A 101,316-nucleotide genomic window follows, 5' to 3' on the forward strand; every position below is an offset into this window, starting at 1 on the left:
GCTGAGGTTAGCTCCGCGGTCCCGGTCCGGCTCGCAGACCGGGACCGCGCTGCTCAGCCGACGCGGCGGGCTCGGCTTGCGCCGGTCGGGAGGAGTTCTTCGATGAGCGCCTCGGTCTCGGCGCTCAGCACCAGACCGTGCTTGAGCACGCCCTCACCGAGCGCCTCGACAACCTGCTCGGTCGCCGCGACGCCGCCGTACCGGTGCTCGGCCAGCAGCAAGTCGCGCCACATCAGGTCGGAGCTACCGCTCAGCCGGAGACCGGCCCGGGCAGCGCTGACCGCACCGGCCGGATCGTCGTCACCCAACGTCAACTGGGCCAATCGGTGCGCGGTGTCGACGACCAGGTCGGGCACCACCCGTTCGAGGTGGACGCGCGCGATCCAGGAGTAGCCGCCGCGCGGCCGGCCACTCAGGAACGGCCCGCGGACGAGGTGCAGGCTGCGGCGGAGCAGTTCGCGCTCGTCCCTGACCGTCTGCGCGGTGCGGCTGCGCCGGACCAGTTCGCAGAAGCAGTCCCAGTCGACCGCGACCTCGGGGCCGAGGAAGAGGCGGCCGTTGGCGTCCTGCCGCAACTGGTGGCCGCCCTGGCTGTCCACCCCCAACCATTGCCGGACGCGCTCGACCGTCGCGTCCCGGACCTCCGGCGTGACCCCGCGGGGCCAGACCGACGCACCGAGCACGCTGGGGTGCACGCCACCGGGGTGCAGGGCCAGGAAGGCCACGATCTCCGTTGCCAACGGCAACCGTTCGTCCTCGATCCGGTACGGGCTGCGGACCTCGACCGAACCGAGCACGCCGACCCGGACGGTGGCGGTGACCCAGTTCGAGTCGTCACCGGAGTTGCCGGTGGCGGGGACCCGGACCCGGTTGCCGCCGGCCGGCAGCTGCGTCGGCGTACGGGCCGCCTCGAGCAGCTCTGTGACCAGCTCGACAGTCGGCTCGGAAAGCCTGCTGGCCGAGAGCGTCAGGTCGAGTGCCGGGATCCGCAAGGTCCCCGATTCGTCGACCTGCAGCTGCCAGCGAGCACCGGCCACCTCGCCGGCGACCATCAGCCCGAAACCGGCCCGGCCCTGCGCAGCAAGGGCTGCCAGCCGACGCGCGGTGTCCTCCTCCGGCGGAGCGCCCAGTACGACGTACTGCGGTGAGGCGTCGGCAGCGCGGGTCACCCGGCCGGCCAGCACCTCGGTCTCCACAGCGCCCTGTTCGAGGTCGGGCAGCACCAAGTCGATGTCCGGCACCACCCGGAGCCGGTCGGCCAGGACGTCACCGATCGAATCCGGCAGGCCCGAGGTGGTGACCCGGAGCAAGTCACCCCATGGGTTCGTGGCCAGCTGCACCGCGACCGAGGTCGCGACCTCGCGGGCGACCACCGAGTCGCCCCGGATGCTCAGCGCGCCACTGGCCGCTTCGAGGTCGACCAGTACGTCGCGGTCCTCCGCGTCGCGGCCGAGACAGACGAGCGCCGGATAAGGCGCCGGACCCTGGGCATCCGCGGCGATGTCTGCGCGCTCCAACCGCCACCGGCGGCCTTCGTCGATCGCCTGCCACGGCGCCGGGCAATCAGTGCGTGGAATGGACAACAGCAACTCGACAGCCTGGTCGTCCAGCACCGCGGCGAACAACGGCGGCAACGGTACGTCGATGGCGTCGCACTGCCGCACCAGGCCGCGCAGAGCCCGGTCCAGCGCCTCGGACCGGTCCGGGTCGGCCCCCACCCGCAAGGCGACCTCGGCCGCGGTGGCTGCCGGCTCTGGATCACGACCGCGACGCCGGTACCGCTCGACGAGCAGCAGGGTCAGCAGCCCGGCCGCGACCAGGCCGCCGCCGAGGAGATCGTTCGGCAGTCGCCACCGCGAGTCCTGCTGCACCTGGCCGCCGCCCGGCTGGTGCTCGCCACCTCCGGTGGACGGTTGGTGAACGCCTTGCTGCACGGCACCGCCGCCCGCGCCCTGGTGGACTTCCGGCGTGTCCGGACCGCTCTTCGACTTGCCGGTCGCGTGGGTGTCCGTCGTGTGCTGGACCGGAGCCTGGATGTGCTCGACCGGCTGGCGCTCCACCCCGGTGGCGTCCTCGGGCATGATCAAGGTCCAGCCCGGCATGATCAGCCGCGCCAGGTGCAGGTGCTGGCCGTCGGGCTGCACCCGGTCCTTGTTGAGCTCGTAGATCTCCTTGTACCGCCGGCCGTCGCCGAGGTGCTTGTCGGCGATGTCCCAGAGGCTGTCGTGATGATGCCCGTGCGGGGCCTTCACGACGTAGACCTTCTTCCCCGCCAGCGGATCCTTGCTCGTCGTGGAGTGCTGCTCGGTGAACCTGGTCGGATCCATCCGTTCGTCGACGCTGTCCGGCTGGACCTGGGTCGTCGCGCTGATGGACACCGTGGACTTCGGTTCGACCGGGCCACCACTGCCACCGGTCGCGGCCGCCGCCTGGCCGGCAGCGATACCGGTCAGCAGCAGCGCGCTGACCAAGACCCTCGCCAGGCGCTGGCTGCCGCCGCCGAGCGGGATGGCACGCGGGATGCCGCGACCGCGCGCGGCGCTGACGAACTCGGCGATCACACAGCTGACGAAGTGCAGCCAGGCCAGCCAGACGACGGCCCGCAGTACGGTCAGCAGCGCGTCGATGCCGATCGGGGCGGTCAGGTCCTCCCGGGTCGGCCACTTGTGCGGGAACGGCGGCAGCCCGGTCAGCACCAGGAGCGCGACCGGCACCCCGACCACGAGCACCAGCAGCGCCACGGCAGCCAGGAACGCCGCCGCCGGGGAACGGCGCTCGGGCGGGGCCTCCTGGTGGAACCGGCCTGGGTCCGGGGCCTCGGTGAACCGCCCGGGGGCCGGTCGGTGCGTCGTCATTGCTTGCCTCTCCTAGCCGATCCCGGTCTCGGGCGTCGCGGTGGCGTCGCCCTTGACGGTGAACGTGTTGATCCCGACCAGCGACAGGATCACGGTGTCGACGGTCGCCTGGGCCGACGTGGTCACCTCGTTGCCGTCGACCTGCACCGAGATGTCGGTGTATCCCCGCTGGCTGAGAAAATCGGTGGCGATCGCGGTCGCCTGGTCCGGGTCCACCCGGACCACCCCGCTGTTGCGCAACGCGACGATGTCGATCGCGTTCGCCCCCGAGCGGGCTGCCTGCTCCGCGTCGTCGGTCAGCTGACTGCGCTTGTTCAGCGCCAGGCCGCCGTCCACCACCAGGCCGGCGCCGACCATCAGGACGGCCGCGAAGCCGAGCATGAAGACGGTCGCCGAGCCGCGCTGGCTCCGCCGTCGCGAAGACAGCCACTGCCTCAGCCGGGTCATCCGGTCCTCCGGTACAAGTCGATCGGTGCCGAACTGCTGATCGTCACGGTCTTCGAGCCCGGCAGCCCGATCAGCCCGAGCCCGTCGTAGGAGACCTCACAGCTGATCGTGACGGTCAGCATGCCGCCGGAGATGAAATCACCGGACAGTGTCGCGCCCGAACAGGCTCCGACGTCCTGCAGGGAGGCCGCCGCGATGTTCTCCGCCGCCGCCTGCGCCGCGCTCTGGGTGCGTTCCAGGGTGGCCGCTCGGACGGCATCCCGGCTCGCCGCCTCGATGTCGCCGCGGACCGCGACGTACCGGCCACCGGCGATGACCAGCATCATGAAGGCGATCATCACCGGCGCGAGCAGCACGATCTCGACGGCCATCGAGCCGCCCTCGCGCCGCCGGCGCCATCGACGCTCAGTTGTCCGCACGGAAGTCCTCCAGCGGTCCCTGCACGACCTGGGTGACGGTCGGCGCGTCCACGAACGGCGTGATCTTCTGCGCATGACCGGTCACCACGACCCGCACTTCCTCGGCGCCGACCGGGGTCACTTCGATCTGCACGTCCTCGAGGACGCCCTTGCCGATCCGGTTGGTGTAGTCGATGCCGGCCGCCTGAGCCTTGCCGGCATCCAGGGTCGTCCGAGCCACCCGGGCGGTTTCCCGGGCTGCCGCGGACGCCACCTGGTTGCCCAGATAGATCAGCGACAGCTGGATCGTGACGAAGATCGCCAGCATCAGGATGGGCATGTAGAGAACGAGCTCGACGGTGCTCGCACCGCGCTCGTTCCGCTTCTGTTTCGCCATCCGGCCGGGGATCTTCATCAGTCAGATCAGGGCGTGTTCAGGTTGATGTTGTTGGCCTTGTCGGTCAGCTTCTTCAAGATGATCGCGCCGACCGCGATCGCGACGCCGATCAGCAGCGCCGAGATCAGCACCCACTCGACCGCGGACGCGCCGCCCTCGGACCTGCGGGCACGCTGGATCCTGCCTTCGACCAGAACCCTGAGCAGAAAAACTACCTGGTTGGTGGGGTTGTACATGTCATCACTCCTCAGTGCGGATCGAAGGCTCACAGCCCGACCACACGGGCTACAGCTGGATAGGTCAGGAACAGCAGGAAACCGACGCAGAGCAACATCTGTGCCATCAGCATGGATTGGGACCGTGCTTGCGCGCGGCCTTCGGTATCGGCGAGTTCCCGGCGTCGCATCGAGACCGCACGGGCAACCAGGGAGTCGCGCACCTTCGCCCCGTCCTCGGCGACCAGCGCCAGCGCCGCCGAGAGATCTCGCAGCTCGTCGATCGACACCTCTTCGCCGAGCTCACCGAGCGCCGCCCACGGGGTGATCCCCTGCAGACGAGCAGTCTCGAGGGTGTCACGGATCCGGACGAACGCCCAGCCGTCACTGATCCCGGCCGCCGACGACAACGCCTCCGGTACGCCGCGGCCGCCGGCCAGGTTCATCGCGACCAGGTCCAGGAACGAGCTGACCACGTGCCGGAAGTCACGGCGACGATCGGCCGCCACGGCCCGCAGCTGCACGGTCGGCAGGATCGCGCCGACCGCCGCACCGACGATCGAGAGCCAGACCGGGATCACGCCCGGCAGGCTGCCGGTCACTACGCTGACCGGCAGCAGCAGCATGAACGGCACCACGAAGCCGACCAGCGCACCGACCAGGGTGGTCGCCAGATGGGTCTCCAGCGAACGCCCGGCGATGCCCAGGTCGGCCCGGACCGGCGCCGGCAACTGGATGCCTCTGGCATCGAGTGCCCGCCGCAGCCCGGATCCGAGCCGTCGCATCCGCAGCGACTCGGTCTGGTGCCGGCGGTCCGCGGTCAGGCTCACCTCGTTGCGGTACCGCCGCCTGTCCGCGTCGAGTTGCAGCAGACCTGCCGTACCGGACGGCGTGGAGCTGCCGACGTACCGGATCAGCATCAGTAGTCCGGCACCGACCATCGCACCGGCCAGCATCACCAGCGTCATCTCGGGCCCCCGTGCTCGACGGTCGGCACCCGGTCCCGCGCGTGCAGGAAGCGTTCCGGCACCTCGAAGCTGGCCAGCCGGCGAAGCCAGAAGAAGCCGCCCGCGAACAGTCCGAGGATGATCAGCAGCACGAACTGTCCGACCGGTGTCGAGTAAGGCGCCACATACTTCTTGTTGAACAGGGACAGCCCGAGCACGAAGATCACCGTGACGAACATGACGATCTGGACGCTGCGCCGCGTACTGCGCCGGCCGGCGTTGACCCGCTGGCGCATGTCGAGGGCCGCCCGGGCCGACTCCGACAACGAGGTCAGCACCTCGCGCAGACCCGGACCCCGGAGCCTGGCGTTCAGGATCAGGCTCGCGACGATGAGGTCGACACTGGAGTCGTTCATCTCGTCGGCGAAGCGCTGGAGAGCCTGCGGCAGGGGGACACGAACCCTCAGACGGTCCGCGAGCGCGGTCAGTTCCTTCGAGATCGAGGGCGCCGCCGCATAGGCCGTGGCCGGGATCGCTTGTTCGAGACCGACCGCCCCCGCCACGGTGTCCCGCAGCGACTCGGTCCACGCGGCCAGTCCCTCCAGCCGGCTGATCGCCTTCGCCTCCGCGCCGGCTCCGCCGAACAGAGCGGGCCAGACGAACACCAGCACGCCCATCGCCACGGCGGCGACCGGCCACTGGGTGAGCAGCAGGATCAGGAGCCCGACGCCGACCGCGATCGGCAGCCGCATCCCGGCCTTCCGCAAGGACTCCAGCAACGGCGAAGGCGGCTTGATCTCGACGTCGTCCTCGCGCGGGATCAGCGAGACGACGAGCAGCAGGATCGCCCCGCCGACCACCGCACCGAGCAGGACGATCAGCAGCAGGGTCGCGGAAGGGACCGTCATGAGGCCCACCCGGCGGGCGCCGAGCCGCGGTATCCGACCGCCTGCAGCTCGGGCAGACAGCTGATCGGGGCGGCCGGCTGGGCCAGCCCGTCCGGTCCGGCCTGGAAGATCTCGCTGGACAGCACCCGGCCGTCGACACCGTTGACCTCGCGGACCGAGGTGATGATCCGGCGCAGCTCACCGCCGGCCGAGAACTCGTTGCGCCGCTCGACGAACACGACGAAGTCGATCGCGCCCGCGATCAGCATCATCGTGGCGTCGGCGGGCAGCCGCTCGGCCGACTGGATCGCATAGGTACAGATCCGGTTGAAGACCTCCAGCGACGAGTTCGCGTGGATCGTCGACAGCGAGCCGTCGTTGCCCTGGCTCATCGCGTTCAGCATCGTGACGATCTCGTCGCCGAGCACCTCGCCGACGATCACCCGGCTGGGGTTCATCCGCAGGCTGCGGCGGACCAGGTCGGCCATCACGATCGCGCCCTGCCCCTCGGAGTTGGGCAGCCGCTCCTCCATCGACAACACGTTCGGGTGCAGGTCCTCGAACTCGCCGAGACCCAGCTCGAGCGCCCGCTCGACGGTGATCAGGCGTTCGTCCGGCGGGATCTCGTTGGCCAGCGCGCGCAGCAAGGTGGTCTTCCCGGCGTTGGTCGCGCCGGCGATCATGATGTTCTTCCGGGCCGCCACCGCGGCGGACAGGAACGACGCCAGGTCCGGCGACATCGTCCCGTACTGGACGAGCATGTCCAGGCTCACCCGGGACAGCCGGGCCCGCCGGATCGACAGCGACGGCCGGGCGCAGACACCCATCAGCGCCGACAACCGGCTGCCGTCGGGCAGCCGCAGGTCCAGTTGTGGGTTGGCGGAGTCGAACGGACGGCTGGCCAGACCCGAGTAGGCCGCCAGCGTCTGGATCAGCTCGACGAGCTCGTCGTCGGATTCGGCGACCGGCTCGCCCATCTCCTCGTGACCGTCCGCATAGCCGACGAAGACCCGGTCGCAGCCGTTGATGTCGACGTTCTCCACCATCGGGTCGTCGAGCAGCGGCTGCAGCCGGCCGACGCCGAACAGCGCGGCGTGGATCCCGTCCGCGAGCTCCTGCTCCTCGAGCGCGCTCGGTGGGGTGCGACCGGACGCGATCTCGCCCCGGGCATGCGTCTCGAGCACCCGTCCGACCACCGCCCGGGCGAACTGGCGCTCGTCCTCGGCGGTCATCTGCGGCAGGCCGTTGGCCGAATCCTCGCGACGCTGCCGGGCGAGCACCTCGGCGACCTCTTCGCGCAGCCGGCGTACCAGTCCTTGGTCCATCAGACGACTCCCCAGCCCTCGGCGGCCTTGGCGCTCTGCGTGCCGAGCTTGCGGAGCCGCTCGGCCAGATCCGCGGCGGAGCGTAACAGCAACGACGACCGGGCTTTACGGCCGTCGCCGGTCCGGACCGCCTCGGCGGCTTTCTCGTCCTCGGCCAGGATGCCGAGCACGGTTGCCTGCAGCCGGGCCCGATCCAGGATGGCCTGGACCTCGCCGGCCACCCGGGTGTCCCGGTACGACGTGACGAGGGCCACCCCGACCGGTACGGCGTCGTACGTGCCGAGCTGAAGAACCTCGGAGAAGCCGCGGATCCGTTCGCGCAGGTGCGACAGGCCTTCGACGGTCGGCCGGGCGATCAGCAGCAGCGCATCGGCGTTCTGCAGCACCGGGACCGTCGCGGAGCCTGGCATCAGCCGGCCGCAGTCGGCGATCACGTCCCGGCCGGGCACGGCACGCAGCGAGCGGGCCAGGTGCTGCCAGGCCGGACCGAGTCCCTGCACCTGGCTCGGCGACACGACCCCGACCAGTACCTCGAGACCACCGGCCAGCATCTGGACGTGGTCGCCTAGCTGGACCTCGGTACTGCCCCGGCGTACGGCGGCACCCAGCGACAGCAGGCCGCGATCGGGATCGAGCGGCACGCCGGCCTGGTCGCGGTACCGCAGCGCGATGTCACCACCGGCGGGATCGAGGTCGGCCAGGATCGGATCACCCTGCCACGCACCCGCGAGTGCGACCGCCGAGGTCGTCACGCCGGGCGAACCCTTCGCCGCGGCCAGCACGTACAGCCCCATTACTTCGGCCCCAGCGACGTGCCGCTCTTCAGCAGGCCGACCGCGATCCGGTTGTTGCCGGAGGCATCGGTCACCGTCTTGACCATCTCCTGGTCGACCAGGACAGTGGCGCTCAGCGAGGTCGAGGACTTGTCCCCCAGCGCCGAACTCGCGGACACCTTCGGGACGTCGAGGATGGTCCCGGTGCCGAGCACGACCGGCGGCTGGTTGCCGGTGCCGATCCGGATCAGCTCGACCAGATCGCCGGGCTGCAGTCCGGCGGCCGGGACCCGGCCGCCGACCAGGGCGATGCCGACCGCGGCCTTACCCTCGGCGATCGGTGGGTCCTTGACGAACTGACCCTCGTTGAGCAGTTGTCCCCGCACCAGGTTGACCTTGGCGTAGGTGCCGATGATCCTGCTCGCCTGCTCGGCCGGGATCAGCTTCAGTCCGTCGCCGGCCACCCGGGTCTCGGCGAGGTCGTCGACGCTGATCTTCTCGCCGACGCCGACGTTCTGGGAGAGCTGGATGACCGCCTGGCGCTCGTCCATCCGGATCGCCAGCAGACCCGCGATCAGCGCGCCACCGACGATCAGCAACGCGGCCAGCGCCGCAACGGCCGGCCTGCGGCGCCTGGTGTTCGTCGGGAGCCTGCCCCCGGTTCTACGGGTGGTCCCGATCCCGCGCTCGGCGCGCTGGCGCTGCCGATCGACCGTTTCCCTGCCGGTGGTGGTGGACATCTGCCCCGCTCCTCGAAATCCGCGGGGCAACTCTGTGCCGGTCCGGCGCAGTTCGCCCCCGCCTGGCGTCCTCAGACAATATCGCCCGAGCGGGGTCAGATTCCTCCCGCCCGTGACTCTTCACGGCCGCCGTCAAAGACCCACGCCCAGCCGCAGCCGACACCTTAGATTACGCCACCCCCAGCAGCAGCCCGATCACAGTAGGTGATCGGTCTGACAGCAGCGGTATGGACCGATTGCGTGGTCGAATGAGGTGTGGGTGATGGGATAGAGGGACGGTTGGCTGAAGGCTTGGCTGCTCGGGAGGAGCAGCGGGCTGCTGGGGCGTCGGTCAGTCGGTTGCAGCGGCGGGTTGATGGGCTGTACGCCGAGACTCGGCACTTCGCGGGGCGGTTGGATGAGCTGACTGCTCGGCTGGATCGGCTGGAGGGCAAGGCTCGGTCGTGGTTCGGATCGTTGTTCACTCGCAACCTGGACGAGCAGGTCGAGCTGCTGCGGCTGGAGACCGACGAGGCCGAGGACCGGTTCGAGGAGGCTCGCCGGAACTTCGAGGCGGCGCGGGACGAGCTGGAGCAGGCCCGTCGGAGGCAGGAGGAGCTGGCTGCTGGGTCGGCCGACTACGACGCGGCCCTTCAGGACAAGGAGAAACGGCTGCTGGCCGAGGGCGATCCCCGGGCCGGCCGACTCGCTGAGATCGCTGCGGAACAGGAGCGGCAGGCCGTAGTACTGCAGGACACGGATGATCTGCTCACCAGCATCAGCTGGTCGGACCGGGCACTGGACACCCTGGAGCACCTGATCACGAGTGCGCGCAGGTTTGCTCTGACCGACCTGGCTGGGGGTGGCGCCATGGCGGGGAAGGCCAAGTACGACGAACTGGCTGCGGTCAGCAACGCAGCGGCGTACGCCGAACAGTGTTTGGGGAAACTCAAGGACGAGTTGGACGTGTACGGCGAACGGCAGTCGCTGGTGACCGGTGAGCCGATGGATTCCCGGGCAAGGTTTCTGGACATCTGGCTCGACTCACCCTCCCGCGATCTGCAGAGCTTCCTGAAGGTCGCCGAGGCCCAGCACCGGTTGCCGCGGACCCGCAGTCTTCTGCAGCAGATCGGCGACGACCTGCGGCAGCGGCGGGCCGAGGTGCTCACCACCGTCGACAAGCTCACCGCGGAACGACAGCGCCTGCTGGCCAAGTGATGTCTGCCGGTGACACCGGCACCTGCCTGGACTGAGGTCTGCGGTGACACAGGTGCGCGCCTAGACTGCGGTGACGCTGACTAGGGAGTATCGAAGTGCTGCTGTTCCTGACCGCCGTCGACGCCCGGACGGGCGTCAGCCGCGACGTCACCATCGACGCCGAGGACGACACCACCGTCGGAGACCTCGCGGTCGCCGTGTCCGACGGCAACCGGCAGCAACCGGCGGGCCCTGACAACAGCGCCGTCCGGCTGCTCAGCAGCGCACCGAGCGCGACGAACGGCTCCGGCCCGAGCAGCCCCGGCCTGTTCCTCCGCGGCCGCCGCCTGCCCGACGACACCCCACTGAAGTCGTCGCCGATCCGGCACGGCGCCGTGGTCGGCATCGGCGGCCCGGTCAACGACCCCAGCATCGAACCCACCGGCCTCCTAGACCTCCGCTGCACCGGCGGCTACGGCGCCGGCCTGGCCCACCGGCTGGGCGCCGGTTCGTACCTGCTGGGGGCCGAGAACTCTGCCCTCCCGCTGGTTCCGGACTCTCCCGAGGTCGCCCTCTACCTGGAGGTCAACCGGTACGGGAAGGTCACCGTGCGCCCCGGAGCCGACGATCTCGGCACGATTCCCGCGCCGGACCGGGTGGAGCCGCTCGAAGGGCCGATCATCGTCGGCGACCAGTTGCCACCGGCCCCTAAACGTCGTTGGTGGCAACGCAGGCGGCGTACGGCGGAAACGCTGAGCACGTCGCGCGACACGATCAGCCCCGAAGATCCGCTGCCGTACGTGCGGCTGGACCGGGAGCCGGTCACCGGTGAGACCGAATGGGTCCCCGGTACGGTCCTCGGCGTCGGGCGCCAGTACTTCGAGCTGACCCTGGTCACCGCGCCGGATGCTTCCCTCACGCCGTCGACGGACGGCGCGACGATGGACTTCAACCGGCCACCGCGGTTGCTGCCGCCTCAGCGCAAGACCGAGTTCTCGCTGCCGGCCGTGCCGAACCGCCCGGAGAAGATGCCGATCCCGTTCCTGGTGGTGATCGCGCCGGTCTTCATGAGCGGCGCTTCCTACCTGTTCACGCATTCGCCGTACACATTGCTGTTCGCCGCGATGTCGCCGCTGATGATGGTCGCGAACTTCAGCAGCTCCCGCCGGATGCAGAAGCAGCAGTACCAACGCCAGCAGGACGAGTACCACGAACGCCTTCGCAAGGTGGAGCAGGACGCGTTCGAAAGCCTGGTCAACGAGCGAACCGCCAGGCGCCGGGACTGCCCCGACCCCTCGTCACTGCTGCTGTTCGCGAGCGGACCCCGGGCCCGGCTGTGGGAACGGCGACCGCAGGACCCCGACTGGCTCCTCGTCCGGGTCGGTACGGCGGACATCCCGAGCGCGGTGACGGTGAAGGACCCGTCCCGCATGCAGCACGAGGGACCGCTGCACTGGACGGCTCCCGACGTACCGGCCGCGGTTCCGCTCGGCGCCACCGGTGTGGTGGGTATCGCCGGTCCGGCCGATCTGCGGCACGCCGTGGCCCGCTCGATCCTGATTCAGCTCGCCACCATGCACAGCCCTGCGAACCTGCGGCTCGCCGTGATCGCCACCGCGGAACACCGCGACGTGTGGGCCTGGACCCCGTGGCTGCCGCACCTGCGGCGTCGCGACGCCGGTCTCGCCCTCGCCTCGGTCGGTACCGATCCCGAGGCAGCCGCGCGGCGGGTGAACGAGCTGCTGGGCGAACTCGAGCAGCGCAAGCAGCTGGAGGAGGAGCAGATCCCGTTCCCCGACCAGATCGTGGTGGTCCTGGACGGCGCGAACGAGCTGCGTCGCAACGGTGGCGTGGTCACCCTGCTTCGCCAAGGCCCGAAGTACGGGATCTTTCTGGTCTGTCTGGACGACGACCAGCGCCAGTTGCCGGAGGAATGCCGTGCGCTGGTGATCGGCACCGTCGACCAGGTGAGCCTGGCAACGACGCAGCGGGCAACGCTCGAGGGCATCCAGCCCGATCTGGTCGGAGTCAACTGGTGCGAGCGCCTCGCCCGAGCGCTCGCCCCCATCCGTGATGCGACCGCCGACGGCGCGGCGTCCTCGCTGCCCGACTCGTCCCGCCTGCTCGACATCCTCCGGCTGAACGACCCGACCGGTGACGACATCGTGGAGCGCTGGATGTCCGGCGGCCGGACCACCCGGGCCGTGGTCGGCGAGGGCATTGACGGAGCGTTCAGCCTCGATATCAGGACCGACGGCCCGCACGGCCTGGTGGCCGGTACGACGGGCTCCGGTAAGTCGGAGCTGCTGCAGACCATCATCGCGTCGCTTGCCGTCGGCAACCGTCCGGACGAGTTCACCTTCGTGCTGGTGGACTACAAGGGCGGCGCGGCCTTCAAGGACTGCAAGCTGCTGCCACACACCGTAGGAATGGTGACGGATCTCGATGGCCACCTCACCACCCGGGCGCTGGAGTCTCTCGGCGCGGAGCTCCGTCGGCGCGAGCACCAGCTCGCCGACGCCGACGCGAAGGACATCGACGACTACCTCGCCGCGAAGACCCCGGACGACCAGCCGATGCCTCGCCTGCTGCTCGTGATCGACGAGTTCGCCGCGATGGTCCAGGAGTTGCCGGACTTCGTCGACGGCCTGGTCGACATCGCCCGCCGGGGCCGGTCGCTCGGCGTACACCTGATCCTGGCCACGCAGCGCCCTTCCGGCGTGGTGTCGGCCGAGATCAAGTCCAACACCAACCTGCGGATCGCGCTGCGGGTGACCGACCAGCAGGACTCCGCCGACGTCATCGACGCCTCCGACGCGGCGCAGATCTCCAAGACCACCCCGGGCCGGGCGCTGGCCCGGCTGGGCCACTCGTCGCTGATCCCGTTCCAGTCGGCCCGGGTCGGCGGCCGGCCCCGCGGCGTCCAGGTCCGCAGCGACGTGAACATCCGCTCCTTCGACGTCCTCACCGCGAGCCGGAACCAGGTCGCGGCCGTGGTCGACGACGAGGACGACATCACCACGCCGACCGACCTGACCTCCCTGGTCCGCGCCATCGACAGTGCCACCGCCAAACTCCAGATCCCCCCGATCCCCTCCCCCTGGCTACCGGCTCTCGGTGAGACGATCACCCTCGACCAACTCGAGTTGCCGACGCTGACCCGCGGTGTGGTGCCGGCCCTGCCGATCGGGCTGGCCGACATCCCGCACGAGCAAAGCCAGCGCACCGAAACCTGGAACCTCGCCACGGCAGGTCACCTGGTCATCGCGGGAGCCAACCGGATGGGGCGCTCGACCGCACTGCGTTGTGTCGCCGGGGCGGTCGGACGGTTCTGCGATCCTCGAGACGTCCACCTTTTCGGTATCGACGCGGGCAACGGTGCATTGCTGCCGATGCTGTCGTTGCCGCACACGGGAGCTGTTGTCCAGCGCAACCAGGTGGACCGCATGTACCGGCTGCTCGGTCTGCTGAACGCCGAGGTCACGCGCCGCCAGCAGCTCCTTGCACAGCAAGGTTTCGCGGACATCAACGAGCAGCGCCAGGCGGTGCCGGCCGAACTACGGCTGGCCTACCAGGTGGTTCTCGTCGACCGGCTCGAGGGCTACATCGCCGCCTACGAGTCGCTGGACGGCGGCGTCCTCATCGACCAGCTGACGTCGCTGCTCCAGGAAGGCGCCGGAGTCGGGATCCGGCTGGTCATCTCGTCGGACCGCAGCGGCGTGATGGGCCGGATCTCGACCCTGATCGAGGACCGGATCATGCTGCGGATGCCGGATACCGCCGACTTCGCCGCGATCGGTCTCCGCAGCAAGGACGTCCCGACCTCGATGCCGCCCGGCCGTGGATTCCGCAGCGCCGAACGCCCCCGCGAGGTGCAGCTCGCGCTGCTGGCCGAGGACCCGTCCGGTGTGGCTCAGGTCGCCGCGTTGCAGCAGATCGGCCGGACGGCGACCGAAGCGGCCGGCCCGATGGTGGCTGCTGAGCGGGCGCTGCGGGTGGACGAGCTGCCGTTGAGCATCAGTGTGCCGGCCGCGCTCGACCTGGCCGAAGAGCCGCTCGCCGCCGGCCAGCTGGCGGTCGGAGTGGGTGGCGACACCCTCGGGCTGCTGCGGTACGAGCCCGCCGCCGACGGCCCCGGCTTCATCGTGGCCGGGCCGCCCCGCTCCGGCAAGAGCACCGCCCTGACCTTCATGGTGAAGGAGGCCACCCAGCGGGGCTGGCGGGTCATCATCATCACACCGCGGATCTCGCCGCTGCGGTCGCCGGAGATCAAGCGCGGCGTCAACGCCCGATACCAGGCCGACAGCGACCCCGCCGAGATCGACAAGCTACTGAAGTCGGTCACATCCCGGCATCTCGTGGTGATGGACGACTTCGACGTACTAGGGCCCGATCACCCGATCTCCGACGTGGTGGCCCAGCACTTCGGCCGGCTGCGCGACAGCGGCAACGCCGTCGTGGTCGCCTGTGGTCTGGACGAGGTCGGCGGGTACTACCGCGGCCTGACCGCGGAGATCCGCAAGGGCCGCACCGGCCTGTTGCTCGGTCCGCGGTCCTCGACCGACGGCGACGTGGTCAGCGTCCGGCTGCCGCGTTCGGCGACCGCCGCGATGCCGGCCGGCCGGGGTGTGTTCGCGCGTCCTGCGGGCTGGTCCTGGGCGCAGGTGCCGATCGACGAGTAGCCGGAGATGGCTCGGTCCCGCTGCATCGACCGGGGGCCGGACGTAGCTCGGTCCCGCTGCCAGGGTGGCAACGGGACCGGCAGCTGCGCGGACGTCAGCGCGGGGAGGTGACCTTCGGCAACTGCCGGTGCTGGCCCTCTTCTTTGGCGCCGATCTTGAAGTGCTCCTGCTGGAACGCGACGTCGTTGCCCGCGGCAGCGAATGCCTGGCACATCTTGGTCAGCGACGACTTGAAGTCGACCCAGGCCGAGTTGAACTCCTGGGCGCCCTTGGACTGCCACTCCTCGTTCGCACGGGAGAGCGCGGTGTCCACGTCGTTGATGATCTGGTCGGACCCGTTCATGCTCGACACGAGCTTGTCGTACAGGTTCTCGAGATCCTCGATATTCGCCTTAGCCATGTCTCAACCTCTCAGATTCCCGGTCCCCGCCCTGGAGACCTGCGGCCGATCGGCAGCACATTAGGACAATAGAGGGGTCACCCGGTCGATCGGGGTGGCCAACGGCCCGGTGGACCTCCGCGGCCACTATCCTGATCGGCGCAGAGCATCCCGAGAGGCGTGGACCATGGCTGACGAAGAACCCAATCTCTACAAAGACACGCTGCGTACGGCGTACACGACGACCGTTCCGAACGCGCGGGACTCCGTCCACCACGGCACCGGGCAGCCGGGCGACGCAATCTCCTCGGCGATCTCCAGCGGCGGCTGGAAGTGCGCGAAGGCCACCGAGTTCGTCACGGCTTTCAGTGGCAAGTGCAAGCTGATCATGCCGAAGTTCGACGAGGCGGTCAGCACGGTGAAGGCCGCGTACGACGCGGAGCCGGAGAAGGTGCCCGCGCACGACCCGCACGGCCTGGCCTGGCCGAGATCCTGGTCGATGCAGCGACGTATGCAGTGACCGTTTGACCCATGGCTCCCCGTAATCTGGCGGCGCGTGATCGAAGATCTGGGAGGGCTGAGGAAGAATGTCGGAATCGGTGGAGATCGACCACACCAAGCTCAAGGCGGCGTACGACGGCCTGGTGACGATGGTCGGAACGGCCAAGAGCGCTGCGACCTCGGCGTCCAACAACACGCCCGTCTCGATGCCGTCGATCGAGGGAGCCGAGTTCACCGGCCTGATGTCCTGGTTCGAGGACCAGAAGCCGGAGCTGAAGACGCGGCTCGACCTGGCGATCCTGCTGGACACCAAGGGCACCGGGCACGCGACGTACCAGGTCGACAAGGACACCCTCGACAACACCAAGACCCTGCTGGGGAACACGCTTGCTGACCGCGGCAGCGAGCTACGCCCGTCCGGTGACCCGAAGTTCATCCGGGCCTACAACGACATCCTGGCGTCGTACACCAACGACGGCAAAGTCATGTCGCCGATGTTCCAGAAGCTCGGTCCCGAGGGCACGCTGAAGGTACTCGCCAACATCGGCCAGAAGTCCATCCCGCCGATGGCAGAAGACGCCGCGGCCAAAAAGCGGCTGATGGACCTCTACCGCGAGGGTCTGGGTTCGGCATCGAAGGAGCCCGGGTTCCCGCACAAGGACTTCGCCGACGGCCTGATCAAGGCCGCTACGAAGGACCCTGAGGACTACGTAGGCCGTGGGGTGACCGGCTACGGCCTCACCTCGGCTCTCAGCGTGCTGATGTACAACGGCAAGTTCAGCGACGACTTCGCCGGCGACCTGGCGACCGGCCTGGACAAGTACGAGCGTCTCGACCACAAGAACCAGAACGGCCTCTGGGGTAATCGGCCTGGTTCGGAGGAGAATTTCCTCTGGGACCAGATGATCCCGTACGAGGCGGGCAACGCCGCCAAGGACCCGATGATCTCGATGAACTCGATGCTCGCGAACAGCCCGCACGCGGCCCTCGATTTCTTCAAGGACAACGAGCGGCAGAAGTACTACATCAAGGACCGCACCTGGGCCGGCGACGGCTACCAGAGTCTCAGTCACGTACTCGACGTCGCCACCACGGACCCGGACCTGATCAAGGGACCCGAGAGCAAGGACGCGGCCGAGCTCGCCGGTGCCACCGTCAACCTGCTCGGCCAGCGACGAGCGAGCGTCGAGGACATGCGCACGTTCATCGACGACATGCGCGGCGACTCGTCCAAGAACTTCGCCCACATCCTCGGCACCTACATGGTCGGGGCCGACCAGGCGGTGAACGGCGGGACCTACGCGTACAAGGACGGCGTGGACCCCAGCCAGAGCACCACCGCGACGCTGGATGCCTTCGGCAACGTTGTCAACATCCCGCTGTTCGACAAGGACGCACTGGCCAAGTTCGGCGTCGCCGCGATGAGCACCGACGACGGCATGCTCGAACTGCGGAACGCGACGAACCGCTACGAGTCGCAGAAGCTCACCGGCCTGGCCGGTCTGATCAATCACCCGAAGCCGGGCGTCGACGGCGAGGTGGCGTTGCAGAAGGGGATCAGCGAGAACGCACACCTCGAAGGACTGTTCCTCAAGGCCAACGGAGATGTCGCGATCGCCGAGGGTAAGGACCGCGACGAGGCGGTCGGCAAATGGATCGACCTCGGCGAGCAAGTGGTCGACCTGGTCCCGATCCCCGGTGTCGAGGGAATGGTCGACGGAACCGCGAAGGACGTCGTCAACATGGCCATCGACGAGGGCAAGTCGTCGGGTGTCGATTCGCTCAAGGAGAAGCTCGCACACTACGAGAAGGACGCCACCAAGAAGTCGAACGGCAACGTGGACGATGCGGTCGAGCAGCAGCAGTACCTGACCGCGACCGCGCTCTACGAGAACGATCTGGCGAACCACCCGGACGTCATCGAGAAGTCGCCCTTGTTCAAGGACGGCCACATGCTGACCTTCAGCGAGTACAAGCAGCTCAGCGATGCGGATCAGACCACGGTGCGGACGAAGCTGTACGGTGGTCTGGACGGAGTCGGTAACCACTGGGATCCGAACGAGTACAAAGAGGACCTCAAGAGTGATTTCCACGATTACTTCGAGTAGGACGCTTGTACTTTCCTTGCTGGTCGTCAGCGGCCTCGGCCTGCTGACAGCCTGCAAGGACGACGCAAAGACGGCGCCCCCGGCCCCGGTCGCCGGCATCGTCGAGCCCTCTGACCTACCGGGCTCCCCCAAGCAGGAGTCTCTGGCAGAGGACGGGATCCCGCTGAACGGCTGCACGCTCGGCGGGGCGATGAGCTTTCAGGAGCATGCGGACCACAAGCAGTTCGTCCAGTACACGCTCGGCGACACCGCGGTGAAGTCCTTCCTGTACACGTACCAGAACACCAGGAAGCTGACCGAGGACTGGGACTTCCTTGTCAACGGCAACAAGCGTTGCGTCGGCGGGATGACCCGCCCACCGCAAGGCGACTACAGCCTGCTCGAAGACCTCCCGGCAACAGCTACCGGGTACGACGCAATCCTGCGCAGCGACACCCAGGTCGTCCACTCACAACGAGCGTGGGCACGAAAGGGTGACGGAACCGTCGTCTCGGTCCTCGTCACCCGCACCGTCGACAAATCCGGCGCCGACCAAAGCCCAACCCTCCCCGTCGACGCCAAAGCCCTCACCCTCAAGGTCGCTGCAGAGTAGACCTCAGTGAATTCTCGCCGCGCATCTGCGCAGTTGGTGATCGGGCTGGCGCTTGTGGTCAGCCTTTCGGCCTGCGACAAGAAGGACGATCCGCCGGCGAGCGTCACCCCACCCGTAGGCGTCCTCCAGCCGGCTGACCTGCCGGGCAACCCGGCGCCCAAGGTGCTGGGGCAGGACGAGGGCGTGACGCGCTATTGCGGGCCCGTGCCCGAGATGCAGCTCCAGAAGAATGCCGCGAGCCGCTACATCGTCGAGTACAAGCTTGACGACCAAACCGTGATCCGGTCGTACAAGTACACCTACGGGACCGAAAAGAAGCGGACGGCAGACATCACGCATCTACGCGACGGCATCTCCCGCTGCGTCGCTAGCAATATCGGGCTCGGCGCGGACGACGAGAAGTTCACCGCCGTGGCAGATCTGCCGGCGACTGCCGCCGGCTACCACACCAGCCAGCAGAACGGCTCCGACTTCCGGATCGCGGAGCGTGTCTGGGCCTCGCAGGGCGACAAGGGCATCGTCTCCGTCGTAGTTCTGTACCAAGGCGGCCCCAAGCTCGACAAGCTCCCTGTCGACGCCGCCGAACTCGCCCAAAAGCTAACTACCCGCCAGTGAGCCTTTGGCCGAGGACGGGATCCCGCTGAACGGTTGCCACCTTGACGGCTCGCAAAGCTTTCAGCACCGCTCGGATCACAAGCAGTACGTCCAGTACAAGCTCGACCGGAGCCGTCGTTGGGTCAGCGGTTGACGACTGCTTGGACTTCGCCTACCCGGACTGCGGTGACTGAGGGGTTCACGACGGGCTGGGTCGGGAGCTCAGCTGGACCGCGGCCTGTCGCGGTCCAGGTGCCGTGCCAGGTTGTCTGGGTCGTGACCGCTGTCCCGGCTGCGGTGGCGCTGGCTTTGCCGAACCGGATGGTGCAGGCAGCGGCAGCCGAGGCCGTTGAGGAGTAGGGAACGCCCGGGCCGTCGCAGACGGCCGTCTCGGCGCCATCCGCCTGGACCGTCATCCCGGTCAGGTCGACGTCAACTTGGGCCCACGTCTCGCCGCCCATGGTGTTCGCGGTGGCTCGGACGTACAACTTGTCCCGGCGGTCTTTCAGCCAGACCCAGGTGTCCAGGTTGACGAAGGTGCCGTTGGTGCCGGTTGCCTTTGGGTTCCAGTCGATCGCGGGGGTCGGCAGGGCCATCTCTGCGATGGCGGCGTCTCGCAGGACCTCCGGCGGAACCGGCGGCACCGGGACGGGCCGACCTGCCGGGACGTAGGTGAACGGGTGCGCCTTGAAGAACGCGTCGGCGACGGCGAAGAAGTCCTTGATCGAGCCGTCATAGTTGCCGGAGCTGCAGGTTCCACCCCACCAGTGACCGGTGGTGTCGTCCTTGTATTGCTCGTACCCCGGCTCGGCCGTCATGTTCTCGCCCATGTGAGCGTTCAGCCAGGCCATGCCCTTACCGGCGTACTTGCCGGTGCCGGTGACGAACTCGTAGTACTCCTTGCCGGTAAAACTCGGCTCCATCCAGCAAGGCGAAGGTACGGAGACCTGCCTGGACACGGCGTGCCCCGGCGAACCACCCTTCAAGGCCGTGCCGGACACCGTGATCGTGATCGTGCCGCCGTTGGTGGTGGGCGTATGTGTCTCGCCGCCACCTCCTTCGCCTCCGGTGGCGCGAGCAGACATCGGCACAGCAACCATCAGCCCAACGGTCAGGCTTGTGGCCAACAGGAACCTGCTCAAACTCCTCAACATGGATTCTTCTCCAGTCGATAATCCGTGATTCGCCAGCCTCCGGCGCTCTGCGACGCGATAGCGCCGACTTCGAGGCGTGGCTGCTGCTTGATGACGTCGGACTGGTACCGCGATCCGTTCGGCCGGATGACCACCGACTTCGACTGATCGAAGCAGCCGCCGATCAGCACGGAGGCCTGACCGACCTGTTCCACCTTGGCCGTCACAGTCAAGGTGCCACCCAGCCGATCGCCGTCTTTGGTCTGGTTCTTCAGTACCTTCTGCACGTAGGCCACCACGGTCGGACCTGCGACCGAGCTGATCGTTGGATCAAAGGTGTCTGTACCGAGGATTCCCCGAAACGTCTGCTGAAACACCCTGTAAGTCTTCAGCGCCGGGCGTGCCTTGGCATCCACGGTTGCCGGCTGGTTGAAGACCAGGGTCAACTGCCCGTACTTCGTGACGACCTGGGTCGGGTCGGCAGTCGGCGTCGGGGTGCTGGATGGGGTCGAGGTGCTGGGGGTGCTGGGCTCGGGCGTCAGGGTTGGCAGGTCGCCTGCCTTGTCGTCCTTGCCGCCGCAGGCTGCCAGCGAACACGCCAACGCTGCTGAGATCAGCACCGGCCAGACACGAGACCTCGTCATACTTCTAACCCCTGAGTTCAGTAGAAATCCAGCAACGGCAGATTAGCGGACAGTCCCGGTCATTCCGGCCAATCGGACTCGGTGCGATCAGTCGCTCACAATTCGTAGCCAGTGCTTCAGCACTTCGACGCACTCAGAACGTACTCATCGACTCGCCACGGGCCGGCGGTTTTGGTGAGCATCGCCCGCAGAGCCATCGTCGGCCCTCGCTTTACCGTCGGATCGACATACCGACTGCCGTCGGCCCGGACCGTCATCAGTTCCGACTGATCGAAGCATCCGTCCACCATCACCAGCGAGGTACCGACCTTGACCTTCGTCGTGCGGATCGTCAGTTGCCCCGCGCCACGTTCCTTGGCCTGGCGCTGGGGCTCAAGCAGGTCATTCAGAATCTTGGCCGTGGCCGGATTCGCCAACTGCGAGAACTTAGCGGGTGTTGGAGCACCCGCCACCATCTCGGCAAACAACTGATCAAATTGCTGCAGAGCTTCTACGGCCGACGCTGCCTTCAGGTCCATCGTTGCGGGGCGCAACAACACCAGCGTGAGGTCCTGATACCTGCCCACCACACGGGTCGGCGCCGCCGTCGGTTTCGGCGACGCTGTAACGCTCGCCGTCGGGGCCCGCGATGACGCTGTCCTTGAGGGAGTGCCATCCGGGGTGGGTACGCCGCCATCCTTGTCGTTGTCGCCGCAAGCAACCAGTACAGACACCGGCACAGCGGCGATGACCGGGAAGATGTGGGACTTCGTCATTGACGCGCACTCCTGAGCAAGGGATAACCGAGCCAAAGCAGGCTACGGGATCTCCGGTTCTAGGCGGTGATGCGGTCGATGATGAGGGGGGTTGGTTCGTACGGCGTGCCGGGGTCGGCGATGGAAACCGCGGCTGTCAGGGATTCCAGGGCTCGGGGGAAGCGGGTGGGGTCGTCGGTGTGGAGGGTCAGGAGGGGTTGGCCGGCGGTGATGGGGTCGCCTGGTTTGGCGTGGAGTTCTATGCCGGCTACTGGGGAGACGGGGTCTTCCTTGCGGGCCCGGCCGGCGCCGAGGCGCCAGGCGGCGACGCCGATGGCCAGGGCGTCCAGTTTGGTGAGGGTGCCGGAGGAGTCGGCGGTGACGACGTGGGTTTCGGGGGCTACCGGCAACGAGGCGTCGGGGTCGCCGCCCTGGGCGGAGATCATCCGGCGCCACGCGTCCATCGCCGTACCGTCGCGGAGCTTTTCCGCCGGATCCACGTCGGTGACTCCGGCGGCGGCGAGCATTTCGGTGGCGAGGGCGATGGTGAGTTCGACGACGTCGGCGGGGCCGCCACCGGCCAGGACCTCGACGGATTCCCTGACCTCCAAGGCGTTCCCGGCGGTCAGGCCGAGCGGGGTCGACATGTCGGTCAGCAGCGCGACCGTTCGAACCCCGGCATCGGTGCCCAGCGCAACCATTGTCTCCGCGAGTTCGCGGGCATCGGCGACGTCCTTCATGAAGGCACCGGAGCCGACCTTGACGTCGAGCACCAGCGCACCGGTGCCCTCGGCGATCTTCTTGCTCATGATCGAGCTGGCGATCAGCGGGATCGCCTCGACCGTCCCGGTGACGTCGCGGAGCGCGTAGAGCTTCTTGTCGGCCGGAGCCAGGCCGTCACCCGCCGCGCAGATCACGGCGCCGACGTCCTCGAGCTGATTCATCATTTCCGAGTTGGACAAAGCCGCCCGCCAGCCAGGGATCGACTCGAGCTTGTCCAGCGTGCCGCCCGTGTGGCCGAGTCCGCGCCCGGACAGCTGCGGTACGGCGACGCCGCAAGCCGCGACCAACGGGGCCAGCGGCAACGTGATCTTGTCCCCCACTCCACCGGTGGAGTGCTTGTCGGCGGTCGGCCGTGACAGCTTGGCGAAGTCCATCCGCTCGCCCGACGCGATCATCGCCGCCGTCCAGCGAGCGATCTCGCGCCGGTTCATCCCGTTGAGCAGGATCGCCATCGCCAGCGACGACATCTGCTCCTCGGCGACCGCGCCGCGCGTGTAGGCATCGATCACCCAGTCGATCTGCCCGTCGCTCAGCTCGCCACGGTCGCGCTTGGTACGGATGACGTCGACGGCGTCGAAGCTCTCGGTCACTTGTTCTCCAACTCCTCGGGCCCGAAGGCATCGGGCAGAAGCTCACCCAGCGGCCGGATACCGGTATGCGTCTCCAGCAGCAGTTCAGGGCCACCGTGCTCGTACAGGAGCTGGCGGCACCGCCCACAAGGCAGCAACACGCCTCCCTGGCCGTTCACGCACGAGAAGGCGACCAGACGCCCGCCCCCGCTGACCAGCAGTTCCGAGATCAACCCACACTCCGCGCACAGGCCGAGCCCGTACGACGCGTTCTCCACGTTGCAGCCGACAACCACGCGGCCGTCGTCCACCAACGCGGCCGCCCCGACCGGGAATCCGGAGTACGGCGCGTAGGCACGACCCATCGCCTCTACAGCAGCGGCCCGCAGAGCATCCCAGTCGATCGCTGCATCACTCCGCACAGCGTTATCCCGCCTGGCCGCGTCTGTATCTGACACCGTCCGCGGCGGGCATCCGGAGTCTCTGCGCCGCCAAACCGAGCACCAGGATCGTCGTCACGTACGGTGTCATCCTGGTGAAGTCGCCCGGCACCTCGTCGGTGGTGAAGAACCACACGGCGAAGCCCACGCCGATCAGCAAGGACGTGATCGCAGCCACCCGGAGTCCCCGCCGGAACTGCAGCACGGCGACGCCCAGCAGGATCACCGCAACGATGATCAGCAGCGCGTGCACCGCCTCGCCGCCGGCCCGCAGCTGGAGCGCGTCGGTGTAGCCGAACAGGACCGAACCCAGCACCAGGCCGGCCGGACGCCAGTTACCGAAGATCATCGCCGCCAGGCCGATGTAGCCGCGGCCGCCGGTCTGACCGTTCTGGTACAGCCCGGACGAGACGAGCACGATGAACGCCCCACCGATACCGGCGATCGCACCCGAGGCGAGAACCGCCATGAACTTGTACCGGTACACGTTGATGCCCAGCGTCTCGGCGGCCATCGGGCTCTCACCGCAGGACCGCAGCCGCAACCCGAACGACGTACGCCACAAGAGCCACGCGCTGCCGACGATCAGCACGATCGCCAGCAGCGTCATGATCGAGAGCTGGGTGGTCACCGCCCCGATCACCGAGGCGAGGTCGGAGATGACGAACCAGTGTTTGCCCTGCAGGGTGTTCATCGAGTCCGACAGGCCGGGCACGGTGATGTCCAGCGGTACGTCGAGCGGTGGCGACTGGGTCGGCCCGCCGCCCTTGAGTGCGGAGAACCAGGTGTCCGCCAGGAAGGCCGCAGCGCCGATCGCGATGATGTTGATGGCCACACCGGAGACGATGTGATCGACCCCGAACGTCACCGTCGCCAGGGCGTGCAGCGCGGCGCCGATCGCGCCGAAGAGCATCGCGCCGACGATGCCGGCCCACGGTCCGTACCAGAAGCCGAAGTACCCGGCGCCGATGGTGCCCAAGATCATCATGCCCTCGAGGCCGATGTTGACCACCCCCGCGCGCTCGGACCACAGCCCGGCCAAGGCCGCCAGCGCGATCGGCACCGAGGCGTTCACGGCCTCCCGCAGGGTGCCGGCCGAGTCGACCTCGTTGGCACCGGTGAGCACCCGGACCAGCGAGAGCAGGGCGAATCCGGCCACCAGCCAGACCCAGATGCTGATCCGTCGGCGCGGTACGAGCTGCGGCGCCGGAGCTCCGGCCGGCCGGAGTTCTTCGGGAGCCATGGTCATCGGGTCGCCTCCGAGGTCGCGCCGGCCGGAGCCGAGCGGTTGAGTTCTGCTGCCACCCTTTGCTGTTCGAGCGCCGTCCGATAGCGGCGGACCACCTCGTAGGCGATGACGACGGCCAGCACGATGACACCTTGGGTGATCGAGACGATGTCTGGCGACACCTGCGCCTTGATCTCCAGCAGATTGCTCTGCTCGCTGAGGTAGGAGAACAGCAAGGCTCCGACGGCGATGCCGACCGGGTTGTTCCGGCCGAGCAGCGCCACCGCGATGCCGGCGAATCCGATGCCGGACTGGAACGTGGTCCCGTAGTTGTGGGAGTCGCCGAACAGCAGCGGCATCCCGATCAGACCGGCCACCGCTCCGGAGATCACCATCGACACGACGACCATCCGGCGTACGTCGATGCCGCTGGCCACCGCCGCGCTCGCCGACGTGCCGGTGGCGCGCAGCTCGAAGCCGAACCGTGAGCGGTTCAGCAGGATCGAGTAGGCGACGCCGCCGACCACCGCGAGCAGCGACAACCCGAGCACCTCGTTGGGGGCCGACGGCAACAATGGGATGCCGGAAACCCAGCTGTCCTTGGGGATCTGCTTGGTCGCCAGGTTGCTGCCGGTGGTCTGCCCTACCTTGCGCAGCAGGTACGCCGTGAGCGATACCGCGATCGCGTTGAGCATGATCGTCGAGATCACCTCGCTGACGCCGCGGGTCACCTTCAGCAGGCCGGCGATCGAGGCCCAGGCGGCACCGACCACCATCGCGACGATGATCGCCGCCACCACGTTGAGAGGCCCCGGCAACCAGCCCTGCGCGGCGAACACCGCTGCGCTGAAGACCGCAACCTGGTACTGGCCTTCGACCCCGATGTTGAACAGGTTCATCCGGAAACCGATCGCGGCCGCCAGGCCGGACAGGTAGAGGATCGACGCGTTGTTCAAGATGTTGATCACGTTGCGAGCGGCAGGCGCAGTGAAGATGGTGCTGAGGAAGCCCGAGACCGAGCTGCCGGCCGCCAGCAGGATCACACAAGTGATCAGCAGGGCGACGATCACAGCGAGCACCGGCGCGGCCAGTGCGAGCAGGAACCTTCGGGCGTCAAACCTGGTACCCATCACTCCTCATCTCCAGCACCGGTCATGGCGGAGCCGAGCTGCTCCGGGGTGACCGTGTCGGGGTCGAATTCACCGACCAGCCGTCCGCGCAGGATCACCCGGATCTGGTCCGACAGTCCGATCAGCTCGTCCAGGTCGGCAGAAATCAGCAACACGGCGAGGCCACGGCGACGGGCCTCCCGGATGTGGTCCCAGATAGCGGCCTGGGCGCCGACGTCCACCCCTCGGGTCGGGTGTGAGGCGATCAGCAGCACCGGCTCGCCGCTCATCTCCCGGCCCACGATGAACTTCTGCTGGTTGCCACCCGACAGAGCGCGGGCGGTCGTGTCGATGGACGGCGTACGGACGTCGTACTGCGTGACGATGCGCTCACTGTCCTTGCGGGCACCGGCCTTGTTGATCCAGGGACCGCGCACACTCGGCGGCCGGTCCTGGTGACCGAGGATCCGGTTCTCCCAGAGCGGGAAGTCGAGCAACAGGCCGTGGCGCTGCCGGTCCTCGGGGACGTAGCCGATCCCCGCCCGGCGACGTGCGGCGGTCGTCCAGTCCGTGATGTCCTCGGTACCGAGCAGAACACGGCCGGAGGTGGCCGGTCGCATCCCCATGATCAGCTCGACCAACTCGGTCTGGCCGTTGCCCTCGACGCCGGCGATGCCGAGCACCTCGCCTCGGTGGATCTGCAGCGAGACGCCGTCCAGCAGTGCGCGAGTGCCGGCGCCGGCCAGCGTCACGCCCTCCAGCGCGAGCTGGACGGTCTCGGTGACGGTCGACTCCTCCGTACTGGGCGACGGCAACTCCGAACCCACCATCAGCTCGGCCAACTGGCGGGAGGTGACGGACTCGGGCAGCACGGAGGCGACGGTGGTCCCCCGGCGCATCACGGTGATGTCGTCGGCGACGGCCAGCACCTCGTCGAGCTTGTGCGAGATGAAGAGCAGGGTGAATCCCTGGGCCTTGAGTTCGCGCAGGTTGCCGAACAGCGCGTCGACCTCCTGCGGGACCAGGACCGCGGTCGGCTCGTCGAGGATGATGATCTTCGCACCGCGGTAGAGGACCTTGAGGATCTCGATCCGCTGCCGCTGGCCGACGCCGAGGTTCTCGACGAGGTCGTCGGGCGACAGGCCGAAGCCATAGGCATCGGACAACTCCTGGATCTTGGCCCGGGCGCGGTCGCCGATACCGTAGAGCTTCTCGGCACCGAGGACGACGTTCTCCACCACAGTGAGGTTGTCGGCCAGCATGAAGTGCTGGAAGACCATCCCGACGCCCTGCTTGATGGCGTCGGCCGGAGAGTGCAGCACGACCTGCTCGCCGTTGATCTCGATCGAGCCTTCGTCCGGCTTCTGTACGCCGTACAGGATCTTCATCAAGGTCGATTTCCCGGCGCCGTTCTCACCCACCAGAGCGTGAACGGTGCCGCTGCGGACGTCGATGTCGACGTCGTGGTTGGCCACCACACCGGGGAAGCTCTTGCCGATTCCCCGCAGCCGAACGGCCATCGCCTGAGTCAAGGTGTCGATGTCACACGCTCCCAGATCCCTCCGGCGACACCGTTGCCGCCCGGATACAGGCCTCGGGCCCGGCAGAGAACGCTACCGCGTCACCGCCGAGCCCGAGGGTTACCGTCGTCAGAGCTTCGAAGGTGCCTTCAGCTCACCGGAGATGAGCTTGGCCTTGTACTCCTCGATCTTCGGGGCGATGTCGTCGACGAAACCACCGCTGGTCGCGTAGCCGACGCCGTCACGCTTGATGTCGTAGGTGTCGAAGCCGGCCTTGCTGGTGCCGTCCTTGACCGCCTTCACATAGTCGAAGACGGCGACGTCGACGCGCTTGAGCGACGAGGTGAGGATGTGCTTCTGCTGATCCGGAGTCGCGCTCTGGTACTGGTCGGAGTCGACGCCGATCGCCCAGATGCCGTCCGGCTTGGTCGCGACGGTGTCGAACAGGCCACCACCGGACAGGCCGGATGCGTGGAACACGATGTCCGAACCCGCGTCGTAGAGGGCGGTGGCCGCGGTCTTCGCGCCACCCGGGTTCGCGAACGCCTTCTTGTCAGCCGCGTCCGACAGCCACTTCATGTCGACCTTGATGCTCGGGTCGACGGCAGCCACGCCCGCCTTGTAGCCGGCCGCGAACGGGTCGATCACCGGGCCACGCACACCGCCGATGAAGCCGACGTGCTTGGTCTTGGTCTTGAGGCCCGCGGCGACACCGACCAGGAACGCGCCCTGCTCGGCCGAGAACACCAGGTTCGTGACGTTCGGGGCTTCACCGAAGCCGTCGACGATGGCGAACTTCACCTTCGGGTACTCCTTGGAGACCTTGACGACCTCCTCGGTGTAGACGAAGCCGACGCCGATGACCGGGTTGTAGCCCGCCTCGGCGAGCGTGCGCAGCCGCTCCTCCTTCGCGGAGTCGGGCTCGTCCGCGGCGGCCTCGGACTCCTCACAGCTGGCACCAAGCTCCTGGATGGACTTCTTCACGCCTGCGGCGGCGAGGTCGTTGAACGAGTGGTCACCGCGACCGCCGATGTCGTAGGCCAGCCCGATCTTGGGGCCGGTGCCGGACTTGTCGGCGCACAGCTCGTCACTCCCGGACGCGCTGGTGTTGTCCTTCTTCGCACAGCCCGTCAGAATGACTGCCACGGCGACGGCGATCGCCGCCAGCTTGGTCGTGTGCCGCAAAATGCCTCCTCGGTCATTGATCGCCCCGTGCAGGCGTTCGCAGCGACACGATAGACCGCGTTCAACCGCCCAGCCACCAGCGATGCCGAGCTAGGATTCTCGTTACTCAATCGTAGTTTCGGCCGTCACCCTCCGCCAGACGGCCATCGCGCCGGGTGAGACGCCGCCGACCGGCTGTACCGGAAGCGGTTGCCGTCGGCGCCGATGCGAGAATCGCGGAATGACACTTTCGCAACCGCCGCTGCTCGCCGACGTGCGGAGCCGTGTCGAAGAGGTCCGGGACGAGATCGTGGCGATCCGCCGCGACCTGCATGCCCATCCGGAGCTCGGCTGGAACGAGGTACGTACCACCGGGCTGATCCGCCAGCGCCTGACGGCAGCCGGGCTGTCGCCGCAGGTGCTGCCGACCGGGACCGGCCTGATCTGCGACATCGGCTCGGGAGACACCTGCATCGCGCTCCGCGCCGACATCGACGCGCTGCCGGTGCCTGACGGCAGCGACTCGCCCTTCCGGTCGACTCAGGAGGGCATCGCCCACGCCTGCGGGCATGACGTCCACACCGCGGCTCTGCTCGGCGCGGCACTCGTGCTCGCGCGGATGGCGGCCGAGGGAGAGCTGAACCACCGGGTGCGGCTGATCTTCCAGCCGGCCGAAGAGGTGATGCCCGGTGGAGCGCTCGGCGTGATCGCGGCCGGCGGGATGGAGGGTGTCCGCCGGATCTACGGCCTGCATTGCGATCCCCGGCTGCCGGTCGGCCAGGTCGGCCTGCGGGTCGGCGCGCTGACCGCCGCCGCCGACCGGATCCTGGTCCGGCTGACCGGTCCGGGCGGGCACACGTCGCGGCCGCACCTCACCGGCGATCTCGTCTATGCCCTCGCCACCGTGGTCACCGAACTCCCCGCGGCGCTGTCCCGCCGGGTCGATCCCCGGGCCGGGATGTCGCTGGTCTGGGGCCGGATCACCGCCGGCTCGGCCGCGAACGCGATCCCGTCCCGCGGCGAGGCCGAAGGCACCCTGCGCTGCCTGGACGTCAACGCCTGGCGACTGGCCGCCGAACTGATCCCGACCGTGGCCGGGCAACTGATCGCCCCGTACGGCGTCGAGGTGAGCACCGAGGTCACCCACGGCGTGCCGCCGGTGATGAACGACCCGGGGGCGATCGACGTACTGCGGCGCGTCGTCGTCGAGACGATCGGTCCCGACGCGGTGGCCACCACCGATCAGAGCCTGGGCGGCGAGGACTTCGCCTGGTATCTCGAGCACGTCCCCGGCGCGATGGCCCGGCTCGGCGTCCGCCCAGCCGGCGTCGACGAAGCGGCCGACCTGCACACGCCCGGTTTCGACCCGGACGAGGACGCCATCACCATCGGAATGACGGTGCTGGCGTCCTGCGCCCTGCTGGACTGATCAGCGGTTGGGAACCTGAATCTCGGCCACCGGCACGTTGACGGTGGTCGCACGGGTGAGTGACGCCGTGCCGCTCTGCGGACCGCCACTGTCCTGCCCGGTCCAGTTGGCCGTCCAGGTGACGGTCGCGGTCACCGGCCACCCGGCATTGGCCTGGTCGAAGGTCACCAGACACGCGTTGGCTTCCGACTTGCCCGCGCCGAAGCTGTACTTGGCGTGGCTGACGTCGCACGTGTTGGAGCCTGCCACCGACGTGATCGCCACGTCGCCGCTGGTCGCTTCCAGCGTCATGTTCACCGGGGTCCCCGGGACGGAGGCGGTGAGCCGCAGGACGCCGTCGTCGGCCAGCGACCGGTCCGGGTTCGTCACCCAGAACCAGCTCGGCAGATTGACGATGGCCGCACCGCCGGACGTTGCCACCTTCGGGTTCCGGTCCAGGGTGGGCGCGACGATCTGCTTCTGCGCCTCGTCCCAGAGCACGTCGGCGAGGTTCTTGACCGCGATCAACGGTTCGGGGACCTCACCCGGCAGGAAGGCCCGGTAGGACCGCCAGATCTGGGTGCCCATGAAGGTGCCGCCGAGGCTGGTATACCCCTCGGTCAGCGGGTTCACGCCGTCGGCGCAGTCCACCTGGTACCAGCGGTAGGCCTTGCCCGCCTTCGACTCCGCGGTGATCTTCGCGATCTCGTCACCGGGCGGGAAGGCGAGGTTGCCGGCCCCGGCGTGGCCCTGGAGCGGGTTCTCGTTGTGATACTTCTCGAACGCCTCGGGCGAACTGGTATCGGCGCCGTTGACGTCGAAGGACACCGGCTTCCACCAGCACTTGGCCGGGACCGAGATGGTCCTCGAGCCACCCTGGATGATCTTGCCCGAGTCGCTGGTGACGTTCACCCTGACCGAGACCTTGAAGCCCTGGCCACCGTACGTCGGGTCATCACCGATGGATGCGGTGGCCAGCGGAGCCGTCACAGCTCCGGCCGCCAGCGCCAGGATGGTGATCGGGATCACTCGCTTCATGAAATCGCTCCCCAGAAGGCGGTCAACACGGTCAATGGTAATGGGACGGAGGTCTACCCGGTTCATGACGAAACCGGCTCAGCGGCACCGCAACTCGACGAATCTGACGGTCTTGACCACCCAGACGGTTCCACCGGCCTTCTCGAACGTGCTGTTCGCCGTGAAATACGGTATGGGCGTCTCCACCGGCTTCCCCGACTGATCGACGTCGATCGTCGTGTTGTCCATGCACGACCGCATGGTCGCGGTCGAGCCCTTGACCACGACGCCGGGTATGCCGACATACAGCTCACCGATCGTGTGGTGCTTCTTCGACTTGAGCTGCTCGACCGCCGCCCTGACCCCGCTGATCGCCTGCCCGGTGGCGACCTTGCTCATCGCGTCCAGATCCACCTCGAGCTTGTTGTACGCCGCCAGGCGCAGCGCCAGGTACCGCAGGAAGACGTCGGCCACAGCCTTCTGGTCCGGCGTGGTCGCCACGATCTTCCCGGCATGCACCCCGGTCGACGACGGCGGACCGGCTGACGGTGAGGTCGGACCGGTGGTGATCGGGGTTTCCGCGACGGTCGGACCGGTCGAGGGCAAAGCCGTACCGGAGCTGCTGGTCGGGTCGTCCCCGCCCGGTGTCAGGGTCGGGAGGCCGCTGGGCTTGTCCTTGCTACAGGCGGCGAGTGAGACGAGCAGCATCAGGGCAACTGCGGCGGCAGGCAGGCGACGAGCCATCGGGGCCATCCTTCACATCGACACGGGACGAGTCACGCTAGCGCCCGGACGGATCAAGGTCTGGGCGGCACACCACGTGGTTCAGAAGGTGTCGGCAGGGACGTAGACGCCCCAGACCGCGCGGAGCGCGTTGCAGACCTCGCCTACGGTGGCGCGGGCTTTGAGGGCTTCTTTCATGGGGTAGAGACAGTTGCCGGTGCCGCGGGCTGCCGCTTGCAGGTCCGCGAGCGCCTTGTCGACGGCTGCCTGGTCGCGTTCAGCACGGAGCTTGGCCAGCCGGGCGACCTGTTGCGCCTCGATCGCGGGGTCGACCCGGAGCGGCTCGTACGGCTCTTCCTCGGCGACCTTGTACTTGTTCAGCCCCACGACCACCCGTTCGGCCGAGTCGATCTGCTGCGCGATCCGGTACGCCGAACGCTCGATCTCCTGCTTCTGGAAGCCCTTCTCGATCGCCGCCACCGCGCCGCCGAACTCCTCCACCTGCTCCATCAGCTCGCGCGCGGCCGCCTCGACCTCATCGGTGAGCGACTCCACGACGTACGAGCCGGCGAACGGGTCGACGGTCGCGGTGATGTCCGTTTCGTACGCGAGCACCTGCTGGGTCCGCAGCGCGAGCCGGGCCGCTTTCTCGGTCGGGAGCGCGATCGCCTCGTCGTACGAGTTGGTGTGCAAGGACTGGGTGCCGCCGAGCACGGCCGCCAGACCCTGGATCGCAACGCGGACCAGGTTCACCTCGGGCTGCTGTGCGGTGAGCTGGACGCCGGCCGTCTGGGTGTGGAAGCGGAGCATCAGCGACTTCGGGTTCTTCGCGCCGAACTCGTCGCGCATCACCTGGGCCCAGATCCGGCGGGCCGCCCGGAACTTGGCGACCTCCTCCAGCAGCGTCGTCCGGGAGACGAAGAAGAACGAGAGCCGCGGCGCGAAGGTGTCCACGTCGAGGCCGGCCGCGACCGCCGTACGGACGTATTCGATGCCGTCGGCAAGGGTGAACGCGATCTCCTGCGCGGGCGTCGCGCCGGCCTCGGCCATGTGGTAGCCGGAGATCGAGATCGTGTTCCAGCGCGGCAGCTCGGTCTGGCAGTAGGCGAAGATGTCGCTGATCAGCCGGAGCGACTCCTTCGGCGGATAGATATAGGTGCCCCGGGCAATGTATTCCTTGAGCACGTCGTTCTGGATCGTGCCGGTCAGCTTGTCGCCGCTGACGCCCTGCTCCTCGGCGACGAGCTGGTAGAGCAGCAACAGCACCGAGCCGGGCGCGTTGATCGTCATCGAGGTGGAGACCTGGTCCAGCGGGATCCGGTCGAACAGGATCCGCATGTCGTCGATCGAGTCGATCGCCACCCCGACCTTGCCGACCTCGCCGTGCGCGATCTCGGCATCGGAGTCGTAGCCCATCTGGGTCGGCAGGTCGAACGCGACCGACAGGCCCATCGTGCCGGCGTCGATCAGCTGGTGGTAGCGCTGGTTCGACTCGGCGGCGGTGCCGAACCCGGCGTACTGGCGCATCGTCCAGGGGCGCTGGGTGTACATCGTCGGGTAGACGCCGCGGGTGAACGGGTACTCCCCCGGCGTCCCCAACTTCTCGGCTGGGTCGAAATCCGCAAGCTTGTCGGGACCGTAGACAGGCTCGAAGTCCCACCCCGACTCGGTCTGGTGGCTCATCTGCCCACCGTAGGCCCGACCACCCTTCCACTGGTATCCCGACCCGGGTGACATCCAGCACCCTGTGTGACCGGAGTCTCTCCACCCGCAAGCGCCCCGCAGCTTCCCGCCGGGCGCTCCCGCTTCCCCCGGGCGCCCCTCGCCTTCCCGCGGGGCACCCCCTCGCTTTCCTTCCTTTCCTTTTACAGGCTGCGGGCGGTGATGTCTCCGTGGGAGGTGCGGCTTCGATCGTCACGTCGCCGGCCTGCGTCTGTGTACGACGGTGCCCGTGGTCGCCTCCGCGACGTGGATGTCGAGCACGAAGTTTCAGACCAGCACGAAGTCGAGGTTTGCCGCCACCTCGGCCTGCGCCTTGTCGCTGCTCGCGAAACCGCACCGCTCCGGAGACGCCAGCGGCATCGCTGCCAACTCGGCGACGGCGAGGTGCAGCGCGTCGAGCGAGCGGATGGCATGGTCGCGGACGATCTCGGTCGCGCGGGCCTCGACCGCCGCCGGGTCCGGACGCAGCAAGGTCACCGGACCGTCGACGGCGGTGTCGTTCTCGAACACAGCCAGCAGGCCGAGGAGATCGGCCCGACCACCGCGAGCAGCGCGAGCCAGCGCACTGGTGACTTCCACCAAGGTCCAGGTGGAGGTCACCAGCGCATCCTCGCCCATGAGCAGGCCGTTGGCCTCCAGGTAGCCGTCCTCGTCGGGCAGGTAGGCGCGGACCAGCTGAGAAGAATCGACATACACGATCACGTCAGCGACCGTCCTCGAGGATCGCATCGACAACCTTGCCCAGGCCCCGCGCGGAGTCGATGGCGGCAGCACGTTCGTCCGGCGACAGCACCCGGCGGGCAGGGCGTTGCTCCCCCAGCACACCCAGCTGATGAGCTCTGGCTCGCAGCCGCCTGCGCACCGAGGCAGGGTCTTCCTCGATCAGGTGATCCAGCAGTTCGGTCGCGAGCGCGTTGACCGACTGCCCGCGCTCCTGGGCCCGCGCAGTCAACCGGGCGTGCAGATCATCAGGCACCCGAAGCAGCAGCTGTCTCATGAAGGGCATGCTATCAAGCTCGGCAACTCACTGCTATCACTTCTGCTCAGGGGCGCGCGTGCTCAGGTGTCGCGGTTGAAGGTAAGGGCTGCGGGGGGAAGGTGGTCGGCCAGGTCGCAGGTGAGGTCGGTGAGATGGTCGGCCAACTGCTGGTCGGAGAGGCGTCCGTGGGCCATCAGGCTGACCTGGGCGAGGTAGGTGTCCTCGGTGACGTCGTCGTCGGCGGGAGTGAGGAACTCGGACTGGAAGATGACGCGGACCTTGAGTGAGCGCGGGTCGTCGCGCCACCACGCGGTGAACTCGGGGGTGAGCACGAGCTTGGCGAAGTCGGGGCGTGGGGTGCCGACCGCGAAGGTCTGGTCGAAGATGTCGTCGCCGGTCAGGTACTCGTCGGTGAAGCGCGGAATCACCCGCGCCGGGGCGAGCGCCTTCGGCACCACCATGCAGACCGGCCAGACCGTGGGGAAGTCGACCTTCACCACCACCGCCCACGCCTTCTCGCCCCACAGTTCAGAGAAGTGCTCGTAGCGTTCCACCGACCGGCCGCGATGCTCCAGCTTCTGCAGGAACGCGACCGACCCGGTCGGCGACTCCCCCAACGCCGCCACTGGAATCTCACTCACCCGGGTGGTGGTCTGCCCAGCAGCCACCGTCCACGCGGTATCGAAGACGAACGGCGGAATCAGCTCCAGTACTTCCAGCGCGAACCCGGCCAGCTCGCCGAGCTCGTTGGCCGCGTCCACCTTGCCGTCGCGCCAGACCACCAGCATCGGACCGTCGAGCCGGAACGAGTACGGCCGCGGATCGTCCAGCAGGAACGCCATCAGCCGCGGATTCACCACATCGGAGGCGAACTTCTTGTCCGGGCTCACCACCCGGTACGCCGAGTTGAACCGCTCGCTCTCGAAGGAGATGTCGTCCCCACGGACGACGTCGGTCGCCTCGGTACGGCGTACGGACAACGCCGGTACGGCGATCGGCAGCTCGACGATCACCGCTGCGCAGACTCCGCTCTTCAAGCCGCTGGACCCGACCGACGAAGCCTGCGGGAGATCGGGAGCGTGGTACCAGCTGAACTGGGCGATCAGCGCCGGCCTGCCGGCGAGCGTGCCGGAGAGCAGATCCTGTACGTCGTGACTGGTCCCGCGGCTGAACGGTTCGCCGCGGAACAGGTCCAGCAACTCGTCGGTCCCGGCCGTGTAGCGCCAGCCGTTCCGCGCACCCCACCAGCTGATCCCGCGTTTGCGCCCGGCCCGTTCGGTCGCCTTCCCGCTCCAGATCCACAGGCCGACGGCGATCAGCACGATCAGCACGGCGACGATCCCCAGAGTTCGCATACCGCTAGCCAAGCACAGCCGGCTGGTCACCGGCCGGCCATCCGGCGGCCCTGGATGCGTCGCCAGGGAATCGACACCCTGTCACGAGAGCGTCGCCGAGGGTTCATGCGGGAACGGGAACCTTCGACTGTGCGCATAGTGATGGTTGCCGAGTGTTTCCTGCCGCAGATCAATGGCGTGGCGAACACAGCTCGCCACGTCGCCGACCGGCTGCTCGCCCGCGGGCATCAGCTCTTGATCATCGCGGCCGGTCCCGGTCCGGACACCTACAACGGAGTACGGGTACTACGGGCCCGCAGCTTCGGGATCCCTGGCTACAAAGAGATCCCGGTCGGGTTGCCCGATCCCGCGATCGAACGGGCGATGGCCGAGTTCAAGCCCGATCTGGTGCATCTGGCGGCGCCGTTCGCGCTCGGTGCCTACGGACTGCGCAGCGCGCGGCGGCTCGGGCTGCCGACGGTCGCGGTGTTCCAGACCGACCTGGCCGGCTTCGCGCGGCAGTACCCCTGGTTCGCCAAGGCCGATCGCGGTTGCTGGGCCTGGATCCGCCGGATCCACTCACGCTGCGACCGGACGCTGGCGCCTTCGTCGCCCACCGTGGCGCAGCTTGTCCAGGAAGGCGTCCCGCGGGTGTACCACTGGGGCCGTGGCGTGAACCTCGAGCTGTTCGACCCCGCGCACCGGATCGAGGCCTGGCGCCGGGAGATCTCGCCGGACGGCAAACCGATCGTCGGGTACGTCGGGAGGCTGGCCGCGGAGAAGAAGGTGAAGCGGCTGGCCGAGCTGAACGATCTCGACTGTCACGTGGTGGTGGTCGGTGACGGTCCGGATCGCACATCGCTGGAAGCAACGTTGCCCAACGCAACGTTCCTTGGGATGCGCCGTGGGACCGACCTGGCCTCGATCTTCGCCGGCCTGGATGTCTTCGTGCACACAGGTGAACACGAGACCTTCTGCCAGACGATCCAGGAGGCGCAGGCCTCCGGTGTCGCCGCGGTCGGACCGGCCGCCGGTGGACCGCTCGACCTGATCCGGCCTGGCGAAACTGGTCTGCTCTTCGAACCAGGCACACCAGGATCGCTGCGCGAGGCCGTCAGAACCCTGCTGGACAACCCCGAAGCCCGTACGGCGATGGCAGCGGCCGGCCGTCGCCGAGTGCAGACCCGCACCTGGCCCGCTGTTGTCGACGACCTCATCGATCGCCACTACACCGAGGTCCTCGCCGAAGCAGCCGCAGTACGGCGGGCCGCATGAGTTTGCGGATCGCCCAGCTCGCGAACTTCGTCGGTCCGACGTCCGGTGGGATGCGGACCGCGATCGAGCATCTGGGGCAGGGGTACTGCGAGGCCGGAGCCGACCGGATTCTGATCACCCCCGGCGAGCGGGACAGCGTTACCGAGACCGAGGTCGGCACGATCGTGCGGATGAAGGCGCCGAAGGTCGGCGGCGGGTACCGGCTGATCACCGATCCCTGGAAGGTGATCGAGGCGCTCGAGCGCTTCGGGCCAACCAACGTGGAGATTTCGGACAAGTCCACATTGTTGCCGGTGGCAAGGTGGGCGCGCCGCCAAGGCATCGGTTCGGTTCTGTTCAGTCATGAACGCCTCGATGCCATGTTGTCGCTCAGGACCGGGCGCCAGCTGGGCATCGCATCCGGCGTCGGTGCGCTCTACAAGCTGCTGAGTCGCACGTACGACGCGGTGGTCGTCACCTCGCGCTACGCGGCCGCCGAGTTCGACGAGGTCAGCACCCCGCTGGTCCGGATCCCGCTCGGGGTCGACCTCGACACGTTCCACCCGTCGCTCGGCACACCCGCCGACGACGGGATCCTCAAGCTCGTCCACGCGGGCCGGTTGTCCCGCGAGAAGAGCCCGCACCTGGCGGTCGCCACCGCGGCCGAGCTGCACCGACGCGGCGTACCGATGCGGCTCGAAGTTTACGGATCAGGGCCGCATCTGGACGAGCTGCTCGCGATCGCGGGCAGTGCGCCGATCCACTTCCACGGGTACGTCGACGGCCGGGTCGCGCTCGCGCGGCATCTCGCCGAGGCGGACGTGGCGCTGTCGGTCTGCCCGGGCGAGACGTTCGGCCTCGCTGTATTGGAGGCGCTGGCAGCCGGTACGCCGGTGGTGACGGCGAACACGGGTGGTGCCAGGGAGCTGGTCGACGCAAGTTGCGGCCGGTGGGCTCCGGCGAAGGCGGAGTTGCTGGCGGACGCAGTACTGGAACTCGCGCAGCAGCCAGGGCGTAGAGCCGCGGCCCGAAGCCGGGCCGAGCTCTACGACTGGGATTCCTGCGTACAACACATGCTCACCCTGCACAGGCGTCTGGCTGTAAAGCTGGCTGCCTAAGCCAGCTCTACTTTCAGGTCAGGTGATCGAAATCGCCACGAGCCCAAGCTGCATGGCGGTCGGCTGAGCGGCGTACGACGGTGCGTGCGTCTGTAGGGATGGACGCGCCGAAGTTGCCGTACAGGCGGTCGTAGTTGAAGACGTCCAGCGCCTTGGCGACCCGGTCGACGACCGCGCCTGACAACGGAATCCGGTTCGGGTAGCTGCGCATGAAACTGACCGACGCCCGGTCCGGGTTGGCGAAGATCGTGTCGCCCGCCAGGATCACTCCCTTGCCCTCGGCACCTTCTGCCCAGTGCACGACAGCGCTGCCGGGGAAGTGCCCGCCCGGCTGGATCAGCGTCACGCCCGGCAGCAGGTCGAGCGTGCCGGACCAGGTCTTGATCACCGGGTCCTGCCGAGCCACCCACTCGGCGTCCGCCTCGGACACATAGACCGGTACGCCGCCCAGCCGGTGACTCCACTCGACCTGTACGCCGTACATGTGCGGGTGGCTCGCGATGATCGCCTTCACCTCGCCGAGCACGCGGACCTGCTCGACCGCGTCGTCGTCGAGGTAGCCGATCGGGTCCCAGAGCAGGTTGCCCTCGGCCGTCCGGACCAGCATCGACTGCTGGCCGATCCCGGCGCTCGGGGCCGACGTCACGCCGTACAGGTCAGGCTCGACCTCCTTGACGTCCACCTTGTACCCGGCGGCGGACAGCTCCTCGAGCGTCGTCCAGTGCTGCCCGTCGGCGGGCACCCACTGCCGCTCGTCGGCGCAGATCGCACACACCTCGACCTGCTCGGAATGCTCCACCGCGCAGGTCTCACAAATCCAGAAACTCATCGGTAATCCCCTCTCTTCAGGTCAACGCTAAGACCGAACCAGTTCAAGAGCAGTTGAAGTCAAACCGCTACGTCGAGTTCAGGAACGGAAAGAACGCCCTCGCTTCGCTCGGGGCGGGGGAGGGTGCTGCTGGCAGGTGATCACGGAGAGTGGCTGCCGGCGCGCTCAGAGAGGGAAGTCACACGAGAGCGGTCCTGAACCGGTGCAGCGCAGCGATAGCATCAAGAACGGCCTGGTCACCTGCCGGGCCGAGCCGACTACGGCCCCTTTGCCACCCCGGTCCTGACAGCGCCATCCGGTGCCGACTGATCGCTCTGGCCGCCCCGGAGCCGCCGTGGTCCCCGGCTCTGGTCTGTCGTCCGATCGGAGGATCGGTTTGCCCAGCAAACCGCGCATCATTCCCCCCGGCACGCTCTATCGCGGCCACGAAGGCATGTGGTCGTGGGTCGCGCACCGGATCACCGGGGTCGGGATCTTCTTCTTCCTCCTGGTGCACGTCCTCGACACCGCCCTGGTCCGGGTCTCCCCGGAGGCCTACAACGAGGTGATCGGGACCTACAAGAACCCGGTCGTCGGGTTGATGGAGGTCGGCCTGGTCGGAGCGATCCTGTTCCACGCCTTCAACGGCATCCGGCTGATCCTGGTGGACTTCTGGGCCAAGGGCCCGCGCAACCAGCGCAAGTTGATGATCGGCGTCGGCGTCCTCTGGGTCGTCCTGTTCGTGCCGTTCGTCATCCGCCATCTCTCGCACGTCTTCGGAGGCTGAGCGAATGACGGAGATCGTAGAACCGCGGTCGTCGAGTCGCGGCCGGTCGCTGAAGGGCGGCGGGCGCAATCGCTCCGGACAGACCAACTTCGAGCTGTACAGCTGGTTGTTCATGCGGCTGTCCGGCCTCGCGCTGGTGGTGCTGGTGCTCGGCCACCTGTTCACCAACCTGATGCTCGGCGGCGGGATCACCGCACTGGACTTCGGGTTCGTGGCCGGCAAGTGGGCCAACCCGCTCTGGCAGGTCTGGGACCTGCTGATGCTCTGGCTGGCGATGCTGCACGGCACCAACGGGATGCGCACGATCGTCAACGACTACGCCGAGAAGGACCAGACCAGGTTCTGGCTGAAGGCCCTGCTGATCACCGCGGCGATCGTGATCGTCGTGCTCGGCACCCTGGTCATCTTCACCTTCGATCCCTGCCTGGACCCCAGCTCCACGCTGACGGTCTGCAAGTAAGGAACCCTAGATATGCAGCGGCATCAGTACGACGTGGTCATCGTCGGCGCGGGTGGAGCGGGTATGCGCGCCGCCCTGGAGTCCAGCAAGCGCACCCGGACCGCAGTACTCACCAAGCTCTACCCGACCCGGTCGCACACCGGCGCGGCCCAGGGCGGCATGTGCGCCGCGCTGGCCAACGTCGAGGAGGACAACTGGGAGTGGCACACCTTCGACACGGTCAAGGGTGGTGACTTCCTGGTCGACCAGGACGCGGCCGAGGTGATGTGCCGCGAGGCCGTCGACGCGGTGCTCGACCTGGAGAAGATGGGGCTGCCGTTCAACCGGACGGCCGAGGGCAAGATCGACCAGCGCTTCTTCGGTGGGCACACCCGCAACCACGGCGAGGCCGTCGTACGCCGGTCCTGCTTCGCCGCGGACCGTACCGGCCACATGATCCTGCAGACGCTGTACCAGCAGTGCATCAAGCAGAACGTCGAGTTCTTCAACGAGTTCTACGTGCTCGACCTGCTGATGGTCGGCGGCAAGGCGACCGGTGTGGTCGCCTACGAACTGGCCACCGGTGAGCTGCACATCTTCAGCGCCAAGTCGATCGTGTTCGCCTCCGGCGGCTTCGGCAAGGTCTTCCGGACCACCTCGAACGCGCACACCCTGACCGGTGACGGGATGGGCATCGTCTGGCGCAAGGGCCTGCCGCTGGAGGACATGGAGTTCTTCCAGTTCCACCCGACCGGCCTGGCGGGTCTCGGCGTACTGCTGTCGGAGGCCGCTCGTGGTGAGGGCGGAATCCTGCGGAACAAGGACAACGAGCGGTTCATGGAGCGCTACGCGCCGACCGTGAAGGACCTCGCGCCGCGCGACATGGTGGCCCGGGCGATGGCGAACGAAGTACGGGAAGGCCGTGGTTGTGGGCCGGACGGTGCGTACGTGATGCTCGACCTGACCCATCTGGAGCCCGCGCACATCGACGCGAAGCTGCCGGACATCACCGAGTTCGCCCGGACCTATCTGGGCGTCGAGCCCTACACCGAACAGATCCCGGTGTTCCCGACCGCGCACTACGCGATGGGCGGCATCCCGACCAACATCCAGGGCGAGGCGCTGGCCAACAACGACGACGTGATCCCCGGCCTGTACGCCGCGGGCGAGGTCGCCTGCGTCTCGGTGCACGGTGCGAACCGGCTCGGGACGAACTCGCTGCTCGACATCAACGTGTTCGGGCGGCGCGCGGGGATCGCGGCCGCGGAGTACGCCGCTACTGCTTCTTTCGAAGAGCTTCCCGCCGAGCCTGAGGCGTTTGTCGTCGAGCTGATCGAGGGGATGCGGAACGCCACCGGCGGGGAGCGGGTGGCGGCGATCCGGACCGACCTGCAGGCCACGATGGACATCAACGCGCAGGTCTACCGGACCGAGGGTTCGCTGAAGCAGGCGCTGACTGATATCGAGGGCCTGAAGCAACGATTCGCCCAGGTTTCCGTGCAGGACAAGGGGAAACGGTTCAACACCGATCTGCTCGAGGCGGTCGAGCTGGGCTTCCTGCTCGACCTCGCCGAAGTCCTGGTGGTCTCGGCGCTGGCCCGCAAGGAGTCGCGGGGCGGGCACTTCCGTGAGGACTACGACAAGCGTGACGACGTGAACTTCATGCGGCACACGATGGCCTACCGGTCGGTCGATGCCGAGGGCAACGTCAATATCCGGCTGGACTACAAGCCGGTCGTCCAGACTCGCTACAAGCCGATGGAGCGGAAGTACTGATGGACGCACACGTCAAGATCCTTCGGTACAACCCCGAGGTGCTCGACGAGGCCGAGTGGAAGACCTACACCGTTTCGCTCAACCCCGGCGACCGGGTGCTCGACGCACTGCACAAGATCAAGTGGGAGCAGGACGGCACGCTGACGTTCCGCCGGTCCTGCGCGCACGGGGTCTGCGGTTCGGATGCGATGCGGATCAACGGCCGCAACCGGCTGGCCTGCAAGACGCTGATCAAGGACCTGAACCCGGAGAAGGAGATCACCGTCGAGCCCATCAAGGGCCTGCCGGTGCTCAAGGACCTGGTCGTCGACATGGAGCCGTTCTTCGACGCGTACCGCTCGATCATGCCGTTCCTGGTCACCAGCGGGCACGAGCCGACCAGAGAGCGGATCCAGTCCCAGCACGACCGGGAACGGTTCGACGACACCACCAAGTGCATCCTCTGCGCCGCCTGCACGACGTCCTGCCCGGTGTTCTGGTCCGACGGCCAGTACTTCGGTCCGCAGGCGATCGTCGGCGCGCACCGGTTCATCTTCGACAGCCGCGACGAAGGCACCGAGCAGCGGTTGGAGATCCTGAACGACAAGGAGGGCGTCTGGCGCTGCCGGACCACCTTCAACTGCACCGAGGCCTGCCCGCGCGGTATCGAGGTCACCAAGGCCATCCAAGAGGTCAAACGAGCCCTGATCTTCCGCCGGGTCTGACTCTCCGGGCCTGTGGCCCTCCCCGGTTGTCACTATCGTGGTGACACTGGGGAGGACCGATGGCAGATCAGGAGCACAGCCGCTGGGTACTCGGTGGTGCCGGGGCGGTCGTGGTTGCCGGCATCGCAGTACTGGCCGTGCTGGTCCCGGAGGTTCGGCAGGACGAGCCGGAGCCGCCGGCGCCGACACCGACACCGACGCCGGCTGGCGGCGCCGCCGTGATCACGGCGGCGGATGCGACCCTCGAGGGCTTCGCGGCGGTGGCCGGGAACTTCTGGGCCTCGTCGTGGTCGAGCTGCACTCCCACTCCGTGCCGGTACGCCGCGCGGGTGAACATCGCGGGGTTGACCGCGGACACCCCGATCAGCGATCGCCCGGTCTCGGTCGTGCCGAACGGAGACACGACGATCGCCGTACTGGCTCCGAAGACTTCGCCACTCAGCGGCGCCGATCCGACGTGGAAGCAGTCGTTCCTCATGCAGCTTTCGGGTGACGGCCGACAGTTGCGGCCGCTGGCCTATGCGGCACCGAGTAGCACGTTCACGTCCGGCGAGATCCTTGGACAGCTCACCGGCACGGAGGAGCTGACCGTGCTGAACCCCTTCGAAGGTTCGTTGCGAACGCTGAAGGTGCCGGCTGATCTTCGCCATCCGCGGCTCCCGGTGCGCGGGGTGTCCAATTTCGACCGCTGGTGGTTGCTCGCCGATGCTCCCGGCGGTGGCGCCCAGGTCGCCTGGACGGAGAACGGCGGACGCACCTGGCAACGGCACAAGCTGGTCAGGTCGGGCGCGGCGGACGGCGCCGGTACCGTCTCGACCAGCTTCGACGGTCAGGCCGCGGTCGCCGTGATCCCGGCCGCGGACGGCTCCACCCGGACGATGGAGCGGTCGCTGGATGCCGGCCGGAGCTGGCAGCAGATCGCCGCTCCGCCGGCCCAGGTCAGCGGCGCGATGCCGTTCAGCGACGGCACCACGATCATGGTCGCCCGGCGGCCCGGCGCCCGCGGGCCGACGACGTACGTGGTCGACACCGACGGCCGGGTCGAGGCGGCCGGGGAGGCGCCCGACGTCGGCTCGCTCAGTGGCTACGGGACCTATCTCTACGGGATCGACTCCGTCTCGACCGTCGCGCTCAGCCGCGACTGGGGGATGACGTGGGATTCGTTCGAACCACGTTAGTGATGCATCTTCGCGCCCTTGAGCGCCTTGTCCACCGCGTTCTTCGGTCCGAAGAGGGCTAGGCCGACGAGGTCCAGTTCGGCTTGTTCTACTGCTCTCACGGCGGCCCGATTGTCGCGATCATTGCCGGTGGCAAAGAGATCCTGGGTGAAGACGGAGTGCGGGATCTCCCGGCTCAGCACGCGGGCGTGCGCGGTCGCCATGAACTCCTTGGAGCCCTCGAACACCAGCACGGGCTGGCGGAACATCGGCAGGTACGGCGTACCGTCGGCGTCCTCGTACGGCTCGCCGATCGTCTCGGGGTGCATGGCGGCGATCCCGCTCACCAGGAAAGCGGTGACGTTCAACCGCTGCCAAGTGGGGAGGTCGTCGCGCAGCAGTACGGCGATTTTGGTGTCGAACCTGATCGGTTCCATCTCTTCATCCACAGGCCCAAGATTGTCTGCCCGATCGGACCCACGGCTTGTACGTTCTTGGCATGATCCATTTCAGCAGTAGGGCGGGTTGGAGGTGAGGGCGGTGGCTACGCGGAGGAAGAGGTTGAAGAGGCGGTAGAGGTCGGGCATCGGTGCGTCGACGGTGACCGTGCGGTCGTCGGTGCGGGTGACTCCGGGGATGGCGGGAAGGTGGGAGGCGACCGACGCGCTCTGCCAGCGGACTGCGAGTCGGTGGGACGTTCTGTTGACGGTCGGCACCGTGTTCGAGGCGCGGAGGGCGGCCTGGGTCGTGGTCTCGATGGCGGCCCTGGCTTCGGCGACCGGGACGAGCTGCGCGGCGAAGCGGTCCTTGGCGAATTTGACCGGGACCGTCGCAATCTCTGGGTCCCAAGCAGTCATCTCGCCACAGGCTGCGTCATCGCCGGTCAGCAGCACCACCGGTACGCCGTACGCGGCAGCCGTCGTGTGGAAGAGACCGATCTCGCCGACCGGGCGATCGTCGAGCCAGATGTCCTCGATCTCGTGACCCATGAAGCTGTGGCTGAGGACGCCGAGGATCCCGGAGCGCGCGTGGAAGCCGATGCAGAGCGCGGCGTCGTACCCGGGGGTCAGGCCCTCCATCATGCCCATCGGCTTCGGACGGCCCTTGATCAGTGCCGCGCGGGGATCGAGCAGGTCGGGGAGGAGGTTCCGCATCGGGCCGTGGGCGTCGTTGACCAGTACCTCGGTGGCGCCGGCCTGGTAGGCGCCGCGGACGGCCGCGTTCACGTCCTCGGTCATCATCACCCGGCCGCGCTCGTAATCGCGGCCCGGCGGCTGGACGTCCTCCGCGTCGACCAGCCCGGTGATGCCTTCCATGTCCGCACTGATGTAGACCTTCAAGCCGGCTCCGCCTCTCCACGTTGGCTTCGAGGGTATGTTCTAGACTGAAAAGCTTGAGAGTGGGTTCAAAACTGTGAACGGCGGTGCGCAGGTCAAGGCCTGGCGACCCGGCATCAGCGGTGTCGTCGAAGTACTGCATGCCTACTTCCCGTCGCATGCGTACCCGAGCCACACCCACGACGCCTGGACCGTCCTGATCGTCGACGAAGGCGTCGTCCGTTACGACCTGGACCACCGCGAACACGGCCTGGCCCAGTCCCAGGTCTCCCTCCTGCCGCCGCACGTCCCGCACGACGGCCGCTCGGTCCACCCGTCCGGCTTCCGCAAACGGGTGCTCTACCTGGAACCTTCGCGACTCGGCCCGGGTCTGGTCGGCGCGGCGGTGGACCGTCCGGAGTACGTGGATCCCGTACTCCGGCGACGCATCCACCAACTCCACGACGTACTGGCTGACGGTCGGGAATCCTTGGAGTCGCAGAGCCGCCTCGCCCTGATCGAGGAACGTCTCCAGCAACACCTCCGCCGCCAGGTGACCGCTCCGCCCGATCCCCGCGACCCGACCGTCGCCACCCGCCTCCGCGAAGTCCTGGACGGCCACCTCCCCGAGGGGATCGGTCTGGAAGAGGCAGCGCTCCTCGTCCACGCGCACCCCACCCACCTGGTGCGAGCCTTCACCCGCGAATACGGCCTACCTCCACACCGCTACCTCACCGGCCGCCGAGTAGACCTGGCCCGCCGCTACCTCCTGGAAGGCCGCCCACCCGCCGAAGTAGCAACCCTGGCAGGCTTCTACGACCAGTCCCACCTAACCCGCCACTTCCGCCGAATGCTAGGCGTCACCCCAGGCCAGTTCGTCAGACCTTGACCTTCTTGTCCGCCCTGAGCGCCCGATAACCCCAGGTCCCCAGCACAGCTGCGATCACCAGGTTCACGATGATCAACACGGTATGCGCCACGTAGTACCCGGTCGGGCGCCCTTCGGTACCGGCCAGGTTCTTGATGAACGTCACATAGGTGACAACGTTCCAGACCGCAATGCCGATGAGCACGAGTGCGTGCTTGCGTTCGAGTTTCACCCCGCCAGGCTACGCAACTGATCGGTGGCCCGTGTCGGTCAGATACTGACCAGCCGTGCGCCGGCATCCGATTCGATGACTGTGCCGGTGAGGTTCGGGTTGGTTGCGGCCAGGACGACGGCTTCGGCGATGTGGGATGCCGTCGCGATCTGCCCGGCCGGTAGCACGCTGGCGGCATGGTCGAAGTAGGCGACCCGATCGGCTTCGGGCATGCCTTCCCACCAAGGGGTATCGACGAGGCCTGGTGAGACCGCGTTGACCCGGCGCGGCGCGAGCTCCACCGCCAAGGGTTTGACGAGCGCTTCGACCGCGGCGTTGAGGGCACCGATCCCCGCCGTACCGGCCATCCCTGCGCGGGCCGTGATGGCGCCGACGAGCGTGACCGATGCCTGGGGCGCCAAGAAGGGCAGGACAGCCTGAATCGTCGTCACGTGCGCCCAGAACTTGGCGTCGAAGGCTCGCCGCAGCATCGTCAGATCCAGGTCAGCGAATGCGCCGACGCCTTCCGAGCCGCTGACAGTCACCACGAGGACCTCCACCCGACCGAGCGTCGAGGCCAGTGCGGTGATCGCCGCCTTGTCGCCTGCATCTGCCTGATGGGTCACCAGCCCTGGCACCTCGCCGGCCGCCTTGGACAGTCTCTCGGCTGCCCTGCCGACGATGTGCACCGTGTAGTTCCGGGCGGCCAACTGCCGCGCCGTTTCCAGTCCGATTCCGGAGGACCCACCGACGACCAGCGCCGTCTTGCCATCAACTGCATTCATCACGAGCTCCAATTCAATACGAGACGGTTCGTAATGTTTAGAGTATGCTGCTGATCATGGAAAGGCAAAGGGCTACCCGGGGCCGGGCGCGCAGTGAGGTCAGCCGGCAGGCGGTCCTCGCGGCCGCGATTCAGATCATCGGAACCGACGGGTACGCCGCGTTGTCGATCGAGCGGATCGCCCGGGAATCCGGGGTCGGCAAGCAGACGGTCTACCGCTGGTGGCCGACCAAGGCTGATGTCGTCATGGAGGCGCTGCTGCACAAGGTGGAGGTGAACATCCCGATCCCCGATACCGGCGCCCTGGAGTCCGACCTGCGCCAGTTCCTGACGACATCTCTGCGGTGGGGGCGGATGCCGCAGGTGGTGGAGCTGCTCCGCGCCCTGGCGGCCGAGGCCCAGCTGAACTCGGCCTTCGCCGAGCGCTTCCGCGCCACCTTCGTCGACCACCGACGCGCGGCCCTCACGACAATCCTCACCCGCAACGACGACCGCAACCCCACGCCCGTCCGGACCAGCACCTTGGTGGACGTAGTCTTCGGCGTCATCTGGTACCGCTTGCTGATCCTCCCCACCGAGTTCGACGACACCCTCGTCACCGAACTCACCACCCTCCTCACCCAACCAACCGCCCGATGACGACACCGCTCACGGATCGAACGATCCTGATCACCGGTGCCACCGTGCCCACGGGTCTCGCGGACATCCCCGCCGCAGGCTAGTCGTCTCTCCAGGCCAATTCGTCAGACCCTGACTGTCATTCCGCCTTGTAGGCCTGGCATCCCCACCTACCCAAGAGCACCGCGATCAACAGATTCACAATGATCAACACGGCATGCGCCACGTAGTACCCGCTAGTGTCCTGAGTCGGAAGTTCGCGCCTCAGCTCCAGGTGCGTGCATCGCGGTGCTGGAGAAGCGTCCTCGACGCGGAGCATCGTGGATGCTTCGCCAGTGCCGCGAGGTGCGTGCCTGGGCGCCGGAGATGTGCGCGAACTTCCGACTCAGGACACTAGGCCGCCCCTCGGTATCTACGCAGGCTGAACTTCACGCCGGCCGCGACTCCTGGTCGGTCAGCAGAAACCCCTCGAGCTCGAACGCCTCCGCATGTTCGCGCTCTGTCAACACAAACTTCCCGCCCACCGCGTCTGCCTGCCACCCATGCCCGAGCGCATACTCCACAACCGCGCGCACATCCTCCCTCGTCGGATACGCACCATCCATCGCGCACGCACCCCACGGCCCCGACGGCGTCCTCGACAACAGGTCCGCCTCCAACACCCGCCCGTTCTTCCCAGCCCCCCAAACCCGCACCCGAATCCCCCGAAAACAGTCCCCTTCCCCCGGAACACATCGAATCTCAGCACTCCACACCCACGTCCGCCCCACCGCAAACAGATGCCGCAACCTCTTCCTCACCCCTCCCCCTCCCCTCACATCCCTCTCCCGCAAGGGCTTCCCCACCCACCACGCTACCGACGGCCCACCTCCATCGCGACCGACTTTGTTCGCCAAGCGGTGCACCCGGCTGCCCCCGCAATCGTTCGCGCCGCTTCCAGCTAGTCGAGAACGTGGTCCGACCGATCCCGACGCGGCGCCGCACGCCGGAGGGCACCGCACGCCCGACCACAGCGCACCGCCTACGGTCAACGACACTCTTCGGCGACGGTTGAGCGGTGGAACTGTCTCGAGCTGAGGCCGGCGCTCTAGCGTGTACGCATGACCCGATGGCTGTGGCCCGCGAACCAGATCGGCGCTCTTGTCACAGCCGCAACGACGATCGCTCAGCCGATCCTCATCGAATCCGTCCCGGCCGGTCCCGACGACGACCCTCACGGCTACATCCTCATCTTCAGCATCGGGCTTGCTCTCGGCGTGCTGACGATCGTGATCGTCGCCTCGGCTCTCCTTGCTCAACGCAACAAAGCAGGGATGGGCACCAGCCTCGGGGCGGCAGCGTGCTGAGCAGGGCTCGCCTACCTCAGTGAGGGCCTCCTGCCCAACTCAGCAATACCAGCGATCATCGCCATCGAGCTCCTCCCCGCTGGCCTAGCAATCCTCGGCCTGTACGCCGCCCCACCACCCCACCGAAGCCAGTCCTCACCAGCCCGCCGTACCCCCCTCCCAGCTAACCCGCCGCCACGCAACCAGGGAACTTGACAACCGCCCGACGTTGACGACCGGTGGGACGCACAGCCATCGGCGCGTCAGGCGGATCCGGTACGTGCGCCTGTGCGGCCGCGATCGTCGTTCTGTACAAGGAGAATGCGGTCGCCCGAACGGCGAGGATTCCGAGATCAGCGAAACCGGTCGCACCCCACATAATCGGAATTGCCACCTGCATCCGCCGCCGCACGGCACGCAAACCAACTGAGCCGGGCGCACCCGAGTTGCCTGAGGTAGCCGGACAGGTCCGGACCTCCGTGGCAGCCCTCAATATGCCGCGCCCGGCCGGATGTGGCGGGTAACCAGGAGCGATGGAAGTCGCGGGTGTACGTCGCGTCGTCGGTCAGGTTGTCGCTCGCGTTGTCGCGCGTTGCCGGTCGGGTTGTCGTTCGCGTTGCCGTTCGCGTTGCCGTCCGCGTTGCCGGTCGGGTTGTCGGTCGGGTTGTCGTTCGCGTTGCCGGACGCGGTCATGGTGTCGGCCACGGTGTCGGCCACGGTCGCGGGTATCCGTGAACCCGATCTCTGCGGACGTCGAGAGGCGCCGTCGGCGGTCGCTTCAGGTCGGCGCTGACGATCGCCTCGATCAGCGTTGACCCCATGGGACCCCGAAGCAGGCTGGGCACCGGACCCGAAGGGGGGCGGGCGTGGTTAGCCGGTGTCTTGGGTTTCGAGGCCCCAGGGGTCGAAGTCGGCAGGCTTGTGTGTTGCCAGTGGGGGTGGATCGCCGACCATCGGGAAGGCGCGGACCGGGCGGAGGGTCTGTTCTGGTGGTCCTTCGCCCCAGAACGGGTCGTTGCCAACTCCGAAGGCAGCCTGCGTGGTGTCTGCGCGCGTGGTTTCGCCTTGTAGAGCAGGTGATCCGTCGCCGGCGTGGGAGGCGGCCGGAGATGTGCCGCTGGCTGCGGGCGTGGTGGCCCAGGCAGGCCGGGAAGTAGACCCGCCCGACAAAGAGGTGCTGACGCCGCCGGACCCGGCGATGGTGGACCCGTCGGACCCGGCTCCTGTGGATCGGTTGGAGTCGACGGCAGTAGCTGCGCTGGTGCTGGCGATGTTGCTACTGCCGGCGCGGGACCTGGTGGACCCGCTGGCGCGGGAACTGTCAGCTGTGCCGGTGGCAGGCGTGGTAGGCCCGGTAGCGCGGGAACTGGCGGCTACACCGGTGCTCGACGTGCTGGTGCCGGTGCCGGGCGTGCTGGTACCGGTGCTCGACGTGCTGGTGCCGGTGCTCGACGTGTTGGTGCCGGTGCCTGGCGTCGTGCTGGTGCCGGTGTGGGAGGTGGCGGCTGCGCCGGTGCGGGGTGTGGTGAACCAGGCCCTGCGGCCGGTGGTGCGGGGTGGGTCGGCCCAGGACGGTCTGGTGACGTGGACTTTGCCCTTGGTGATGGTGATTGTGTAGTGGCCGTGGTGAACGGCGGTGTGGTGAACACTGCACAGGAACACGAGGTTTTCGACCGACGTCGGGCCGCCGTCGATCCAGTGGATGATGTGGTGGGCGTGGGAGTACCGGGGTGGCATGCCGCAGACGACGCAGCCTTTGTCGCGGCGGGCCAGGACACGCCACATGGCTTTGGTGACGTAGCGCTGGCCGCGGCCGACGTCGAGGGGTTCGGATTCGGAGCCGAGGACGACGGGGATGACTTCGGCGTCGCAGGCCAGCCGGCGCACCGCGGCGGCGGACAGGCGGTCACCGAAGTGGAGGTCGCCGGTGGCGTCACGGCCTTTGTTCTTCAACTCGTCGTAGTCGATGGTGATGGTGATGTGGGGCTTGATCCCGCCGTGGCCGGGGAGCTCACCCGCCGCCGCAGCGATCGCCAAGGTGTCGGACAGGGCGTCGGCTTGGCGCTTCTCGAGGGTGCGGGGGTCGCGTTCACCGTCGAGGGTCGGGCGGGGCTTCGCGGCGGCCTCGATCGACGTCTTGAACAGTGCAGCATTCTCCGCCGCCAAGAACCCGGAGAACTTCACGCCATGATCCGCGTTCGTGATCCGCAACGCTTCACGCTGCCGGGCGGCGTCCTCGGCCGGCTCCGGGCCATCGGTGTCCAGGACGTCACGGACTCGTTTGCCGAGTTTCTTCAAGTCCCACGGGGACAGGTTCCGGGCCGCTTTCACCATCTGGTCCTCGGCGGCCTGCAGGTCCTCGACAGGCACCATCGCCGCGGCCGGGACCGCCTCCAACGCAGCCACGATCGCTTCGGCCTGACTCGGGTGCAGCAACACCGGCAACTCATCACCAGACAAGCCGTCAGCCGCCACGGGGTCATCCGACAGGACGCCATCAGACACGGCATCACCGGACAAGGCATCGGCCGACAAGGCATCACCGGACACGGCATCACCGGGCACAACGTCATCGGGCACGGCGTCATCGGAGAGGATGTCCGTGGCCTGGACGTCGGCGGAAGGGTCGGCGTACTGGATGGCGGGGTCGGGGCCGGGTGGGGCGTAGACGTCGGGCAGGGCGGCCGACACGGCCGGGTACTTGGGCAGCGCCAACGCCAGTTTGAGGTCGCGTTGGGTTTCGGGTGGATTGAGGCGGTGTCTCGACGCGACGAACCCGGCGGTGGATTGGCCGCTGATTTCCTTGGTGTGACCCGTTTCGTCCAGACGAGCCAGGACTTCCAGGCGGTAGGTCTGCAGGACCGACATCTCGGCGTGCAACGCGTCGAGAGTGGCGAGCGCTTCCTCGCCACTCAACATATACGCCGGACGCGGCGCCTCCAAGAGGTCCATGCCGACAACACTAGACCCCGCCACCGACAGTTTTCCAATGAGAATTCCCTTATCTTTAAGGGGATTGACGTGCATCAAGATCCAGCCAAGTTGTCCACAGCAACGTGCAGCTTGTGGATGAAGCCAGGCACTTGGTGTACCGATGTTGTATGGTCCTGGGCGCGCATGACGAACCTTGGGAAGCGGGTCGACTGGTCCGCGATTCCAGCCCGCCGCAGTACAGACCGAAGACTGTTCTGGATGCTCTGCGGGCGTGTTGGCACCGACGCTCTCGGACTGCGCCGGTCGCCACTGTCGAGCGTTTGAGTCAATGTCACGGATTGTGTTCGAGCTCTGGACGCCGTCGGGATGACCGCCGTACCGTCGGTCCGGTTGGGGGGAACCACCATGAGGGATTGTCATTCCTGTGGCGCGGCCAACCGGGCAAGCGCCACCTACTGCGGCACGTGCGGAGTAGCACTGCGGACCGCAGAACAAGATCTGGCAACGATGCCACCATCGGATGCCACCCGTTACCTGTGCGCGGCTGTCCAGCTGGACAGCCGGCTCGCCAAGCAGGTCGTTCGTGACGTTCTGGACGAGAGATACAAGGCTCCGCCGTCCTCGCCTGACGTCGATCTGGTGCCGGTCGTTCTGCACGCCATCGAGGCTCAGAAACGGCAGTTCGTCCGCGATCTCCTGCTGACGCTGCTGTTTTTCGTCGGGGTGTGGGCCCTCTACACCGCGCGGCCACTCGCCTTCGTGCTGGCAACAGCGCTCTGCTGGGTGGTCGTCTTTGGCGAGACGCTGGTGGCGACGTACGGCGTGGTCGCACACGAGCTGCATCCGGCACGGTTCAAGCCGGACCAGATGTCGCGGCCATACAACGCCGAGCAACGCCGGCGACTCGTCAAGATCGCCGAGGCCCGGCAAGGAAACGTCAGCGTCTACAGCGCTTTCCGGCCCTTCGTCGGCAGTGGGAAGCTCGTCGACGCCTGGTCCATCGTCCTCGACACCGATCAGGCGGCAGAGGAGGGTCGAGAGGTCGAGAGCTTCACCGCCCTGGAGGTCCACGACTTCGTCCGCGACCAGCTGCGCGACCTGCGGACCGGCACGGTCACGATGACCGACCGCGTCTTCGTCGACGGCCGCGACATCCGCGACGACCTCCGGTTCCTGCCCGAGCAGGTCGGAGCGCCGGTGACGGCCGTCGATCCCGCGCTGCTGCGCAGTCTGATGGTCGAGTCCGAGGACCGGGCCCGCCCGTACCTGTGCATCACGGTCAGCGGCTGGCACGGACAACTGGTTCATTCGACCTTCTTGCGCTTCGTTGTGACGCCCCACGAACTGTTCGTCGAGGCCAGCCATTTCGTGCTCACCCCGGTACGGGACGAGTTCCAGGAGGTCGACCGGCTGCTGCCTGAACCGACCGCCGGCCAGGCATTGCGGATCGGCGGCCGAGCGCTGCGACGGACGCCGGGCCACTTGTTCCGGGCACCCCTCGCGACGGCCGCCCACCTGTTCGGCCCGGCGGCGGACGAGCACCAACGGACCAGGCAGAAGCGAGAGATCCTCAACGCGCTCCGGTTCGACCACGGCGCCCCTGTCAGCCCGCGCGAGACGGTCAGCGACAGGTGGTACCAGCGGTACTTCCAGCAGCTCGACCACGACTGGTACACGAAGGTGATCGACAAGCGACTGTTCCAGTCGCTCACCGAGTTTCTCGAATCCAAGGGCATCGACGTCGCCGAGCTGACCCAACGCCAGACGGTCATCCAAAACTCCGGCGTATGGGTTGCGGGAGGCGGCTCCATCACCGCGGGCAGCATCGCCGCCGGTACCGGGTCACGAGCGACAGCCATGATCTCCAAGGTCGCCAACGCGGCCAAGCAAGGCGTCAACGTAGCAGTGGAAAGGCACTGATGAAGAACTACGGGATCAATGTCACGGGCGGAAAGGTTGAGGCCGGCGCGATGGCGGCCGGCGACCACGCGACCGCGACGAACATCTCCGCCACGTCGGACTCACTTACCGACGCCCGCGCCCAGATGACGCAGCTCCTCGAGCTGCTGCGCGCCGAGACGGACCTGCCTGAGCAGACCGTGCCGATGGCCGAGCTGGCTGATCACGAACTGTGGAAGGAAGAACCCGACAAGAACTCGGTACTACGTCTGCTGGAACTGATCGCGTCCGGAGCCAAGTCGATCGCCTCGATCGGCGGCGCGGTGACCGCGGTCCAGCAAGCGGTCAGCGCAATCCTGTAACTGTCCGGGGGGACTGATGTCTGTCTACTGCACCGTCTGCGGCACCCGCCGCGCGGAGTCGGCCAATTACTGCACCCACTGCGAAGCCGGCTTCGAAGAATCCCATCCCACCCGTTCTACCGAAGCCCCAGCCAGCTACGGACAGGGCTGGTACGTCGGTGCCACCGTGGCCCTCGCCGTCGCCGTAACACTGGTAATCATCGGCCTGAATGCGCTGATCGTGCACTCCGTGAACGGCACGATCGAAGACTCCGACTCTCGCATCTTCGGGTCCAAGCTCGACTCGAACGGATATGTCGTCCCCGCCGAGGGCAACCCCACCTCCGAGGAAGCCCCGACTTGGTCGCCCCCGCCGACGGAGTACGTGACGACCGAACCGACTTTCGAGCCGACCCCGGACCCCACGCCGACTCCCGAACCGACACTGGGCAACGAACTGGTCTCGATCACCCCCGAGGCAGCCCAAAACCCCGCCGCATCGGCTGTCATCGAACTGCTGACCACCTACTACAGAGCCATCAACGATCACGACTATCTGACATACCAGGCCCAGCAAACTCGCGCAGCGCAAGCCCTGCTGACCCGCCCCGATTTCGCCACGGGCTTTCGCTCCACCGTCAATTCCGAGGTCGTCGTCCAGGCCCTCACGCCCACAGCCGACGGCCGCCTGCTGGCCAGCGTCACGTTCACCAGCAACCAAGACGCAGCAGACGGACCCAAGAGTCAAACCTGCACCCGCTGGGCGGTAGGCAAATTCCTGAAGGGTCGATCCCCGGCCCTCCTGATCGACAAGGCCCCCAAGACCTACAAAGCCACCTTCGACCCCTGCTGATTCCCACACCGGGGGTGGCTGCGCAAGCGGGCTAGCGGGGGGATAGGTCTGGGCCGGGGCCTCGGTCTACTGTGCGGAGGAGTTGGGTTCGGTTGGCTACGCCGAAGCGGCGGTAGAGGCGGGTGAGTTGGGATTCGACTGCTTTGACGCTGAGGTAGAGGGCGGCGGCGATCTCGCGGTTGGTGGAGCCGTCTCGGACCATGGCGACGATCTGTTGTTCGTTGTCGGTCAGTTCCGATGGTTGGCGGCTGCGGCTGGGGACGTCCAGGCGGGCCAGTTCGGTTTCGGCGACCTCGCGCCAGGCGGGGGCGCCGTAGGCCTCGAACTGTTCGATCGCGTCGAGGAAGGCGGTGCGGGCGACCGAGCGGCGGCGGGCCTGGCGGGCGACCCGGCCGCGGGTCAGCTCGCAGCGGGCGATGTCTAGGGGGTAGACCCGGTCGCCGGCACCGGCGACTGTCTTCTCCAGCAGGTCGAGTGCGGCCGCAGGGTCGCCCTGCTTGGCGATCAGGAGAGCCTCGGAGCGGGCCAGGCCGATCTGGATCACCTGACGATCCAGGAGATCCGCCCGCGCCCGGATCTCCGCGATCAACCGGGCCGCGTCGTCCAGCCGGCCGGCGGCCACCAGCGCCTCGGCATAGTCCGCGTGCCAAGGAATCACCGCGGGGTCGAACGGCATCGCGCCCTCGCCACATTCGGCGATCGCGTCGAACGCCTCGACCGCCCGCTGCGGGTCACCGGCCAGTACTGCGACCAGTCCCATCCCCGCCAGCGCCGGGCCCATCCATTCGTCGTTGCCGACCACGCGAACGCCTTCGAGAGCAGCCTCGGCGAGCTCGCGCGCCATCGTCACCGACCCGCCGGCCCATTCGGCGCGGCAGGCGATGACCAGACCGACCTCCGGCTCGTCGCCGATGTCCTGCAGCAACTGGTAGCACTCGTGGCCGGCGGCAAGCGCATCAGCACCTCGTCCGCTGCGTTCGTAGATCGCAGTCGCCGACAGCAGCGCCGACGCCAACCATCGCACCGCACCACCGGCACGGACCTCGTCCACCAGCGCGCTGATCGCATCGATCGCCTCTTGGTTGCGCCCACGGAACAGCTCCCGCATCGCAGCCATCTGCCGCGCACCCAGAACGGTCTTGGTCAGCGGCAACCCGACGGACAGTGCGGCCGCTTGCTCCAGCAGCTCATCCGACGTCGTCTCTCCACCAGCAGCGATCTGCACAGAGCTAGCCGCACTCAGCGCGTCCACCACGGCCTCGGTATCACCACAAGCACGAGCAAGCCGCTCCGCAACCTGCGCGTCCTCCCGAGCCTCGTCGAACCGCCGGTCGAAGTACGCGCTCGTACTACGGGCAATCCGCACCCGTGCCTCAAGCCGGCCATCACCCGTGGCCACCTCGAACGCCTGATTGAGCAGGTCGAGTCGCTGGTCCTTCTCAGGCCAGGCAGTTTCGACCAGGAGCAGTAGCGCAGTCACCTTCGTCTCTGGCCGAGTAGCAGCCTGTACGGCGAGTCGCGCCATCTCCGCTGATTCCACCAGGTGCCCAGCGGCGGCTGCATCGTCCGCGGCTCGAGTCAGCCGCCGAGCCCGGTCGTCCTGCCGATCCGGCGGCGTACGTTCGGCAGCAAGTCGCCACAGCGTCGCAGCAGCGCCAAGAGCACCCCGCCCGCCCGCGACGCTCGCCGCCTCCTCGATGGTGCCGGCCAGGTCCGCATTGGCCTCCTGCGTCGCCAGCGCCCGGTGCGTGGCGTTCTCCACCGGCTCGTCCACCACAGCGGCGAGCCGGGCGTGCGCCTGCCGACGCGCGGCCGACGTCGCCTCGGCGTACACGAACTCCCGGAGCAAGGGGTGGGAGAATCGCAGCCGCTGCTCGACGATGTCGATCAGCCCGAATCCCTCGGCCTCGGCGAGCTCGGCATCGATCACGCGACCCAGCGCGCGGCTGAGTTGGGTCGTAGTCGGCCGCGGCGACGAGGCGGCGTGCAGCAGTACGTCGTGCGTCGCTGGGCTGAGGTCGGCGAGCCGGTCTCCCAGCAGCGTCTTCAAGCGGCTCGACACCGGCAGCGGATCGTTGGGCGAAACGCCTTGCGGGTGACGCAGCACTGCGCGGCCCAGCTCCAGTGCCATGAACGGGCTGCCGGCGCTCGCGGTGAAGATGCGGCGCGCCGTGCGGACCGGCAGTGGACTCGACAGCCGTCCGCGGAGGAGTGACAGGACGTCCGCCTCGACCAGCGGCGGCACCTCGAGCTGCAGCACCGGCTCAGGGCAGGCCTCGGCCATGGTCGGGAGGTCACCGTCGGCCACCTGCTCGGTGGCCAGCATGTGCACGCCTTCGGTCAGCCGGCGGGCGCAGAAGGTGAGTACTTCGAGGCTGGACTGGTCGACCCACTGGATGTCGTCCACGACGAGCAGGACCGGCCCGGAGGCCGCCAGGCGCCGTAGTACGTGCAGGACTGCCAGCCGGACAGCCAGCTCGTCCCGCACCGTGTCAGGGGCGCTGGCCTTGAGCAGCGCGACCTCCAGCGGCTGCCGCAAATGGTCGGGCAGCACCTGCCAGGCCAGCTCGAGCTGGTTGGAGAGGAGATCGAGGAGAGTGACGTACGGCAGGCCGGCTTCGCTCTGGGACGGCGCGGCGCTCAGGATCCGCCAGCCCGCCCTGGTGCGCTCGGCGACCAGCGCACGGCCGACCGCGGACTTCCCGATCCCGGTAGGTCCGTAGAGCAGCACGGAGCCACTGGTCTCGAGCTGCTTCTTCGCACGCTCGACCAGTCCGGCGCGCCCGACCAGCTCGTCGTCAGTCATCGATCAACATTCTCCCCGAAGGATTACATTCGCCGACATCACAGTCGAGTGCCAGTGGACACGGCGAGTGTCACATATAGAGATACTCCGGCCATCCCCTCGTTACCTATCTGTTCCTGCGTGCCCAAGCTCACAAATGCGCATCGAACCGGCGTGTCGCCCGGAATCACGCCGAAAGCCGCCCGGGCCGCCACAAGTATGTGGCGGCCCGGGCGGTAACGAACAGCAGTCCCGTACTCCGGAACGCGGCTAGATCGACTCGAGATCGCGCTCGATCGCGGCCAGTTCCTCCTCGGAGCCCTGCACCTTCGGTCCGGTGAACCACTTCCGGGCCGAGGCCAGCCACCAGATCCCGGCGAATCCGAGCACGACCAGGACGGCGATCGGCGTGTAGTTGAAGGTGCTCCCACTGACCGGGCTGACCTGTGGCAGCATGAACAGGATCGTGATGAAGACGACCCAGACGATCGCGACCACACCGATCGGCTTGCTCCAGCGGCCGAGGTGCCACGGGCCGCGGACGAACCGGTCGCCCTGGAGCAGCCGGAGCAGGGTCGGGATCACGTAGGCGATGTACAGCCCGATCACCGCGATCGAGGTGACCGCGGCGTACGCCGTCGCGTTCCACAGATACGGCAGGCCGAGCAGGAAGGCGCCGACCGCGGCGAGCCAGATCGCGTTGGTGGGTGTGCGCGTCTTCGGATTGATCTTGTGCCAGAAGTTCGACCCCGGCAGCGCACCGTCGCGGGAGAACGCGTAGATCATCCGCGAGTTCGCCGTCACCGACGACATCCCGCAGAACAGTTGCGCGCCGACCACGACGACCAGCAGGACCTTGGCCATCGACGAGCCGACCGCGTCGATGAAGATCTGCGCGGGCGGTACGCCGGTGTCGGTGCCGGTCGCACTGTCATAGCTCTGGATCGCGAACGTGAGGCCGATCAGCAGCACCCAGCCGGCCACCAGCGAGACCAGGATCGACATCACGATGCCGCGCGGCCCGGAGCGCGCCGCGTCGTGCGTCTCCTCGGTCATGTGCGCCGAGGCGTCGTAGCCGGTGAACGTGTACTGCGCGAGCAGCAGCCCGAGCATCGCGACGTAGAAGGTGGAACCCCAGCCGGTGTTGTTGACGAAGTGGCCGAAGACGAAGCCGGCCGACTGGTGATGGTCGGGCACGAATGCGAGCACGACAACGATGAACAGCACGCCGACGATGTGCCACCAGACGCTGACATCGTTGAGCCTGGCAACCAGCTTGACGCCGACCGAGTTCAGCAGTGCGTGCACCAGCAGGATCAGCCCGAACAGCAGAATCGTGTGTCCCGGTGTGGCGGAGAAGCCGAACTGCAGGTCCAGCAGGGCGTTCAGGAAGAAGGCCGCACCGAAGTCGATGCCCGCGGTGACCGCCACCTGACCGAGGAAGTTGAACCAGCCGGTGAACCAGGACCAGGCCGCCCCGTTCGACGGCGCCAGTTTGGCCGACCAGTAGTACAGGCCGCCTGCGGTCGGGAAGCTGGAACACACCTCGGCCATCGCCAGGCCGACCAGCAGCGTCATCAGGCCGACCACCGGCCAGCCCCAGACGATCATCACCGGGCCACCGGTGTTGAGGCCGAAGCCGTACAAAGTCAGACAGCCGGACAGGATCGAGATGATGGTGAAGGAGACGGCGAAGTTCGAGAAACCGGACATCGTCCGGGACAGCTCCTGCGCATACCCCAGCTGGTGCAGGCGTTTCTCGTCCTCACTCAGCGTGGGACTTCCCACGCCTCCGTCGGTCTGGTCGTTGCTCACGAGGGCCTCCTCGGTCCTGCTGGCGGAGTGACGGCGCGATCGGAAACCAATGGTCTTCAGGCAGACCTTTAAGGCCTCAATTGAGTCACCAGAGCCAGACCGTGTCAAGCAATTGAGCCCCAGAAGCCGCACTGGTGTTCCTTGGCCAGGTCGACCGGGGCGATTTCGCCCGCGGCAAGTGACTGGACGTGATCCTTGTGCCGGAACGGCTGCCACCGCGGCTGACCCGGACCGTTCGGGTTCCCGGTGTAGGCGAACTGCGACCAGTAGCGGATCATCGTCGCCGAAAGTTGCTTCTGCGCGGGAGTGCGCGGGCCGGGGAGTTGCGCGTCGGTGAAGAGGTACTGCAGTTCGGCGCCGTGGAAGGCACCGGTCGGGAAGTTGGGCTTCGGAAGAGTGCTGAACCACGGCGCAGTCTCGTCGGCGAACTCGTACGCATACAGCGGCGTCCATGCGGCGAGTGCTCGATCTCGATCAAGGACCGGGCAGCCCCAGGCCCAGTCGGTGACGACGGCCGACAAGGCCTCACCGGCCGAATGGAACTTACTGACGGGGTAGCGGGCAAGGACCCGTTCGGCGTCCGGCTGGTCGAACAAGGTGTGGATTTCTGCGCGGTAACTGGCGGGCGTCGTCACCTGCTGGATTGCTGTTTCGATGGCCGCGGTGAACAAGCGATGCTCATCGCGCGTGATCCCCTGGATGATCGGCACGTGGTTGAAGCGGCCGGTTGCGAAGGCACGATCCGGGCTGAGCGGCAGCACACCACCGCCGACCGCCGGTCCTGAACCGATTCCGACGTCAGACCACTTGATGAGCTCCTCCGGGTCAAGGTCGCGCAGGCAGGCCGCCGCGCCGGCCGGGTCGGAGCAGCCGAGTTCGGCCGCAACCTCGAGGCCGTGCTGCTCGCGCTCGGAGCGTGGCAGCGGGAACCAGGTCGGCGGTCCGGGCGACCAGTTGCGGCCGGTGCACTCAGCGCTCTGCAGGATCGCCTTCTGGAACAGCCCTTTCGAGGCCGGCGCGACCAGATGAGAACAGACACTGGTGCCGCCGGCGGATTCGCCGAAGATCGTGACATTGCCCGGATCGCCGCCGAACGCCGCTGCGTTGCGCCGGACCCAGCGCAACGCTGCCTGCTGGTCTTCGAGGCCGAAATTCCCGGAGAGGTGGCGAGCACCGCCGTGGTCCAGCGCCGGGTGCGCGAGGAAGCCGAAGATGCCCAGCCGGTAGTTGGGGCTGACCACGACGACCTGGCCGCTGTTCGCCAACCGCTGCGCGTCGTACAGGCTGGCGGCTCCGTTGATGAAGCCGTTGCCGTGGATCCACACCATGACCGGCAGCTTGCGTGCGCCGCTGGCGCGTGGGGTGGTGACATTGAGGTAGAGACAGTCCTCGGTGATGCTGGGTTCGTCGATCAGCCCTTCGGCCTGGGGGCAGCGATTTCCGGGCTTGGTGGCGTCCCGGATGCCAGGCCAGGACGCGGCCCGTTGCGGTGACGCCCAGCGGAGCTTGTGCTCGGGCGGTGCGGCGTACGGAATTCCCTGGAAGAGCCGGGCCTCCGCGGTGAGCCTGCCGCGTACGACGCCGGCGTCCGTCGCGACGACGGTACTCGCGTACGGCGTACCGGGGGTGCTCGTCGCGCCTTCGGCCGTTCCGCCCCAGAGCGCGGCCGAACTCGCGAGCACTGCCGTTGTCAGCAGTGCTCCGACTCGGCGGGAGAGGCCGGGCCGGAGTCGTCGCCGACTCGATCCGTCGTGGTGATTCTGCTGTTCCATGGCGTTCCTCGCATCCTCGAATGAATTCGTGTGTGGGTCCCACTAATATAAAGTGTAAGGTACACACGAAGTCAACCGACCGGGGAGACGACGATGCCGATGACCGAGGACGCCCAGTTGCCACCCGGGCTCGCATTGGCCTGGGGGCTGCCCGCCAAGGCGAACAAGCTCGGCCGGAAACCGACGCAGAGCGTCGAGCACATCGTCGATGCGGCCCTCGAGCTGGCCGATGCCGACGGGTTCGCCGCGCTGTCGATGCCCAAGATCGCCCAGAAGCTCGGGCTGACCGCCAACGCGATCTATCGCTACGTCAGGTCCCGCGACGAGTTACTGGTGCTCCTCGGTGACGCAGCCTGGGGCCCGGCACCGGATCAGGTCGCAAGCGCCCGGGACTGGCGAGCCGGAGCCACCGCCTGGACGCAGGGAATGGTCGATCGGTGCGACGTCCACCCGTGGCTCTGCGACCTGCCCATCCGCGGAGCGCCGATGACGCCGAACCAGCTCGGCTGGGCCGAGGCGATCCTCAGGGTGCTGACCGGCGCCGGGCTGAGTCCCGCCGAAAGCCTGTCGTGCGCGTTGCTGCTGGACGGCTATGCCCGGCGGATCGCCGGTGCGCGCCGCGATCTGCGCGAGAGCACCCTGACGTCGGTCGAGCCGGCGGCGGTGGCCCGATTCCTGGAACCGCGGCTGCACGAACTCGGCTACACGATCCTGGCCGGCCTGATGACCGGCGACCAGTACACCGACGAGATCCACGACGACGACGTGACCTTCGGCCTCGACCGGATCCTGGACGGCATCGAGGTCCTGATCGCCCAGAAGGCCGGCTAGGTCAGCTGATCGCGCAGAAGGCTCGCTGGGCCAGCTGATCGCGCAGCACGCTCGCTGGGCCAGCTGATCGCGCAGAAGGCTCGCTGGGCGAGCTGATCGCGCAGAAGGCTCCCTAGGTCAGGAAGCCTCGGAGCAGGGCGGCTGTGCCGGAGAGGTGTTCCTGCATGGTCTGCCGGGCGGCGTCCGGGTCGCCGGCGAGGATGGCGTCGACGATCGCCTCGTGCTGGCGGTTCGAGTGCTCCAGGTTGACCGCCAGCAAGGGGATCGCGTCGAGGAGTTCGTTGAGGCGCATCCGTACATCGGCGGTGGCGGACGTCAGCGACGGCGATCCGCTGACCTCTGCGATGGCGAGGTGGAGCCTGGAGTCCATCCGGCGGTAGTCGGTGAGCGAGGCCGACGAAGTCTCGGCGAGGCAGTGCCGGAGGTGGTCCGCCTCGGCTTCACTCAACACGCGCGAGGCGGCCGCTTCGGCGGCGCCGGCTTCGAGGGCGGACCGCAGTACGAGGGCGTCGTCCACTCCGGCGCCCAGTTCGCGGGTGAGCTGTTTCGCCGAGACACGGCGCGGTTTGGGAAGGACGTCGTTGACGAAAGTTCCGCCGTACCGGCCGCGGCGGGACTCGACGTAGCCGGCCTCGGTGAGGGCGCGGATCGCCTCCCGCAGGGTGACCCGGCTGACGTTCAGCCGGGCGGCCAGGTCGCGCTCGGACGGCAGCCGCTCGCCGGGCGCGACGACGCCCAGTTTGATTGCCTGCAGCAACCGTTCGACCGTCTCCTCGAACGGGTTGCCGGCCCGCACCGGGCGGAACAACGCCTCGTCCGCCCGGTTCCCCGGCTCCGCGACCGTCACAGCTCCACCTTCTCCCCGTTGGAAACTCCAGCTTAGAGCGGCGTCACATAAGCACCCGAGATGCCTCCATCGACCAGGAAGGTGTTCGCGGTGATGAAGGACGAGTCGTCGCTGGCCAGGAACGCGACCGCAGCGGCGATCTCCTCGGGCTCACCGAAGCGCCCCATCGGGACATGCACCAGCCGGCGGTTGGCCCGCTCCTCGTCCTTGGCGAACAGCTCCTTCAGCAGCGGCGTGTTCACCGGCCCCGGGCAGAGCGCGTTGACCCGGATCCCCTGCCGCGCGAATTCGACACCCAGCTCGCGGCTCATCGCCAGCACGCCGCCCTTCGACGCGGAGTACGAGATCTGGGACGTCGCCGCACCCATCACCGCGACGAACGAGGCCGTGTTGATGATGGAGCCCTTGCCGTGGCGCTGCATGTGCGGGATGGCGTACTTGCAGCAGAGGTACACCGACGTGAGGTTGACCTCCTGTACCTTGCGCCACGCCTCCAGGCCGGTCTCCAGGATCGACCCGTCTTCCGGCGGCGAGATGCCGGCGTTGTTGAACGCGATGTCGACGCTGCCGAACGTGTCGTACGCCTGCTGGAACAGGTTCTCCACGTCGCGCTCGCTGGTCACATCGGTCGGGACGAACAGCCCGCCGACCTCGTCCGCGGCGGCCTTGCCAGCGGCCGGATCGAGGTCGCCGACGACGACCTTGGCGCCCTCGGCCGCGAGCCGCCGGACGCTGGCCAGGCCGATCCCGCTGGCACCCCCGGTGACCACCGCTACGCGGCCCGCCAAGCGGCTCGCCTTTACGTCCGTCATCAGTCCTCCGTAGAAATGAAGATGTTCTTGGTCTCGGTGAACGCGTCCAGCGCGTCCGGCCCGAGCTCACGACCGAGCCCGGACTGTTTGTAGCCGCCGAACGGCGTCGAATAGCGCACCGACGAATGCGAGTTGATCGACAGGTTGCCCGCCTCGACCGCACGCCCCACCCGCAGCGCCCGGCCGACGTCCCGGGTCCAGATCGACCCCGACAGCCCGTACTGCGAATCGTTGGCGATCCGGATCGCATCGGCCTCGTCCTCGAACGGGATCACCGCGACCACCGGCCCGAAGATCTCCTCCTGCGCGACGCGATCCCCCGGTTCCGCCGTCAGCACCGTCGGCGGGAACCAGTAGCCGGGTCCACTCGGCGCGCTCCCCCGGAAGGCAACCTGCGCATCGTCCGGCACATAGCTCGCAACCCGCTCGAGCTGCTTCGCCGAGATCAACGGCCCCATCTCGGTCGCGGCATCCCCCGGATCGCCGACCTTGACCCCCTGCACCGCCGGCTCGAACAGCTCCATGAACTTCTCGTACGCCGAACGCTCCACCAGGATCCGCGAGCGCGCACAGCAGTCCTGGCCCGCGTTGTCGAACACCCCGTACGGCGCCTGCGCAGCCGCCTTCGCCAGATCCGAGTCGGCGAACACGATGTTCGCCGACTTGCCACCGAGCTCCAGCGTCACCCGTTTCACCTGGTCAGCGCACCCGGCCATGATCTGCTTGCCGGCCCCGGTCGACCCGGTGAAAACAACCTTCCGTACTGCGGAATGCGTGACGAACCGCTGTCCCACCACAGTTCCGGCACCCGGGATGATCTCGAGCACGCCCGGCGGAATCCCTGCCTCCAAAGCGAGTTCGCCCAACCGGAGAGCGGTCAGCGGCGTCAACTCGGCAGGCTTCAGGACGACGGTGTTGCCGGCCGCGAGCGCCGGGGCGAATCCCCAGCCGGCGATCGGCATCGGGAAGTTCCAGGGCACGATGATGCCGACCACACCGAGCGGCTCGGCGAACGTCAGGTCGATGCCGCCGGCAACAGGAATCTGCTTGCCGAAGAGGCGCTCCGGCGCGGCCGAGTAGTAGTTCAGGACATCGCGGACATTGCCCGCTTCCCAGCGTGCATTGGAGATGGTGTGCCCGGCGTTCTCCACCTCGAGCGCCGCCAGGTTCTCCAGGTCCGCGTCGACCGCGTCGGCGAACCGGCGCAGCAGGCGACCCCGGTCGGCGGGCGCGACGGCGCGCCATCCGGCGTACGCGGCGGAGGCCCGGGCGATGGCCTCGTCGGTCTGCTCGACCGAGGCGAGGTCGATCGTCGCGACCACCTTCTCGGTGGCGGGGTTGATCACGTCGTACGTCACCGGGACGCCCTCCTTTTCTTGCCTTCAGCAACCAAAGCGGTGAAGAGCCGGAGATCGTCCGGGTTCTCCTCGGGATGCCACTGGACGCCGAGCGCGAAGGGATGCCCTTCGACCTCGGCCGCCTCGACCGTGCCGTCGCCGGCGCGGGCTGTGACTTTCAGCTCCGGCGCGACGATGCCGAGGGCCTGGTGGTGATAGCAGTGCACGGTCATCTGCTCGCCGAACAACCTGCCGGTGAGCGAGTCGGGGTCGACCTTGACCTCGGTCTGACCGAAGACCGCCGGCGACGGGCGGTGCTGCTCATGGGCGACGACGTCTGGGAGGTGTTGCTCCAGCGTTCCGCCGAGCGTGACGTTGAGCATCTGTAGACCACGGCAGATGGCCAGCAGTGGGAGGTCGCGATCGAGCGCTGCCTTGATCAGGAGGGCTTCGTGGTCGTCGCGGCCGGGACGGGTGTCCACCGTCGCGGGATGCGGCACAGCGTCGTACGAGCCTGGATCCACGTCGCAACCGCCGGCGATGATCAGGCCGTCCAGGACATCGAGGACGGTCGGATCGGTGCCGACGGGAGGGAGCAGCAGCGGCACGCCGCCTGCCGCGTTCACTGCGTCGAGGTAGACGCGCGGGAGCAGGGCCGCCTCACGTTCCCAGACACCCCACACTGTGGGTTCGAGATAGGTGGTGATGCCGATCCGCGGCCGCCCCCACACCCGCACTTTTCTTTCCTTCCCTTCAGAGCCGTTCGAAGCCACGGGTCAGCTCCCAGTCGGTGACGGCCGCGTCGTAGGCGTCGAGTTCTACCCGCGCGGCATTCGCGTAGTGGTCGACCATCTCGTCGCCGAACGCCTCCCGGGCGACCTTCGAGCCGACGAACAAGGCCGCGGCTTCGCGAAGAGTGGTCGGGACGTGCGGTTTGTCGGAGTCGTAGGCGTTGCCGTCGAACTTCGGTTCCAGTTCGAGCTGGTTCTCGATCCCGTGCAGGCCGGCCGCGATCAGGGCGGCGACTGCGAGGTACGGGTTCACATCTCCACCAGGCAAGCGATTCTCGACCCGCAGCGACTCGCCGTGCCCGACCACCCGGAGGGCGCACGTGCGGTTGTCGAGACCCCAGGCGACCGCGGTCGGTGCGAAGCTGCCCGGGACGAATCGCTTGTAGGAGTTGATGTTCGGGGCGAGCAGGTAGGTGAGTTCGGACAGGCAGGCGAGCTGCCCGGCGATGAACTGCTCCATCAACTCGGAGAAGCCGTGCTCACGGTCGCCGGCCAGGACGGCGTCACCGTCGGCCGAGCGGAAGCTGAGATGGATATGACAGGAGTTGCCCTCGCGTTCGTCGTACTTCGCCATGAAGGTGAGGCTCTTGCCGTGCTTGGCCGCGATCTCCTTCGACCCGGTCTTGTAGATCGAGTGGTTGTCGCAGGTGACAAGCGCCTCGTCGTAGCGGAACGCGATCTCCTGCTGGCCGAGGTTGCACTCGCCCTTCGCCGATTCGACGTACAGGCCGGCGCCCTCCATCGAATTGCGGATGTCGCGGAGCAGCGGCTCGATCCGGGAGGTGCCGAGGATGGAGTAGTCCACGTTGTACTGGTTGGCGGGATCGAGACCGCGGTACTTCTTGTCCCAGGCGGCCTCGAAGGTGTCGTTGAAGACGATGAACTCGAGTTCGGTCCCGACGTACGCCTTCATCCCGAGCGCGGCGAGGCGGTCGAGCTGGGCCTTGAGGATCTGCCGCGGCGAGGCGGGCATCGGCTTGCCGTCGAGCCACTGGACGTCGCACAGCACCAGGGCCGTGCCCTCCAGCCAGGGGAGCAGGCGCAAGGTGTCGAGGTCGGGCGCCATCAGCAGGTCGCCGTACCCGCGTTCCCAGGACGACATCTCGTAGCCGTCGACCGTGTTCATGTCGACGTCGACGGCGAGCAGGTAGTTGCATCCCTCGGTCCCGTGCTGCAGCACCTCCTCCACGAAGTACCGCGCGCCGCACCGCTTGCCCTGCAACCGCCCCTGCATGTCCGTGATCGCGACCAGGACCGTGTCGATCTGCCCCTTCGCCACCAGATCCCGCAGAGCCTGCACACTCAACTTGCCACGATCAGAGGCCACTATCGCTCCCGGTGCATTCTATTGGTCTACGGCCAGTCCATTAACCCCATCGTAGGCGCGCGCTCCACGGCCGTGTCAATCGGCTGCCCAGTTCGGCAGCCCGATGTCAAAAGCTGCAACTGTGGAAAAGCTGTGCGCCGGGCTCTTGAGATCCGGCAGACTAAGGCGGGTTTTGGCCTGGCAGGCTGGACCGTATTCGACCGAGAGCTGGGGGGATCCACAGATGGCAGGCGAGAAGCTGCGATCGACCGAGGTGGACGGCGTCCCCGTCTTCTGGGTGCCGGGTGACGGCGTCCTGCGGGCCAGCCTGTGGTTCCGGGCAGGGATGGTGGACGAGTCGCTGCCGACCCGCGGCTGGCTGCACCTGCTGGAGCACATGGCGCTGCACGGCCGGGACTCGATCCGTACGCCGGTGAACGGTCACGTCAGCCTGCTGCACTCGAGTTTCGATGTGGAAGGCGAGCCGGCCGACGTGACCGCCTTCCTGCGCGACGTCTGTCGGTGGCTCACCACGCCGGACTTCTCCGACCTGGAGCACGAGCGCCGGGTGCTGCGCGCCGAGGGCGCGACGCGCGGCAGTGGCGCCGTCGGCAGCCACCTGCTCTGGCGGTACGGCGCTCGCGGTCCGGGCCTGGCCGGGTACGACGAGATGGGGCTGTACACCGCCGAGGCCGACCGGCTTCGCGAGCTCGCCGGCTGGGCCTACGCCCGCGGAAACGCGGCCCTCGCCCTCACCGGTCCCCCACCGGCCGGACTCGACCTGCCGCTGCGGGACGGCCCGCGGGTCCTCCCTGCGCCGGCCGTTCCGTGCGACCAGCCGCTGCCGGCGGGTTTCGCCGGCCGACCGGACGCCATCGCGCTCTCCGGGACAGTGACCCGGTCGAGCGCTGCGGCCGCCATGCTGCGAGCGCTGGAACGGAACATCCAGCAGGGGCTCCGGCACGGTGCGGGCGTCGGCTACAGCGCCTGGTCGTCGTACGAAGCAGTCGAGGCCGACCGCGCGATGCTGACCGCGGGCATGGACGTCATCACCGAGGCCTTGCCGGTGGTCGTCGCGCAGACCACTGCGGTACTGCGCCGCCTTCGCGACCTGGGCCCCGATCCGGCGGAGTTGCGCGACGATCTCACGCAGCAGATCCGCCAGTTCACCTCGGCCCAGGCCGGGCCCTACCTGCCCTACATGGCCGCCCGCGAGGCGCTCCTCGACCGGCCGCTGACGACGAGCGTCGAAGAGCTGGCGGCCGAGACCGACGCGGTCACTGTGGCGGAGGTCCGGCAGGCTGCGCTCGAACTGTGGAACAGCCTGCTGGTCTCGGTCGACGAGGCCGGTGCCGGCGATCCCCAGCTCACCTGGCTGGGCGGACCGCCGCCGCCCACCCGCCAGCCGAGCGGCCGGAAGTTCCGCCCGGTGGGCAACCCGGTAACGAAGGGCACGCTGACCATCGGCGAGACCGAAACCCAGCTGCAGTCGGCCGCGGCGCGAACGTCCGCGGCGTACGCCGACGTCGCGGGCATGATCAAGTATCCCGACGGCGGCCGGCAGCTGATCCGGCACGACGGCTACCAGCTGACCGTCGAGCCGACGTTGTGGCAGCAGGGCCGGGAGGCGGTGGCGATGGTCGACCACGCGGTGCCACGCCCGCTGCACATCCCGCTGCCCGAGCGAACGCCGGACCAGATCCCGCACTCCTCGGTCCGGACGATCGACAAGCTGCGGTACTGGACCAATCGGCCCGTGGTCTGGGTGCCGTTCCTGCTGGTCTGCCTCCTCGGCGTGGTGCTGCTGTCGTCGACCGACGAGGTCATCGATCATGCGCCCCGGCTTCTGCTGACCAGCGCCGGTATCGGCATCGCCACGTACGTCGTCCAACGCCGCAAGGAACGGAACAAGTGATGAGGCTGCGCCGCCGACCAGCAGAGCCCACGATCGCCATCGACCCTTGCATGGGCGATCAACAGGCCCGCACGTTCCTCGACGCGCTGACCCGGGCCGACTGGCCGGCGGCGCGCGAGATCCTCGCCCGGACGGACCACCCTGACGACCGGGCGTTCCTGCTCGACGTCGCCGGCTCCGCGCCCGGCGTACAGCATTGGATCGGGTCTGTCGCCGCTGACGATCCGCTGGCTCAGCTGGTGCGCGGATGTCATGCCGTCGCGTGGGCCTGGGAAGCTCGGGGCGGTTACAGCGCGCAGTACACGCAGCAGGAGCAGTTCAGGATCTTCTTCGAGCGACTCCGCACCGCCGAGACCTGCCTTTACGACGTCGTCGCGCGTACTCCGGACGAGCCGGTCGCCTGGGCGTTCCTGGTGCGCACGGCGCGCGGGCTGCAACTGCCGCTCGAGGACGGCGAGTACCGCTTCCGGCAGGCGATCGAACGGCACAGCACCAACCTCAAGGCCCACTTCGAGTGGATGCAGACCCAGTGCGAGAAGTGGTCCGGCAGCCACGACCAGATGCACCGCTTCGCCCGGGACGCGGCCGGCTACAGCCCCGACGGCAGCATGCTGCACGCCCTGATCCCGCTGGCGCACCTCGAGGTGCTGATCGACCTGGAGGGGACGGCGAGAAGGTTGTACATCACCCGCCCCGACGTCCAGGAGGACCTGCGGATCGCGGCCGGCCTGTCGATCTGGCACCCGGCTGCCGAGTTCCGTCCGGGCTGGCCGGTGTATCTCAACATCTTCGCGGTGGCCTTCTCGCAGTCCGGCAACCGGCCCGCCGCGCGGGCCGTGTTCGAGCGCCTGGGCGACAACGTGACCGATTTCCCCTGGGGATATCTGGGCGGCGACCACGCCACCAACTTCCTCAAAGCCCGCGCCGCCGTCGGCTGACCCGCGTCAGGCGCAGTACTGCCGTGGCACCAAGAGGACAGGGAATCGCTTTCCTGTGGCCGGGATGACGCTCAAAATCGGCTGATCCGGCCGCCCGCCCCGCGGCCAATGATCCGAGGAGCGCGTCATGCGATCTCTCATCACCCGTCCGCGCGTACTGGCCGTCATCGCCGCCGGTAGCGCTCTCGCCTTCAGTCCGATCGGTGGCCAGGCCACCGCGAAACTGCCGGTCGACCAGGTCAAGACGCCCTGTGTCACCCCGGCGGAGGGACCGTCCGCCCGTGGTGGGTTCGGCGCCGACACCCGTGACCTGTCGGTCGCGGAGCAGAAGGCGATCGACGCCAAGACCGCTCAACTCGTCGCCGCCAAACAGGCTCGTGGCCTCGCACCGAAGGCCGGCAAGCTCGCTGGTGCCAGCGTCCCGGTGTACATCCACGTCATGCGCAGCAGCTCCGGTGCCGGCGACGTGACGGCGACCCAGATCAACCAGCAGATCGCCGAGCTGAACCAGGACTTCGCCGGTGGCGAGTCGTCGGCGGCCGCGAACACCGGCTTCACGTTCTACCTGGCCGGGACCGACCGCTACAACAACGACACCTGGCACACCGACGGTCAGAGTACGACGTACCGCGCGCAGACCCGCCTGGGCGGGAAGAACGCCCTGAACATCTGGCTGCTCGACTTCTCCTACCTGGGCATCGCAACGTTCCCGTGGGACTACTCGAGCAACCCGAGCATCGACGGCATCCGTGTGCAGTACAGCTCGCTGCCCGGCGGCTCGGCGACGAACTTCAACCAGGGCAAGACTGCGTCGCACGAGGCCGGCCACTGGTTCGGGCTCTACCACACCTTCCAGGGTGGCTGCACGAGCACGAACGACTCCGTAGCGGACACCCCGGCCCAGAGCAGCTCCAGCAGCGGCTGCCCGACCGGCCGGGACTCCTGCTCGCTGTCCGGCCTGGACCCGATCCACAACTACATGGATTACTCCTACGACTCCTGCTACAACCAGTTCACTCCGGGCCAGAGCACACGCATCAGCAACGCCTGGACTGCCTACCGCGCATGATGCTCGACAGCACTCAGACAGCTACCAGGTGTGACCGTCCAACCAGGTCCGTGTGACTGATGGACCAGTAGGCGTCTAGAGTGCCGCCGATGCGTGTCCTCCTGACGGCCTGCGCGACCACCGCACTGGTGGTCTCAGGTCCGCTGGCTGCGACCGCCGCCGGCCAGGCTCAACAGAGCCCGGTCGGCGGTGCGCAGCTGACTACGGGGCCGACGGTTGTCGCTGACGGAGCGACGCCGCCGGCGGTACAGGCGTCTGCCTTCTTGGTGGCTGACCTGGACACCGGCGCCGTACTGGCCGCGAAGGCCCCACACGCCAAGCTGCGGCCTGCCAGCACTCTCAAGACACTCACCGCACTGGTACTGCTGCCTCGGCTCAACAAGGCCGACCAGGTGGTCGGCACCGACCAGGACGCCGGCATCGAAGGCAGCAAGGTCGGCATCTACCCCGGCTGCCGGTATACGGTCGACCTGCTCTTCCAGGGCATGTTCCTGGCATCCGGGAACGACGCGGTGCACGCCTTGGCCTCGCACGACCAGGGCGGCGTTCCCGCGACGATCACCCGGATGAACAAGCTGGCCTCCCAGATCGGTGCGCTCGACACACACGTGACGGACCCGACCGGTCTCGACGCCGACGGGCAGTACTCCTCGGCGTACGACCTCGCGCTGTTCGCTCGGGCCGGTCTGGAGCGGGACGACTTCGCGCGGTACGCGTCGACGAAGTACACGAACTATCCGCTGGTGAAGAAGCCCGGTACGTACCAGGTCGCCAACCAGAACCACCTGCTGTTCAACTACCCCGGCGCACTCGGCGTGAAGACGGGCTACACGACGCTGGCGCGCAACACGTTCATCGGTGCGGCGCAGCGCGACGGTCACCGGGTCGTGGTGACGATGATGAACTCACCCCACGGCATCACCGAGGACGCCTCCACGCTGCTCGACTGGGCCTTCAAGAACTACGCCGTACTCACTCCGGTCGGCACCTTGATCAAGCCGATCACGACGGAGTCGAAGACGGGCGAGGGCCCGAACGTGTCGAAGAAGTCCTCGACCCGTACGCCGCTGCCGAAGCGCAGCCGGACAGTCCTCGAGCACGGCCTGGCCGTCCAGTCGATGGCCTACCGCATCCCCGTCTGGTGCTACGCCGCGCCACCGATCCTGCTACTACCACTCTTCCTCCGCCGCCCTCGCTCCCTGAAGGTCCAGGCCCGCCGACTGAAAGCCCGCCGTCACTAGCCGGTGCAACTAGGGACCGATGAACCGCGGCGCGCCGGGGATCAAGGGACCGATGAATGGGTGGTTGTTAGCGGCGGAGGGAGCGGGCTGCTCTGGTTAGGTGGACTGCTAGGGCTGTGGCGGTGGCTCCTAGGACTGCGCCGGCGGCGACAGCTACTGTGTCGGCTTTCCGCTCGGGGATCGGGACGACCTTGAACTTCTTGCCGGGTGGGCCGGGCAGGTAGCCGTCGTCGTCGGCTTCTTCCGTACGACGCCACGCGGGCACCGGCGACTCGCGATCGAACGGCATGGCCGCCCGCGCCGCCTCCTCGGCCTCGCCGGTGTGCCAGCGGTGATCCAGCGTCGCTTCCTTGGTCCAGGCGGCGATCAGCATGATCGCCCTGGTCATCAGGTAGATCCACACCAGCAACGCGAGCGGCAGAGCCAACGTCCCGTACGCCGCGTTCTTGCCGATCACACCCTTGACGTAACCGTTGCCCAGCTTCTGAGCCAGGTAGAACACGATCCCACCGGCCAGCGCGGCGATCAGCGACACCTTGCGCGGCAGGATGATCCGCGGCAGCGCGGTCTGCAGGTACAGGAAGAGCACCGCGCCCGCGCCGATCCCGACCACCAGGCTGACCAGGTCGAGTCCCCAGTCCGCGAACCAGGTCCCCTCCAGCCCGGTCCAGGAAGCGACCTTCTTCGACAGCCCGGTCAGCACCGACGAGGCACCGGTGGCGATCAGGCCGATCAGCCCGAGCCCGAGCAGGGCGCCGAGATCCGCGACCTTGAGCTTGATCGCGTTGCCGGGCTGGTCGTCCAGTTCGTGCATCGACCGGATCGAGGCGCGCAGCGAGTCGATCCAGCCGAGCCCGGTGAGCAACAGCGAGAGGCCGGAGATCAGGCCGATGGTGCCGGCGTTGCTGATCAGCGAGTCCAGGTTGATCTGGTCGCCGATCCCGGGCAGGTTCTTCTTCAGCGCGTCCTTCAGATCGGCCACCGCGCCGTCGTTCAGCAACCGGCCGGTGACGGCAGCCGCCAGCACGATCAGCGGGAACATCGACAGGAAGGCGAAGAAGCTGGTCGCACCGGCCAGCCGGTTACCCCGCCGGTCGCCGTACCGCTTCCACGCCCGCCAGAGCTGGGTCCGCTTGAACCGCGCCCAGACAGCAGTGGCTTGTTGCTTGATGCCCATGAATCTCCCGTACCCCGACTGCGAGTAATTCAGCCTGCCAGGGGGAACGAGCGTTGCGGGCGCCACACGCCGTCCGCGCCGTGCTCGTACCGGCCGAACTCGGCGACGTCGAACGCGCAGTCGTACGCCGAGAGGTCGTCGTACGCGCGATCCAGCGCCGCTTTGTCGAGATCGTGGGCCACCGTCACGTGCGGGTGGTACGGGAAGCGCAACTCGACCGCGAGCGGCCCGGACCGCACCTGCGACTGCAGCAGCTCGCAGGACGAGATCCCCTCGACCAGCGGCACGAACACCACCGGTGAGATCGGCCGGAAGGTCGCCGTACCGCGCAGCCGGATCCGGAAGCTCGGGAACCGTGCGGCCACCTCGAGCAGGTGGTCGTCGATCTCGGCCAGGTCCGCGTCGGCCACCTCGGTCGGCGGCAGCAGCGTCACATGGGTCGGGATCGACGAGGCCATCGGATCGCCGAACTCCGCCCGGAACTTCTGCAGCTCGGTCCCGTAGGGTTCCGCGATCGGGATCGCGACACCGATGGTCGCCATCCGGCGCCTACCGGCCCGAACCGGTGAAGGGGATGAAGCCGAGCCGGTCGTAGACCCGCTCCAGCGTCGGCGCCGTCACGGCCCGGGCGCGCTCGGCGCCGGTGGCCAGGATCGCGTCCAGCTGGGCCGGGTCGTCGAGGAAGGCCAGCGTCTTCTCCCGGAACGGGGTGACGAACTCGACCACCACCTCGGCCAGGTCCTTCTTGAAGTCGCCGTAGCCGCGGCCGGAGTACTCGTCCTCGAGCTCGCTGATCTTGCGGCCGGTCAGCGCGCTGAAGATGGTCAGCAGGTTGGCGACGCCGGCCTTGTTCTCCGGGTCGAAGATCACGTCGCGACCGGAGTCGGTGACGGCGGACTTGATCTTCTTCGCGCTCACCTTCGGGTCGTCCAGCAGGTCGATGATGCCGGCCGGGGAGGAGGACGACTTGCTCATCTTCGCGGTCGGGTCCTGCAGGTCGGCGATCTTGGCGGTCTCCTTGACGATGTACGCCTCGGGGATCCGGAACGTCTTGCCGAAGCGGTGGTTGAACCGCTGCGCGAGGTCGCGGGTCAGCTCCAGGTGCTGGCGCTGGTCCTCACCGACCGGGACGCGGTCGGCCTGGTAGACCAGGATGTCCGCGGCCTGCAGGATCGGGTACGTGAACAGGCCGACGGTGGCCCGCTCCGCACCGCCCTTGGCCGACTTGTCCTTGAACTGCGTCATCCGGCTGGCCTCGCCGAACCCGGTGATGCAGCTCAGCACCCAGCTCAGCTGCGAGTGCTCGGGGACCTGCGACTGGACGAACAGTGTCGACCGCTCCGGGTCGATCCCGGCCGCGAGCAATTGGGCGATCGACCGGCGGGTGCGCTCGCGCAGCACCTTCGGGTCGTACTCGACCGTGATCGCGTGCAGGTCCACCACGCAGTAGAACGCGTCGTGGTCCTCCTGCAGCGCCACCCACTGGCGGACAGCGCCGAGGTAGTTGCCGAAATGGAAGGAATCGGCGGTCGGCTGGATCCCGGACAGAACGCGCGGGCGGCGTGAGGGCGCCTCGGCATTCGCCGGAGCCGGCGCAGGGGTGTCGTCGGGGACGGCTGCTGACATGGACCCGATTCTGCCAGCGTCCCGGGTCCGCGGCACACCGGGGCGGCCCCCAGCCGGTCATAAGGTGTGAATTATGAGTTCACGCGACGTGATCATTCTGCCCGGTGGCGGCTACCCGGCGCAGGCGCCGTTGCTGATGTACGCCGGTGAGGCGGCCGGGCGGCGCGGTGGTGTGATCCGGCCGATCTCCTGGGACACCCCGGAGGAGCTGCTGACGCTGACAGCGGATCAGCGGGGGCCGTGGGTGCTTGACCAGCTCGCACGAGGTGTTCCCGATCTCCAGGACGGCTCGCTGTTGATCGGGAAGTCGCTGGGGACCCATGCGGCCGCGGTGGCGGCTGAGCGGGGGTTGCCGGCGGTGTGGTTGACGCCGTTGCTGACCAGTCAGTTCGTGGTCGACGGACTGCGGCGGTCGACGGCGCCGTTCTTGCTGGTCGGCGGAACCGCGGACACGCTGTGGGATTCCGGGGTTGCCCGCGAGCTCACGCCGTACGTGCTGGAGGTGGACGGCGCCGATCACGGGATGTTCGTGCCTGGACGGCTCGCCGCGTCTGCCGCCGTACTGGGGCAGGTCGCGACGGCCGTCGAGGACTTCCTGGATGAAATTCTCTAGTTGGTGCTGGGGTTGCCGTCGGCTGCGGCGGCCAGCTTGGGGACGAGCTGGTCGAGGACGGTCGGCAGGCTGAGGACCGAGACGAAGCTGACGGCGCCGTACAGCGGGTCGTCGTAGTTCTCCTCGATGTAGACCTGCCGCCCCTGCTTGCTGACCGCCAGGTTCTTCAGCAGCGGGTCGTTCTTCAGCTTCGCCACGCCACCCTTCTCCGCGAACCAGACCAGCGTGCCGACGTCCAGCAGCGAGACCTTCTCGCCGCTGACGCTCGCACCGAACTTCTCACCGATCACCTTGTCCACCCCGGCCGGCCAGCTGAAGCCGAGGTCGGTCAGCAGCCGCGACCGCGGGTCCTGGCGACCGTAGATGAAGTAGCCCTGGTACGCCGAGGTCATCAGCGCCGTCTTGCCCTTGAACTCGGGGTGTTCGGCCCGCACCTTGGCGAACCGGTCCTCGATCCCCTGGACCAATTCGTCCGCCTGGTGGGGTTTCCCGACCGCCTTGCCGACGGTGCGGGTGAGGTCCTGCCAGCTGACGCCGTAATCCGGCGCCCCCGGCAACTGTGCGACGGTGGGCGCGATCGCGGTCAGCTTCTTGTAGTCGTCGGCCGTGATCCCGGAGTACAGGCCGATGATCAGGTCCGGCTGCAGCGCGGCGACCTTCTCGAACTGGATCCCGTCCTTGTCGCTCAGCACCTGCGGTACGGGGTTGCTGCCGAGTTTCGCCTTCGCCCACGGGAACAGCGCGCCCGGCTTGTCGCCGAACCATTCGGTGGTCGCGACCGGGGTGACGCCGAGCGCGAGCAGGGCGTCCTGCTCGACCAGGCCGACGAGCACGATCCGCTGCGGGGCCGCCTTGATGACGGTGTCGCCGTACTTGTTCTTGATCGTGACCGGGAAAGCGCCGGATTCGGTGCCTGCCTGGGGCGTGGCCGCGACGTCCTTCGCGTCGTTCCCGCTACAGGCGGTCAGGGCCAGCAGCGGCAGAGCGACCAACAGGGCGAGCGGCCGGAGGATGGAGCGCATGGAAAGACCTCACAGTCGTAGTTAGGTATCCCTAACCTAACTCACGGGCCCCTCTAACGCAGACCAGCCCCCGCCATGGTGGCGGGGGCTGGTGAGCTGAAGCAGTTACTTCACGCCTCCGGCGGTGACGGAGACCTGGAGCTGACGCTGGAAGATGATGTAGACGACCAGCACCGGCGCGACCGTGATCACCACGGCCGCGAACAAGGCACCGAAGTCGACCGCATAGCCGGCCTGCGATGCGAACGACGCCATGCCCTGCGACAGCACGTAGTTGTCCGAGTTCGTGTTCAGGGCGACCGGAAGCAGGAACTGGTTCCACAAGCCGAGGAAGTTGAAGATGGCGACTGACGCCATCCCCGGCCTTGCCATCGGCAACATCACCGAGAAGAACGTGCGCCACTCACCCGCGCCGTCGATCTGGGCCGCCTCGTAGATCTCGCCCGGCAGCGCCTTGAAGAAGCTGTGCAGGAAGAACACGGTGAACGGCAGCGCGAAGGCGACGTAGGTGATGATCAACCCTGGCAGGGTGTTCAGCAGCGAGAAGTTCTTCAGCACGAAGAACAGCGGCACGATCGCCAGGAAGACCGGGAACGTCAGCCCGGCCAGCATGGAGTAGTAGATCAGCCGGTTGCCGGGGAACGAGAACCTGGCCAGCACGTAGGCGCACATGGCCCCGAGGATCATCACCAGGACCAGCGCCGACGTCACCACGATCACCGTGTTGGTGAAGTAGCGACCGATGCCGGCCGTCGTCCAAGCGGTGGCGTAGTTGCTGAACCGCAGCTTGCCCGGCAGCGCCAGCGGGTTGCCCAGCACCTCCTGCGTCGACTTGAACGAGGACAGCACTGTCCACACCAGCGGCAGGATCACCAGTAGCGACCACAGGATCAGGGCGATGTGGGCTGTCGTCGCGACGCCCTTGCCCTCCCGGGATCCCTTGCCGGACGTCCGGGCCCGGGGCACGAGTTCGGACCGGTCGGCGGTCGTTGTTGTCATCGGCGTACCTTCCGGTCGCGTCCACCGGTCAGGGCGTTGATGGTGAAGACCAGCAGCGCGAACAGCATGGTCACCGCGGCCAGGATCACGCCCATCGCCGTCGAGTAACCGAACTGGCCCTTGGCGAAGGCCGTGGTGAACAGTTGCTGGGGCATCACGAGGGTCGAGTTCTGCGGGCCACCGCCGGGGTTCAGCGCCTGCATGTAGACGAACGCGTCGAGGGCGGCGATGCCCAGGTAGATGTACGCCGTCTGCACGTTGTCGCGGATCAGCGGCAGGGTCAGGAAGACCGCCGTCCGGAACCGGCCGGCACCGTCGATCCGGGCCGCCTCGAACACCTCGGGGTCGATGCCCCGGATGGCGGCGATGAACAGCACCATGTAGAAGCCGACGAAGCCCCAGATCATCACGAACATCGAGACCGGCATCGCGGTCCGGGCGTCACCGAGCCAGGCGTAGTTCTCGAACCCGTGCAGCCCGACCTTCGCCAGCAGCGCGTCCAGCACGCCCGAGCTCGGGGTGAACACCTGGGCCCAGATCAGGCCGATCACGATCGCCGGGATCACGTACGGGAAGAACGAGACGATCCGGTAGAAGCCGGAGTTGCGCAGTCCGCGCACGGTGCCGGTCCCCGAGCCGCCGATCGTCACCAGCGTGGCCAGGGTGAGCGACAGCACGATCGTCACGATCGGCACGAAGATCGCGAGCTCGACGTTGTTCCGGACGGCCTTCAGGAAGATGTCGTCGTGGAACAGCTTGACGTAGTTGTCGAAGCCGACGAAGTTCATCTTCGAGCTGAAGCCGGACCAGTCCGTCATCGAGTACCACAAAGCCTGCACGAACGGCGAGACCACGAAGATCACGAACACCGCAAGCGGCAGGCCGAGGAACACGACCATGAAACTGACCCGGTCGAAGGTGAGCGGCCGGCGCCGCCGGACGGCGGGCCGCTGGGGCCCGCCGTCCGGAACGACTTCTGGCGTCATGGTCACTTGGTGACCGGGATCTTCTTGACAGAGCTGTCGTTGCGCACCTTGTCCGTGATCTGCTGCAGGCCCTTGGTCAGGCCGGCCGCGTCGATCTTGCCGGACAGGAACGAGTTCCAGACCACCAGGTTGTCGGTGTTCATGCCGTACAGCCCGACGAACTGGTAGTCGAAGATGTCCGTACCAGCGGCGTCCAGCATCGCGGTCTGCGACTGCAGCGCGGTCGAACCGAAGCCGTCGGCGGGCACCAGGCCCTTGACGATCGTCGGCGCCAGCCGGGTCTTGGCGAAGTTGGTCGCCGCCTCCTTGGACAGCATGGCCCGCAGCAGCTCCTTGCCGCCGGCAACGTTCTTGCCCTTGGCCGGGACGATGAACGGCTCACCGGCCGCGCTGCGCAGCGCCGCGTACGGCAGCTTCGGGCTGTCGGTCAGCGTGGGCTCGGGGATGCCCTTCATCTGGAACCCGCTCTTGGTGGCCTTCTTCATCTCGTTCTCGATCCACGAGCCCGAGGGGTAGAGGATGGCCTGCTGGTCGTTGCTCCACTTCGCCTGCGCGGCGGTGAACTGGGTGCCGGCGCCACCGGGGACGAAGTACCCGTTCTTGACCATGGTCTCCATGGCCTTGAACACGCCCTGGATCTGCGGCAGCGACCAGCAGTTCTCCTTGAGGTTCTCCAGCGCCAGCCGGACGTCGTCGCCACCCTCCTTGATCGCCGAGTCGACGGCCAGGGTGTGGTAGTAGGTGGCGGCTTCCTTGCCCCAGACGAACAGGTACTTGCCCTTCGCCTTCGCCTTGGCGCCGAGGTCGAGCAGCGCGTCGTAGGTCTTCGGCGGCTCCCAGCCGTTCTCCTTGAACAGGCTTTCGGAGTACCACAGGCCGTACAGCGTGAGCACGTAGTTCATCGCGACGAACTTGCCGTCGAAGGTACCGGGCAGCTTCGCGCCCGGGTACAGGGTGTCGGCGATCTTCGTGCCCTCGTAGTTGTTGGCCTCGAAGACGTCGTCCAGCGGCGCCAGCTGGTCCAGGATCGTGTTGAAGCCGATCTGGTTCGCGCCGGAGTTGTCGATCAGGTCCGGCGGGTTGCCACCGACGAAGCGCGGCTGCAGCTGCTGAGCGATCTGGGTGGACGGAGCAACCTTGAACGTCGAGCCCGCGAACTTCTTCTGCGCGATGTCGGCCGCGAACGACACATAGTCGTAGCCGTAGCCGCCGTTGAAGATCACCGCGTCGACGGTCGCCTTCTCCGCCATGCCGAACGGGTTGTCCGCCGTCTTGTCGCCGCCACCGGTGGAACCGTTGTCGTCGCTGCCGCTACTGGCGCAGGCTGCCAGGAGCGTGCTGCCGCCGGTGGCCAGCAGAGTGCCGACCGCCGCGCGCTGCAGGAACAGCCGCCGCGACAGCTTGTTGGGAGTGGTCATTGGTCCCGCCTTCCAAGGAGTGTTTCAAGCAGTACGCCGGATCCGGCCGGCGTACTGGGCTTCAAGGGCGTGGTTGTGGTCGTCTCCGCCGGGAATGTTCGCCGACAGGTAGACCGGTGGGGTCTCGCCGGCCTCGCTGAACCGGCGCAGTACCTCGGCCACCATCATCTGCGCGATCAGCGCAGCAGTGATGGACGACACGGCGCAGACCTTGCCGCCGTCCGGCAGGTCGAGCACAGAATCACCGTACGGCGCATGGTTGTCGAGCACCACGTCGGCGAAATCGATCAGTTTCTTGCCGGACGGGTGCCGCGACGCGACCCCACTGGTGTGCTGCAGCGAGGTGATCGCGATCAGCGGGTGTCCTTTTTCCTTCACCACCGTGGCCAGCTCGACGATCGAGCCGTTCACGCCGGAGTTCGAGGCGATCACGAACAGGTCGCCGGGGCGGGCGGCCGACAGGTCGTAGAGCTTGCGTGAGTACGACGGATCGCGCTCGAGCTCGGCGCTGCCGAGCAGCTCGCGCGGTTCGTTGCCGAGCAGCACCAGGTCGCGCAGCGCGATCCGGTTGGTCGCGATCAGGCCACCGGCGCGGCCGGCGATCTCCATCGCGAGTGCCTCGGAGTGCCCGGAGCCGAACGCCTGGATGACGCCATTGGCGCGCAGGGAGGCCGTCATCAGGTCCGCGGCGTCCTGGATCGGGCCGTCGGCCTGCGCGGTCACGGCGGCCAGGATCGGCATCAGCTCGTGAACATAGGACTGCGCACTCACGCCCGGGTTCGCCCCGTTCACGCTCGTGCTGCCGTCTGCCGTGCTGGCCATCTGAGGCCCCACCCCTCGACTAATGTGTTCGCCGCGACACACCTGGTGCCGACAAGTGCGCAAGTTTGCGGTTTGCTGGACAGAACTTTTCTCACCTGGCAGCTAAAGTCAAGGCTCATCTCACTCTTCCCTCCAGATCGGGACCGTTGCGTGACCTTGCTCGTTGTTGTTCATCATTAGCCTCTTCTGAGCAGTTTGGAGCACCGCCTATGTCGCTCGAACGCCCGGTCCCCGCACCTGGGGAACCAGTGGTCTTGATGCCAGCGTCCGCACTGGTCCTGGGCGGCGACCTCGGCGGCACCTCCACCCGGATCGTGATCGCCGACCATGAAGGCAACGTAATCGGGCGCGGGGCCGCCGCCGGCGGAAATCCGACCAGCCACCCGGCCAGCGCCGCGGCCAACTTCGGACAGGCCATTCACCAGGCCCTTGACGGCATCGATCCGCGGCTGGTCAGTACCGCCGTGATCGGCGCGGCCGGCGGCTCCGCGCTGTCCAACCCTGGGGTCAAGGCGCAGTTCGACGCGGCCTGGAGCGGAGCCGGACTGATCTGCGAGCCGGACTTCATCGGCGACCTGGAGGTCGCCTTCGCCTCCGGTACGCCGGAGCCTGACGGCACCGTGCTGATCGCCGGCACCGGCAGCGCGGCCGGCCTGGTCCGCGACCACCGGCTGGTCCGGACCGCGGACGGGCACGGCTGGCTGCTCGGCGACGACGGCTCCGGGTTCTGGCTCGGCCGCGAAGCGCTGCGCAGTCTGTTGCGCGCTCTCGACCTCGGCGAGCCGATCGGGCTGCTCGGCCAGGAGGTGGTGAAAGCCGTCCTGCCGGACCGCGACGAGACCGCAGATGCAGAGCGTGTCGGCTACGACCGGCTCCGTGACGACCTGATTCGCACCGTGAATGCCCGTCCGCCGGTGTTGCTGGCCGAACTGGCCCGGACGGTCGTGACGGCGTACGACCAGAACGACAAGACCGCCCACGCGCTGGTGAAACGCGCAGCCGAACTGCTCACAGAAACGGTCAGCCGGCTACGGACAACGTCGGACAACGGCCCGTTGGTGCTGGCCGGCAGTGTCGCGGGGGAATCGTCTCCGGTCGGCCGATTGCTCCGGCAAAGCATTCACGAACACTTCCACGGCGAGGTCCGGACCGCCCGCGACGGCGTCGGCGGCGCCACCTGGCTCGCCCTGGCCGAACTCGACCCGGCCCTCGCCACCACGGAGAACCACGCACGGCTGGTCAGTTAGTACGGCTCTGTACTACGGAGCGCCAGGCACTCCGTAGTACAGAGAGGTCAGCCGAGGTTCGCGATGGGGCGGAGTTCTACGGCGTAGAACTGGGCTTCGGGGATGCTGGCGGCGATTTCTTCGGCGCGGTCGGGGGTGGCGACGTCGAGGAGGAAGAAGCCGGCCAGCTGTTCCTTGGCCTCGGAGTACGGTCCGTCGGTCACCGCGCGGACGCCCTCGCGGACCCGGACCACCTTGGCCCGCCCGGGCTCCTCGAGCGGCTCGAGTGCGAGCAGCTCGCCGGACGCCTTGAGCTCGGCGATCAGGTCGTCCAGCTGCGCGGCGAGCACCTCGCGCGCCGACTTCGGCAACTTGATGCCCTCCTCCGTGTGCAGGAAGGAGGGGTGCCCCCAGGTCACGGGATTGCTGTGGATCAGCAACAGGTATTTCACGATCAGGTCCTTTCGGTCGGATGGATCCTCGCACCAGAGGTCGCACCGCACGCCGCCTTCTCGACAAAGCGTCCAGAATGTCGACGACCCGGGAGCACCTTCGACGTACCGGCTGACCGACCGGAACGAACCTAAGGTGACCAGCATGAAAGAGACCGACCTCCAGCTGCCCGACGGCCGCACGCTGCACGTCTACGACAGCGGGACCGGCAACCTGCCCGTCTTCTGGAACCACGGCACCCCCAACCTCGGCGCCCCACCCGCTCCCCTGCTCGCCGAGTCCGAACGCCTCGGCCTCCGCTGGGTCTCCTTCGACCGCCCCGGGTACGGCGGCTCGTCACCGGCGCCCGGTCGCACGATGGCTTCGGTCGGGTACGACGCCGCGGCCGTCGCCGACGCACTCGGGATCGACCGGTTCGCCGTCACCGGGTACTCCGGCGGCGGCTCCTACGCGCTCGGCTGCGCCGCCACCCTCCGCGATCGCGTCATCGCCGCCGCCACGCTCGCCGCGATCGCCCCGTACGGCGTACCGGGACTCGACTGGTTCGGCGGGATGGTTCCGTCGGGCACCGCCGCGCTCCGGGCAGCCCTCGACGGGCGGGAGGCGAAGGCGGCGTACGAGGCCTCCGGAGTGGAGTACGACCCTGAGTTCACCGAGGACGACTACGCGTTGTTCGAAGGTGAGTGGGGCTGGCTCGGATCGGTGGCGAGTCACGGCCTGGACGCCGGCCCCTACGGCCAGATCGACGACGACGTCTCCTATGTTCTCCCGTGGGGCTGCGATCCGGCCGCGATCAAGGCGCCGATCCTGCTCCTGCACGGCGACCGCGACGGCATCATCCCGGCCACCCACGGCGCCTGGCTGGCCGCCCACTGCCCGACCGCCGAGCTCCGTCTCACCCCCGGCGCCAGCCACTTCACGCTCATCCGCCAGGCCGCGTCCATGCTCCCCTGGCTCGCCGGACAATTCTGACGCTTGGCCTGCGCCGCGGTGGGTACCGATATCTAATGCTGGTTGCTGATCGCTACAGACTTGGCCCGCCGCTGGGCCGCGGCGGGATGGGCGAGGTGTACCGCGGCGAGGACGAACTGCTGGGGCGGGCCGTCGCGATCAAGTTCCTGTTGCCGACCCGTCACGACGACCTGGCGGCGGCGCGCTTCCGGCGGGAGGCTCGGGCCGCGGCGCTGCTGAGCGACGAGCATGTCGTCGCCGCGCTGGACTTCGGCGAGCACGACGACGGCTACTTCCTGGTGATGGAACTGGTGGAAGGCCGGTCGGTCGCCGAGGAGCTCCGGGCACAAGGTCCGTTCGCCGGCGAGGCAGCCGTCGACATCGTCCGGCAGGCGGCGGCCGGCCTGGCTGCGGCGCACCGGCACGACATCGTCCACCGCGACATCAAACCCGGGAACCTGCTGCTCGATGCCCGCGGAACCGTCAAGGTCGCAGACTTCGGCATCGCCCGCTTCGTCGCCGACACGACGACCACCCTGACCGCGACCGGCCAGGTCGTCGGGACCAGCCACTATCTCGCGCCGGAACGAGCGCTCGGCCGGCCGGCCGGACCCGCCTCGGACATCTACGCACTCGGCTGCGTGCTCTACCAACTGGTCACCGGCCATCCGCCGTTCCAGGCCGAGGAGCCGGCCTCGATCATGTACCAGCACGTCGAGACCGAGCCCGTCCCACCGAGCGAGCTTCGGCCCGACCTGGCCGGACCTTGCGAAACTCTGCTGTTCCGGATGCTCGCCAAGAATCCTGACGACCGGCCGACCGCCGTCGAGATCGCCTCCGGAGCCGCGCTCGTTCCACTCGCCGCGCTGCACACCGACGAGGCCCCGACCGTTCCGGCGGCTGTTCTCCGCTCCCGGCGCCAACTGCTGGCTGCTGTCGCGGCAGTGGCCGCCGGCACCGCGGCGGTGGCGTTCGCAGTACTGACCGGGCCTGATTTCGACAGGTTCCCGTCGACCGATCTGATCCGGCCGACACCGAGCACGACACCTCTTCCGAGTACGACGCCTCCGCCGACCGTCCGTACTTCCCGGCCACCCTCGCCCGTCGCGACCACGAGCCGGCCGGACCAACGGGTGGACAGTTCGGTTGCGCCGCCGTCCCACCAGGTCTCCAAGGACAAGCCGGCCAAGGAGCATTCGAAGAAGCCGAAGGACAAGCCCGAGAAGAAGCCGCCGAAGCCCTGACCGGGCCATTCCAAGCAAAGGCTTGACATCGGCCGCTGTGCGACGCATATTCCAAGCATGTCTTTGGAATCAGCGGACGACCCGCGCCGTCGGCGGCTACTCGAAGATCCACTCGCGATCCGGGCGATGGCTCATCCGGTGCGGCTGGACCTGCAGGCACTGCTCGGCAAGGAGGGTCCGCTGACCGCGGCCGATGCGGCCCGCCGGCTCGGGATCAGCCAGGCACTGGCTTCGCACCATCTGCGGCAGCTGGCGAAGTACGACTTCGTCGAACCCGCACCGGGCAAGGACAACCGCGAGCGGCCGTGGCGGCTCGTCTCCACTTCGCAATCGTGGCGGGAGGCAAGCCTCACGCCCGAGGGTGCCGCCGCGGCCGACGTACTGGAGCAGTTGCTCGCCGAGCGGGCCCTGGGTGCGCTGGCCGACTGGCAGCAGCGGCGGTCGGTGGAAGAGCCGATCTGGTGGGAGAACGCGGGCATCGGGCATACCGGGATCTACCTCACCGGCGAGGAGCTGGCCGAGTTGGAGGACCAGATCAGCGGGTTGCTGCAGCGGTACATCGACGAGCGGCCGATCGATGACAAGGCCAGCCGCCCGCCGGGCAGCCGGCTGGTCGACATCACTCGCATCGTGACGGTCTCACCTGAGGAGACGCCGTGAAGAACTTGTGGGAGGTGCTGGCGCGGCAGCGGGACTACCGGCTCGTGCTCAGCGCCGGGCTGATCTCGCTCACCGGGGACTGGATCCTGCGGATCGGCCTCGCGTACTACGTGTACGACCTGACCGGATCGACCCTGGCCTCCGGTGGATTGCTGCTCTGTTCTTTCCTGCCGCTGTTCCTGCTCGGTTCACTGGCCGGCGTCTTCGTCGACCGCTGGGACCGGCGCCGCACGATGATCGTCACCAACCTGCTGCACGCGATCGTGTTGCTGCCCTTGCTCCTGGTCCACAACGCCGATGCGATCTGGCTGGTCTACCTGGTCGTGCTCGCAGAAAGTTGCCTGCAGCAATTTTTCCGGCCCGCTGAGCAATCACTGGTGCCCTTGCTGGTCGAGTCACGCCAGCTGGTCACGGCGAACGCATTGAACAGCCAGTCCAGCGACATCGCGCGCTTGATCGGCGCCGCACTGGGTGGTGTGCTCGCGGCACTCGGCGGAATTCCCCTGCTGGCGTTGGTGGATGCGGCCACCTACCTGGCCGCGATGGGGTTGCTGGTCGGCGTACGGCATCGGGGCAACAAGATCGTGGTCGAGAAGACGTCCGGCGCCATCCAGCGGATCAAGGACGAGTGGGTGGAGGGACTCCGGATCTGCGTGGCCGGTCCGGCGCTTCGGCTGGTCTTCGTGTTCGGGCTCGTCACCGGCGTCGGCGAGGGCGCGATGAGTACCTTGTTCGCGCCTTTCGTCAGTTCGGAGCTGGGCGGCGACGGCACGGCGTACGGGCTGATCACTTCGTCGCAGGCGGTCGGTGGGATCGTCGGCGGGCTGATCGCGGCGGTCGGATCGCGGTTCGCGGCGGCGAAGATGTGGGGCGCCGGGGCGGTGCTGTTCGGGCTGATCGATCTGGTGATGTTCTGCTATCCGCTGGTCTGGCACAGCGTCGGGCCGGCGTTCGTCTGCATGATCCTGGTCGGCGTGCCCGGTGCCTTCCTGATCGCCGGCATGATGACAGTGCTCCAGCGGCTCACCGACGACACGTCCCGCGGCCGGGTGTTCGGCGCGCTGTTCGCCGCCGAGGGGCTCGCGGTCCTGGTCGGCACCATTGCGGCCGGCATCCTCGGCGATCTTGTCGGCGTCATCCCGGTCCTCGTCGTCCAGGGCCTCGGCTTCTTCCTCGGCGGCCTGGCCGTGCTCGCCAAACGCCACCTCCTCGCCGAAAGCTTCAAACCAGAAGAGCCGCTTGCGTCCGAAGTACCAGAGGTCCTGACCCAAGGTTCTTCAGATGCAAGGTGATCAGTCGGTGTGAGGCGGGGTTTCTTCGGGTGTCTCGACGCGGTGTACGCGGACGCGGGCGACCCGGCGGCCGTCCATCTCGAGGACGGTGATCTTGTAGCCGTCGACGGCGCCTTCGTCACCGACGGACGGGACCTTGCCGAGCTGGGCGGCGAGGAAGCCGGCGACCGTCTCGTACGGGCCGTCGGGCAGCTCCACCCCGGTCTCGTCGGCGAAGTCGTCCAGGTTGAGCAGCCCGTCGACCTCGATGTCGCCGCCGCGCAGCCGGGTCGTCTCGGTCGAATCGTCGTCGTACTCGTCCTTGATGTCGCCGATCAGCTCCTCGACCAGGTCCTCCATCGTGACGATGCCCGCCGTGCCGCCGTACTCGTCGAGCACGATCGCCAGGTGGGTACTCCGGCGGCGCATCTCGGTCAGCGTCGGCAGCAGCTTCGCGGTGTCCGGCAGCATCAGTACGTCGCGCGCCAGGTCGCCGACCCGGACCGACCGCGAGGCGACCGCCGGATCGAACAGGTCCCGCACGTGCACGAACCCGACGATGTCGTCGGCCGAGCCGTTCATCACCGGATAGCGCGAGTGCGGCCGTTCGGCCGCGAACTTGACCGCCTTGTACGCCGGCATCTCCGCGTCGACGAAGTCCACCTCGGTCCGCGGCAGCATCAACTCGCGCAACTGCCGGCCGCCGGCCTCGAAGACGTCGTCCACGATCCGGCGCTCCTCCTCGCCGAGCGACTCGTGCGCCGAGACCAGGTCGCGGAGCTCCTCGTCGGACATCACCTCGCGGTTCGCGTTCGGGTCGCCGCCGAGCGCGCGGACCACCAGGTCGGTCGACCGCGACAGCAACCAGATCACCGGCCGGGCGATCGAGGCGATCCGGTCCACCAGTGGCGCCAGGCCGAGCGCGAACGTCTCCGCCCGCTGCAGGGCGAGCCGCTTGGCCGCCAGCTCACCGATCACGATCGACACGTAGGAGATCGCGATCGTGATCAGGATCAGCGCGACGGTGTCCGCGACCGACTCGGGCAGGCCGAGCTGCTGCAGCTTCGGCGACAACCCGTCGGCCAGCGTCGCGCCACCGAAGGCGGCGGACAGGAACCCCATCAAGGTGACGCCGATCTGCACCGCGGACAGGAACCGGTTCGGGTTGGCGGCCACCCGGGCCACCGTCTCGCCGCGTCTGCCGCGCTGGGCGATCGACTTGAGCTGGCTCTCCCGCAGGGAGACCAGGGCCATCTCGGCGGCCGCGAAGACGCCGCCGATCAGCACGAAGACAAAGATCAGAACGATGTTGAGAACGGTCTCGTTCATGGCTGGTAGATCGCGCGCCCTCTCCGTTGACCGGTGAGAGGACGCGATGGTTGGGCGCTGTCCATCGATCAAGCGTACCGGCCCGGGGTTCTTTGGTGCATGTTTGAATCTGTTGGTTTATGATCATTCCATGACGATTCGTGGTGCGCGACGGACGGACACCAAACTGTCCGACGGCCGGGAACTGATCTACTACGACCCGGCCGACGCCCCGGTCCGGGTGCCCCGCGAGGACACCCGCGGGCTGCCGGAGCCGAAGCCGCAGGCCGAGTTCCGGACCGACCCGCTGACCGGTGACGTGATCGCCTACGCCACGCACCGCAACACCCGGACCTACCACCCGCCCGCCAACCAGTGCCCGCTGGACGCCAGCAAGCCGGAGAACCCGACCGAGATCCCCGACCACGACTACAACGTGGCCGTCTTCGAGAACCGCTTCCCGTCGTTCTCCGGACCCGGCCGGTGCGAGGTGGTCTGCTTCACCAGCGACCACAACAAGTCGTTCACCGACCTGTCCCAGGGCCAGGCCCGGCTGGTGGTCGAAGCCTGGGCCGACCGGACCGCGGAACTGAGCGCCCGGCCGGACGTCGAGCACGTCTTCCCGTTCGAGAACCGCGGCGAGGAGATCGGGGTGACGCTGAGCCACCCGCACGGCCAGATCTACGCGTACCCCTACCTGCCGCCCCGGATCAAGACCCTGATGGCCCGTGCCCGCGAGCACCAGGAAGTTGCCGGGAGCAACCTCTTCGCCGACATCCTGGCCGCCGAGCGGAAGGAAGGCACCCGGGTCGTCGCCGAGAACGACAACTGGACCGCCTTCGTCCCCGAGGCGGCCCGCTGGCCGGTCGAGGTGCACCTCTACCCGCACCGCCAGGTCGCCGACCTCTCCGAACTCTCCGGCCCCGAGCGCGACGACTTCGCCGAGCTGTATCTCGACGTCCTGCGCCGGCTGGACGGCCTGTACGGCGACCCGCTCCCCTACATCGCCGCCTGGCACCAGGCCCCGGTCCGGATCGACCGCGAACTCGGCTACCTGCACCTCGAGGTGCTGTCGATCCGACGTACGAAGGACAAGATCAAGTACCTGGCCGGCTCCGAATCCGGGATGGGTGCTTTCATCTCCGACACCAAGCCCGAAGACGTGGCCGAGACATTGCGAAAGGTCGGTTCGTGAGCAAGTTCGCGGAGATTTACGGCAGTGCTTTTGGCCTCGCCTCCGGCTCGGCGGGTCATGAGGCTTAACTCCCGTCCTTCCCTCGTCCCTCCGGTCGCTTCGCTCCCTCCACTCCTCAGTCCAGGCCAGGAGGCCTCATGACCAGCTTTTCAACTGTTTTCGGTAGTCAGCCCGAGGGTTCCTGGCGGGCGCCGGGGCGGGTGAACCTGATCGGGGAGCACACCGACTACAACGACGGGTTGGTGATGCCGATCGCGTTGCCGAACCAGATCGTGGTGACCGCGGCGGCCCGGACCGACGGCCGGTTCGCGGTGGCGACGAGCGGGCAGGACGGCATCATCGAGTTCGCGCTCGACGAGTTGTCACCTGGCTCGGTGGACGGCTGGGCGGCGTACCCGGCAGGCGCTGCCTGGATACTGCGTGAGTCCGGCTACCCGATCGGCGGTGCGAACCTGCTGGTCGATTCCGACCTGCCGACGGGCGCCGGCCTGTCCTCCTCGGCCGCCCTGCTGTGCGCCACCTCCGTTGCCCTGCTGGGATTGCGCGGCATCGACGTCGACCCCGGCGAGGTCGCCCGGCTCGCGCAGAAGGCGGAGAACCAGTACGTCGGTGCGCCGGTCGGCCTGATGGACCAGATGGCGTCGATGTGCTGCACCGCCGGCCATGCCCTGTACTTCGACATCCGCGCGATGTCGACCGATCAGATCCCCTTCGATCCGGCAGCCGACGGACTCGCCTTGCTGGTGGTCGATGTGAAGGCACCGCACCGGCATGTCGACGGTGAATACGCGGCGCGCCGGAAGAGCTGCGAGCAGGCCGCGGCCGAGCTCGGCGTACCGGCTCTGCGGTCGGTCGAATTCGGCAAGCTGGACGAGGCGCTGGCGCAGTTGCCCGACGACGTCGTACGCCGTCGGGTGCGGCACGTGGTGACCGAGATCCGCCGGGTCGAGGAAGCCGTCGAGCTGATGCACGCGGGCCGGTTGCGCGATGTGGGTCCGTTGTTCACCGCGTCGCATGTGTCGTTGCGCGACGACTTCGAGATCACCGTGCCCGAGCTGGACGTGGCAGTCGATGCTGCCCTCGCCGCAGGCGCACTCGGTGCCCGGATGACCGGCGGCGGTTTCGGCGGCTGCATCATCGCGCTGGTCGAGGCGGACGCTGCCGACGCGACCCTCGCCGCAATCGAGAAAGCCTTCGCCGAGAACGACTTCACCCCGCCAAGCTCACTCGCCGCCACCCCCTCACCGGGAGCCTCCCGCCTGAGCTGACAGCCTCGGTTCAGGAGGCGATGACGAGGTCGCAGTTGGTGTCGCGCATGGCTTTGCGGGCTGCGGTGGACAGGCCGGAGTCGGTGACGACGACGTCGAGGTCGCCCCAGCCGGCGAAGGTGCTCAGGCCGACCGTGCCCCACTTGGTGTGGTCGGCGACGACGATCACCTCGCGGCTGGCAGCGATGAAGGAGCGGTTGGTCTCGGCCTCCATCAGGTTCGGCGTACTCAGGCCGTGTTCGGCGTCGACGCCGTGCGCGCCGAGGAACAGCAGGTCGAGATGCAGCGACTGCAGGGCTGCGGTGGCGATCGGGCCGACCAGCGCGTCCGACGGCGTACGGATGCCGCCGATCAGGACGACGGTCCGGTCCGACCGGCCGTTGCCGTGGAACACGTCGGCGATCCGGGCCGAGTTCGTCACCACGGTGAGGTTCTCGACCCGCAGCAGTTGCCGGGCCAGCGCGTACGTCGTGGTGCCGGCGCCGATCCCGATCGCGCTGTCAGGTTGCACCCGGCGGGCGGCTTCGGCGGCGATCGCGTGCTTGGCGGCCGACTCCTGGGTGAGCTTGGCGTCGAAGCCGGGCTCGTGCGCACTGCGCAGGCCGACCGAGGTGGCGCCGCCGTGCACCTTGTGCAGCAGGCCGCTGGAGTCGAGCGCGTCCAGGTCGCGGCGGATCGTCATGTCCGAGACGCCGAACCGCTCGACCAGTTCGGCGACGGTGATCGCACCCCTGCTGTTGACCTCGGCAACGATCGTCGCCTGCCGCTGGGCAGCGAGCTGACCGCCCCGGCCGCGGGACGCTTCGGCACTACCAGCTGCACTCACAGTCACAGCCTAAAGGTTGATGTCCAGGAAAGCAGTGCGAAAACGTTCGTTTGTGTGGTGTAAGGGAAGGAAAGCGAAGCGAAGGAAGGCGGAGGGAGGGGCAGTTTATGTGGTGTGCAGCGGAAATGTGATTGCCGCCCGGCGTGGGGCTTGGGAGGCTGGGGTATGCGATTCCCTGAGGATGTTCCGGTACTGCGTGATGACGTGGTCACGTTGCGGGCGCACACGAGCGACGACGTGGACCCGGCGTACGAGGTCTGCCAGGACCCGGAGATGCAGCGCTGGACCACCATCCCGGTGCCGTACGAGCGGGAGAACGCGGTCCACTACCTGACCGAGTTCATCCCACAGGGCTGGCGCGACGGCAGTTCCTGGGGCTGGGCGATCGAGTACGACGGCCGGTACGCCGGCACGATCGACCTGCGCCCGACCGGCGGCGGTGTCGGTGAGGTCGGGTTCGCGGTGGCGCCGTGGGCCCGCGGTCGCGGGGTGATGACGCGGGCGCTCAACCTCGCCGTCGGCTACGCGTTCGAGCAGCAGGGCTGGACCCGGGTGATCTGGCGCGCCTACGTCGGCAACTGGGGTTCGCGCCGGGTCGCCTGGAAGGCGGGGTTCCGCGGCCTGGTGAAGGTTCCCGACGGCGGCTTCGCGCGCGGCGTACGGAAGGACGAGTGGATCGCCACCCGGAGTCGCGACGATGCCGCCGAGCCGGCCGGGAACTGGTGGCAGAGGCCGACGCTCGAGGGTGACGGGCTGCGGTTGCGCGCGATGCGCGGTTCGGATGCCAAGCGGGTGATGGAGGCGTGCAACGACGAGCGGACCCAGCACTGGCTGGCCGGGATGCCGTCGCCGTACCAGCTGGAGGACGCCGAAGGCTTCATCGAGAGCCGGCTGGAGAACCTCGCGAGCGGCGAAGGAGTCTCCTGGGCGATCGCCGATCCGGTCACCGACGACCTGCTCGGCAACGTCAGCGTGTTCGACCTGAAGAACCGGATCGACGCGACGGTCGGCGAGGTCGGCTACTGGGCGCACCCGGACGCACGGGGGCGCGGTGTGATGTCCGCTGCTGTCGGGCTCGCGGCGAAGCACGCGTTCACGCCGATCGAGGAGGGCGGCCTCGGCCGGCGCCGGCTGATGCTGTTCGCTGCCGAAGGCAACACTGCCTCTGCCCGGGTCGCCGTCGCGAACGGCTTCACCCTGACCGGTACGGCGCGTGCCGCGAGCCCACGCCGGGACGGGTCCTACGACAACCTGCTCTGCTTCGATCTCCTGCGCGAAGAGCACACAAAGTGAGGGTATGGCAACGATCCGTACCCCCACTTCGTCGCACAATGCGACGAATCGGTGTCATCCGACACCTGTTCCCCTCGCCGTGCGACGTTCTGACTGGTTGAATCGACGAGTGAGAGATCGTGAGGAACTCGTCCGCCGCTGGCAGGCCGGGTGGTCTGTATCGCGGGGCTGGACCAAGGTCGACGACGACAACGACGGGATCCTGACCGTGCGCGCGGGTGAGGAGAACCGCGCCATGGAGTACGTCGTACTGGACGCCGACGACAAACCCGAGCGGGTGGAGCGGGCGGCCGAGCTGGCCCTGAACGCCGGGGGTGGCCGGGGCGCCGGCTGGATCACGCTGGCCACCGACGACCGCGAGGCCCGGGTCGACCAGCTCGAGGACCTCGGGCTGGAGGTGCAGCGCGAACAGGACTGGCTGATGACCATCCAGCTGTCCGAGCAACCCGCGCTGACGGTCAACGAGCGGTATACGCTGCGCACCGAGATCGAGGACGACCTGATCATCACCCGGGCCACCCTGCACGGCGGGGTGGTGTCGAGCGGGCGGATGGCGGTGGTCGGCGAGGACGCGGTCGCGGACCGGATCGAGACCGATCCGGCGCACCGAAGACGCGGTCTGGGCAGCGCGGTGATGGCCTCGCTGGTCGAGACCGCGGCGGCCCAAGGCGCCAAGCGCGGCATCCTGATCGCCTCGATCGACGGCCTGCGGCTCTACCGCAGCCTCGGCTGGAAGGTCATCGCCGACATCGTGATCGCCCGCTCTGCCTAGACCGCCCATTTCAGGTGGGTGACGGTCTCCCGCAGAGCTTCATCAGTGCCGACCGGGTCCTCGTCCTGCTCGGTCATCGGATGAGTGGGTACGCCGTACGCGGAGAGCTTGCCCGTGGTGAGCAGCAGCGCGCCGCTGGCGGTCTTGATCAATGACTCGCCGAGCGTCGGCCACTTCTCGTACGCCCTGCTCAGCAAGGGATTCCGCGACCGCCGTACCGACCGGTCCTGCACCAACGACAAGGCGCACAGCAACTCCTCATCGTATTCCGGACCGGCACAGTACGTGATCCGCGCTACGTCAAAGGTTTGTCAATGCCGAGTTCAGGTTCGCATGAAGGGTCGTGGTCGCCGATCGGATCCGCTACGGTCCCTCGCGTGACGAACCCGCCCAACGACCAGAACCCCTTTGTTCCTTCGAACCTGGGCCCCGACGACTACGACCGCGACGAGCCCAGAGGTCATCGGCGGCGCAAGCGCGGCGTGGTCGCGCCGATCATCGGAGCTTTGGCCGTGCTGAGCCTGGTGATCGCCGGCGGCTGGTACGTGACCCGTGACACCAAGGACCCAGTCGCGACCGGTCAGCACGATCCGCTCACCGTCGTGACCGACGAGGTGTCCACTCCCCCGGTCGACGACACGACGCCGGCTCCGACCGCGACGCCCAGCAACACACCGTCGAAGACGCCGAGCAAGAAACCCAGTGCGACGCCGACGCCGACACGCTCCACCACGGCACCGAGCCGGAACGCGACCCGCACTCCCAAGCCGACGCCTACGCACACCAAGACGCCGACCCCGACGACGAAGCCCACCACGAAACCGCCGGCACCGAGCGGTTCCAAGGAAGCCCAGGTCCTGCAGCTCACGAACAACGAGCGCGCCAAGGCAGGCTGCGGTCCGCTGCGCACCAACAGCGCACTCACCCGCGCCGCCGACCTGCACGCGACCGACATGGTCGTGCACCACTACTTCGACCACAACAGCCAGGACGGCCGCAGCCCGTTCGACCGGATGAAGGCCGCCGGCTTCAAGGGCGGCTCGATGGCCGAGAACATCGCCGTCGGCTACAGCACCGCGGCGGCCGTGGTGGACGGCTGGATGCACAGCGAGGGACACCGCCGCAACATTCTCAACTGCTCCTACACGATGATCGGTATCGGCTACGACAGCGGCCAGGTCAAGCCCGACTGGGGCAACGGCAGCTGGGTCCAGGACTTCGGCGGCTGACCCTCTCCCTGGTTCAACGCCTTTGCCTGGTTCAACGTTCGGCAATCGTTAAGACAGTTCACACATCTGTAACAGTGACCTTGCCGATCGGTTAGGGTCACTGTTCGGTAACCAGGGGGGCCTGGCAACGAACGCACGGGAACGACGGACTTCCGGTACGACGAAACTGAAGAGGACTCGCCCACCCATGACGGAATCGCCAACCCCTGGGCGACACCGCGGCAGACGAGCTGCGCCGAAGAAGCGCAGCGGCCTGATCGGCCCGATCGTCAGCGCGCTGTCGGTGTTGCTGGCCATCGGACCGGTGGTCTGGCTTGTCAGCAAGCACGACGGTTCCGCCGTCGCCGACGACACCAAGGTCCTGAACATCTCCCAGGACAACGCCGGCCCGGCCGCGGTCGACGACACCAGCACGGCCGCGAGCAAGCAGCCCGGCAAGAAGGTCACCGTCACCGCGACGCTGCCGAACGGCGTCGTCACCACGATCACCCCGACCGGTACGCCGCAGCTCGGGTCGGCCGAGTCGACCGCGAGCAACACACCGAGCGGCGGACCGTCGACGCCCGGTGAGGTGACGACGGTGACCGTCACGCCGGCCGCGCCGCGCACGGCGACCGGCGGCGGCAAGACGACGTACCCGAAGCCGCCGACCAAGACACCCACGAAGACACCGACGACCACCAAGACCCCGGACGAGCCGCCGCCTCCGCCGCCCGGTGGCGGTGGCACCAGCTCCACCGAGCGCGAGGTGCTCGACCTCACCAACGCGGCCCGGCGCAACCAGGGCTGTGGCCCGCTGTCGCTGGACGACAGCCTGGTCGAGGCGGCCGGCAGTCATGCGTCGGACATGGTCCGCCGGCACTACATGGACCACACGAACCCGGACGGCCAGGACCCGGGTGACCGGATGGCCGCGGCCGGCTGGCGCGGCTCGGGCTGGGGCGAGAACATCGCGGCCGGCTACAGCACCGCCCAGAAGGTGTTCAACGCCTGGATGAACAGCGACGGGCACCGGGCCAACATCCTGAACTGCAGGTTCACCAAGATCGGCATCGGGTACGACCCGGGTCAGGTGAAGCCCGAATGGGGACCGGGTAGCTGGGTGCAGGACTTCGGCCGGAACTGACCTCTTCGCCTCGGGGGAGGCGACCGTGAAGGGAACAGCAGACAATGTCAGAACCCGGTGCAAGCCGTGCCCGGCGCGGTCGCAGGGCCGCCGAATCGCCCTCCCGCGTCAAGCGGACGATGGTCGCGATCGGCACCGTGATGCTGGTGATCACCCCGATCTCCTGGATCCTGCTGCACGAACCGCAGTCGGACCAGGCGGACGCGTCGATCCCGTACGTCACCCGCGACGACGACACCTACCCCGACGCCTCGAACGAACCGGTCGTGGCGACCAGCAGCACGCCGTCGGTCAAGCCCACACCGGGCGCGACGGCGACCAAGCCGACCCGTACGCCGACCGCCACGCCGACGCCGGGCGACGACCCGACGACCACGCCGTCGGACCACCCGACCACCGTGCCGACCGACCGCCCGGGCGACCCGGACACGCCGGGCCAACCGACCCGCACGGCCGCCTCCCACGGGCCGAAGCCGACGTCGGTACCCAGCAAGCCGCCGACGAGCCAACCACCGGCCGACGACGGCAGCATGGACGGCGACGAGCAGCAACTGTTCTCGCTGATCGACGACGCGCGAGTTCAGCACGGCTGCGCGCCGCTCAACCGCAACAGCAACCTGAGCGGCAACGCCGGCAACGAGGCTGACAGCCGCGCCAAGAACAACGACTCCAGCTCCAGTGGATCAGAGGCTGCGGCCGTCGGCGACGACATGTCTGCGCAGGGCGCATTCGACGAGCTGAAGAACGAGAACTCCGGCACGCTGTTCGACTGCAGTCTGCACGAGTTGGGCGTTGGCCGAGACACCAAGGACTACAGGAGCTGCAGCGTCGTCATCTTCTGCAGTGACCGCACCCGGGTTGCTTGGGTGGCTGACTTCCAGTAGCGGGTCGATTACCAATAACAGCGGCTCGGCGAGATCGGGCCGCTGTTGTGGTGTTTGGTGCGACCATGGGGTGAAGTTCCATCCACCTTGCGGGAGGCCGGATGTTTGGCGAGCGGGACGATCTCGATGCGGCCAGACCTGCGCTCTACGGCATCCCGCCGGACGCGCTGGCCGACGAGCGCCCCGATCCCCGGCCGGAAGACGCCCGCCGGGTCGGCCTCAGCCGGCACACCGAGGAGGGCGCGGTGGTCCACTTCGCCTCGTCTCTGGACGGCGCCAAACCCGGCCACAAGATGATGGCCTGGATCCTCCTGATCACCTTCGCGGCCCCGGCCCTCTACACCCTGCTGCTTCTCCTCTAGCCCGCCGCGAGCCCCGGCCGGGCCGCCCACGCTCTGCACCTCCTCTTCCTCCTCTAGCTCGCCGCGAACTCTTGTCGGTGCCGCTGGGGCGTAGTGCCGAGGAGCAGATGGAAGTGGTGCCGCAGTGCGGCGCTGCTGCCGAAGCCGCTCTCGGTCGCGATCCACTCGATCGGGTGATCGGTGGTCTCCAGCAGCAGCCGCGCGCGATCCAGTCGCTGGCGGAGCAACCAGGCCTGCCCGCTGTTCCCGGTCCTGGCCCGGAACTGCCGGGTGAAGGTCCGCCGGGACAGCGCCACCGCGGCCGCCCATTCGTCCAGCGAGATCGGTTGATCCAGCCGGGCCCTGGCCCACACCATCGCGCGCTCGATCACGTCGTCGGTGGGATCTGGCGGCAGCGGGACCGGGATGTACTGCGCCTGCGATCCGCTCCGGTACGGCGCAACCACGATCGTCCGGGCCAACTGCTCCGCGAACTCCACGCCGTGGTGGGTGCGAACCAGATGCAGACAGCAGTCCAGCGACGCCGCCGTACCGGCCGAGGTCAGCAGATCGCCGACGTCGGACCAGAGCACGTCGGCCCGTACGTCGAGGTCCGGGTACCGCGCGGCGAGCCGATCCGCCCAGCGCCAGTGCGTCACCACCTCGCGCCCGGCCGCGATCCCGCTCGCCGCGACCAGGAACGCCCCGAGGCACAGACCGACCACGGTCGCACCTCGCCCATGCGCGGCCCGGATCGCCTCGACCAGGCGGTCGGACGGCTCCACGTCCGGATCCCAGCTCGGCAGGATCACCACATCCGCACGGTCCATCACGGCCAGCCCCTGCTCGACGTACAGGCCGAACCCTGCGTTGGTGCCGAGCCGACCCGGCTGCTCGGCACATACCTGTACGTCGTACTGGGCGTCGCCGAGCCGGTCGCCCAGCACCAGGCAAGGCACCGAGAGGTGGAACGGGCTCATCCCGTCGAACGCGAGAACCGCTACCGAACGCATGGCCCGATCTTAGGGAAGTGTGTCCCTCGGGCCAATGGTGAGCTCGCCGCGGGCCTTGCAGGATGAAGCCATGAAAATCACTCATGTCGGCGGGCCGACCGCCTTGATCACGCTCGGCGGCCTCTCGTTGCTGACCGATCCTGCCTTCGACCAGCCCCGGGACTACCAGTTGCCCGGGCGGGTGATGACCAAGCTGACCGGGCCGGCGCTGGAGCCGGCCGAGCTCGGGCCGATCGATGCCGTGCTGCTCTCGCACGATCAGCACAAGGACAACCTGGACGACCTGGGCCGGGAGCTGCTGGCGACGGTTCCGCTGGTTCTCTCGACCACGGATGCGGCCGAACGGATCCCCGGCGTCCGCGGTCTGGCCAACTGGGAATCTATCGACGTGCCGCGGCCCGGTGGCGGCGTACTCACGGTCACTGGCCTGCCCGCGCGGCATGGTCCGGAGGGCTGCGAACCCAAGACCGGCATCGTCACCGGCTTCCTGCTGACCGGCGACGGACTCCCGACCGTCTACGTCTCCGGCGACAACGCCTCGGTCGACCTCGTGAAGGAACTGGCCGACCGGCTCCAAGCCGGCAGCGTGCCAGGTGGCACGGTCGACGTTGCGCTCCTGTTCGCCGGGGCCGCTCGGACTCCGCTGCTGGACGCCACACTCACGCTGACCTCCGAGGAGGCCGTCGAAGCAGCCCGCGTGCTGGCGCCGGCCACGATCGTGCCGGTGCACACCGAAGGCTGGGCGCACTTCACCGAAGGTCCTGAGCTGCTGGCCAAAGCCTTCACCACCGCCAACCTGGCCGATCGTCTCCGCCTCCCGGTCCCCGGCGTCGCCCTGGATCTCTAGCGCGTGTGAGTCGCCCAGAAGGTTGTCAGGTCGACGGCTGTGGCCGACTGGGCGGCACGCTTGAAGGCTGCTGGAGTGGAGATGCCGTACCAATGGTCGTGCACGTAGGTCCGCAGCATCGCGCTCATCGCGGTGCTGCCCAGCAGGCGTTCGAGATCGTGGAGCATGCACGCGCCGTACGTGTAGACGTAGGTGCCGTAGCTGTTCGGGTGGGTCTTCCAGAAGGCCATCGAGTTGGTGAACGATGTGCCGAGGTCGCCCGGCCAGCAACCGGGCTTGGTGTCACCGGCGAAACGGTCGGTGGAGTAGACGGCGAACGACTCGTCCAGCCACGGATCGGCGTACTCGTTGTTCCCGACGATGCCGTACCACCATTGGTGCGCCACCTCGTGGACGGCGGCGCTCTCTCCGTACGGCGGGGCGACGAGCAGCACGAAGCCGGGATACTCCATGCCGCTGAACGCGCCCCATTTGTCGTTCAGGACGAGATCGAGCTCGCCGTACGGGTAGGTCCCGAACCGCCGGCCGAAGTCGTCGACCGCCGCGACCGCATCCGTCCTCGCGGCGGCGACGGCACCCGCGGTCACGACGGAGGTCCACCACGTTCGGACCTTCACCCCACCGGGTGAGGTCACCTCGGAATGTTCGAACGGCCCAGCGGCCCAAGCGAAGTCGCGGACCTGCTTGGCGGTGATCAGGCCGCCCGACTGCGTTCCGGTCGCCGGCACCTGCAGGCTCGCAGGGTGATTCAGCCGTACGGCGAAGTCGGCGGCCGCTGCGTAGTAGCTCTCGCCGATCCCGACATCCGGTTCGAGATGCCAGCCGGCCGCGTCGCGATGGGCGAGCACCGGCAACGCGTTGCCGAAGTAGTTGTAGGCCCCTGAGCGGCCGAACTTCTCGGCCCGGCTCGGTGCGGTGACGGTGAGTTCGAAGGCGACCGACGACTGTTTGCCCGGGGCAACCGGTTTGGCGAGGGTCACCCGCAAGGCGGTGCACGCGACGGTCGGCGTACCGGGTGTGCCACCGGAGAAGTGGGTCACCTTGACGGGCGACGAGGTGCAGCCGTCCCAGGCGTTTCCCCACAACCGGAGGTAGATCTCGGGCAGCGGCGCCGACGAGGTGTTGGTGAAGGTCACCTGCTCGCGGCCGGTCCAGCTGACGCCGGCCGCATCGGTGGCCAGCTGCACGTCGTACCGCAGGGGTTCTTCATTGCTGGTAGCAACGGTTAAAGGTGCTGAGAGCAAGGAAAGGGTGAGCAGCAGACGCACGCTCGCAGGTTATCGAGTCAGCGGCGCCGGGTCAGGACCGTCCGGCAACCAATCGTGTACCAAGATCTCATCGCCGACCCGGATCGTGCCGGGGCTGAGCACGGACGCCTTCATCCCGAAGCTCACGCCGCCGCCGTAGTCGGGTTGCCGCCGGTACGACGCGAGTGTGCGGGTCGGCTCCGGGCCCGTCTTCTGGCCTGTGGCTTGGTCGACCGTCGGCACGGCGCACCGGATCGAACGGCAGGCGTAGCCTAACTCGAGTTCGCCTGCCGACGCCCGCAGCACCCGGTCCTCGGTGTGCGGCTCGTCCCAACCCGCGATTACGAGGTTCGGGCGGAAGCGGTTCATCGGGATCGCGTCGCCGCCGCGCTCGACGATCCGTGCGTTCAGGCCGTCGAGTGACGCGTGCGAGGTGATCATCAGCGCGTGGGCGTCACCGAAGCCGGTCTGGCCTTTGTGTACGCCCCAGCCGGGTCGGTCGTGTTCGGGCGTCACCCGGACCAGCGCGGTCGGACGCTCGAGGCGCTCGGAGAACCAGGCGTCGGCAGCCGGGTCCTGGATGATGGCGTCGCCGAACCAGTGGTTGAAGAGGCTCACGTCGCGCCGCTTACCGTCGTACTGGATCGGTACTGCGAGGTCTTCGGATCCGTCGGCGGAGAGGTTTAGGTTGTCGCCCTCGATGGAGACTCGGAGCGGGGCCATCGCGGGGACTGTGCGCTGGCTCATGAAGGTGCCGTCGGGGTTGACCAGCATGAAGACGCGGTCGTGCAGGAGGCCGGTCGGCGTCACCACGGCCTGCTCGACCGAAACCCCGGCCAGGCCCTTCACCGGGTAGTAGCGCAGCTCGGAGACCTTGGCTGAGGACACCGAGCAAAACTACCCCGCCGTCGGCCCTCTCTGCCGCCCCGAAAGGCAGAAGCTGACAGCCCCCTGTCAGCTTCTCCCGAAGGTCCCCGCCGGAGCCGCCGGCGAGGCGAACCCCTCAGCATCCGTCAACGGCTCAGCCTTCCCCGCCAACTCCCCCAACCCCACCACCTCATACGGCGGCTGCCCCCGCCGCCCCACCTCACTCAACTCAGGAACCCCGTTCACCCCCGCCACCAACACCACATTCCCAAACCCTTTCCCCCGCAAAACCTTCCGCTCGGCGAGCGCCACTCCCACCGCACCAGCGGACAGGGCCGGCGAAGCCGCCCGGCGTGCGGCGGGCGGCGCGGGGGCGCCCGCCCCCTCCACCACCGCTGAGGCGGAGGCCGCCGCCTCTCCACCGGGGGGGGGTGCGGTGAGGGGGGTGAGGAGAGTTG

Annotated in this window: 98 protein-coding genes (1 of these 98 only partly in view); 41 read left to right on the forward strand and 57 right to left on the reverse strand. The window is 67.9% G+C overall.

Annotated elements, in window-relative coordinates:
- Positions 1-5: the 3' portion of a hypothetical protein gene (locus tag ABZ004_RS23755; RefSeq protein ID WP_355682827.1), read on the forward strand. The gene continues 682 nt to the left of window position 1, outside the view; the window shows 5 of its 687 coding nt (coding positions 683-687); its start codon lies beyond the left edge, outside the window; it ends in the stop codon at positions 3-5.
- Between the two features lie 48 nt (positions 6-53).
- Here ABZ004_RS23755 and ABZ004_RS23760 read toward each other — a convergent pair whose 3' ends face one another.
- Genes ABZ004_RS23760 through ABZ004_RS23805 form a run of 10 tightly spaced genes read right to left on the reverse strand, consistent with a single transcriptional unit; the run spans position 54 to position 8,984 of the window.
- Positions 54-2,855, reverse strand: a complete 2,802-nt coding sequence (locus ABZ004_RS23760; protein WP_355682828.1) for a hypothetical protein — start codon at positions 2,853-2,855, stop codon at positions 54-56.
- Positions 2,856-2,867: 12 nt separating this feature from the next.
- Positions 2,868-3,302, reverse strand: a complete 435-nt coding sequence (locus ABZ004_RS23765) for a pilus assembly protein TadG-related protein (RefSeq protein WP_355682830.1) — start codon at positions 3,300-3,302, stop codon at positions 2,868-2,870.
- Positions 3,299-3,721, reverse strand: coding sequence for a TadE family protein (locus ABZ004_RS23770; protein WP_355682832.1), 423 nt, complete (start codon positions 3,719-3,721; stop codon positions 3,299-3,301). The genes ABZ004_RS23765 and ABZ004_RS23770 overlap by 4 nt, the downstream gene beginning before the upstream one ends.
- Complete coding sequence (locus ABZ004_RS23775) at positions 3,708-4,115, reverse strand: TadE family protein (RefSeq protein ID WP_355682833.1); 408 nt, start codon at positions 4,113-4,115, stop codon at positions 3,708-3,710. Before ABZ004_RS23775 ends, ABZ004_RS23770 begins: the two co-directional genes overlap by 14 nt.
- A gap of 8 nt (positions 4,116-4,123) precedes the next feature.
- Positions 4,124-4,333, reverse strand: coding sequence for a hypothetical protein (locus ABZ004_RS23780; RefSeq protein ID WP_355682835.1), 210 nt, complete (start codon positions 4,331-4,333; stop codon positions 4,124-4,126).
- Positions 4,334-4,362: 29 nt separating this feature from the next.
- On the reverse strand, positions 4,363-5,280 hold the full coding sequence (locus ABZ004_RS23785; protein WP_355682837.1) for a type II secretion system F family protein: 918 nt from the start codon (positions 5,278-5,280) through the stop codon (positions 4,363-4,365).
- Positions 5,277-6,167 (reverse strand): type II secretion system F family protein, encoded by an 891-nt coding sequence (locus tag ABZ004_RS23790; protein WP_355682839.1) that lies wholly within the window; start codon positions 6,165-6,167, stop codon positions 5,277-5,279. The genes ABZ004_RS23785 and ABZ004_RS23790 overlap by 4 nt, the downstream gene beginning before the upstream one ends.
- A complete protein-coding gene (locus ABZ004_RS23795; RefSeq protein ID WP_355682841.1) occupies positions 6,164-7,471 on the reverse strand; it encodes an ATPase, T2SS/T4P/T4SS family in 1,308 nt (435 codons plus the stop codon). Before ABZ004_RS23795 ends, ABZ004_RS23790 begins: the two co-directional genes overlap by 4 nt.
- Entirely contained in the window at positions 7,471-8,265 is a 795-nt protein-coding gene (locus ABZ004_RS23800) for a hypothetical protein (protein WP_355682842.1), read from the reverse strand. The genes ABZ004_RS23795 and ABZ004_RS23800 overlap by 1 nt, the downstream gene beginning before the upstream one ends.
- Positions 8,265-8,984: a hypothetical protein gene (locus tag ABZ004_RS23805; RefSeq protein WP_355682843.1), complete on the reverse strand. Its 720-nt coding sequence runs from the start codon at positions 8,982-8,984 to the stop codon at positions 8,265-8,267. The genes ABZ004_RS23800 and ABZ004_RS23805 overlap by 1 nt, the downstream gene beginning before the upstream one ends.
- 291 nt (positions 8,985-9,275) lie before the next feature.
- On the opposite strand from ABZ004_RS23805, the gene ABZ004_RS23810 reads away from it, so the two are divergent.
- Both ABZ004_RS23810 and ABZ004_RS23815 read left to right on the forward strand, forming a co-directional pair.
- Positions 9,276-10,181 (forward strand): hypothetical protein, encoded by a 906-nt coding sequence (locus tag ABZ004_RS23810; RefSeq protein ID WP_355682844.1) that lies wholly within the window; start codon positions 9,276-9,278, stop codon positions 10,179-10,181.
- Between the two features lie 95 nt (positions 10,182-10,276).
- Entirely contained in the window at positions 10,277-14,842 is a 4,566-nt protein-coding gene (locus ABZ004_RS23815; RefSeq protein ID WP_355682846.1) for an FtsK/SpoIIIE domain-containing protein, read from the forward strand.
- A 94-nt stretch (positions 14,843-14,936) separates the two neighbouring features.
- Here ABZ004_RS23815 and ABZ004_RS23820 read toward each other — a convergent pair whose 3' ends face one another.
- Positions 14,937-15,242, reverse strand: a complete 306-nt coding sequence (locus tag ABZ004_RS23820; RefSeq protein ID WP_355682848.1) for a hypothetical protein — start codon at positions 15,240-15,242, stop codon at positions 14,937-14,939.
- A gap of 166 nt (positions 15,243-15,408) precedes the next feature.
- Between ABZ004_RS23820 and ABZ004_RS23825 the strand changes: the two genes are divergently transcribed.
- The 4 genes from ABZ004_RS23825 to ABZ004_RS23840 all read left to right on the forward strand — a co-directional run bounded on the left by ABZ004_RS23825 (position 15,409) and on the right by ABZ004_RS23840 (position 19,037).
- Positions 15,409-15,741, forward strand: a complete 333-nt coding sequence (locus ABZ004_RS23825; RefSeq protein WP_355682850.1) for a hypothetical protein — start codon at positions 15,409-15,411, stop codon at positions 15,739-15,741.
- A gap of 67 nt (positions 15,742-15,808) precedes the next feature.
- Positions 15,809-17,830 carry a hypothetical protein gene (locus tag ABZ004_RS23830; RefSeq protein WP_355682852.1) on the forward strand — a complete coding sequence of 674 codons (2,022 nt, stop codon included), beginning with the start codon at positions 15,809-15,811 and terminating at the stop codon, positions 17,828-17,830.
- Positions 17,805-18,422, forward strand: a complete 618-nt coding sequence (locus ABZ004_RS23835; RefSeq protein ID WP_355682853.1) for a hypothetical protein — start codon at positions 17,805-17,807, stop codon at positions 18,420-18,422. Before ABZ004_RS23830 ends, ABZ004_RS23835 begins: the two co-directional genes overlap by 26 nt.
- Before the next feature lie 6 nt (positions 18,423-18,428).
- Complete coding sequence (locus ABZ004_RS23840; RefSeq protein ID WP_355682855.1) at positions 18,429-19,037, forward strand: hypothetical protein; 609 nt, start codon at positions 18,429-18,431, stop codon at positions 19,035-19,037.
- 122 nt (positions 19,038-19,159) lie between these two features.
- Here ABZ004_RS23840 and ABZ004_RS23845 read toward each other — a convergent pair whose 3' ends face one another.
- From ABZ004_RS23845 to ABZ004_RS23885, 9 genes are all read right to left on the reverse strand, one after another.
- Positions 19,160-20,116 carry a hypothetical protein gene (locus ABZ004_RS23845; RefSeq protein ID WP_355682857.1) on the reverse strand — a complete coding sequence of 319 codons (957 nt, stop codon included), beginning with the start codon at positions 20,114-20,116 and terminating at the stop codon, positions 19,160-19,162.
- Positions 20,117-20,163: 47 nt separating this feature from the next.
- Positions 20,164-20,793: a hypothetical protein gene (locus ABZ004_RS23850; protein WP_355682859.1), complete on the reverse strand. Its 630-nt coding sequence runs from the start codon at positions 20,791-20,793 to the stop codon at positions 20,164-20,166.
- Positions 20,794-20,909: 116 nt separating this feature from the next.
- Positions 20,910-21,548 carry a hypothetical protein gene (locus tag ABZ004_RS23855; protein ID WP_355682861.1) on the reverse strand — a complete coding sequence of 213 codons (639 nt, stop codon included), beginning with the start codon at positions 21,546-21,548 and terminating at the stop codon, positions 20,910-20,912.
- 59 nt (positions 21,549-21,607) lie between these two features.
- Entirely contained in the window at positions 21,608-22,900 is a 1,293-nt protein-coding gene (locus tag ABZ004_RS23860) for a thymidine phosphorylase (protein WP_355682863.1), read from the reverse strand.
- Positions 22,897-23,301 (reverse strand): cytidine deaminase, encoded by a 405-nt coding sequence (locus ABZ004_RS23865; RefSeq protein ID WP_355682865.1) that lies wholly within the window; start codon positions 23,299-23,301, stop codon positions 22,897-22,899. Before ABZ004_RS23865 ends, ABZ004_RS23860 begins: the two co-directional genes overlap by 4 nt.
- A 4-nt stretch (positions 23,302-23,305) precedes the next feature.
- Complete coding sequence (locus ABZ004_RS23870; RefSeq protein WP_355682867.1) at positions 23,306-24,568, reverse strand: ABC transporter permease; 1,263 nt, start codon at positions 24,566-24,568, stop codon at positions 23,306-23,308.
- Positions 24,565-25,677, reverse strand: coding sequence for an ABC transporter permease (locus tag ABZ004_RS23875; RefSeq protein WP_355682869.1), 1,113 nt, complete (start codon positions 25,675-25,677; stop codon positions 24,565-24,567). The genes ABZ004_RS23870 and ABZ004_RS23875 overlap by 4 nt, the downstream gene beginning before the upstream one ends.
- On the reverse strand, positions 25,677-27,176 hold the full coding sequence (locus tag ABZ004_RS23880) for an ABC transporter ATP-binding protein (RefSeq protein WP_355682871.1): 1,500 nt from the start codon (positions 27,174-27,176) through the stop codon (positions 25,677-25,679). The genes ABZ004_RS23875 and ABZ004_RS23880 overlap by 1 nt, the downstream gene beginning before the upstream one ends.
- Before the next feature lie 129 nt (positions 27,177-27,305).
- A complete protein-coding gene (locus tag ABZ004_RS23885; RefSeq protein ID WP_355682873.1) occupies positions 27,306-28,361 on the reverse strand; it encodes a BMP family ABC transporter substrate-binding protein in 1,056 nt (351 codons plus the stop codon).
- Between the two features lie 220 nt (positions 28,362-28,581).
- Between ABZ004_RS23885 and ABZ004_RS23890 the strand changes: the two genes are divergently transcribed.
- Positions 28,582-29,769 (forward strand): amidohydrolase, encoded by a 1,188-nt coding sequence (locus ABZ004_RS23890; RefSeq protein ID WP_355682874.1) that lies wholly within the window; start codon positions 28,582-28,584, stop codon positions 29,767-29,769.
- Here the strand turns inward: ABZ004_RS23890 and ABZ004_RS23895 are convergent, their stop codons facing one another.
- The 6 genes from ABZ004_RS23895 to ABZ004_RS23920 all read right to left on the reverse strand — a co-directional run bounded on the left by ABZ004_RS23895 (position 29,770) and on the right by ABZ004_RS23920 (position 35,544).
- A complete protein-coding gene (locus ABZ004_RS23895) occupies positions 29,770-30,786 on the reverse strand; it encodes a hypothetical protein (RefSeq protein WP_355682876.1) in 1,017 nt (338 codons plus the stop codon).
- Between the two features lie 78 nt (positions 30,787-30,864).
- Positions 30,865-31,509 (reverse strand): hypothetical protein, encoded by a 645-nt coding sequence (locus ABZ004_RS23900; RefSeq protein WP_355682878.1) that lies wholly within the window; start codon positions 31,507-31,509, stop codon positions 30,865-30,867.
- 81 nt (positions 31,510-31,590) lie between these two features.
- Positions 31,591-33,171 (reverse strand): methylmalonyl-CoA mutase family protein, encoded by a 1,581-nt coding sequence (locus ABZ004_RS23905; protein WP_355682880.1) that lies wholly within the window; start codon positions 33,169-33,171, stop codon positions 31,591-31,593.
- A 306-nt stretch (positions 33,172-33,477) separates the two neighbouring features.
- Positions 33,478-33,939, reverse strand: a complete 462-nt coding sequence (locus tag ABZ004_RS23910) for a type II toxin-antitoxin system VapC family toxin (RefSeq protein WP_355682882.1) — start codon at positions 33,937-33,939, stop codon at positions 33,478-33,480.
- Positions 33,914-34,207: a toxin-antitoxin system HicB family antitoxin gene (locus ABZ004_RS23915; RefSeq protein WP_355682884.1), complete on the reverse strand. Its 294-nt coding sequence runs from the start codon at positions 34,205-34,207 to the stop codon at positions 33,914-33,916. The genes ABZ004_RS23910 and ABZ004_RS23915 overlap by 26 nt, the downstream gene beginning before the upstream one ends.
- 62 nt (positions 34,208-34,269) lie before the next feature.
- A complete protein-coding gene (locus ABZ004_RS23920) occupies positions 34,270-35,544 on the reverse strand; it encodes a hypothetical protein (protein ID WP_355682886.1) in 1,275 nt (424 codons plus the stop codon).
- Between the two features lie 129 nt (positions 35,545-35,673).
- Between ABZ004_RS23920 and ABZ004_RS23925 the strand changes: the two genes are divergently transcribed.
- Together ABZ004_RS23925 and ABZ004_RS23930 are read left to right on the forward strand one after the other, a co-directional pair.
- Complete coding sequence (locus ABZ004_RS23925) at positions 35,674-36,798, forward strand: glycosyltransferase family 1 protein (RefSeq protein ID WP_355682888.1); 1,125 nt, start codon at positions 35,674-35,676, stop codon at positions 36,796-36,798.
- Complete coding sequence (locus ABZ004_RS23930) at positions 36,795-37,895, forward strand: glycosyltransferase (protein WP_355682890.1); 1,101 nt, start codon at positions 36,795-36,797, stop codon at positions 37,893-37,895. Before ABZ004_RS23925 ends, ABZ004_RS23930 begins: the two co-directional genes overlap by 4 nt.
- Before the next feature lie 13 nt (positions 37,896-37,908).
- On the opposite strand, the gene ABZ004_RS23935 is transcribed toward ABZ004_RS23930, so the two are convergent.
- On the reverse strand, positions 37,909-38,724 hold the full coding sequence (locus ABZ004_RS23935) for an MBL fold metallo-hydrolase (RefSeq protein ID WP_355682892.1): 816 nt from the start codon (positions 38,722-38,724) through the stop codon (positions 37,909-37,911).
- 376 nt (positions 38,725-39,100) lie between these two features.
- Between ABZ004_RS23935 and sdhC the strand changes: the two genes are divergently transcribed.
- The 5 genes from sdhC to ABZ004_RS23960 are packed head-to-tail and all read left to right on the forward strand — an operon-like array spanning position 39,101 to position 43,587.
- The gene (gene sdhC, locus ABZ004_RS23940) at positions 39,101-39,490 is read left to right on the forward strand and encodes a succinate dehydrogenase, cytochrome b556 subunit (protein ID WP_355682893.1); all 390 of its coding nucleotides are present in this window, start codon (positions 39,101-39,103) and stop codon (positions 39,488-39,490) included.
- A gap of 4 nt (positions 39,491-39,494) precedes the next feature.
- Positions 39,495-39,950 (forward strand): succinate dehydrogenase hydrophobic membrane anchor subunit, encoded by a 456-nt coding sequence (locus ABZ004_RS23945; protein ID WP_355682895.1) that lies wholly within the window; start codon positions 39,495-39,497, stop codon positions 39,948-39,950.
- Between the two features lie 12 nt (positions 39,951-39,962).
- On the forward strand, positions 39,963-41,705 hold the full coding sequence (gene sdhA, locus ABZ004_RS23950) for a succinate dehydrogenase flavoprotein subunit (RefSeq protein ID WP_355682897.1): 1,743 nt from the start codon (positions 39,963-39,965) through the stop codon (positions 41,703-41,705).
- Entirely contained in the window at positions 41,705-42,409 is a 705-nt protein-coding gene (locus ABZ004_RS23955) for a succinate dehydrogenase iron-sulfur subunit (RefSeq protein WP_355682899.1), read from the forward strand. The genes sdhA and ABZ004_RS23955 overlap by 1 nt, the downstream gene beginning before the upstream one ends.
- 59 nt (positions 42,410-42,468) lie before the next feature.
- Positions 42,469-43,587 (forward strand): hypothetical protein, encoded by a 1,119-nt coding sequence (locus ABZ004_RS23960; RefSeq protein WP_355682901.1) that lies wholly within the window; start codon positions 42,469-42,471, stop codon positions 43,585-43,587.
- On the opposite strand, the gene ABZ004_RS23965 is transcribed toward ABZ004_RS23960, so the two are convergent.
- Both ABZ004_RS23965 and ABZ004_RS23970 read right to left on the reverse strand, forming a co-directional pair.
- Positions 43,584-44,003, reverse strand: coding sequence for a DUF2000 domain-containing protein (locus ABZ004_RS23965; protein ID WP_355682902.1), 420 nt, complete (start codon positions 44,001-44,003; stop codon positions 43,584-43,586). The genes ABZ004_RS23960 and ABZ004_RS23965 overlap by 4 nt on opposite strands.
- Before the next feature lie 72 nt (positions 44,004-44,075).
- Entirely contained in the window at positions 44,076-44,906 is an 831-nt protein-coding gene (locus ABZ004_RS23970) for a M55 family metallopeptidase (protein ID WP_355682904.1), read from the reverse strand.
- A 73-nt stretch (positions 44,907-44,979) separates the two neighbouring features.
- On the opposite strand from ABZ004_RS23970, the gene ABZ004_RS23975 reads away from it, so the two are divergent.
- Positions 44,980-45,771 (forward strand): AraC family transcriptional regulator, encoded by a 792-nt coding sequence (locus ABZ004_RS23975; RefSeq protein ID WP_355682906.1) that lies wholly within the window; start codon positions 44,980-44,982, stop codon positions 45,769-45,771.
- On the opposite strand, the gene ABZ004_RS23980 is transcribed toward ABZ004_RS23975, so the two are convergent.
- Together ABZ004_RS23980 and ABZ004_RS23985 are read right to left on the reverse strand one after the other, a co-directional pair.
- On the reverse strand, positions 45,761-45,982 hold the full coding sequence (locus ABZ004_RS23980) for a hypothetical protein (RefSeq protein WP_355682908.1): 222 nt from the start codon (positions 45,980-45,982) through the stop codon (positions 45,761-45,763). The two genes, ABZ004_RS23975 and ABZ004_RS23980, sit on opposite strands and share 11 nt — an antisense overlap.
- Before the next feature lie 38 nt (positions 45,983-46,020).
- Positions 46,021-46,746: an SDR family oxidoreductase gene (locus tag ABZ004_RS23985; RefSeq protein WP_355682910.1), complete on the reverse strand. Its 726-nt coding sequence runs from the start codon at positions 46,744-46,746 to the stop codon at positions 46,021-46,023.
- A 56-nt stretch (positions 46,747-46,802) separates the two neighbouring features.
- Here ABZ004_RS23985 and ABZ004_RS23990 point away from each other — a divergent pair, with 56 nt between their 5' ends.
- Positions 46,803-47,384 carry a TetR/AcrR family transcriptional regulator gene (locus tag ABZ004_RS23990; protein ID WP_355682911.1) on the forward strand — a complete coding sequence of 194 codons (582 nt, stop codon included), beginning with the start codon at positions 46,803-46,805 and terminating at the stop codon, positions 47,382-47,384.
- Between the two features lie 407 nt (positions 47,385-47,791).
- Here ABZ004_RS23990 and ABZ004_RS23995 read toward each other — a convergent pair whose 3' ends face one another.
- Positions 47,792-47,968 carry a hypothetical protein gene (locus ABZ004_RS23995; protein WP_355682912.1) on the reverse strand — a complete coding sequence of 59 codons (177 nt, stop codon included), beginning with the start codon at positions 47,966-47,968 and terminating at the stop codon, positions 47,792-47,794.
- Between the two features lie 495 nt (positions 47,969-48,463).
- On the opposite strand from ABZ004_RS23995, the gene ABZ004_RS24000 reads away from it, so the two are divergent.
- Positions 48,464-48,709 carry a hypothetical protein gene (locus tag ABZ004_RS24000; protein WP_355682913.1) on the forward strand — a complete coding sequence of 82 codons (246 nt, stop codon included), beginning with the start codon at positions 48,464-48,466 and terminating at the stop codon, positions 48,707-48,709.
- A 468-nt stretch (positions 48,710-49,177) separates the two neighbouring features.
- Here the strand turns inward: ABZ004_RS24000 and ABZ004_RS24005 are convergent, their stop codons facing one another.
- Positions 49,178-49,405 (reverse strand): hypothetical protein, encoded by a 228-nt coding sequence (locus ABZ004_RS24005; protein ID WP_355682915.1) that lies wholly within the window; start codon positions 49,403-49,405, stop codon positions 49,178-49,180.
- A gap of 153 nt (positions 49,406-49,558) precedes the next feature.
- The gene (locus ABZ004_RS24010; RefSeq protein WP_355682917.1) at positions 49,559-51,640 is read right to left on the reverse strand and encodes a DUF222 domain-containing protein; all 2,082 of its coding nucleotides are present in this window, start codon (positions 51,638-51,640) and stop codon (positions 49,559-49,561) included.
- A gap of 489 nt (positions 51,641-52,129) precedes the next feature.
- Between ABZ004_RS24010 and ABZ004_RS24015 the strand changes: the two genes are divergently transcribed.
- The 3 genes from ABZ004_RS24015 to ABZ004_RS24025 are packed head-to-tail and all read left to right on the forward strand — an operon-like array spanning position 52,130 to position 54,715.
- Positions 52,130-53,542 (forward strand): hypothetical protein, encoded by a 1,413-nt coding sequence (locus ABZ004_RS24015; protein WP_355682919.1) that lies wholly within the window; start codon positions 52,130-52,132, stop codon positions 53,540-53,542.
- Positions 53,542-53,883 (forward strand): hypothetical protein, encoded by a 342-nt coding sequence (locus tag ABZ004_RS24020; RefSeq protein WP_355682920.1) that lies wholly within the window; start codon positions 53,542-53,544, stop codon positions 53,881-53,883. The genes ABZ004_RS24015 and ABZ004_RS24020 overlap by 1 nt, the downstream gene beginning before the upstream one ends.
- 16 nt (positions 53,884-53,899) lie before the next feature.
- Complete coding sequence (locus ABZ004_RS24025; protein ID WP_355682922.1) at positions 53,900-54,715, forward strand: hypothetical protein; 816 nt, start codon at positions 53,900-53,902, stop codon at positions 54,713-54,715.
- Between the two features lie 31 nt (positions 54,716-54,746).
- On the opposite strand, the gene ABZ004_RS24030 is transcribed toward ABZ004_RS24025, so the two are convergent.
- From ABZ004_RS24030 to ABZ004_RS24040, 3 genes are all read right to left on the reverse strand, one after another.
- Positions 54,747-57,521 carry an AAA family ATPase gene (locus tag ABZ004_RS24030; protein WP_355682924.1) on the reverse strand — a complete coding sequence of 925 codons (2,775 nt, stop codon included), beginning with the start codon at positions 57,519-57,521 and terminating at the stop codon, positions 54,747-54,749.
- A 249-nt stretch (positions 57,522-57,770) separates the two neighbouring features.
- Complete coding sequence (locus ABZ004_RS24035) at positions 57,771-59,315, reverse strand: amino acid permease (RefSeq protein ID WP_355682926.1); 1,545 nt, start codon at positions 59,313-59,315, stop codon at positions 57,771-57,773.
- Between the two features lie 104 nt (positions 59,316-59,419).
- The gene (locus ABZ004_RS24040) at positions 59,420-61,087 is read right to left on the reverse strand and encodes a carboxylesterase/lipase family protein (protein ID WP_355682927.1); all 1,668 of its coding nucleotides are present in this window, start codon (positions 61,085-61,087) and stop codon (positions 59,420-59,422) included.
- A 93-nt stretch (positions 61,088-61,180) separates the two neighbouring features.
- On the opposite strand from ABZ004_RS24040, the gene ABZ004_RS24045 reads away from it, so the two are divergent.
- Positions 61,181-61,918, forward strand: a complete 738-nt coding sequence (locus ABZ004_RS24045; protein WP_355682929.1) for a TetR/AcrR family transcriptional regulator — start codon at positions 61,181-61,183, stop codon at positions 61,916-61,918.
- A gap of 112 nt (positions 61,919-62,030) precedes the next feature.
- Here the strand turns inward: ABZ004_RS24045 and ABZ004_RS24050 are convergent, their stop codons facing one another.
- The 5 genes from ABZ004_RS24050 to ABZ004_RS24070 are packed head-to-tail and all read right to left on the reverse strand — an operon-like array spanning position 62,031 to position 67,032.
- Complete coding sequence (locus tag ABZ004_RS24050) at positions 62,031-62,765, reverse strand: FCD domain-containing protein (RefSeq protein WP_355682931.1); 735 nt, start codon at positions 62,763-62,765, stop codon at positions 62,031-62,033.
- A gap of 32 nt (positions 62,766-62,797) precedes the next feature.
- Positions 62,798-63,577, reverse strand: a complete 780-nt coding sequence (locus ABZ004_RS24055; protein WP_355682933.1) for a 3-oxoacyl-ACP reductase — start codon at positions 63,575-63,577, stop codon at positions 62,798-62,800.
- Positions 63,577-64,935 carry an aldehyde dehydrogenase family protein gene (locus tag ABZ004_RS24060; protein WP_355682935.1) on the reverse strand — a complete coding sequence of 453 codons (1,359 nt, stop codon included), beginning with the start codon at positions 64,933-64,935 and terminating at the stop codon, positions 63,577-63,579. The genes ABZ004_RS24055 and ABZ004_RS24060 overlap by 1 nt, the downstream gene beginning before the upstream one ends.
- On the reverse strand, positions 64,932-65,651 hold the full coding sequence (locus ABZ004_RS24065) for a gamma-glutamyl-gamma-aminobutyrate hydrolase family protein (protein ID WP_355682937.1): 720 nt from the start codon (positions 65,649-65,651) through the stop codon (positions 64,932-64,934). Before ABZ004_RS24065 ends, ABZ004_RS24060 begins: the two co-directional genes overlap by 4 nt.
- 16 nt (positions 65,652-65,667) lie before the next feature.
- Positions 65,668-67,032: a glutamine synthetase family protein gene (locus ABZ004_RS24070; protein ID WP_355682939.1), complete on the reverse strand. Its 1,365-nt coding sequence runs from the start codon at positions 67,030-67,032 to the stop codon at positions 65,668-65,670.
- Between the two features lie 223 nt (positions 67,033-67,255).
- On the opposite strand from ABZ004_RS24070, the gene ABZ004_RS24075 reads away from it, so the two are divergent.
- The 4 genes from ABZ004_RS24075 to ABZ004_RS24090 all read left to right on the forward strand — a co-directional run bounded on the left by ABZ004_RS24075 (position 67,256) and on the right by ABZ004_RS24090 (position 72,174).
- Complete coding sequence (locus tag ABZ004_RS24075; protein WP_355682941.1) at positions 67,256-68,926, forward strand: hypothetical protein; 1,671 nt, start codon at positions 67,256-67,258, stop codon at positions 68,924-68,926.
- The gene (locus ABZ004_RS24080; RefSeq protein ID WP_355682943.1) at positions 68,926-69,864 is read left to right on the forward strand and encodes a hypothetical protein; all 939 of its coding nucleotides are present in this window, start codon (positions 68,926-68,928) and stop codon (positions 69,862-69,864) included. Before ABZ004_RS24075 ends, ABZ004_RS24080 begins: the two co-directional genes overlap by 1 nt.
- Before the next feature lie 127 nt (positions 69,865-69,991).
- Positions 69,992-70,933, forward strand: coding sequence for a zinc metalloprotease (locus ABZ004_RS24085; protein ID WP_355682945.1), 942 nt, complete (start codon positions 69,992-69,994; stop codon positions 70,931-70,933).
- Between the two features lie 89 nt (positions 70,934-71,022).
- Complete coding sequence (locus tag ABZ004_RS24090; RefSeq protein ID WP_355682947.1) at positions 71,023-72,174, forward strand: D-alanyl-D-alanine carboxypeptidase family protein; 1,152 nt, start codon at positions 71,023-71,025, stop codon at positions 72,172-72,174.
- A gap of 67 nt (positions 72,175-72,241) precedes the next feature.
- On the opposite strand, the gene ABZ004_RS24095 is transcribed toward ABZ004_RS24090, so the two are convergent.
- Genes ABZ004_RS24095 through trpS form a run of 3 tightly spaced genes read right to left on the reverse strand, consistent with a single transcriptional unit; the run spans position 72,242 to position 74,977 of the window.
- The gene (locus tag ABZ004_RS24095) at positions 72,242-73,351 is read right to left on the reverse strand and encodes a YihY/virulence factor BrkB family protein (protein WP_355682948.1); all 1,110 of its coding nucleotides are present in this window, start codon (positions 73,349-73,351) and stop codon (positions 72,242-72,244) included.
- A gap of 29 nt (positions 73,352-73,380) precedes the next feature.
- Complete coding sequence (locus ABZ004_RS24100) at positions 73,381-73,893, reverse strand: 2'-5' RNA ligase family protein (RefSeq protein ID WP_355682950.1); 513 nt, start codon at positions 73,891-73,893, stop codon at positions 73,381-73,383.
- A 7-nt stretch (positions 73,894-73,900) separates the two neighbouring features.
- Positions 73,901-74,977, reverse strand: coding sequence for a tryptophan--tRNA ligase (gene trpS, locus ABZ004_RS24105; RefSeq protein WP_355682952.1), 1,077 nt, complete (start codon positions 74,975-74,977; stop codon positions 73,901-73,903).
- Positions 74,978-75,050: 73 nt separating this feature from the next.
- On the opposite strand from trpS, the gene ABZ004_RS24110 reads away from it, so the two are divergent.
- A complete protein-coding gene (locus ABZ004_RS24110; RefSeq protein ID WP_355682954.1) occupies positions 75,051-75,590 on the forward strand; it encodes an alpha/beta hydrolase in 540 nt (179 codons plus the stop codon).
- Here ABZ004_RS24110 and ABZ004_RS24115 read toward each other — a convergent pair.
- The 5 genes from ABZ004_RS24115 to ABZ004_RS24135 all read right to left on the reverse strand — a co-directional run bounded on the left by ABZ004_RS24115 (position 75,587) and on the right by ABZ004_RS24135 (position 80,837).
- Positions 75,587-76,612 carry an iron-siderophore ABC transporter substrate-binding protein gene (locus ABZ004_RS24115; protein ID WP_355682955.1) on the reverse strand — a complete coding sequence of 342 codons (1,026 nt, stop codon included), beginning with the start codon at positions 76,610-76,612 and terminating at the stop codon, positions 75,587-75,589. The two genes, ABZ004_RS24110 and ABZ004_RS24115, sit on opposite strands and share 4 nt — an antisense overlap.
- Before the next feature lie 105 nt (positions 76,613-76,717).
- Positions 76,718-77,611, reverse strand: coding sequence for a carbohydrate ABC transporter permease (locus ABZ004_RS24120; protein ID WP_355682957.1), 894 nt, complete (start codon positions 77,609-77,611; stop codon positions 76,718-76,720).
- Positions 77,608-78,597 (reverse strand): sugar ABC transporter permease, encoded by a 990-nt coding sequence (locus tag ABZ004_RS24125; protein WP_355682959.1) that lies wholly within the window; start codon positions 78,595-78,597, stop codon positions 77,608-77,610. The genes ABZ004_RS24120 and ABZ004_RS24125 overlap by 4 nt, the downstream gene beginning before the upstream one ends.
- A 2-nt stretch (positions 78,598-78,599) precedes the next feature.
- Complete coding sequence (gene ngcE / locus ABZ004_RS24130; RefSeq protein ID WP_355682961.1) at positions 78,600-80,015, reverse strand: N-acetylglucosamine/diacetylchitobiose ABC transporter substrate-binding protein; 1,416 nt, start codon at positions 80,013-80,015, stop codon at positions 78,600-78,602.
- A 24-nt stretch (positions 80,016-80,039) separates the two neighbouring features.
- Complete coding sequence (locus ABZ004_RS24135; RefSeq protein WP_355682963.1) at positions 80,040-80,837, reverse strand: SIS domain-containing protein; 798 nt, start codon at positions 80,835-80,837, stop codon at positions 80,040-80,042.
- 257 nt (positions 80,838-81,094) lie between these two features.
- On the opposite strand from ABZ004_RS24135, the gene ABZ004_RS24140 reads away from it, so the two are divergent.
- Positions 81,095-82,084 (forward strand): BadF/BadG/BcrA/BcrD ATPase family protein, encoded by a 990-nt coding sequence (locus tag ABZ004_RS24140; protein ID WP_355682965.1) that lies wholly within the window; start codon positions 81,095-81,097, stop codon positions 82,082-82,084.
- Between the two features lie 47 nt (positions 82,085-82,131).
- Here ABZ004_RS24140 and ABZ004_RS24145 read toward each other — a convergent pair whose 3' ends face one another.
- Positions 82,132-82,515, reverse strand: coding sequence for a YciI family protein (locus ABZ004_RS24145; RefSeq protein WP_355682967.1), 384 nt, complete (start codon positions 82,513-82,515; stop codon positions 82,132-82,134).
- Positions 82,516-82,660: 145 nt separating this feature from the next.
- On the opposite strand from ABZ004_RS24145, the gene ABZ004_RS24150 reads away from it, so the two are divergent.
- Genes ABZ004_RS24150 through ABZ004_RS24165 form a run of 4 tightly spaced genes read left to right on the forward strand, consistent with a single transcriptional unit; the run spans position 82,661 to position 86,663 of the window.
- Positions 82,661-83,488 carry an alpha/beta hydrolase gene (locus tag ABZ004_RS24150; RefSeq protein ID WP_355682969.1) on the forward strand — a complete coding sequence of 276 codons (828 nt, stop codon included), beginning with the start codon at positions 82,661-82,663 and terminating at the stop codon, positions 83,486-83,488.
- Positions 83,489-83,523: 35 nt separating this feature from the next.
- The gene (locus tag ABZ004_RS24155; protein ID WP_355682971.1) at positions 83,524-84,711 is read left to right on the forward strand and encodes a serine/threonine-protein kinase; all 1,188 of its coding nucleotides are present in this window, start codon (positions 83,524-83,526) and stop codon (positions 84,709-84,711) included.
- Positions 84,712-84,768: 57 nt separating this feature from the next.
- A complete protein-coding gene (locus tag ABZ004_RS24160) occupies positions 84,769-85,371 on the forward strand; it encodes a helix-turn-helix domain-containing protein (protein WP_355682972.1) in 603 nt (200 codons plus the stop codon).
- Positions 85,368-86,663, forward strand: a complete 1,296-nt coding sequence (locus tag ABZ004_RS24165; protein ID WP_355682974.1) for an MFS transporter — start codon at positions 85,368-85,370, stop codon at positions 86,661-86,663. The genes ABZ004_RS24160 and ABZ004_RS24165 overlap by 4 nt, the downstream gene beginning before the upstream one ends.
- On the opposite strand, the gene ABZ004_RS24170 is transcribed toward ABZ004_RS24165, so the two are convergent.
- Positions 86,664-87,971, reverse strand: a complete 1,308-nt coding sequence (locus ABZ004_RS24170) for a hemolysin family protein (protein ID WP_355682975.1) — start codon at positions 87,969-87,971, stop codon at positions 86,664-86,666.
- A 130-nt stretch (positions 87,972-88,101) separates the two neighbouring features.
- Between ABZ004_RS24170 and galT the strand changes: the two genes are divergently transcribed.
- Positions 88,102-89,145 carry a galactose-1-phosphate uridylyltransferase gene (gene galT / locus ABZ004_RS24175; protein WP_355682976.1) on the forward strand — a complete coding sequence of 348 codons (1,044 nt, stop codon included), beginning with the start codon at positions 88,102-88,104 and terminating at the stop codon, positions 89,143-89,145.
- Positions 89,146-89,282: 137 nt separating this feature from the next.
- The gene (gene galK, locus ABZ004_RS24180) at positions 89,283-90,413 is read left to right on the forward strand and encodes a galactokinase (protein ID WP_355682977.1); all 1,131 of its coding nucleotides are present in this window, start codon (positions 89,283-89,285) and stop codon (positions 90,411-90,413) included.
- A gap of 10 nt (positions 90,414-90,423) precedes the next feature.
- Here the strand turns inward: galK and ABZ004_RS24185 are convergent, their stop codons facing one another.
- Complete coding sequence (locus tag ABZ004_RS24185; protein ID WP_355682979.1) at positions 90,424-91,239, reverse strand: DeoR/GlpR family DNA-binding transcription regulator; 816 nt, start codon at positions 91,237-91,239, stop codon at positions 90,424-90,426.
- Between the two features lie 165 nt (positions 91,240-91,404).
- On the opposite strand from ABZ004_RS24185, the gene ABZ004_RS24190 reads away from it, so the two are divergent.
- Together ABZ004_RS24190 and ABZ004_RS24195 are read left to right on the forward strand one after the other, a co-directional pair.
- Positions 91,405-92,532, forward strand: coding sequence for a GNAT family N-acetyltransferase (locus tag ABZ004_RS24190; RefSeq protein ID WP_355682981.1), 1,128 nt, complete (start codon positions 91,405-91,407; stop codon positions 92,530-92,532).
- A gap of 109 nt (positions 92,533-92,641) precedes the next feature.
- Complete coding sequence (locus tag ABZ004_RS24195) at positions 92,642-93,304, forward strand: GNAT family N-acetyltransferase (RefSeq protein ID WP_355682983.1); 663 nt, start codon at positions 92,642-92,644, stop codon at positions 93,302-93,304.
- Here ABZ004_RS24195 and ABZ004_RS24200 read toward each other — a convergent pair.
- The gene (locus tag ABZ004_RS24200; RefSeq protein WP_355682985.1) at positions 93,301-93,546 is read right to left on the reverse strand and encodes a hypothetical protein; all 246 of its coding nucleotides are present in this window, start codon (positions 93,544-93,546) and stop codon (positions 93,301-93,303) included. The genes ABZ004_RS24195 and ABZ004_RS24200 overlap by 4 nt on opposite strands.
- A gap of 135 nt (positions 93,547-93,681) precedes the next feature.
- Between ABZ004_RS24200 and ABZ004_RS24205 the strand changes: the two genes are divergently transcribed.
- The 4 genes from ABZ004_RS24205 (at position 93,682) to ABZ004_RS24220 (ending at position 96,905) form a co-directional block, all read left to right on the forward strand.
- Positions 93,682-94,533 carry a CAP domain-containing protein gene (locus ABZ004_RS24205; protein WP_355682987.1) on the forward strand — a complete coding sequence of 284 codons (852 nt, stop codon included), beginning with the start codon at positions 93,682-93,684 and terminating at the stop codon, positions 94,531-94,533.
- Between the two features lie 187 nt (positions 94,534-94,720).
- Positions 94,721-95,659, forward strand: coding sequence for a CAP domain-containing protein (locus tag ABZ004_RS24210; protein ID WP_355682988.1), 939 nt, complete (start codon positions 94,721-94,723; stop codon positions 95,657-95,659).
- A gap of 44 nt (positions 95,660-95,703) precedes the next feature.
- Positions 95,704-96,543, forward strand: a complete 840-nt coding sequence (locus ABZ004_RS24215; RefSeq protein WP_355682990.1) for a hypothetical protein — start codon at positions 95,704-95,706, stop codon at positions 96,541-96,543.
- Between the two features lie 101 nt (positions 96,544-96,644).
- Positions 96,645-96,905: a hypothetical protein gene (locus tag ABZ004_RS24220; RefSeq protein WP_355682992.1), complete on the forward strand. Its 261-nt coding sequence runs from the start codon at positions 96,645-96,647 to the stop codon at positions 96,903-96,905.
- Between the two features lie 53 nt (positions 96,906-96,958).
- Here the strand turns inward: ABZ004_RS24220 and ABZ004_RS24225 are convergent, their stop codons facing one another.
- Positions 96,959-97,897 carry a helix-turn-helix domain-containing protein gene (locus ABZ004_RS24225; RefSeq protein ID WP_355682994.1) on the reverse strand — a complete coding sequence of 313 codons (939 nt, stop codon included), beginning with the start codon at positions 97,895-97,897 and terminating at the stop codon, positions 96,959-96,961.
- A 70-nt stretch (positions 97,898-97,967) separates the two neighbouring features.
- Here ABZ004_RS24225 and ABZ004_RS24230 point away from each other — a divergent pair, with 70 nt between their 5' ends.
- Positions 97,968-98,744: an MBL fold metallo-hydrolase gene (locus ABZ004_RS24230; protein ID WP_355682995.1), complete on the forward strand. Its 777-nt coding sequence runs from the start codon at positions 97,968-97,970 to the stop codon at positions 98,742-98,744.
- Here the strand turns inward: ABZ004_RS24230 and ABZ004_RS24235 are convergent.
- Together ABZ004_RS24235 and ABZ004_RS24240 are read right to left on the reverse strand one after the other, a co-directional pair.
- Positions 98,741-99,931, reverse strand: a complete 1,191-nt coding sequence (locus ABZ004_RS24235; RefSeq protein ID WP_355682997.1) for a M1 family metallopeptidase — start codon at positions 99,929-99,931, stop codon at positions 98,741-98,743. The genes ABZ004_RS24230 and ABZ004_RS24235 overlap by 4 nt on opposite strands.
- A gap of 90 nt (positions 99,932-100,021) precedes the next feature.
- Positions 100,022-100,879 carry an MOSC N-terminal beta barrel domain-containing protein gene (locus ABZ004_RS24240; protein ID WP_355682999.1) on the reverse strand — a complete coding sequence of 286 codons (858 nt, stop codon included), beginning with the start codon at positions 100,877-100,879 and terminating at the stop codon, positions 100,022-100,024.
- Positions 100,880-101,316: the final 437 nt, after the last annotated feature.

This window comes from Kribbella sp. NPDC006257 (assembly GCF_040613535.1).
Classification (GTDB): domain Bacteria; phylum Actinomycetota; class Actinomycetes; order Propionibacteriales; family Kribbellaceae; genus Kribbella.

Coding starts and splice junctions, on each gene's coding strand:
- ABZ004_RS23760 (WP_355682828.1), bottom strand. CDS start 2,855: ATGACGACGCACCGACCGGCCCCCGGGCGGTTCACCGAGGCCCCGGAC.
- ABZ004_RS23765 (WP_355682830.1), bottom strand. CDS start 3,302: ATGACCCGGCTGAGGCAGTGGCTGTCTTCGCGACGGCGGAGCCAGCGC.
- ABZ004_RS23775 (WP_355682833.1), bottom strand. CDS start 4,115: ATGAAGATCCCCGGCCGGATGGCGAAACAGAAGCGGAACGAGCGCGGT.
- ABZ004_RS23780 (WP_355682835.1), bottom strand. CDS start 4,333: ATGTACAACCCCACCAACCAGGTAGTTTTTCTGCTCAGGGTTCTGGTC.
- ABZ004_RS23785 (WP_355682837.1), bottom strand. CDS start 5,280: ATGACGCTGGTGATGCTGGCCGGTGCGATGGTCGGTGCCGGACTACTG.
- ABZ004_RS23790 (WP_355682839.1), bottom strand. CDS start 6,167: ATGACGGTCCCTTCCGCGACCCTGCTGCTGATCGTCCTGCTCGGTGCG.
- ABZ004_RS23795 (WP_355682841.1), bottom strand. CDS start 7,471: ATGGACCAAGGACTGGTACGCCGGCTGCGCGAAGAGGTCGCCGAGGTG.
- ABZ004_RS23800 (WP_355682842.1), bottom strand. CDS start 8,265: ATGGGGCTGTACGTGCTGGCCGCGGCGAAGGGTTCGCCCGGCGTGACG.
- ABZ004_RS23805 (WP_355682843.1), bottom strand. CDS start 8,984: ATGTCCACCACCACCGGCAGGGAAACGGTCGATCGGCAGCGCCAGCGC.
- ABZ004_RS23820 (WP_355682848.1), bottom strand. CDS start 15,242: ATGGCTAAGGCGAATATCGAGGATCTCGAGAACCTGTACGACAAGCTC.
- ABZ004_RS23825 (WP_355682850.1), top strand. CDS start 15,409: ATGGCTGACGAAGAACCCAATCTCTACAAAGACACGCTGCGTACGGCG.
- ABZ004_RS23830 (WP_355682852.1), top strand. CDS start 15,809: ATGTCGGAATCGGTGGAGATCGACCACACCAAGCTCAAGGCGGCGTAC.
- ABZ004_RS23845 (WP_355682857.1), bottom strand. CDS start 20,116: ATGGTTGCTGTGCCGATGTCTGCTCGCGCCACCGGAGGCGAAGGAGGT.
- ABZ004_RS23850 (WP_355682859.1), bottom strand. CDS start 20,793: ATGACGAGGTCTCGTGTCTGGCCGGTGCTGATCTCAGCAGCGTTGGCG.
- ABZ004_RS23855 (WP_355682861.1), bottom strand. CDS start 21,548: ATGACGAAGTCCCACATCTTCCCGGTCATCGCCGCTGTGCCGGTGTCT.
- ABZ004_RS23870 (WP_355682867.1), bottom strand. CDS start 24,568: ATGACCATGGCTCCCGAAGAACTCCGGCCGGCCGGAGCTCCGGCGCCG.
- ABZ004_RS23875 (WP_355682869.1), bottom strand. CDS start 25,677: ATGGGTACCAGGTTTGACGCCCGAAGGTTCCTGCTCGCACTGGCCGCG.
- ABZ004_RS23880 (WP_355682871.1), bottom strand. CDS start 27,176: ATGGCCGTTCGGCTGCGGGGAATCGGCAAGAGCTTCCCCGGTGTGGTG.
- ABZ004_RS23890 (WP_355682874.1), top strand. CDS start 28,582: ATGACACTTTCGCAACCGCCGCTGCTCGCCGACGTGCGGAGCCGTGTC.
- ABZ004_RS23895 (WP_355682876.1), bottom strand. CDS start 30,786: ATGAAGCGAGTGATCCCGATCACCATCCTGGCGCTGGCGGCCGGAGCT.
- ABZ004_RS23900 (WP_355682878.1), bottom strand. CDS start 31,509: ATGGCTCGTCGCCTGCCTGCCGCCGCAGTTGCCCTGATGCTGCTCGTC.
- ABZ004_RS23905 (WP_355682880.1), bottom strand. CDS start 33,171: ATGAGCCACCAGACCGAGTCGGGGTGGGACTTCGAGCCTGTCTACGGT.
- ABZ004_RS23910 (WP_355682882.1), bottom strand. CDS start 33,939: ATGCGATCCTCGAGGACGGTCGCTGACGTGATCGTGTATGTCGATTCT.
- ABZ004_RS23915 (WP_355682884.1), bottom strand. CDS start 34,207: ATGAGACAGCTGCTGCTTCGGGTGCCTGATGATCTGCACGCCCGGTTG.
- ABZ004_RS23920 (WP_355682886.1), bottom strand. CDS start 35,544: ATGCGAACTCTGGGGATCGTCGCCGTGCTGATCGTGCTGATCGCCGTC.
- ABZ004_RS23930 (WP_355682890.1), top strand. CDS start 36,795: ATGAGTTTGCGGATCGCCCAGCTCGCGAACTTCGTCGGTCCGACGTCC.
- ABZ004_RS23935 (WP_355682892.1), bottom strand. CDS start 38,724: ATGAGTTTCTGGATTTGTGAGACCTGCGCGGTGGAGCATTCCGAGCAG.
- ABZ004_RS23945 (WP_355682895.1), top strand. CDS start 39,495: ATGACGGAGATCGTAGAACCGCGGTCGTCGAGTCGCGGCCGGTCGCTG.
- sdhA (WP_355682897.1), top strand. CDS start 39,963: ATGCAGCGGCATCAGTACGACGTGGTCATCGTCGGCGCGGGTGGAGCG.
- ABZ004_RS23955 (WP_355682899.1), top strand. CDS start 41,705: ATGGACGCACACGTCAAGATCCTTCGGTACAACCCCGAGGTGCTCGAC.
- ABZ004_RS23960 (WP_355682901.1), top strand. CDS start 42,469: ATGGCAGATCAGGAGCACAGCCGCTGGGTACTCGGTGGTGCCGGGGCG.
- ABZ004_RS23965 (WP_355682902.1), bottom strand. CDS start 44,003: ATGGAACCGATCAGGTTCGACACCAAAATCGCCGTACTGCTGCGCGAC.
- ABZ004_RS23985 (WP_355682910.1), bottom strand. CDS start 46,746: ATGAATGCAGTTGATGGCAAGACGGCGCTGGTCGTCGGTGGGTCCTCC.
- ABZ004_RS23990 (WP_355682911.1), top strand. CDS start 46,803: ATGGAAAGGCAAAGGGCTACCCGGGGCCGGGCGCGCAGTGAGGTCAGC.
- ABZ004_RS23995 (WP_355682912.1), bottom strand. CDS start 47,968: ATGGATGGTGCGTATCCGACGAGGGAGGATGTGCGCGCGGTTGTGGAG.
- ABZ004_RS24000 (WP_355682913.1), top strand. CDS start 48,464: ATGACCCGATGGCTGTGGCCCGCGAACCAGATCGGCGCTCTTGTCACA.
- ABZ004_RS24010 (WP_355682917.1), bottom strand. CDS start 51,640: ATGGACCTCTTGGAGGCGCCGCGTCCGGCGTATATGTTGAGTGGCGAG.
- ABZ004_RS24015 (WP_355682919.1), top strand. CDS start 52,130: ATGCCACCATCGGATGCCACCCGTTACCTGTGCGCGGCTGTCCAGCTG.
- ABZ004_RS24020 (WP_355682920.1), top strand. CDS start 53,542: ATGAAGAACTACGGGATCAATGTCACGGGCGGAAAGGTTGAGGCCGGC.
- ABZ004_RS24025 (WP_355682922.1), top strand. CDS start 53,900: ATGTCTGTCTACTGCACCGTCTGCGGCACCCGCCGCGCGGAGTCGGCC.
- ABZ004_RS24030 (WP_355682924.1), bottom strand. CDS start 57,521: ATGACTGACGACGAGCTGGTCGGGCGCGCCGGACTGGTCGAGCGTGCG.
- ABZ004_RS24040 (WP_355682927.1), bottom strand. CDS start 61,087: ATGGAACAGCAGAATCACCACGACGGATCGAGTCGGCGACGACTCCGG.
- ABZ004_RS24045 (WP_355682929.1), top strand. CDS start 61,181: ATGCCGATGACCGAGGACGCCCAGTTGCCACCCGGGCTCGCATTGGCC.
- ABZ004_RS24055 (WP_355682933.1), bottom strand. CDS start 63,577: ATGACGGACGTAAAGGCGAGCCGCTTGGCGGGCCGCGTAGCGGTGGTC.
- ABZ004_RS24075 (WP_355682941.1), top strand. CDS start 67,256: ATGGCAGGCGAGAAGCTGCGATCGACCGAGGTGGACGGCGTCCCCGTC.
- ABZ004_RS24080 (WP_355682943.1), top strand. CDS start 68,926: ATGAGGCTGCGCCGCCGACCAGCAGAGCCCACGATCGCCATCGACCCT.
- ABZ004_RS24085 (WP_355682945.1), top strand. CDS start 69,992: ATGCGATCTCTCATCACCCGTCCGCGCGTACTGGCCGTCATCGCCGCC.
- ABZ004_RS24090 (WP_355682947.1), top strand. CDS start 71,023: ATGCGTGTCCTCCTGACGGCCTGCGCGACCACCGCACTGGTGGTCTCA.
- ABZ004_RS24095 (WP_355682948.1), bottom strand. CDS start 73,351: ATGGGCATCAAGCAACAAGCCACTGCTGTCTGGGCGCGGTTCAAGCGG.
- ABZ004_RS24100 (WP_355682950.1), bottom strand. CDS start 73,893: ATGGCGACCATCGGTGTCGCGATCCCGATCGCGGAACCCTACGGGACC.
- trpS (WP_355682952.1), bottom strand. CDS start 74,977: ATGTCAGCAGCCGTCCCCGACGACACCCCTGCGCCGGCTCCGGCGAAT.
- ABZ004_RS24110 (WP_355682954.1), top strand. CDS start 75,051: ATGAGTTCACGCGACGTGATCATTCTGCCCGGTGGCGGCTACCCGGCG.
- ABZ004_RS24115 (WP_355682955.1), bottom strand. CDS start 76,612: ATGCGCTCCATCCTCCGGCCGCTCGCCCTGTTGGTCGCTCTGCCGCTG.
- ABZ004_RS24120 (WP_355682957.1), bottom strand. CDS start 77,611: ATGACAACAACGACCGCCGACCGGTCCGAACTCGTGCCCCGGGCCCGG.
- ABZ004_RS24125 (WP_355682959.1), bottom strand. CDS start 78,597: ATGACGCCAGAAGTCGTTCCGGACGGCGGGCCCCAGCGGCCCGCCGTC.
- ngcE (WP_355682961.1), bottom strand. CDS start 80,015: ATGACCACTCCCAACAAGCTGTCGCGGCGGCTGTTCCTGCAGCGCGCG.
- ABZ004_RS24135 (WP_355682963.1), bottom strand. CDS start 80,837: ATGGCCAGCACGGCAGACGGCAGCACGAGCGTGAACGGGGCGAACCCG.
- ABZ004_RS24140 (WP_355682965.1), top strand. CDS start 81,095: ATGCCAGCGTCCGCACTGGTCCTGGGCGGCGACCTCGGCGGCACCTCC.
- ABZ004_RS24150 (WP_355682969.1), top strand. CDS start 82,661: ATGAAAGAGACCGACCTCCAGCTGCCCGACGGCCGCACGCTGCACGTC.
- ABZ004_RS24155 (WP_355682971.1), top strand. CDS start 83,524: ATGCTGGTTGCTGATCGCTACAGACTTGGCCCGCCGCTGGGCCGCGGC.
- ABZ004_RS24160 (WP_355682972.1), top strand. CDS start 84,769: ATGTCTTTGGAATCAGCGGACGACCCGCGCCGTCGGCGGCTACTCGAA.
- ABZ004_RS24170 (WP_355682975.1), bottom strand. CDS start 87,971: ATGAACGAGACCGTTCTCAACATCGTTCTGATCTTTGTCTTCGTGCTG.
- galT (WP_355682976.1), top strand. CDS start 88,102: ATGACGATTCGTGGTGCGCGACGGACGGACACCAAACTGTCCGACGGC.
- galK (WP_355682977.1), top strand. CDS start 89,283: ATGACCAGCTTTTCAACTGTTTTCGGTAGTCAGCCCGAGGGTTCCTGG.
- ABZ004_RS24190 (WP_355682981.1), top strand. CDS start 91,405: ATGCGATTCCCTGAGGATGTTCCGGTACTGCGTGATGACGTGGTCACG.
- ABZ004_RS24210 (WP_355682988.1), top strand. CDS start 94,721: ATGACGGAATCGCCAACCCCTGGGCGACACCGCGGCAGACGAGCTGCG.
- ABZ004_RS24215 (WP_355682990.1), top strand. CDS start 95,704: ATGTCAGAACCCGGTGCAAGCCGTGCCCGGCGCGGTCGCAGGGCCGCC.
- ABZ004_RS24220 (WP_355682992.1), top strand. CDS start 96,645: ATGTTTGGCGAGCGGGACGATCTCGATGCGGCCAGACCTGCGCTCTAC.
- ABZ004_RS24225 (WP_355682994.1), bottom strand. CDS start 97,897: ATGCGTTCGGTAGCGGTTCTCGCGTTCGACGGGATGAGCCCGTTCCAC.
- ABZ004_RS24230 (WP_355682995.1), top strand. CDS start 97,968: ATGAAAATCACTCATGTCGGCGGGCCGACCGCCTTGATCACGCTCGGC.